The organism is Streptomyces venetus, from assembly GCF_039540295.1.
In the GTDB taxonomy this organism is placed as follows: Bacteria; Actinomycetota; Actinomycetes; order Streptomycetales; family Streptomycetaceae; genus Streptomyces; species Streptomyces venetus.
In genome coordinates, this window is the sequence record NZ_BAABET010000001.1 from 744,161 (window position 1) to 858,775 (window position 114,615).

General features: G+C 71.6%; 94 protein-coding genes and 1 pseudogene (1 of these 95 running past the window's edge). 52 read left to right on the forward strand and 43 right to left on the reverse strand.

Annotated elements, in window-relative coordinates; genetic code table 11:
• Positions 1-68 precede the first annotated feature (68 nt).
• The 3 genes from ABEA82_RS03230 to ABEA82_RS03240 all read right to left on the reverse strand — a co-directional run bounded on the left by ABEA82_RS03230 (position 69) and on the right by ABEA82_RS03240 (position 1,254).
• Positions 69-344, reverse strand: coding sequence for a hypothetical protein (locus ABEA82_RS03230; protein ID WP_345659788.1), 276 nt, complete (start codon positions 342-344; stop codon positions 69-71).
• Between the two features lie 133 nt (positions 345-477).
• Positions 478-741: a hypothetical protein gene (locus tag ABEA82_RS03235; RefSeq protein ID WP_345659789.1), complete on the reverse strand. Its 264-nt coding sequence runs from the start codon at positions 739-741 to the stop codon at positions 478-480.
• Positions 742-987: 246 nt separating this feature from the next.
• Positions 988-1,254, reverse strand: coding sequence for a hypothetical protein (locus ABEA82_RS03240; protein WP_345659790.1), 267 nt, complete (start codon positions 1,252-1,254; stop codon positions 988-990).
• Positions 1,255-1,483: 229 nt separating this feature from the next.
• On the opposite strand from ABEA82_RS03240, the gene ABEA82_RS03245 reads away from it, so the two are divergent.
• Positions 1,484-1,837 (forward strand): chaplin, encoded by a 354-nt coding sequence (locus ABEA82_RS03245; protein WP_345659791.1) that lies wholly within the window; start codon positions 1,484-1,486, stop codon positions 1,835-1,837.
• A gap of 66 nt (positions 1,838-1,903) precedes the next feature.
• On the opposite strand, the gene ABEA82_RS03250 is transcribed toward ABEA82_RS03245, so the two are convergent.
• The 4 genes from ABEA82_RS03250 to ABEA82_RS03265 all read right to left on the reverse strand — a co-directional run bounded on the left by ABEA82_RS03250 (position 1,904) and on the right by ABEA82_RS03265 (position 5,090).
• The gene (locus ABEA82_RS03250) at positions 1,904-2,770 is read right to left on the reverse strand and encodes a tyrosinase family protein (RefSeq protein WP_345659792.1); all 867 of its coding nucleotides are present in this window, start codon (positions 2,768-2,770) and stop codon (positions 1,904-1,906) included.
• Entirely contained in the window at positions 2,754-3,257 is a 504-nt protein-coding gene (locus tag ABEA82_RS03255; protein ID WP_345659793.1) for a tyrosinase family oxidase copper chaperone, read from the reverse strand. Before ABEA82_RS03255 ends, ABEA82_RS03250 begins: the two co-directional genes overlap by 17 nt.
• A 238-nt stretch (positions 3,258-3,495) precedes the next feature.
• Complete coding sequence (locus ABEA82_RS03260) at positions 3,496-4,131, reverse strand: hypothetical protein (RefSeq protein ID WP_345659794.1); 636 nt, start codon at positions 4,129-4,131, stop codon at positions 3,496-3,498.
• Positions 4,132-4,367: 236 nt separating this feature from the next.
• Positions 4,368-5,090 carry a hypothetical protein gene (locus tag ABEA82_RS03265; protein ID WP_345659795.1) on the reverse strand — a complete coding sequence of 241 codons (723 nt, stop codon included), beginning with the start codon at positions 5,088-5,090 and terminating at the stop codon, positions 4,368-4,370.
• Positions 5,091-5,489: 399 nt separating this feature from the next.
• On the opposite strand from ABEA82_RS03265, the gene ABEA82_RS03270 reads away from it, so the two are divergent.
• From ABEA82_RS03270 to ABEA82_RS03305, 8 genes are read left to right on the forward strand one after another with little or no spacing between them, the layout of a single operon-like run.
• Positions 5,490-6,575 carry a DUF3344 domain-containing protein gene (locus tag ABEA82_RS03270; protein WP_345659796.1) on the forward strand — a complete coding sequence of 362 codons (1,086 nt, stop codon included), beginning with the start codon at positions 5,490-5,492 and terminating at the stop codon, positions 6,573-6,575.
• A 50-nt stretch (positions 6,576-6,625) separates the two neighbouring features.
• A complete protein-coding gene (locus ABEA82_RS03275) occupies positions 6,626-7,876 on the forward strand; it encodes a glycosyltransferase family 4 protein (protein ID WP_345659797.1) in 1,251 nt (416 codons plus the stop codon).
• Positions 7,873-9,300, forward strand: coding sequence for an exopolysaccharide biosynthesis polyprenyl glycosylphosphotransferase (locus ABEA82_RS03280; protein ID WP_345659798.1), 1,428 nt, complete (start codon positions 7,873-7,875; stop codon positions 9,298-9,300). The genes ABEA82_RS03275 and ABEA82_RS03280 overlap by 4 nt, the downstream gene beginning before the upstream one ends.
• A 5-nt stretch (positions 9,301-9,305) precedes the next feature.
• Positions 9,306-10,646: an O-antigen ligase family protein gene (locus ABEA82_RS03285; protein ID WP_345659799.1), complete on the forward strand. Its 1,341-nt coding sequence runs from the start codon at positions 9,306-9,308 to the stop codon at positions 10,644-10,646.
• Positions 10,643-12,349 carry a lipid II flippase MurJ gene (locus ABEA82_RS03290; protein ID WP_345659800.1) on the forward strand — a complete coding sequence of 569 codons (1,707 nt, stop codon included), beginning with the start codon at positions 10,643-10,645 and terminating at the stop codon, positions 12,347-12,349. Before ABEA82_RS03285 ends, ABEA82_RS03290 begins: the two co-directional genes overlap by 4 nt.
• Positions 12,333-13,097, forward strand: a complete 765-nt coding sequence (locus tag ABEA82_RS03295; protein WP_345659801.1) for a polysaccharide deacetylase family protein — start codon at positions 12,333-12,335, stop codon at positions 13,095-13,097. The genes ABEA82_RS03290 and ABEA82_RS03295 overlap by 17 nt, the downstream gene beginning before the upstream one ends.
• 1 nt (position 13,098) lies before the next feature.
• Positions 13,099-14,256 (forward strand): glycosyltransferase, encoded by a 1,158-nt coding sequence (locus ABEA82_RS03300; protein WP_345659802.1) that lies wholly within the window; start codon positions 13,099-13,101, stop codon positions 14,254-14,256.
• Positions 14,253-14,906: a YveK family protein gene (locus ABEA82_RS03305; protein ID WP_345659803.1), complete on the forward strand. Its 654-nt coding sequence runs from the start codon at positions 14,253-14,255 to the stop codon at positions 14,904-14,906. Before ABEA82_RS03300 ends, ABEA82_RS03305 begins: the two co-directional genes overlap by 4 nt.
• 77 nt (positions 14,907-14,983) lie before the next feature.
• On the opposite strand, the gene ABEA82_RS03310 is transcribed toward ABEA82_RS03305, so the two are convergent.
• Complete coding sequence (locus ABEA82_RS03310) at positions 14,984-16,243, reverse strand: glycoside hydrolase family 26 protein (protein ID WP_345659804.1); 1,260 nt, start codon at positions 16,241-16,243, stop codon at positions 14,984-14,986.
• Between the two features lie 168 nt (positions 16,244-16,411).
• Here ABEA82_RS03310 and ABEA82_RS03315 point away from each other — a divergent pair, with 168 nt between their 5' ends.
• Positions 16,412-17,665, forward strand: coding sequence for a carboxylate--amine ligase (locus tag ABEA82_RS03315; RefSeq protein WP_345659805.1), 1,254 nt, complete (start codon positions 16,412-16,414; stop codon positions 17,663-17,665).
• Positions 17,665-18,933, forward strand: a complete 1,269-nt coding sequence (locus tag ABEA82_RS03320; RefSeq protein WP_345659806.1) for an NAD(P)-binding domain-containing protein — start codon at positions 17,665-17,667, stop codon at positions 18,931-18,933. Before ABEA82_RS03315 ends, ABEA82_RS03320 begins: the two co-directional genes overlap by 1 nt.
• Before the next feature lie 320 nt (positions 18,934-19,253).
• Here ABEA82_RS03320 and ABEA82_RS03325 read toward each other — a convergent pair whose 3' ends face one another.
• The 8 genes and pseudogenes from ABEA82_RS03325 to iolC form a co-directional block, all read right to left on the reverse strand.
• Complete coding sequence (locus ABEA82_RS03325) at positions 19,254-19,976, reverse strand: chaplin (protein WP_345659807.1); 723 nt, start codon at positions 19,974-19,976, stop codon at positions 19,254-19,256.
• A 325-nt stretch (positions 19,977-20,301) separates the two neighbouring features.
• Positions 20,302-21,168 (reverse strand): ABC transporter permease, encoded by an 867-nt coding sequence (locus ABEA82_RS03330; RefSeq protein ID WP_345659808.1) that lies wholly within the window; start codon positions 21,166-21,168, stop codon positions 20,302-20,304.
• Entirely contained in the window at positions 21,165-23,822 is a 2,658-nt protein-coding gene (locus tag ABEA82_RS03335) for a CocE/NonD family hydrolase (RefSeq protein ID WP_345659809.1), read from the reverse strand. The genes ABEA82_RS03330 and ABEA82_RS03335 overlap by 4 nt, the downstream gene beginning before the upstream one ends.
• 240 nt (positions 23,823-24,062) lie before the next feature.
• A complete protein-coding gene (gene mmsA, locus ABEA82_RS03340; RefSeq protein WP_345659810.1) occupies positions 24,063-25,565 on the reverse strand; it encodes a CoA-acylating methylmalonate-semialdehyde dehydrogenase in 1,503 nt (500 codons plus the stop codon).
• Between the two features lie 14 nt (positions 25,566-25,579).
• A complete protein-coding gene (gene iolD, locus ABEA82_RS03345; RefSeq protein WP_345659811.1) occupies positions 25,580-27,463 on the reverse strand; it encodes a 3D-(3,5/4)-trihydroxycyclohexane-1,2-dione acylhydrolase (decyclizing) in 1,884 nt (627 codons plus the stop codon).
• 71 nt (positions 27,464-27,534) lie between these two features.
• A pseudogene (locus tag ABEA82_RS03350) lies at positions 27,535-27,711 on the reverse strand (5-deoxy-glucuronate isomerase); the annotation flags it as partial.
• A 46-nt stretch (positions 27,712-27,757) separates the two neighbouring features.
• Positions 27,758-28,639, reverse strand: a complete 882-nt coding sequence (locus ABEA82_RS03355; RefSeq protein ID WP_345659812.1) for a Cgl0159 family (beta/alpha)8-fold protein — start codon at positions 28,637-28,639, stop codon at positions 27,758-27,760.
• Positions 28,636-29,586, reverse strand: a complete 951-nt coding sequence (gene iolC / locus ABEA82_RS03360; protein WP_345659813.1) for a 5-dehydro-2-deoxygluconokinase — start codon at positions 29,584-29,586, stop codon at positions 28,636-28,638. Before iolC ends, ABEA82_RS03355 begins: the two co-directional genes overlap by 4 nt.
• A gap of 330 nt (positions 29,587-29,916) precedes the next feature.
• Between iolC and ABEA82_RS03365 the strand changes: the two genes are divergently transcribed.
• On the forward strand, positions 29,917-30,117 hold the full coding sequence (locus tag ABEA82_RS03365; protein ID WP_039932649.1) for a MerR family transcriptional regulator: 201 nt from the start codon (positions 29,917-29,919) through the stop codon (positions 30,115-30,117).
• A gap of 24 nt (positions 30,118-30,141) precedes the next feature.
• Here ABEA82_RS03365 and ABEA82_RS03370 read toward each other — a convergent pair whose 3' ends face one another.
• Both ABEA82_RS03370 and ABEA82_RS03375 read right to left on the reverse strand, forming a co-directional pair.
• The gene (locus ABEA82_RS03370; RefSeq protein ID WP_345659815.1) at positions 30,142-31,185 is read right to left on the reverse strand and encodes a zinc-dependent alcohol dehydrogenase family protein; all 1,044 of its coding nucleotides are present in this window, start codon (positions 31,183-31,185) and stop codon (positions 30,142-30,144) included.
• Positions 31,186-31,377: 192 nt separating this feature from the next.
• The gene (locus ABEA82_RS03375) at positions 31,378-33,621 is read right to left on the reverse strand and encodes an MMPL family transporter (RefSeq protein WP_345659816.1); all 2,244 of its coding nucleotides are present in this window, start codon (positions 33,619-33,621) and stop codon (positions 31,378-31,380) included.
• Between the two features lie 164 nt (positions 33,622-33,785).
• Between ABEA82_RS03375 and ABEA82_RS03380 the strand changes: the two genes are divergently transcribed.
• The 3 genes from ABEA82_RS03380 (at position 33,786) to ABEA82_RS03390 (ending at position 37,240) form a co-directional block, all read left to right on the forward strand.
• Positions 33,786-34,460: a TetR/AcrR family transcriptional regulator gene (locus ABEA82_RS03380; RefSeq protein ID WP_345659817.1), complete on the forward strand. Its 675-nt coding sequence runs from the start codon at positions 33,786-33,788 to the stop codon at positions 34,458-34,460.
• Positions 34,461-34,550: 90 nt separating this feature from the next.
• Positions 34,551-34,790, forward strand: coding sequence for a heavy-metal-associated domain-containing protein (locus ABEA82_RS03385; RefSeq protein ID WP_345659818.1), 240 nt, complete (start codon positions 34,551-34,553; stop codon positions 34,788-34,790).
• Positions 34,791-35,002: 212 nt separating this feature from the next.
• A complete protein-coding gene (locus tag ABEA82_RS03390) occupies positions 35,003-37,240 on the forward strand; it encodes a heavy metal translocating P-type ATPase (protein ID WP_345659820.1) in 2,238 nt (745 codons plus the stop codon).
• Between the two features lie 649 nt (positions 37,241-37,889).
• Here the strand turns inward: ABEA82_RS03390 and ABEA82_RS03395 are convergent.
• The 3 genes from ABEA82_RS03395 to ABEA82_RS03405 all read right to left on the reverse strand — a co-directional run bounded on the left by ABEA82_RS03395 (position 37,890) and on the right by ABEA82_RS03405 (position 42,568).
• Positions 37,890-39,179 carry a citrate synthase gene (locus ABEA82_RS03395; protein WP_345659821.1) on the reverse strand — a complete coding sequence of 430 codons (1,290 nt, stop codon included), beginning with the start codon at positions 39,177-39,179 and terminating at the stop codon, positions 37,890-37,892.
• Between the two features lie 178 nt (positions 39,180-39,357).
• Positions 39,358-41,640, reverse strand: coding sequence for an SF1B family DNA helicase RecD2 (recD2, locus tag ABEA82_RS03400; protein ID WP_345659822.1), 2,283 nt, complete (start codon positions 41,638-41,640; stop codon positions 39,358-39,360).
• A 55-nt stretch (positions 41,641-41,695) separates the two neighbouring features.
• Positions 41,696-42,568, reverse strand: coding sequence for an alpha/beta fold hydrolase (locus ABEA82_RS03405; RefSeq protein ID WP_345659823.1), 873 nt, complete (start codon positions 42,566-42,568; stop codon positions 41,696-41,698).
• A gap of 109 nt (positions 42,569-42,677) precedes the next feature.
• Between ABEA82_RS03405 and ABEA82_RS03410 the strand changes: the two genes are divergently transcribed.
• Genes ABEA82_RS03410 through ABEA82_RS03420 form a run of 3 tightly spaced genes read left to right on the forward strand, consistent with a single transcriptional unit; the run spans position 42,678 to position 44,609 of the window.
• Positions 42,678-43,109: a MarR family winged helix-turn-helix transcriptional regulator gene (locus ABEA82_RS03410; protein ID WP_345660115.1), complete on the forward strand. Its 432-nt coding sequence runs from the start codon at positions 42,678-42,680 to the stop codon at positions 43,107-43,109.
• 56 nt (positions 43,110-43,165) lie between these two features.
• A complete protein-coding gene (locus ABEA82_RS03415; RefSeq protein WP_345659824.1) occupies positions 43,166-44,176 on the forward strand; it encodes a hypothetical protein in 1,011 nt (336 codons plus the stop codon).
• Between the two features lie 22 nt (positions 44,177-44,198).
• The gene (locus ABEA82_RS03420; protein WP_345659825.1) at positions 44,199-44,609 is read left to right on the forward strand and encodes a cytidine deaminase family protein; all 411 of its coding nucleotides are present in this window, start codon (positions 44,199-44,201) and stop codon (positions 44,607-44,609) included.
• 204 nt (positions 44,610-44,813) lie between these two features.
• Here ABEA82_RS03420 and ABEA82_RS03425 read toward each other — a convergent pair whose 3' ends face one another.
• Positions 44,814-45,401 (reverse strand): TetR/AcrR family transcriptional regulator, encoded by a 588-nt coding sequence (locus tag ABEA82_RS03425; protein ID WP_345659826.1) that lies wholly within the window; start codon positions 45,399-45,401, stop codon positions 44,814-44,816.
• Positions 45,402-45,500: 99 nt separating this feature from the next.
• On the opposite strand from ABEA82_RS03425, the gene ABEA82_RS03430 reads away from it, so the two are divergent.
• Complete coding sequence (locus ABEA82_RS03430; RefSeq protein ID WP_345659827.1) at positions 45,501-46,331, forward strand: oxidoreductase; 831 nt, start codon at positions 45,501-45,503, stop codon at positions 46,329-46,331.
• A 194-nt stretch (positions 46,332-46,525) separates the two neighbouring features.
• The gene (locus tag ABEA82_RS03435) at positions 46,526-47,974 is read left to right on the forward strand and encodes an MFS transporter (RefSeq protein ID WP_345660116.1); all 1,449 of its coding nucleotides are present in this window, start codon (positions 46,526-46,528) and stop codon (positions 47,972-47,974) included.
• A gap of 143 nt (positions 47,975-48,117) precedes the next feature.
• Here the strand turns inward: ABEA82_RS03435 and ABEA82_RS03440 are convergent, their stop codons facing one another.
• Positions 48,118-48,765: a dihydrofolate reductase family protein gene (locus ABEA82_RS03440; RefSeq protein WP_345659828.1), complete on the reverse strand. Its 648-nt coding sequence runs from the start codon at positions 48,763-48,765 to the stop codon at positions 48,118-48,120.
• Between the two features lie 250 nt (positions 48,766-49,015).
• On the opposite strand from ABEA82_RS03440, the gene ABEA82_RS03445 reads away from it, so the two are divergent.
• The 7 genes from ABEA82_RS03445 to ABEA82_RS03475 all read left to right on the forward strand — a co-directional run bounded on the left by ABEA82_RS03445 (position 49,016) and on the right by ABEA82_RS03475 (position 58,387).
• Complete coding sequence (locus ABEA82_RS03445; RefSeq protein WP_345659829.1) at positions 49,016-50,035, forward strand: LacI family DNA-binding transcriptional regulator; 1,020 nt, start codon at positions 49,016-49,018, stop codon at positions 50,033-50,035.
• Positions 50,032-51,552, forward strand: coding sequence for a sugar ABC transporter ATP-binding protein (locus ABEA82_RS03450; protein WP_345659830.1), 1,521 nt, complete (start codon positions 50,032-50,034; stop codon positions 51,550-51,552). Before ABEA82_RS03445 ends, ABEA82_RS03450 begins: the two co-directional genes overlap by 4 nt.
• Positions 51,542-53,494 (forward strand): ABC transporter permease/substrate-binding protein, encoded by a 1,953-nt coding sequence (locus ABEA82_RS03455; protein WP_345659831.1) that lies wholly within the window; start codon positions 51,542-51,544, stop codon positions 53,492-53,494. The genes ABEA82_RS03450 and ABEA82_RS03455 overlap by 11 nt, the downstream gene beginning before the upstream one ends.
• Positions 53,495-53,571: 77 nt before the next feature.
• Positions 53,572-54,474, forward strand: a complete 903-nt coding sequence (locus tag ABEA82_RS03460; RefSeq protein ID WP_345659832.1) for a ribokinase — start codon at positions 53,572-53,574, stop codon at positions 54,472-54,474.
• A complete protein-coding gene (rbsD, locus tag ABEA82_RS03465; protein ID WP_345659833.1) occupies positions 54,471-54,860 on the forward strand; it encodes a D-ribose pyranase in 390 nt (129 codons plus the stop codon). Before ABEA82_RS03460 ends, rbsD begins: the two co-directional genes overlap by 4 nt.
• Before the next feature lie 927 nt (positions 54,861-55,787).
• Positions 55,788-57,974: a bifunctional polysaccharide deacetylase/glycosyltransferase family 2 protein gene (locus ABEA82_RS03470; RefSeq protein ID WP_345659834.1), complete on the forward strand. Its 2,187-nt coding sequence runs from the start codon at positions 55,788-55,790 to the stop codon at positions 57,972-57,974.
• 95 nt (positions 57,975-58,069) lie between these two features.
• On the forward strand, positions 58,070-58,387 hold the full coding sequence (locus ABEA82_RS03475) for a hypothetical protein (protein ID WP_345659835.1): 318 nt from the start codon (positions 58,070-58,072) through the stop codon (positions 58,385-58,387).
• A gap of 210 nt (positions 58,388-58,597) precedes the next feature.
• Here the strand turns inward: ABEA82_RS03475 and ABEA82_RS03480 are convergent, their stop codons facing one another.
• On the reverse strand, positions 58,598-59,098 hold the full coding sequence (locus ABEA82_RS03480; RefSeq protein ID WP_345659836.1) for a GNAT family N-acetyltransferase: 501 nt from the start codon (positions 59,096-59,098) through the stop codon (positions 58,598-58,600).
• Positions 59,099-59,259: 161 nt separating this feature from the next.
• Here ABEA82_RS03480 and ABEA82_RS03485 point away from each other — a divergent pair, with 161 nt between their 5' ends.
• Positions 59,260-60,450 carry an AAA family ATPase gene (locus ABEA82_RS03485; RefSeq protein WP_345659837.1) on the forward strand — a complete coding sequence of 397 codons (1,191 nt, stop codon included), beginning with the start codon at positions 59,260-59,262 and terminating at the stop codon, positions 60,448-60,450.
• 312 nt (positions 60,451-60,762) lie between these two features.
• On the forward strand, positions 60,763-62,292 hold the full coding sequence (locus ABEA82_RS03490; protein WP_345659838.1) for a VWA domain-containing protein: 1,530 nt from the start codon (positions 60,763-60,765) through the stop codon (positions 62,290-62,292).
• 51 nt (positions 62,293-62,343) lie between these two features.
• Here the strand turns inward: ABEA82_RS03490 and ABEA82_RS03495 are convergent, their stop codons facing one another.
• Together ABEA82_RS03495 and ABEA82_RS03500 are read right to left on the reverse strand one after the other, a co-directional pair.
• Positions 62,344-63,147 (reverse strand): sugar phosphate isomerase/epimerase family protein, encoded by an 804-nt coding sequence (locus tag ABEA82_RS03495; RefSeq protein WP_345659839.1) that lies wholly within the window; start codon positions 63,145-63,147, stop codon positions 62,344-62,346.
• 44 nt (positions 63,148-63,191) lie between these two features.
• A complete protein-coding gene (locus tag ABEA82_RS03500) occupies positions 63,192-64,124 on the reverse strand; it encodes a GNAT family N-acetyltransferase (protein ID WP_345659840.1) in 933 nt (310 codons plus the stop codon).
• Positions 64,125-64,316: 192 nt separating this feature from the next.
• On the opposite strand from ABEA82_RS03500, the gene ABEA82_RS03505 reads away from it, so the two are divergent.
• Complete coding sequence (locus ABEA82_RS03505) at positions 64,317-64,889, forward strand: dihydrofolate reductase family protein (RefSeq protein ID WP_345659841.1); 573 nt, start codon at positions 64,317-64,319, stop codon at positions 64,887-64,889.
• 183 nt (positions 64,890-65,072) lie between these two features.
• On the opposite strand, the gene ABEA82_RS03510 is transcribed toward ABEA82_RS03505, so the two are convergent.
• The gene (locus ABEA82_RS03510) at positions 65,073-66,122 is read right to left on the reverse strand and encodes a LacI family DNA-binding transcriptional regulator (protein WP_345659842.1); all 1,050 of its coding nucleotides are present in this window, start codon (positions 66,120-66,122) and stop codon (positions 65,073-65,075) included.
• Positions 66,123-66,553: 431 nt separating this feature from the next.
• Here ABEA82_RS03510 and ABEA82_RS03515 point away from each other — a divergent pair, with 431 nt between their 5' ends.
• The 5 genes from ABEA82_RS03515 (at position 66,554) to ABEA82_RS03535 (ending at position 72,984) form a co-directional block, all read left to right on the forward strand.
• A complete protein-coding gene (locus tag ABEA82_RS03515) occupies positions 66,554-67,705 on the forward strand; it encodes a Gfo/Idh/MocA family protein (RefSeq protein ID WP_345659843.1) in 1,152 nt (383 codons plus the stop codon).
• Complete coding sequence (locus ABEA82_RS03520) at positions 67,702-68,871, forward strand: dihydrodipicolinate synthase family protein (RefSeq protein WP_345659844.1); 1,170 nt, start codon at positions 67,702-67,704, stop codon at positions 68,869-68,871. Before ABEA82_RS03515 ends, ABEA82_RS03520 begins: the two co-directional genes overlap by 4 nt.
• On the forward strand, positions 68,868-69,704 hold the full coding sequence (locus tag ABEA82_RS03525) for a sugar phosphate isomerase/epimerase family protein (protein ID WP_345659845.1): 837 nt from the start codon (positions 68,868-68,870) through the stop codon (positions 69,702-69,704). Before ABEA82_RS03520 ends, ABEA82_RS03525 begins: the two co-directional genes overlap by 4 nt.
• Before the next feature lie 656 nt (positions 69,705-70,360).
• On the forward strand, positions 70,361-72,211 hold the full coding sequence (locus tag ABEA82_RS03530) for a glycoside hydrolase family 3 protein (RefSeq protein WP_345659846.1): 1,851 nt from the start codon (positions 70,361-70,363) through the stop codon (positions 72,209-72,211).
• Between the two features lie 113 nt (positions 72,212-72,324).
• A complete protein-coding gene (locus ABEA82_RS03535; RefSeq protein WP_345659847.1) occupies positions 72,325-72,984 on the forward strand; it encodes a hypothetical protein in 660 nt (219 codons plus the stop codon).
• 30 nt (positions 72,985-73,014) lie between these two features.
• On the opposite strand, the gene ABEA82_RS03540 is transcribed toward ABEA82_RS03535, so the two are convergent.
• From ABEA82_RS03540 to ABEA82_RS03555, 4 genes are all read right to left on the reverse strand, one after another.
• A complete protein-coding gene (locus tag ABEA82_RS03540; RefSeq protein ID WP_345659848.1) occupies positions 73,015-74,457 on the reverse strand; it encodes a S28 family serine protease in 1,443 nt (480 codons plus the stop codon).
• 98 nt (positions 74,458-74,555) lie between these two features.
• Positions 74,556-74,948: a hypothetical protein gene (locus tag ABEA82_RS03545; protein WP_345659849.1), complete on the reverse strand. Its 393-nt coding sequence runs from the start codon at positions 74,946-74,948 to the stop codon at positions 74,556-74,558.
• Between the two features lie 108 nt (positions 74,949-75,056).
• Positions 75,057-78,788, reverse strand: coding sequence for an ABC transporter ATP-binding protein (locus ABEA82_RS03550; RefSeq protein ID WP_345659850.1), 3,732 nt, complete (start codon positions 78,786-78,788; stop codon positions 75,057-75,059).
• A gap of 185 nt (positions 78,789-78,973) precedes the next feature.
• Complete coding sequence (locus tag ABEA82_RS03555; RefSeq protein WP_345659851.1) at positions 78,974-79,825, reverse strand: serine hydrolase; 852 nt, start codon at positions 79,823-79,825, stop codon at positions 78,974-78,976.
• A gap of 145 nt (positions 79,826-79,970) precedes the next feature.
• Here ABEA82_RS03555 and ABEA82_RS03560 point away from each other — a divergent pair, with 145 nt between their 5' ends.
• The 3 genes from ABEA82_RS03560 to ABEA82_RS03570 all read left to right on the forward strand — a co-directional run bounded on the left by ABEA82_RS03560 (position 79,971) and on the right by ABEA82_RS03570 (position 83,560).
• On the forward strand, positions 79,971-82,190 hold the full coding sequence (locus ABEA82_RS03560; protein ID WP_345659852.1) for a mannosyltransferase YkcB-related protein: 2,220 nt from the start codon (positions 79,971-79,973) through the stop codon (positions 82,188-82,190).
• Positions 82,191-82,427: 237 nt separating this feature from the next.
• Positions 82,428-83,036 (forward strand): hypothetical protein, encoded by a 609-nt coding sequence (locus tag ABEA82_RS03565; protein ID WP_345659853.1) that lies wholly within the window; start codon positions 82,428-82,430, stop codon positions 83,034-83,036.
• Between the two features lie 101 nt (positions 83,037-83,137).
• Positions 83,138-83,560 (forward strand): ATP-binding protein, encoded by a 423-nt coding sequence (locus ABEA82_RS03570; protein WP_345659854.1) that lies wholly within the window; start codon positions 83,138-83,140, stop codon positions 83,558-83,560.
• 55 nt (positions 83,561-83,615) lie between these two features.
• On the opposite strand, the gene ppk2 is transcribed toward ABEA82_RS03570, so the two are convergent.
• The 5 genes from ppk2 to ABEA82_RS03595 all read right to left on the reverse strand — a co-directional run bounded on the left by ppk2 (position 83,616) and on the right by ABEA82_RS03595 (position 89,169).
• Positions 83,616-84,572: a polyphosphate kinase 2 gene (ppk2, locus tag ABEA82_RS03575; RefSeq protein ID WP_345659855.1), complete on the reverse strand. Its 957-nt coding sequence runs from the start codon at positions 84,570-84,572 to the stop codon at positions 83,616-83,618.
• 35 nt (positions 84,573-84,607) lie between these two features.
• A complete protein-coding gene (locus ABEA82_RS03580) occupies positions 84,608-84,850 on the reverse strand; it encodes a DUF6411 family protein (RefSeq protein ID WP_345659856.1) in 243 nt (80 codons plus the stop codon).
• Between the two features lie 107 nt (positions 84,851-84,957).
• Positions 84,958-86,643 carry a thiamine pyrophosphate-binding protein gene (locus ABEA82_RS03585; RefSeq protein WP_345659857.1) on the reverse strand — a complete coding sequence of 562 codons (1,686 nt, stop codon included), beginning with the start codon at positions 86,641-86,643 and terminating at the stop codon, positions 84,958-84,960.
• Positions 86,640-87,623 (reverse strand): agmatinase, encoded by a 984-nt coding sequence (gene speB / locus ABEA82_RS03590; protein ID WP_003990417.1) that lies wholly within the window; start codon positions 87,621-87,623, stop codon positions 86,640-86,642. The genes ABEA82_RS03585 and speB overlap by 4 nt, the downstream gene beginning before the upstream one ends.
• Positions 87,624-87,699: 76 nt before the next feature.
• Complete coding sequence (locus tag ABEA82_RS03595) at positions 87,700-89,169, reverse strand: sodium:solute symporter family protein (RefSeq protein ID WP_345659858.1); 1,470 nt, start codon at positions 89,167-89,169, stop codon at positions 87,700-87,702.
• A 132-nt stretch (positions 89,170-89,301) separates the two neighbouring features.
• Between ABEA82_RS03595 and ABEA82_RS03600 the strand changes: the two genes are divergently transcribed.
• Both ABEA82_RS03600 and ABEA82_RS03605 read left to right on the forward strand, forming a co-directional pair.
• Positions 89,302-90,858: a PucR family transcriptional regulator ligand-binding domain-containing protein gene (locus ABEA82_RS03600; RefSeq protein ID WP_345659859.1), complete on the forward strand. Its 1,557-nt coding sequence runs from the start codon at positions 89,302-89,304 to the stop codon at positions 90,856-90,858.
• Positions 90,859-90,951: 93 nt separating this feature from the next.
• Entirely contained in the window at positions 90,952-91,740 is a 789-nt protein-coding gene (locus ABEA82_RS03605) for a phosphatase (protein WP_345659860.1), read from the forward strand.
• Between the two features lie 40 nt (positions 91,741-91,780).
• Here ABEA82_RS03605 and ABEA82_RS03610 read toward each other — a convergent pair whose 3' ends face one another.
• From ABEA82_RS03610 to ABEA82_RS03620, 3 genes are all read right to left on the reverse strand, one after another.
• A complete protein-coding gene (locus ABEA82_RS03610) occupies positions 91,781-92,662 on the reverse strand; it encodes an acyl-CoA thioesterase (RefSeq protein ID WP_345659861.1) in 882 nt (293 codons plus the stop codon).
• A 35-nt stretch (positions 92,663-92,697) separates the two neighbouring features.
• Positions 92,698-93,855, reverse strand: coding sequence for an acyl-CoA dehydrogenase family protein (locus ABEA82_RS03615; protein WP_345659862.1), 1,158 nt, complete (start codon positions 93,853-93,855; stop codon positions 92,698-92,700).
• A 377-nt stretch (positions 93,856-94,232) separates the two neighbouring features.
• A complete protein-coding gene (locus ABEA82_RS03620) occupies positions 94,233-94,829 on the reverse strand; it encodes an SACE_7040 family transcriptional regulator (protein ID WP_345659863.1) in 597 nt (198 codons plus the stop codon).
• An 86-nt stretch (positions 94,830-94,915) separates the two neighbouring features.
• Between ABEA82_RS03620 and ABEA82_RS03625 the strand changes: the two genes are divergently transcribed.
• From ABEA82_RS03625 to ABEA82_RS03640, 4 genes are read left to right on the forward strand one after another with little or no spacing between them, the layout of a single operon-like run.
• A complete protein-coding gene (locus tag ABEA82_RS03625; protein ID WP_345659864.1) occupies positions 94,916-96,532 on the forward strand; it encodes a carboxyl transferase domain-containing protein in 1,617 nt (538 codons plus the stop codon).
• Positions 96,533-96,546: 14 nt separating this feature from the next.
• A complete protein-coding gene (locus ABEA82_RS03630; protein ID WP_345659865.1) occupies positions 96,547-98,463 on the forward strand; it encodes an acetyl/propionyl/methylcrotonyl-CoA carboxylase subunit alpha in 1,917 nt (638 codons plus the stop codon).
• Positions 98,460-99,410 carry a hydroxymethylglutaryl-CoA lyase gene (locus ABEA82_RS03635; RefSeq protein WP_345659866.1) on the forward strand — a complete coding sequence of 317 codons (951 nt, stop codon included), beginning with the start codon at positions 98,460-98,462 and terminating at the stop codon, positions 99,408-99,410. Before ABEA82_RS03630 ends, ABEA82_RS03635 begins: the two co-directional genes overlap by 4 nt.
• A 5-nt stretch (positions 99,411-99,415) precedes the next feature.
• A complete protein-coding gene (locus ABEA82_RS03640; RefSeq protein ID WP_345659867.1) occupies positions 99,416-100,576 on the forward strand; it encodes an acyl-CoA dehydrogenase family protein in 1,161 nt (386 codons plus the stop codon).
• Between the two features lie 54 nt (positions 100,577-100,630).
• Here ABEA82_RS03640 and ABEA82_RS03645 read toward each other — a convergent pair whose 3' ends face one another.
• Positions 100,631-101,152 (reverse strand): hypothetical protein, encoded by a 522-nt coding sequence (locus ABEA82_RS03645; protein WP_345659868.1) that lies wholly within the window; start codon positions 101,150-101,152, stop codon positions 100,631-100,633.
• Complete coding sequence (locus tag ABEA82_RS03650) at positions 101,149-101,301, reverse strand: hypothetical protein (RefSeq protein WP_345659869.1); 153 nt, start codon at positions 101,299-101,301, stop codon at positions 101,149-101,151. Before ABEA82_RS03650 ends, ABEA82_RS03645 begins: the two co-directional genes overlap by 4 nt.
• Before the next feature lie 311 nt (positions 101,302-101,612).
• Here ABEA82_RS03650 and ABEA82_RS03655 point away from each other — a divergent pair, with 311 nt between their 5' ends.
• The 6 genes from ABEA82_RS03655 (at position 101,613) to ABEA82_RS03680 (ending at position 108,844) form a co-directional block, all read left to right on the forward strand.
• A complete protein-coding gene (locus tag ABEA82_RS03655) occupies positions 101,613-102,656 on the forward strand; it encodes an ABC transporter substrate-binding protein (protein ID WP_345659870.1) in 1,044 nt (347 codons plus the stop codon).
• A gap of 151 nt (positions 102,657-102,807) precedes the next feature.
• Complete coding sequence (locus tag ABEA82_RS03660; RefSeq protein WP_345659871.1) at positions 102,808-103,665, forward strand: siderophore-interacting protein; 858 nt, start codon at positions 102,808-102,810, stop codon at positions 103,663-103,665.
• A 155-nt stretch (positions 103,666-103,820) separates the two neighbouring features.
• Complete coding sequence (gene desA / locus ABEA82_RS03665; protein ID WP_345659872.1) at positions 103,821-105,263, forward strand: lysine decarboxylase DesA; 1,443 nt, start codon at positions 103,821-103,823, stop codon at positions 105,261-105,263.
• Positions 105,247-106,524, forward strand: coding sequence for a lysine N(6)-hydroxylase/L-ornithine N(5)-oxygenase family protein (locus tag ABEA82_RS03670; RefSeq protein WP_345659873.1), 1,278 nt, complete (start codon positions 105,247-105,249; stop codon positions 106,522-106,524). The genes desA and ABEA82_RS03670 overlap by 17 nt, the downstream gene beginning before the upstream one ends.
• On the forward strand, positions 106,521-107,075 hold the full coding sequence (locus ABEA82_RS03675) for a GNAT family N-acetyltransferase (RefSeq protein WP_345659874.1): 555 nt from the start codon (positions 106,521-106,523) through the stop codon (positions 107,073-107,075). Before ABEA82_RS03670 ends, ABEA82_RS03675 begins: the two co-directional genes overlap by 4 nt.
• The gene (locus tag ABEA82_RS03680; RefSeq protein ID WP_345659875.1) at positions 107,072-108,844 is read left to right on the forward strand and encodes an IucA/IucC family protein; all 1,773 of its coding nucleotides are present in this window, start codon (positions 107,072-107,074) and stop codon (positions 108,842-108,844) included. Before ABEA82_RS03675 ends, ABEA82_RS03680 begins: the two co-directional genes overlap by 4 nt.
• A gap of 287 nt (positions 108,845-109,131) precedes the next feature.
• On the opposite strand, the gene ABEA82_RS03685 is transcribed toward ABEA82_RS03680, so the two are convergent.
• Both ABEA82_RS03685 and ABEA82_RS03690 read right to left on the reverse strand, forming a co-directional pair.
• Complete coding sequence (locus tag ABEA82_RS03685; RefSeq protein WP_345659876.1) at positions 109,132-110,721, reverse strand: beta-N-acetylhexosaminidase; 1,590 nt, start codon at positions 110,719-110,721, stop codon at positions 109,132-109,134.
• Positions 110,722-110,877: 156 nt separating this feature from the next.
• On the reverse strand, positions 110,878-112,443 hold the full coding sequence (locus ABEA82_RS03690; RefSeq protein ID WP_345659877.1) for a purple acid phosphatase family protein: 1,566 nt from the start codon (positions 112,441-112,443) through the stop codon (positions 110,878-110,880).
• A 186-nt stretch (positions 112,444-112,629) separates the two neighbouring features.
• Between ABEA82_RS03690 and ABEA82_RS03695 the strand changes: the two genes are divergently transcribed.
• Positions 112,630-112,887, forward strand: a complete 258-nt coding sequence (locus ABEA82_RS03695; RefSeq protein ID WP_003990438.1) for a hypothetical protein — start codon at positions 112,630-112,632, stop codon at positions 112,885-112,887.
• A 13-nt stretch (positions 112,888-112,900) separates the two neighbouring features.
• Positions 112,901-114,615, forward strand: partial view of a glutamine--fructose-6-phosphate transaminase (isomerizing) gene (glmS, locus tag ABEA82_RS03700; protein ID WP_345659878.1) — the 5' portion only. Its footprint extends 103 nt past the window's final position; 1,715 of the gene's 1,818 nt are visible here — the first part of the coding sequence; it begins with the start codon at positions 112,901-112,903; its stop codon lies beyond the right edge, outside the window.

Below are 114,615 nucleotides of genomic sequence, written 5' to 3' on the forward strand. Positions count from 1 at the left end.
CCTGACCGTCGGGTGGACTGACGCGACAGCTGCCGACGTGCACACAGACGCCTCGGCCGCCTCCGAAGTCAGGACTCCTTGCCACCGATGACGACACTGCTGTTGCAGCCCGTGCTTGAACAACTCTGCGCCTGGCTCGCAACGACGTGGACGGTTCCGTTTCCGTCGCGGTACACGGCCTGGTGCACGCAGCGAACGTTCCCCTTGCCATCATCGACGCACTTGCCGGATCCGTTGGAACCGCCGGAGCCGTCAAGGGCGACAGCCTGGCCGGCCCCGGCGCCGAGGAGAGCAACGCCCCACAGGACTCCCGCTACGACCGCGATCCTCTTTGAGTTCGGCATGTCCATACTCCTTTACGTCGGTTCCCCGGGGTGGACGACGGGGACCTTCGAGAACTTGCATCGGCAAAAGCCAGGGGCGGGCCCCGGGTCCCGAAACATCGTTCGAGTCTCAAGGCCCGCCCGGATCACCTGTTCAGTGACCGCTGCCAAGACCAAAGGCGTTGGTGCAGGACACCGACTTGGTCTGGTCGACCGGCTGGTTCGCCAGGATGTCCAGGACCTGGACGTTGATACGGCCGACGTTCAGGACGCCCGACTGGCTCTCGTTGCCGCACGAGTTGGACTGCGTGGTGTCCACCTCGAGCGACCCGTCGCCGGCCTGGCTGACGCCGGCGCCGAGGAAGGTGACGGTGCCGAGCGCGGCCACGACGACCGCGGCCTTCTGGAACTTGCGCATTACCTCTCCGTTTCTTACGTCGCACACGGTCCGTGATGAACCGCCTACCGACAGTGTTAAACCTAGGAGAGGTTCGCGGCTTTTGACAGGCGAAACGCCGAGTCGCGCCATTTTCTTGAAATGCCCGCGAGAGGGCCCGCGGAGCCGCCGGCGGCCGGTGGGTCCGCACAACGGCGAGCGGGCCCCGGCCTCCGGACACGTGGTCCGGACGCCGGGGCCCGCTCAGATCACCTGGTCAGCGTCGGTTCACTTACCGATGCCGAAGGCGTTGCCACAGGTCACCGAGGTGCTCTGGTCGACAGGCTGGTTCGCCAGGATGTCCAGGATCTGGACGTTGGCGCGACCGATGTTCAGAACGCCCGACTGCGACTCGTTGCCACAGGCGTTGCTCTGGACGCTGTCGATGTCCACGTTCGGCTTGTCCCCACCGTAGGCCTGGCTGACGCCAGCACCGAGGAAGCTGACGCTGCCGAGCATGGCCGCGACGACCGCGGCCTTCTGGTACTTGCGCATTACTTCTCCGTTTCCTTCAGTTGACACGATCCGTGAGGGATCGGTCACTTACAGTCGCCAACCGTAGACGATTTTTGCTGACTTTCACAGACAAAACACGCACACGCGCAACTTTCATGAAAAAACCATCGTTCGGACGGCCGTGACCGGCCCCCGGCCGTCGCGTTGAAGGGGCAGTGCGGTCGCGCGTTCCGCTGCCGCACTCTTCCGAGTCACTAAGGAGAACGTGATGTCTCGCATCGCGAAGGTTGGCGCTGTCGCACTGGGCACGGGCGCCATGGTGCTCAGCGGAGCCGGTCTGGCCTCGGCGGACGCCGACGCCAAGGCTGCGGCGATCGGCTCGCCCGGCCTCCTGTCCGGCAACGTGGTCCAGGTCCCGATCCACGTGCCGATCAACGTGTGCGGAAACACCGTCACCGTGATCGGCGCACTCAACAAGGCTTCCGGCAACGTCTGCAAGAACGGCGAGGACGAGAAGGACCACAAGAAGGACCACCACAAGAAGGCCGCCCACAAGAAGGCCGACAAGAAGGCCGACAAGAAGGCCGACAAGAAGAAGGCCCTCCACCAGCACGGCCGCTGACCCTGCCGTCCCGCACGAGAGCCCCGGCGCACCACAGCGCCGGGGCTCTCGTGCGGCCTCGTGACCTCACGCGTAGCGGTAGAGGTGGCTGACGTCCTCCAGCTCGTCCGGCGTCACGTCCCACGGCGGCAGTGTCTGGTGCCGTGCCACGATCCGGGCGTGCTGCTGATCGTCTCGCCCCGGCGGTGTGGCGGGCAGGTAGCGTGACATGCGGTGACGCAGTTGCCAGCGGTGCCACTGCAGGTCCACGAAGGCATGGTGCAGCCAGAAGACCGGGTCGTTGACGGAGGCCCCGGTGAGCATCGTCCCGCCGACCCAGCGGTGCACCCGGTTGTGGTTGCGCCAGGAGGTGGCGCCTCGGCCGCCTCCCCAGCCTTCCAGCTTGTTGCGGAACCCGCGCGTGACCGTCGAGTTCCAGGGCGCCACGTCGTACACCGGATCCTTGAGTGCCCACTCCAGGTCGCTCTTCGTGGGCAGGCCGATCGGGGCGCCGCGGCGGCCGAGGTCGCGGGTGAGGAACTCCTCGTCGGTCACGCCTGTCGTGATGGTCCAGTTGCCCTCTCGGTGGGCGAACGGACCGGTCATCACCTGGTGGTCGGACCGGCGCCCGTTGCCGCCGAGCAGGTCGGCCGTCCATGGTGCGGACGTGGTCCCGCGGTCGCGCGTCCAGTCCCAGTAAGGCAGTGTCACCGAGGAATCCACCCGGCGCAGCGCGTGCTCCAGGTCGAGCAGGAACCGGCGGTGCCAGGGCAGGAACGAGGGCGCCATGTGTGCGGCGCGCAGCCCGTGCTCACCGTCCGCGGAGAAGTACTCGACGTGCGTCCGCACGAACTCGTCGTACTCGCCCCGCCGTTTGACCTCCAGCAGCGCCTTGACGAAACGGCGCCGCTCGGCCTTGGTGAGCGTGGCGGCGTCCTTACGTACGTACGCCACACCGGCCCCCGGTGTGCGCGTGCCCCACGGCTGCGTGGCCCCGGGCCGGCTCGCGCAGTCGCCGGCCGGGGCCGAGCTGGTCGACGGCGGCGCGGGCGGCCTCGAGCGGTGACCGGTAGGAGCAGTAGTGGTCGACCATGCTCAGCCAGGTCCCGTCGGCCCGGCGCATCAGGTGCAGGGGGCGGCCGTCCACCAGGACCTGCCACCGGCCGGCCTCGGCCGTACCGGGCTCGGGGATCCACACACCACGAATGCGGTGGCCGCGGTAGGTCTGGTCGAAGTGGGTGTCGAGCGCCGCGCTCCCGGACCCCGGGCCGGGGCGTCGAGGTCGGGAGGAGGTGACGAACGGGGCCGTGACCGCGGCGAGTGCGCCCGCGGCCAGAGCGCGCGCCGTATCTCGCCGTGTCGCTCGTTCTGTTCTGGGCCGCGGCGGGCCCGGTGCCGCACCTGCGGAGTCGACCGATACCGCGCCGATGTCGACGACCATGATTCGCTCCCCGTCCGTTCGGTTGCACTGGCCGTAACCGTGGAACGGCGGGGGCGGTTACCGCCGCGCGACCATTGCGGTGACACGGGGGCCAGCAGGGATGAGGAGGGACGAGAAAGGACGGGGAAGGACAAGGGCGACGAGGGACACCGCGGTCGCCGCATCGGGCGGGGCACATGCGGAGGCGGCCCCCAGAATCACTGGGGACCGCCTCCTGGCCGGTGGATCTCGGCCCTACCTACAGCCACAGGTTGCCGTGCGCCGGCTTGGCCCCGTTCAGCGCGTCCACGGCCTCCTTGGCCGTGGGGAGCAGCGCGGCGGGGCCCTCGGCGGTCACGCCGAGCGGGACGCGCGTGGTCAGGTCGCCGCTGATGCTGCTGGCCGCCAGGTCGCGGACACGGCGGCCCTCCGGAGCCGAGGACTCCTGCTCCTGAGCGGGACGGGGGTCCGGCGCCTGCTGCGGAGCAGGAGTCTGGTACGAGGCGGCCTGCGGGGCGGGCGCCTGCTGCTGCGGAGCGGCCTGCGGAGCCGGGGCCTGCTGCGGAGCAGGAGCCTGGTACGAGGCGGCCTGCGGAGCGGGCGCCTGCGACTGCGCCTGCTGCTGCGGAGCGGCCTGCGGAGCCGGGGCCTGCTGCGGAGCAGGAGCCTGGTAAGAGGCGGCCTGCGGAGCGGGCGCCTGCGACTGCGCCTGCTGCTGCGGAGCGGCCTGCGGAGCCGACGCGTAGTACGGAGCACTCTGAGCAGCCGGCGCCTGGTCGGGGGCGCTGTATCCGGTCGGCGCCTGCTCAGGAGCGTTGTGGGCGAACGCGGGAGTCGCGGAACCGGCGGCGATCAAGGACCCGGCAAAGACGGCGGCAGCCTTCAGAGACTTCATCGTGTTCCTTTCTTCGGCAACGCACGTCGCCGGAGGGGTTTCTGTCGCCGTGCCTAACGAGCCCTGGCCTGGGCGGAAACCAAGAACCCGAAGATTGCCGATACCTCATACGAGATCTATAAAAAGACCGGAGTCGAGGCGGGAAAGGAACCGGAGGAAATTCGAGGACGGACAGGAGGAACGACAGTCGTGGCACCGCTCCCCGAGGTCGGCACCACGACTGGACGGTCCGGGGATCAAGAAGCCGACGGCGCGGGCGGGGTGAGCAGGGGGAGCTCCGGGAGTTCCGGTAGCTCGGGGAGCTCCGGCACGGCGGGGTACGTGACGGCCTCAGGAGTCAGGGCCGAGGATGTGTCGGCCGACTCGCTCGACGACGTCGACGTGGTGGACTCGACCTGAGGCAGCAGGGCGCTTCCGACCAGTGTGGAGAGGAGGCCGTCGACCCCGCCCAGCAGTTCGTCGGCCGTGGGAAGGACATCGCCGACGCCGGAGGTGACCGTCTCCAGGAGGCCGTCGACAGCCCCCAGTACAAGCTCCAGCAGGTCGCTCACGGGGTCGGCGGCGCGCGGCTGGGGCGAGACGGGCATCACGGCGGGCGGGACGGGAGCCGGCAGCAGCACGACCGTCGACGTGTCCGGGTTCTCCGTGTCCCTGGCGGCCGCCTCGGTCAGGGCGGCCTTTGCGGCGGCTCCCAGCTTCGCGGCCTCGGCGTCGGACAGTCGGCCGTCGCCGTCCCGGAGCACGGCGTTCAGCAGATCGGCCACCGGGGTGAGCTCGCCCCAGTGGAGTGTCCCGATCTTCGCGAGACGCGCGTCCGCGCCGGAAAGCCGGGCGTCGGGGGCCACATGGCCGTACCCGCGGGCCGAGTCGGCCGCCATGGCGACGGGGCCGGTGATCCCGACCAGAAGGGCGGCGCAGAGTGCGCTGGAGGCGATGCGCCGTGCGGGCAGGGCACACATGGGTTTTCCTTTCGACGGCGTTGGATCTTGATCCCACCGTGAAAGCGCCCGGGGCTTCCCGCAACTGTTCATACGCTTTTAGGGATTCCCCATTGCCCCTTTTGCCGCGTCCAGCCTGATCAGACGGTATGTCAGGACGCCTCCCCCCGGCTCTCGCCCGAGCGATGCGCCGGCTTCCCCCGTGCGGGGGTCCCGATCGGCGCCGGGGTTGACGGTCGGAATCGGCAACCACATGCGCTTTCACGATTCCGACACACTTGTCAGACTTCACCGAATTTCTTCGACTATGTCCGATTCATGACTAGAGTTGCGAACCGCCCGACGCCCTCCCCAGCGCGGACACATCGCTCTCGTGGCGCTGCTGCCACGGCCACCTGTCCCGAAAGGCAACAAACGGTCATGCGTCATTCCCTGGGCCCGCTGTTCCGCCGCGCGACCGTGGGCGTCCTCGCCCTTGCCGCCGTGTGGGCAGCGGGCGGTTCTCCGGCCGCCGCGCCGGCCGCCGCACCCTCACCGGAGGCCGAGAGCCTCGACTTCGGCGAGCGGTACCGCGCACTGCAGCACGGCAGCATCGTACGCGCGGCCAACGCCTCGATCACCTGCCGCGCGACCCATCGGCCGGCGTGTCCGGACGCGCAGACGGGCGGGGCCGGTGCGAACGGCGACTTCGACATGTTCTACGTCGACGTCGACCGCGACCCCAACACCTACAACTCCTCCCGCGGGGAGGTCCGCCTGCCCAGCGGCTCCCGGGTGTCGTACGCGCGCCTCTACTGGGGCGGCAACCTGCGCGCCGGCGAACAGAAGCCGCCGGAGGACAACGGGCGTGTGCTGGTCGCCGAACCCGGCGGCGAGTACAAGGAACTGATCGCCGACACCGTGGTCGGACACCGCGTGCTGGACGGCATGGACGCCTTCCAGGCCTCGGCGGACGTCACGCGGCTGGTGCGGGAAGGCGGCCCGGGCCTGTACACCGTGGCGCAGATCAACATCGCCATGGGCAACTCACCGGCCGGCACCTGGGGCGGCTGGACGCTCGTGGTGGCCTACGAGAGAGCCGAGGAGCCGCTGCGGCACCTCTCGCTCTGGGACGGCTTCACCCCGCTGAACTCCGGGACCGAGACGATCCAGCTGACCGACCTGGGCTTCCCCGCCGGCGCGGGAGGCCGCGCGGGGCTGGTGGCGTACAACGGCGACCGCGGCACCGGCGGCGACTCGTTCACCATGACGACCGGCAGGTCCGAGTACGCGCTCAGCAACGCGGCCAATCCCCAGCACGACGTGCTGAACTCCACCATCAGCGAGCCCGGGGAGGACGCGGCACGTGTGCCCTCGCACTCCAACACCCTCGGCTACGACTCCGACGTGTTCGACCTCGGACGAGGCCTTGAACACGCGGACGACCAGGTGACCTTCCGGATCCGTTCCGAGCGGGACGGGGCATGGGCCGGCGTGCTCTTCGCCTCCGTCGACGCACGGCGGTGAGTCCGACGCCGCCCGCCCCGAACGCCATCGCGAGCGAGGAATCCGCGTACATGCCTCCGTCATCGACCGCCCCTCTCCCCAGAGTCCTGCACCTCACCCAACCCGTGGACGGCGGCGTCGCACGCGTCGTGACGGACCTTGTCCGGGCCCAGCTGTCGGACGGCCTGGACGTCACGGTGGCCTGCCCCGACAGCGCGCTCACCACGAAACTGCGCACGCTCGGCGCGCGCGTACGGCACTGGCACGCCACACGGTCGCCGGGGGCGTCGCTGTTCAGGGAGGTACGGCACCTGGCACAGGTGATCGACGAGGTACGTCCCGATCTGGTGCACGCGCACAGCGCCAAGGCGGGACTCGCCGGACGGCTCGCGGTGCGCGGGCGGATCCCGACGGTCTTCCAGCCGCACGCCTGGTCGTTCGAGGCGGTCGGCGGCGGCACCGCGGCCCTGGCGCTGATGTGGGAACGCTGGGGGGCGCGATGGGCCTCACGCGTGCTGTGCGTGAGTGAGGCCGAGCGCGCGACCGGCATGGGCGCCAGGATCACCGGCCGGTGGACCGTCGTCCCCAACGGCATCGACCCGGAGCGCTTCCGCCCCGCCGCCGCCGGCACCGTACGGGCCGGGCTCGCACCGCTCGCCGGCATCCACCCGGCCGCACCGCTCGCCGTGTGCGTGGGGCGGCTGTGCCGGCAGAAGGGGCAGGACGTCCTGCTGCGGGCCTGGGAATCCGTCGTGCGGCAGGTGCCCGACGCCCGCCTCGTCCTGGTCGGTGACGGGCCCGACCTCGACCGGCTTCGCGAAGGCGCCCCGGCTTCCGTGGTGTTCACGGGAGCCGTCGCCGACGCCTCCCCCTGGTACCAGGCCGCCGACCTCGTCATCCTGCCGTCCCGCTGGGAGGGCATGGCCCTCGCGCCGCTGGAGGCGATGGCCTGCGGGCGGCCCGTGGTGGTCACGGACGTCGACGGCGCCCGCGAGAGCCTGCCCCCCTCCATCACCTCCAGGTGCCTGGTCCCGCCGGAGAACGCGACGGCACTGGCCGGGGCCGTCACCGAGTTGCTGGTCGACCCGCTGCTGCGCGAGACGCTCGGCAACCAGGGCCGCCGGCACGTGCTGTCCACCCACGACGTGCGGCACACCGCCGAAGCCGTCTCGGACGTCTACCGCGACCTGCTCGGCCCGTGGACGGCCGCCCTCCCCGGCGCTGAGCACGGTCAGCCGCTCGACACCGGACGTGGCGCCGAGACGAACCGGACAACGCAGCGCGTCGAGCCCACCGAGTACAGGGAGTCCATCCACTCGTGACCGCCGAACGCACCGTGCCCTCCCCCGGCGTACCGCCGCGGGAGCACGGATCCTCACCCGTCACGGTCATGCCGCCACGCGGCACCGCCACCGGCCCCCGGCTGTCCGCCCCGCGGACCCCGGACCGGCCCGCCTCACCCGTCCCCCTGCTCGTCGCGGACGGCGTCGCCGCCCTGGCGGGCCTGCCGGTGCTCACCGAGACCCAGCGCCATCCCCTGCTGGTCACCCTGCTGATCGTCGCCGCGCTGCTGCTGCGCCGGCGCGACGGACGGCCGCCGGTACCGGGGCTGCTGGAGGAAGTGCCCGCCGTGTGCGGGCGTATCGCGGTGACCTGGCTGGCACTCGCGGCGCTGCTGGCGGCGTACCGGCCGGAGCACGCGCTGTCCCTCGGGACCGTGCTGACGGGCCTCGCCCTGCACGCCGCGGCCTGCTGTGCGCTGCGCGGAGCCGTGCACGCGCGGCGCCGCGGCGCGCTGCTGCGCCACCCGCACACCGCACTCGTCCTCGGCCCGGTCGCCACCGCCCAGCGCGTGGCGGCCGCCGTGCTGCGTCACCCGCGGTGCGGCGTGCGGCCGGTGGGCATCGTCGCCGAGCAGCCGGAGGGCACCGAGACCCTGCCGGTGCTGACGAACGACGAGGAGGTCGAGCGCGCGGTCATCCAGAACGGGGTGCGGGCCGTGCTGGCCGTGCACCCCTCGGTACGTACCGAACAGGAGCCGCTGCTGCGGGCGCTGGCCGAGTCGGGCTGCGTGGTCTGGGAGGTCGACGCCGACACACCCTCGTACGCCACGCGGGAGCGGCTCGCCGGGTTCTCCTGCCGGCGTCTGGACATGTCCCCGGCCCGACGGGACAGCGTGGGCAAGCGAAGCCTCGACATCCTGGTGTCGGGGACGCTGTTGTTGCTGCTCAGCCCCTTGCTGCTGGCCTTCGCCGCGGCGCTGCGGCTCAGCGACGGGCCGGGCGTGGTGTTCCGTCAGGAGCGCATCGGCAAGGGCGGCAAGCCGTTCACGCTGCTGAAGTTCCGTACCCACCGCCCGGTCGACGAGCACGAGTCGGCGACCCGGTGGAGCGTGGCGAACGAGAACGAGATGCGCTGGTTCTGCCGGATGCTGCGGCGCACCTCGCTCGACGAACTGCTCCAGCTGTGGAACGTGCTCCGGGGCGACATGAGCCTGGTCGGACCCCGGCCCGAACGCCCCTACTTCGTCGACCGGTTCGGCCAGACCTACCCCGGCTACTCGGTCCGGCACCGCATGCGGACCGGCATCACCGGCCTGGCCCAGGTCCACGGGCTGCGCGGCGACACCTCGATCGAGGACCGCTGCCGGTTCGACAACGCCTACATCGACGACTGGTCCCTGTGGCAGGACATCTGCATCCTGCTGCGCACCGCGGCCACGGTGGTACGTCCGACGGGGAGCTGACTGAGGTGAGCCTCGCACTGACGCCGCTCCCCCGCCGCGTCGCCGCACTGACACCGGCCCTGCCCGTGGTGGCCGTGCCCGCCCTGCTGGCCCTGCCGGTGATGCCGGAGGGCGCGGGTCCCGCCGACGTGATCTCCGGGCTCGTGGTGGTGTACTGCGTGATCCGTCTGCTGCGTGAACGACGGCGTCCGCTGTCGCCCGTCGCGGCCGTGGTTCTCGGCCTGCCGGTCGTGGGGCTGGCGCTCGCCGCCATGGGGGCGTTCTCGCCCGAGGCCGGGCTCACCGGCCTCGGGCGCTATCTGCAGACGTTCGTTCTCGTTCCCGCTGCCGTGCTGCTGCTGCTCCGCGACCGGGCCGGCTTCCGGATGGTGGCCTGGTCCTTCGTGGGGCTCGGCCTGTGTCAGGGGGCCGTCGGCGTGCACCAGTTCGTCACCCGGACCGGTGCCTCGTACCAGGGCGCGAACATCCGGGCGGTGGGCACCTTCGGGGCGCACGACGTGATGGGCATGGCGACGGCGGTCTCGCTCGGCCTGGTCTGCGCGGTCGGAATCGCGCTGGGCCGGTTGTCCCTGCGGCAGCGCGTGGTCGCCGCCGGGTGCGCCCTGGTCCTGTTGCTGCCGCTGGCGCTCTCCTTCAGCCGGGGCGCCTGGATCGCGACCGTCCTGACGTGCACGATGCAACTGGTGCTGGCCGGGTGGCGGCGCGCCCTCAAGGTGGCCGGGGCGGCGGTCGCGGCCGGCGTGATCCTGGTGGGCGGGTTCGGCGTGGGTTCGGCGCTGCTTCAGCAGCGGATCGACAGCATCGCCCAGGTCGCCGACGCGCCCGACCAGTCCGTCGTCGACCGGTACACCCTGTGGGCCGCGGCCACCGACATCTGGCGTCAGCACCCGCTGACCGGTGTCGGGCTGAAGGGCTTCCCCGAGTACCGGGACGGACACGCCACGCTGGCGCTGTCCTCGGGCAGCGAGACCGACGGCGCGGGCATGGTGTACCAGAGGCAGCCGCTGCTGTCTCCGCACAACATGTATCTGCTGGTGCTGAGCGAGCAGGGCCTGATCGGGCTGCTCGGGCTCGCCGGGAGCTGGCTGGCGCTGCTGGTGTGCGGGATGCGGCGGCTGCTGCGCGTCCGCGCCCGCGGACCGGGACTCGACTGCGGGCTCGCCGCCTGCGGACTGCTGGTCTGGCTGCTGACGGACTTCGTCTACGGGGACATCGGCGGTCCCGCGACCGTGCTGATCGCCGTGAGCATGGGGCTCGTGGCGTGGTGGGCGCTGGCCGGCGAGCCCCGTGCGGACGCGCCCCGGGCCGAGGTGCGGGAGCCCGCCGAGGAGGCTCTGGCGCGATGACGGTGGTGCCATCGAAGTCCCCCGGGCCCGAGACGGACGACGCGGCGACCGTGCCCCCGGCGCGGGCCGCCACCAAGGCGGCGGACAGTGCCGAACCGGTCTCTGCGTCGGCCTCGGCCCCGGTCTCCGGGCGTTTTCTGGCCAGGGCCGCGCTCGTCACGGCGTCGCTGTCCATCGCCGGTTCCCTGCTCGGCCTGGTGCGCGACCAGTCGCTGGCCCGGCTGTTCGGGGCCGGGAGCGACACGGACGCCTTCCTGGTGGCGTGGACCGTGCCGGAGTTCGCCGCCACGCTGCTCATCGAGGACGGGCTGGCGATCGCGCTGATCCCGGCGTTCAGCATGGCGCTGGCCCGCCGGGCCCGGGGTGCCGCGGGCGATCCGGTGCGGGCCCTGGTCGGCGCGACCCTGCCGCGGCTGTGCCTCGCCCTCGCCGCGGTGGCCGCGCTGGTCGCCGGTACCGCTCCCCTCCTGGTCCGGGCCCTCGCCCCGGGCCTGCCCGATCCCGGGCTGGCCGCCGACTGCACCCGGATCACCGCGACCTGTGTGCTGGCCTTCGGTCTCGCCGGGTACTGCAGTGCCGCCCTGCGGGCCCACCGCTGCTTCCTGGCGCCCGCGGCGATCTACGTCGCCTACAACACCGGCATCATCGGCGCGATGTTCCTGTTCGGCGCGGACTGGGGCGTGCGCTCCGCCGCGGTCGGGGTGGCGGCGGGCGGCTGTCTGATGGTGGCGGTGCAACTGCCGTCGCTGTGGCGGCGGCTGGCGTCGCGCACCCAGCCCCTCGCCGGTGCCGGGACCGACACCGAGGGGCAGCCGATGCAGCTCGCCCTCGTCGCCGCCGTGCTCCTGTTCGCCCTGTGCCGCCAGTCGCAGGTCCTCGCCGAACGGTTCCTCGCCTCCGGCCTGCCCTCCGGCGCCATCTCGCACCTGAACTACGCGCAGAAGGTCGCCCAGATCCCGATGACGCTGTCGCTGATGGTGTGCACCGTCACCTTCCCGGTGGTGGCGCGGGCCCTCGCGGACGGCGACACCGAGCGGGCCCGCAGCCGCGTGGAGCGGGATCTGGCGCTCGCCGCCTGTCTGGTGCTGCTGGGCATGTGCGCGGTGATCGCCTGTGCCCCGCAGATGGTCGAACTGCTCTTCCAGCGGGGTGCGTTCAGCGCGAGCGACACCGCGGCGACGGCGGACGTGATGCGCGTGTACGCCCTCGGGCTGCTGGGCCAGACCCTGGTGGGCGCCCTCGTGCGCTCCTACTTCTCGGCGGGCCGGGCCGTCTGGTACCCCCTCGGCGCGATGACGGCCGGCATCACCGTGACGTTCTCGATCGGCGCCGTGAGCGTGCACTCCTGGGGCGTGGCGGGCATCGCCGCCGCCAACGCCGTCGGCATCACCGTCACGGCCGCCCTGCTGCTCGCCGGGCTGCGTACGGGCCGGCGGAACAGTCCGTACGGCGTCTCGGTCCGTGTCCGGCAGGTGCTGACCGAGCTGGGCCGGCTGGTGTGCGCGGCGGTCGTCGCCACGGCCGCGGGGGCGTACGCGGCCGGCCGGATGCCGTCCCCGGCGGCGGGCCTGGTGGCCGGCCTGCTGACCGTGACCCTCGTCTTCGTCCCGCTCACCTGGGCCTTCGGTGCCCAGGGCTCCGCGTCCGCCCTGCGCTCCCTACGCGCCGTCACACGAAGGCTTCCACATGGCCGTTTCCGTTGATTCCCCCGACACCGGCAGACCCCCGGCCCCGCGCCGGGGCCCGGTGCCCTGGGTGGCGATGTACCACTCGGTGGGCGACTGCTCCGACGACCCGTACCGCATCACGGTCACGCCCGAGCGGCTCGACCGGCAGCTGGCCTGGCTGCGCCGGCGCGGGCTGCGGGGCGTGTCCGTGACCGAGCTGCTCGCCGCGCGCGCCCGGGGCGAGGGGCGGGACCTGGTCGGGCTGACCTTCGACGACGGGTACACCGACTTCGTCACCGAGGCCCTGCCGCGCCTGCGCCGCTGGAACTGCGGCGCGACCCTCTTCGTGCTGCCCGGGCGGCTCGGTGGCGAGAACGCCTGGGACCCGCTCGGCCCGCGCAAGCCGCTGCTGACCGCGGACGGCATCCGGAGCGCGGCGGCCGAGGGCGTGGAGATCGGCTCGCACGGGCTGACGCACGTCGACCTCACCAAGGCGGACGACCTCACCCTGAAGGCCGAGGTCGCCGAGAGCCGGGCGCGGCTGGAGGAGCTGACGGGTGCTCCGGTCGAGGGGTTCTGCTACCCGTACGGCACGATCGACGCCCGTGCCGTCGCGGCCGTACGGGACGCGGGGTACGGCTACGCCTGCGCCATCGACCCCGGGCCGCTGACCGGTCCGCACGCCCTGCCGCGCGTGTACGTCGGCCAGGAGGACACGGCCTGGCGCCTGCAGCTCAAGTATTGGCTGCACCGGCTGCGGCGGCGTCCGGTGGAGGGCCTGTGAGATGAGGGCTCTGCACATCATCACCGGCCTCGGGGTCGGCGGGGCCGAGCAGCAGCTGCGTCTCATGCTGCGTCATCTGCCCGTGGACTGCGACGTCGTGACGCTCACCAACCCCGGTGCGGTCGCCGAGGGGCTCACCGCCGACGGCGTCCGCGTCACGCATCTCGGCATGGGCGGCAACCGTGACCTGGCCGCGCTGCCGCGCCTGGTGCGGCTGATCCGCGCGGGCGGCTACGACCTGGTGCACACCCACCTGTACCGGGCCTGCGTCTACGGCCGGCTCGCCGCCCGGATCGCCGGGGTCCGGGCGGTCGTCGCCACCGAGCACTCCCTGGGCGACTCGCAGATGGAGGGCCGCCGGCTGACGGCCGGGGTGCGCAGGCTGTACCTCGCCAGCGAGCGGCTCGGGTCGGCGACGGTCGCCGTCTCCCCGACGGTGGCCGATCGCCTGAAGCGCTGGGGCGTGCCCGCGCCGCGTATCGAGGTCGTCCCGAACGGCATCGACGTGGACCGCTTCCGCTTCGATGCGCAGCGGCGCGAGGAGGCCCGCGGGCACCTCGGCCTGCCGGCGGACGCGTTCGTCGTCGGCGGCGTCGGCCGGCTCGCCCCGGGGAAGCGGTTCGACGTCCTCGTCCGCGCGCTCGGCCGGCTCCCGGACGACCACTGGCTGCTGCTGGTGGGCGGGGGTCCCGAGGAAGGGGCCCTGCGCCGCACGGCCGCCGAGGCCGGGGTGGCCGGTCGTGTCGTGTTCGCCGGTGAGCGTCCCTACGTGGCCGACGGTTCGCCCGGCCCCGACCTGCCCGCGCTCACCTCGGCGATGGACCTGTTCGCCGCCCCGTCCACCGACGAGGCGTTCGGTCTGGCGGCCGTGGAGGCGCTGGCGTCCGGCCTGCCCGTGCTCTACGCGTCCTGCCCGGCGATCGAGGACGTGCGCCCGCCGGACGCCGCCGACGACGGCGTCCGGCGGGTGCGCGGCGGCCCCGAGGCCTACGCCCGCGCGATCGCCGAGGTCAGCGCGGCCGGCCCCCGGCCGCGCGTGGCCTCGCAGGTCGCGCACCACTACAGCATCACCCACTGCGCGGCCCGTCTCACCGACGTGTACGCGGCAGCCGTCTCCAGTTCGCCGTCCCCCTCACTTCTGGGAGCCAACTCGTCATGACCGACACTCCGACCCGTCAGCGCCGCCTGTCCCTGGCCCGTCTCAGGGCGCTGCCGCTGTGGTCCGTGCTCGCGGCCGGCACCCTCGCCGGGGGCCTCGTCGGCGGTTCGTACGGCGTGCTCACCCCCTCGACGTACACGGCCACCAGCTATGTCATCGCCGTGCCGACGGGGAAGTCCACGCCGGACGCCGCCCTCGGCTTCGCCCAGGCGTACGGCCGGGTCGCCACACAGCTCGCGGTGCTCGGGGACGCGCAGGTGTGGGCGGGTGTGCCGGTGCGCACCCTGCAGCGCAGTGTGCGCTCGGCGACGTCGCCCGATGCGCCGATGGTCGCCGTCTCGGCCACCTCCTCGAACCCCGCCCTCGCCGTCGACATGGCCAACGCGGTCACCCGCGCGCTGACCCGGCACGCCGACGACAGCAGGGGCAACACCAACGTGCGGCTCGTGCAGTTCTCACGGGCGGTGGAGCCGAGCGAGCCGACGTCCGCGTCAGCGGCGGTGACCGGTCTGGTGGGCGCGAGCGCGGGTGGTCTGCTCGGCGGCCTCGCCCTGCTGGCGCGGCCGCGGAGGAACGGCCAGGACGACGCCGCCCCGGCCCCCTCGGTGCCCGGCCCGGCCGCCGCCGCCGATGTGCGCGGCGGCCGGTGACGTCGGTGGGCCCGGCCGTGCCGGTGGCGGCGGATCCCGAGGCGGGTCGGCCGCCACCGGCCGGGTGGACGGGCGCCCTACCACCAGTCGAAGCGGAGGCAGAGCTTCCCTCCGAGCCACTCCTCCACCCAACTGCCCAGGTCCAGCGGGGTGCAGTCCGCCGGGGGCGGTGGGGTGCCGGGCGGGGTCGACGGGGTCGGTTGCGGCGTGGGCGTGCCGGGCGAGGTCGCCTCGTCGGTGCGGCCGAAGAGGGCCGACCGGTAGAGGTGGGACGACTTCGGGTTGGCCGCGCACTGCCACACACCGTGCGGGCAGTAGTCGGTCAGCGTGTTGTAGAGCGGTTTGTGCTCCTCCATCCAGTCGAGCATGCTCCGCATGTACTCGGGATTGTCACCGTTGCGGAAGAGTCCCCATTCCGGATAGGAAATGGGTTTGCCGTGAGCCCTCGCGAAATCCACGTGGTCCTGAAGCCCGTAGGGCTCTTTCACCTGTTGCTCGAACGACATGCCGGTCGGCTGGTCATAGGAATCCATGCCGATGATGTCGACGGTGTCGTCCCCCGGATAGCATTTCGTCCAGGGAACGGCGTCCACACCACGGCTCGGCGTGAAATCGAACCGAAATTTCTGGCCCGGCACGGAACGCATGGTGGTGACGATCCTGTTCCAGTACTTCTTCCAGGCCTCCGGGTCCGGCCCACAGCGATGGGTGTACGTCGTGCCGTTCATCTCCCAGCCGAGCACGATGATCGTGTCCGGCACCTTCAGGTCCACCAGCCGTTCGGCGAGGACACGGAAGTGGTGATCGAACTCTCCGGCCGCACCCTGCCGCAGCAGCCGCCGGACCTCGTTGTCGGAGACGCCCTCCTCGTTGCGCTCCTGCATGGGGACGTTGAGGACGAGCATCCGGTCGGCCTTCTTGTTGCGCCACTGCGCCCATACGTCCAGGAAGTCGGGGGCGCCCTCGATGTCGCGCCAGCGGTGGCCCGGCAGGTAGGTGTGCCCGGCACGGAGCTCGGTGCCGCCCAGCCAGTGGCTGAACAGCGGCATCCGGGCCACGCCACGGGCGTCGGACTTGAGGAAGACCCCGACGGCCGGGGCTTCTTCCGTCACCGGGGTGGTGGAGGGGACAGGTGTCACGGGCACGGGGACGGCCGGAGGTGTGAGGGCCGAGGGCGAGGCCACGGGCGCCGGGGTCGGCGCCGGAGCCCGAGGTTCGGCGGCGCGCGCCACCCCCACCCCCACTGCGGGGCCGGACGCCAGGGCGGCCGACGCGGTGACCGCTGCCGCGCCCAGGGCCAGCCGGCGGACCCCGGTCCGCTTGTGCTGTGGGGCCATGCCTGCTCCTTTCTTCGCTCTCGTCCGGACTGCTGCCGAGGTTCTTGTTATTGACGGGCAGTCATATGAAGTGAGTCACAGAAAAGCACATGACGCCACAACCGTTGCGGCTTTCGAGTGCCGGGCTCGCCCGAGTGGGTGAGCCGGCCGAAGAGAAAGAGAGAATTCGTGTCGCTGCTCGACACCCGCGTCCCCGCCGTTGTGCTGCGGATCGACCGGAATCCCTTTCACCACGGAACGCTGGGGGCCGTGCGTTCGCTCGGCAGGGCGGGCGTGGAGGTACACGTCGTCGCGGATTGCGAGGGGAGTCCCGTCGGCGCGTCACGTTATGTACGTCAGATTCATCCCCCGCCCCTGCCGGGAGCCTCCCCGGACGAGATTCTCGCCGTGCTGCGGCAGGTGGCCGACCGGATCGCGCGCCCCGCCGTGCTGGTCCCGATGGACGACGCGAGCGCAATCGCCGTGCTCCGGATGCGGGACGCGCTCGCGCCCTCCTACCTGCTGCCGGCGATGCCGGGCACGCTGGCCGAGAGCGTCGCCGACAAGGCGGAACTGGCCGCCGTGTGCGCGGCCACCGACGTCCCGCACCCGGTGACCCTGGTCCCGGACAGTCCGGCGGAGGTCGCCGACGCCATGCGGCAGCTCGGGCTGCCGGTGGTGGCGAAGTGGAGCCGGCCCTGGCTGCTGCCCACCGGCAGCGGGCTGCGCAGCACGGTGCTGGCGCGGTCCGTGCAGCAGGCCCGGGAGCTGTTCCTGCGCACCGAGGAAGCGGGCAGCCAGCTGCTGCTCCAGGCGTACCTGGCGCCGGGGCCGGACCGGGACTGGTTCTTCCACGGCTACGCCGACCACTCGGGCACCGTGCGCGCCGGCGGGTCGGGCCGCAAGCAGCTGTCCTGGCCGCGGGGGGCGGGGCTGACCGCGGTGGGCTCCTGGACACCGAACACGGAGGTGCGGGCGCTGGCCGAGCGGCTCACCGCCAAGCTGGGCTACCGGGGCATCTTCGACCTCGACTTCCGCCGCTGCGGTGAGACGGGCCGCTACCACCTGCTCGACTTCAACCCGCGCACCGGCGCCCAGTTCCGGCTCTTCGCGGACCGGGCGGGACTGGACGTCGTACGGGCCCTGCACCTGGACCTGACGGGCCGTCCGCTGCCGGACGGGGCCCCCATGGCCGGACGGGCGTTCGTGGTGGAGAACTACGCGCCGCTGGCCGCGCTGCGTGCGGCGCCGGGCGGGCGCGAACTGGCCTGGTACGCCGCGGACGACCGCTCTCCCGGACGGGCCATGTGGGCGCTGTGGTGCCGGCATGTGTCCCGGCGGCTGCGCGAGCGGCTGAGCACGACGACGGCGACGCCGGCGCCACGGCTGATCCCCCGGGCGGCCTCGCCCTCCCTGACCGACAACGAGAAAGCGAGCAGTTGATGGTGTACGACCTTCTGGTGGTGGGCGCAGGCCCCTACGGTCTGTCGATCGCGTCCCACGCCGCGTCCGCCGGGCTGAACCTGCGCGTGTTCGGCCGGCCCATGGCGTCCTGGCGGGACAACATGCCCCGCGGCATGTTCCTGAAGTCGGAACCGTGGGCGTCCAACCTCTCCGACCCGGACGGTCGGTGGCGTCTGGACGTCTACTGCGCGGAACAGGGCCTGACGGCGCGCCACGCCAAGCCGATCCCGGTCGAGGCGTTCGCGGAGTACGGCCTGTGGTTCGCGCGGAACGCGGTGCCGGAGGTGGACGAGCGCACGGTCACCCGGGTGGCGGCCGGGCCCGGCGGCTTCACGGCGGTCACCGAGGACGGGGAGGAGGTGCACGCCCGGACGGTGGCCCTGGCGGTCGGTGTGATGCCGTTCGTCGAGGTACCGCAGGCGCTGCGCGGACTGCACCCGGCGCTGGTGACGCACAGCAGCCACCACAGCGACCTCGACCGCTTCCGCGGCAAGGACGTCACGGTGATCGGCGGCGGCCAGGCGGCCCTGGAGACGGCGGCGCTGCTCGCCGAGCAGGGCACCACCGTACGGGTGCTGGCGCGGGCGGACCGGCTGGTGTGGAACGACGTGCCGCCGCCCTGGGAGCGCCCCTGGTGGCAGTCGGTCCGCTCCCCGCACAGCGGTCTCGGCCCCGGGTGGAAGAACTGGTTCTACGCGGAGCGCCCCAACCTGTTCCGGCGGCTGCCGGAGCCGACCCGGGCCCGTATCGCGACCACGGCGCTGGGGCCGGCGGGCGCGTGGTGGGTGCGGGACCGGGTGGAGGGTGTCGTGGAGCTGCTGCCGGGCCATGAGGTCACCGCGGCCGCCGCGGTGCCGGGCGGGGTACGGCTGGACACGGTGAGCCGTGCGGGCGCCCTGCGCAGCCTGGAGACCGAGCACGTCATCGCCGCGACGGGGTTCCGGGCGCGCTGCGACCGGCTGGGGCTGCTCTCCGCCGAGTTGCGCGGATCGCTGGCGGCGCTGCCCGACGGTTCTCCCGCGGTCGGGCACGGCTTCGAGTCCTCACAGCCCGGCCTGTTCTTCGCGGGCCTGGTCACGGCCTCAGGCTTCGGCCCGGCCATGCGTTTCGTCCAGGGAGCGTCGTTCACGGCGTCGACGCTCGTCCGCGGAGTGAACCGCCGGCTCGGGACGGCACCGGCGAAGGGCACCGTCCCGGCACCGGTGAGCGGCAGCCGGAGCGAGTCGCCGTCGCCGGTACGCCGCTAGGAACCCGGCGTTCCGGGCCGCCGACGGGAAGAGAGCCGTCGGCGGTCCGGTCCCGCTGCCGTGTCCGCCGCCGGGGGGACCACTGGTGACACCCCCCGGACCGTGGTCGACGGGGGGTGCGGGTCGTGCTGTCCCGGAGGGCCGGAGTCGTGTGGCCGGGACCATGACGGAGTGGGCGACGGTGCCGCGGGAGATGCGCTGCCGGCCGGCCCGTACCGCGTTCGGCCCCGGACCGGCTGGAGCTGCCTCGGGTGGTGGCAGGCGCCGGTCCGGGGTGGGGTGCGGGTGCCGGACGGGTCGCGTCCGGCACCCGGTGACAGTTAGCGCGACCAGCTGGTGCGGCCGCGGCGGTACAGCATCACGCCGCCGGCCATCAGGGCGGCGCTGACGGCCGAGGCGGCCGCCAGTGCCTCACTGCCGGTCTCGGCCAGCTGGGGCAGCGGGCCGCTCTCCTCCTCCGTGGTGGACGGCGTCTCGCTCTCCTCCCGAGGCGTGGTCGAGGAGCCCGGCTTCTCCTTGTCGTGCGGGGTGGGGCGCTCCTCCTTGACCGGGGGCGTGCGCTCCTCGCCCGGCTTCGTGGTCTCGTCCTCGTGGCCGTAACCACCGCCGTGGTCGTCGCCGTACGAGCCGTTCTCGCAGTCGTTCTTGGCCGCCTCGTTGAACAGAGCCAGTCCGTCGACGCTGTTGCCGCACACGTTCAACGGCGCGTCGACCGGCACCTGCACGACGTTCCCGGAGCCCACGCCGGGGGAACCCTTCGCGATCCCCGACGCCTCCGCGCCATACCCCTTCGAGCCGTGGGAGTCGTTGCGGCAGGCGTTGCCGAACGACTCGTTGAGCGCCGCGATCACGTTGACGGTGTTGCCGCACAGGTTGATCGGAACGTCGACCGGCACCTGCACGTTGTTCCCGGACAGCACACCAGGAGAATCCTTGGCCACTCCCGACGCGTCCGAGTCGGCGAGGGCGGGGCTGCCGTACAGGGACAGAATCCCCGTGGCGGCCGCCGCCGCGAACGCTCCCTTGCTCAGGGTCTGTCGCATTGCGTTGTCCTCCTGCTTTGAAGAATTGGGGCGGCCGACCTCGGAACGAAGATCCACGTTCGGGGTCGGCGGAGTGGCGGCATGAACGGTCGCAGCGCTGCTCAGGAATGGGGCGTGTGAATGCCGGCTCGCGTCAAAGGGGCAGAAGCGGCGGCCGCCGCGACGGTCATTGCCTCCTTGAGCACTGCGCGTTCCTTTCTCGTGGCGCCGCATGCTCTACTGCCTCATCAACCCGGCACAGGGGAATTGGTTCCGCAGGTTCACCCGGTTGGCCCGCCCCGCACAGCGGGAAGGTCGCCTCGGTGTCGGTCCGGGTGTCAGTCCCCTAGGAGACGACGTCCTTGCGGGCGAAACCGCGGAAGGCCAGGGCGAACAGCACGAGCGCGTACGTCACGGAGATCGAGGTGCCCTGGATCATGTCCGACCACTCCATCTGGGGCCGGACGGCGTCGAGCCAGGCGTACTGCCAGTGCGCGGGCAGGAAGTGGCGCCAGTCGCCGAGGGCCGTCACCTCGTCGAGGACGCTGCCGATGATGGTCAGGAACACCGCGCCGCCGACCGCGCCGAGCGGTGCGTCCGTCCGGGTCGACAGGTAGAACGCCAGGGCGGCGGTGACCAGTTGGGACACCATGATGTACGCGACGACGATCAGGATGCGCTGGGCCGCCGTACCCGTGGACAGACTGCCGCCGGTGGGGAGTTCGAGCGGGCCCCAGCCGTAGGCCGCCGTGCCGACGGCGAGGGCGACGACCGGGAGCAGGACCATCGCCGCGAGGCTGAGGGTGAGTCCGACGGCGAGCTTGGACCACAGCAGCCGGGCCCGGGGCACGGGGGCCGCGAGCAGGTAACGCAGGGAGGACCAGCTGGCCTCCGAGGCGACCGTGTCCCCGCAGAACAGGGCGACGGGGATGACGAGCAGGAAGCCGGCCGCGGAGAAGAGGTTGACCGCGGCGAAGTTGGCGCCGGACGCGGTCGCGGTGTCCATGAGGTTGACGCGGTTGTTGTTGCCGCCCGGGTCGCCGCCGACCTGGAAGGCGATGAGCAGGATGACCGGCAGGGCGAGCAGGACGCCGCCCATGACGAGCGTGCGGCGCCGCTTCAGCTGCCGGACCAGCTCGACCCGCAGGGGCAGGGTGCGGCCCGCGCGGTAGCCGTCGGCGACCTCGACGGGCGGCTCGGCGAGCTTGCTCATGCTTCGGCTCCGATCAGGGTGAGGAAGGCGTCCTCCAGACGGCGGTGGGGGCCGATCGACCGCACCGGCACGTCCAGCCGTACGAGTTCGGCGACCAGGCGCTGCGGGGTGCCGTCGGCGTCGAGCTGGACGAGGAGGCCCTCGTCGGTGCGGACGGCCGAGGCGACGCCCGGCAGCGCGGTGACCTTCTCCACGACGGGCTCCTCCACGGGCGTTGCCGTGCCGACGAGGAGGGTGTCGCCCGAGCCGACGATGTCCTCGACCGGGCCCGCCTGGACGAGCTGTCCGTGGTCCATCACGACCAGGTGGGTGCAGGTCTGCTCGACCTCCGCGAGGAGGTGGCTGGAGACGATGACCGTGCGGCCGGCGGCGGCGTAGCGGATCATCACCTCGCGCATCTCGCGGATCTGGGGCGGGTCCAGGCCGTTGGTCGGTTCGTCGAGGATGAGCAGGTCGGGCAGGCCGAGCATGGCCTGGGCGATGGCGAGGCGCTGGCGCATGCCCTGGGAGTAGGTGCGGACCGCGCGGGCGAGGGCGTCGCCCAGGCCGGCGATCTCCAGGGCCTCCTCCAGGTGCGCGTCCTCGGGCGGGCGGCCGGTGGCGCGCCAGTACAGCTCCAGGTTCTCGCGGCCGGACAGGTGCGGCAGGAAGCCGGCGCCCTCGACGAAGGCGCCGACCCGGGAGAGGACCGGGGCGCCGGCGCTGATGGCGTGGCCGAAGACGCGGATCTCACCGCCGTCCGGCTTGATGAGGCCCATCAGCATGCGCAGCGTGGTCGTCTTGCCCGCGCCGTTGGGGCCGAGCAGGCCCAGGACCTGGCCCTTCTCCACCCGGAAGGAGAGGTCCTTGACGGCGTACCGGTCGGTGGACTTGGCGTACCGCTTGGTCAGGTCCGTGATCTGGAGGGGCACTTCGGCGAGCTCGGGGTCCGGCGGGGCGGGAGCCGCCGTGCGGCGGCGTCCCGTGACGATCAGCGCGGCCGCGATCACGGCGCCGGCCATCGGCAGCCACCACACCCACGCGGGCAGCCCGCCCTGGTTGTCGCGCTGACCGAGGGCGGAGGGCACCTTCAGGTCGCCCTTGAGGGAGACGGTGTAGGTGGCCGGGGCGGCCGGGGAGGCGTAGCCGAGGTCCGTCGAGGCGAGGACCAGGCGGAGCCGGTGGCCGTCGTCGATCTCGTGGTCGATCGCCGGGAGGGTGACGGTGACGTCCTTGCCGGCCTCGGCGCCCTCGACCCGGAGGGGGGTGACGAGCTGGGAGGGCAGCACCTGCTGGGTGCCGCCGCCCGGGCCGACGTCGTAGAGCTTCGCGAAGAGGACGGCGTCGTCGCTGGTGGACTCGACGTGGACGGTGGCGGTGGGCGAGCCGGTGATCTGGAGGTCCTCGCGCATCGGCGCGGACTCGAACGCGGCGAACTGGCCGGGGAAGTCGAGGGAGATGCCGATGCCGAGGGTGGAGAGCTGGCTGAGGCCGCCGGCGCCGCCGAGGCCGGGCAGCGCGGAGACGCCGGGCGGGCTGGCGCCGGGCGGGTTGTCGAAGCTCTGCTCGCGGCCGGTCAGGGCGACGGAGCGGGACTTGCTCTCCAGGCCGGGGTAGCGGTCCGAGGTGACGCCGGTCAGCCGGGGTTCGCCGTCGCCGGAGCCCTGGCCGAGGGTGCGGGTGACGCGGAAGGCGGGGCCGGTGTCGACGCCCTTGTCCTGCTTGAGGTAGCGGTCGAACCAGGACTTCACGCGCCCCTGGACACGGCTGCTCTCCATGTCGCCGCCGTCGTGGCCGCCGGCGATCCAGTCGACGTCGACGGGGGCGCCGTTCGCACGGATGGTCTTCGCGGCCCGGTCGGCCTGGCCGAGCGGGAAGAGGGAGTCGGACTGGCCCTGCATCAGCAGCGTCGGCACCTTGATGCGGTCGCCGACGGCGGACGGAGAGCGCTCTTCGAGCATCTTGCGTGCCTGGGCGTCCGGCCGGCCCGACTCGGCGACCCGCTCGTACATCCGGCACAGTGCGGGCTCGAACCGCTCGCAGCCGCCGCCGGTGTTGACGAAGATGCCGGCCCACAGCTTCTTGAACACGCCGTTCGGGAACAGCGCGTCGGCGAGGTTCCAGTACGTGATCGCCGGGGCGATGGCGTCGACGCGGGGGTCGTGTCCCGCCGTGAGCAGGGCGATGGCGCCGCCGTAGGAACCGCCGGCCATGCCCACGCGCGGGTCGCCGGGCTTGTCGAGTTCGACCTGGGGCTGCTTCGCCAGCCAGTCGAGGAGCTTCGAGACGTCGGCGACCTCGCCCTTCGGGTCGTTCAGGCCGATCTTCCCGTTGGTCTTGCCGAAGCCGCGGGCGGACCAGGTCAGGACCGCGTAGCCGTCTCTGGCGAGGTCCTCGGCCTGCTGCCGGACGTCGTTCTTGCTGCCGCCGAAGCCGTGCCCGAGCAGGACGGCGGGGCGTCGGCGGTCTCCTCCGGAGGTGAAGAAGGAGCTGTCGATCCGCACGCCGTCTTCGGTGCCCAGGAGGCGGTCCGTCCGCTGCACCGGGGGCGCTTCGTCGCCGGCGACGGCCGTCCATGTTCCCGCGCCTGCGAGCACGACGACGGCGGCCCCGGCGGCCAGGAGCCTCCGGGGCCGCCGCAGCAGCCCGTGCAGTCCAGGCAATCGAAGATCCATGCGTCAACGGTACGGGGTGAACCTGTCGAACAGTTGTCGACCGGAGGCCGAAGTGAAAGCCCTTCCAGGGGTGTACACGGGGTTTCGGTGTACTGCGGGTGGTGTACGGCGGCGAGCTCGGGCGGTGATGTTGTCGGCCGAGTGCGGGCTCGTCGGGGCTGGTCGCGCAGTTCCCCGCGCCCCTCGGGGCGATGCGCACAGGGGCGCCTGCAGAAGCTGCGGGCGCCCCTCAGGAAAACCTCAGTGGTTGCGTGGGAAGCCAAGGTCCACGCCTGACGGGGCGTCGGCCGGGTCGGGCCAGCGGGTGGTGACGACCTTGCCGCGGGTGTAGAAGTGCGTGCCGTCGTTGCCGTAGATGTGGTGGTCGCCGAAGAGCGAGTCCTTCCAGCCGCCGAAGGAGTGGTAGCCCACGGGGACCGGGATCGGGACGTTCACGCCGACCATGCCCGCCTCGACCTCCAGCTGGAAGCGGCGGGCCGCGCCGCCGTCCCGGGTGAAGATCGCGGTGCCGTTGCCGAACGGCGAGGCGTTGACGATGTCCAGGGCCTCCTCGTAGGTCTCCGTGCGCAGCACGCACAGGACCGGGCCGAAGATCTCGTCCCGGTAGGCCTTCGCCGAGGTGGGCACCTTGTCGAGCAGCGAGATGCCGATCCAGTGGCCGTCCTCGAAGCCGTCGACCGTGTAGCCGGTGCCGTCCAGGACCACCTCGGCGCCCTCGGCCGCCGCGCCCTCGACGTAGGAGGCGACCTTGTCGCGGTGGACCTTGGTGATGAGCGGGCCCATCTCGGAGGTCGGGTCGTTGCCGGGACCGATCTTGATCTTCTCGGCGCGCTCGCGGATCTTCTCCACCAGTTCGTCGCCGATCGAGCCGACCGCGACGACCGCCGAGATCGCCATGCAGCGCTCGCCGGCCGAGCCGTAGGCGGCGGACACGGCGGCGTCGGCGGCCGCGTCGAGGTCGGCGTCCGGGAGGACCAGCATGTGGTTCTTGGCGCCGCCGAGGGCCTGGACGCGCTTGCCGTTCGCGGAGGCCGTGGTGTGGATGTAGCGGGCGATCGGGGTCGAGCCGACGAAGGAGACGGCCTTGACGTCCGGGTGCTCCAGCAGGCGGTCGACGGCCACCTTGTCGCCGTGGACGACGTTGAAGACACCGTCGGGCAGGCCCGCCTCGGCGAGCAGCTCGGCGATCTTGACCGAGGCCGACGGGTCCTTCTCGGACGGCTTCAGCACGAACGTGTTGCCGCACGCGATGGCGATGGGGAACATCCACATCGGCACCATCGCCGGGAAGTTGAACGGGGTGATGCCCGCGACCACGCCGAGCGGCTGCCGGATCGAGGAGACGTCGACGCGGCTCGCGACCTGCGTGGACAGCTCGCCCTTCAGCTGGACGCTGATGCCGCAGGCCAGGTCGACGATCTCCAGGCCGCGCGCCACCTCGCCGAGCGCGTCACTGTGCACCTTGCCGTGCTCGGCGGTGATCAGCTCGGCGATGGCGTCCCGGTTGGCGTCCAGCAGCGCCCGGAACTTGAACAGGATCGAGGTCCGCTGGGCCAGCGAGGACTGGCCCCAGGTGGTGAAGGCCTCCTTGGCGGCGGCGACCGCCGCGTCCACCTCGTCGACCGAGGCGAACGCGACCTTCGTCGTCACCGCGCCGGTCGCCGGATCGGTCACCGGCCCGTGCGTGCCCGAGGCGCCTTCGACGGTCTTGCCGCCGATCCAGTGGTTGACGATCTTCGTCATGGCCGGGAACTCCTTCACAGATGGCGGCGTCGGGTGGAGACGTGCCGTTCGTACAGCTCACGTGCCTTGACCGCGGACGGCCGTGTCGCGGTCTCGGCCACGGGTACATCCCACCAGGCCTGCGCGGGAGGCGCGCCCGACACTGTGTCTGCCGTTTGGGTCTCCACGTAGACACATGTGGGAGTGTCGGCGGCCCGGGCCTCCGCGAGGGCCTGACCGAGGTCCCGTACGGTCTTCGCGCGCAGCACGCGCATGCCGAGGCTGGCCGCGTTGGCGGCGAGGTCCACCGGCAGCGGCGGACCCGTGTACGTGCCGTCCTCCGCCGGGAAGCGGTACGCGGTCCCGAACCGCTCACCGCCCACCGACTCGGAGAGCCCGCCGATGGACGCGTAGCCGTGGTTCTGGATGATCAGGACCTTGATCGCGACGCCCTCCTGCACGGCCGTGACGAGCTCCGTCGGCATCATCAGGTACGTGCCGTCGCCGACCAGTGCCCACACCGGCCGGTCCGGGGCGGCCAGCTTCACGCCGATCGCGGCCGGTATCTCGTAGCCCATGCAGGAGTAGCCGTACTCCAGGTGGTACTGGTCGGACGACCGGGTCCGCCACAGTTTGTGCAGGTCGCCGGGGAGGGAGCCGGCGGCGTTGATCAGGATGTCCGACTCGTCGACGAGGGCGTCCAGGGCGCCGAGGACCTGCTGCTGGGTCGGCCGGGTGTCCGGCTCGTCCACCTCGTAGCAGGCGTCCACGCGCTGCTCCCAGCGCTCCTTGTCCTCGGTGTACTCGGTGGCGTAGGAGTCGGCGACCCGGTACGCGTGCAGCCGGAGGGCGTCGGTGAGTTCGGTCAGACCGCTGCGGGCGTCCGCGACGAGGGGCTGCCCGGCGAGCTTGTGGCCGTCGAAGGCGGCGATGTTGAGGTTGAGGAACCGGACGTTCTCGCCGGCGAAGAGCGTGCCGGAGGCGGTGGTGAAGTCGGTGTAGCGGGTGCCGACACCGATCACCAGGTCTGCGGTGCGGCCGAGTTCGGCGGCGGTGGCCGTGCCGGTGTGCCCTATGCCGCCGACGTCCTGGGGGTGGTCGTGGCGCAGGGAGCCCTTGCCGGCCTGGGTGGAGGCGACCGGGATGCCGGTGGTCTCGGCGAACTCCGCGAGCGCCTCCTCGGCGCGGCTGTGGTGGACGCCGCCGCCCGCGACGACCAGGGGCCTTGTCGCCGCACGGATGATCCCCACCGCCTCGGCGAGTTCCGTCGGGTCGGCACCGGGACGCCGTACGGTCCAGACGCGCTCGGCGAAGAACTCCTCGGGCCAGTCGTACGCCTCGGCCTGCACGTCCTGGGGCAGCGCGAGGGTGACGGCGCCGGTCTCGACGGGGTCGGTGAGGACGCGCATCGCTTGCAGCGCCGACGGGATCAGGGCCTCGGGCCGGGTGATCCGGTCGAAGTACTTCGACACCGGGCGCAGACAGTCGTTGACCGACACGTCGCCCGCGTACGGCACTTCGAGCTGCTGGAGGACGGGGTCGGCGGGGCGGGTGGCGAAGACGTCGCCGGGCAGCAGCAGCACCGGCAGGTGGTTGATGGTCGCGAGGGCCGCGCCGGTGACGAGGTTGGTGGCGCCCGGGCCGATGGAGGTCGTGACCGCGTGCGTGGAGAGGCGGCCCGACTGCCGGGCGTAGCCGACCGCCGCGTGCACCATGGCCTGTTCGTTGCGGCCCTGGTGGTACGGCATCTCCTCGGTGTGCTCCAGGAGCGCCTGGCCGATGCCGGCGACGTTGCCGTGGCCGAAGATGCCCCAGGTGGCGCCGATGAGCCGCTGCCGTACGCCGTCGCGTTCGCTGTACTGGGCCGCCAGGAAGCGCACGAGCGCCTGTGCGACCGTCAGCCTCGTCGTCGAGGTCATCGGTATCCCTCCCTCTGGGTGGACACGGGTACGCATCGGCCACTACGAACGTTCACACGGCGGGGCCGCGGGCGGCTCGCGTGGGGGACCTCCGGCGCGGGGCCGTAGCGGGCGGGGAGTTGTCGCTCGCTCTTCGCTCCTGCCAAAGCAAAGCGGCGTCCCGCGCCGGAGGCGTTCTTGACCCGGGCGTCACGGGGCGTGTGCGCGCGGTCGGTGACCGACGCGAATCCGCCCTCCCCGCCCGGGAGACGGGGCTGGTGGTCTTCTGTGCGCACCCTGGTCATGAGGCGGCCCTCACAGCAGTCCTACGGCGGTGTCCACGGCGGCGGCCACATCGCCCTGAGCCGGGTACAGCAGCGAACGGCCGACCACCAGTCCCCGCACGGTGGGCAGCTGGAGTGCGCCCCGCCACTTCTCGTACGCCCCGTCCTGGTCGTCTCCGACCTCTCCGCCGAGCAGGACGGCGGGCAGGGTGGAGGCCGCCATGACCTCGGCCATGTCGTCGGGGTTGTCGGTGACGGGCACCTTCAGCCAGGTGTAGGCGGAACTGCCGCCCAGGCCCGAGGCGATGGCGATGGACTTGGTGACGGCCTCGGCGGACAGGTCGTTCCTGACCTTGCCCTCGGGGGTGCGGTGGCTGAGGAACGGCTCGACGAAGACGGGGAGCCGGCGCGCGGCCATGTCGTCGATCGCGCGGGCGGTGGACTCCATCGTGGTGAGCGAGCCGGGGTCGTCGTAGTCGATGCGCAGCAGCAGCTTGCCGGCGTCGAAGCCGAGGCGCTCGATGTCCTCGGGGCGGTGGCCGGTGAAGCGGTCGTCGAGTTCGAAGCGGGCGCCCTGGAGGCCGCCGCGGTTCATCGATCCCAGGACGACCTTGCCGTCGAGAGCGCCGAGCAGGAGCAGGTCGTCGAGGATGTCGGCGGTCGCGAGCACTCCGTCCACGCCGGGGCGGGACAGGGCCAGGCAGAGGCGTTCGAGGAGGTCGGCCCGGTTGGCCATGGCCATGCTGTGGCCGCCGACGCCGAGGGCGCCGCGAGCCGGGTGGTCGGCGGCGACGATCATCAGGCGGCCGCTCGCGTTCAGCAGGGGCCGGCGGGGGCGGCGGGCGGCGGCCTCGGCGATCGCCTCGGGGCGGTGGCTGCGGAGGCGGACGAGTTCGGAGACGTCGACGGTCACTTGACGGCCCCCGCGGTGACGGCCGCCTCCACCTCGTCGGGCGTGGGCATCGCGGAGGAGCACTCCAGGCGGGAGGCGACGATGGCACCGGCGGCGTTGGCGTGCCGCATGGTCTTCTCCAGGTCCCAGCCGGAGAGGAGGCCGTGGACGAGGGAGCCGCCGAAGGCGTCGCCGGCGCCGAGGCCGTTGAGGACGTTCACCGGCAGCGGCGGGACCTCCGCGGTCTCGCCCTCGCGGGAGACGGCCAGCACGCCCTTGGGGCCCTGTTTGACGACCGCGAGGTCGACGCCCGCGTCGAGCAGGGCTCGGGCGGCGGCGTGGGGTTCGCGCACGCCGGTGGCGACCTCCACCTCGTCGAGGTTGCCGACGGCGACGGTGGTGTGGCGCAGGGCCTCCTCGTAGAAGGGGCGGGCCGCGTCGGGGTCGGTCCAGAACATCGGGCGCCAGTCGAGGTCGAAGACCGTCGTGCCGGACTTGGCGCGGTGGGCGAGGGCCGCGAGGGTCGCCGTACGGCTCGGCTCCTCGCTGAGGCCCGTGCCCGTGACCCAGAAGACCCGGGCCGCGCGGACGGCGTCGAGGTCGAGCTCGTGGGCGTCGATCTCCAGGTCGGGGGCCTTGGGCTGCCGGTAGAAGTACAGCGGGAAGTCGTCCGGCGGGAAGACCTCGCAGAAGGTGACCGGGGTCGGCAGGCCGGGCACCGGGGTGACCCAGCGGTCGTCCACGCCGAAGCCGCGCAGGGCCTCGTGGAGGTAGGTGCCGAAGGGGTCGTCGCCGGTCCGGGTGATCACCGCGGTGGACCGGCCCAGGCGGGCCGCGGCGACCGCGACATTGCTCGCCGACCCGCCGAGGAACTTGCCGAAGGACGTGACCTGCGGCAGCGGGACGCCCGTCTGGAGCGGATACAGGTCCACCCCGATCCGCCCCATGGTGATCAGGTCGTACGCCATCGGCTTCCCCTCGATGTCGGCTCTCCCCGGCTTTGTAGCCCCCTTCACGAAGCCCTGTCAATGTTTTGTCCGGACATTCGGACCACATCATGACAGCGCTTTCGGTCCGAGCCGCGGCCGAGTTCTGCCCCGGCCGTGTCACAAACACCCCCTTCTTGTCACAGGTGTCCCAGCTCCGCTGGGCTTATGTCACACCCTGCGCACAGGCCCTGCCCTGTCTCACGGTGTGTCGTTGACCGGGCACAGGCTTGTTGATCGCCAGCGCAGCGCCCGGCTCCCCCTGACGGCCGTCCCGGTCGCCGCCGTGGTGCGCGCGGGGAGGTGCACGCTATGACCGACCGAAGGCTCTGGTCCTACAAGGAGATCGCGGCACACATCCGGGTGCAGCCGGACACCGTGCGGTCCTACCGCAAGCACGGCCTGCTGCCCGATCCCGACCATGTCGAGGGCGGCAAGCCCTACTGGTACGCCGACACGGTGCGGGCCTGGGTGGCCTCCAGGCCCGGCAACCGCAACCGACGGGACGACTGACCACCACTCCTGCCTCTTGCGGCGTCAGCTCCAGGGCTCGATGACCGTCACTCCCGCTCCCGGTGCCGCTCCCATCGCCGCCAGGGCGGCCGGGGCCTCGCCCAGCGGGATCGTGGACGTCACCAGCAGGTCGGGGCGGAGCACGCCGCCGCGGACCAGCTCCAGCATCGGCGGGTAGGAGTGCGCGGCCATGCCGTGGCTGCCGAGGAGTTCGAGCTCCAGGGCGATCGCCCGGGCCATCGGCACGGCGGTCGTGCCGGACGGCGAGGGCAGCAGCCCGACCTGGACGTGCCGGCCGCGGCGGCGCAGTCCGTTCACGGAGGCGGCGCAGGTGGCGGGAGAGCCCAGGGCGTCGAGCGAGAGATGGGCGCCGCCGCCGGTGAGGTCACGAACCGCTGCCGCGGGGTCCGCCACGGACGCCGCGTCCAGGCAGTGCGCCGCCCCGAACTCCCGCGCCAGGTCCAGGGCCCGGGCCGACACGTCGACGGCCACGACCCGCGCGCCGGACGCCGCCGCGATCATCACCGCCGAGAGGCCGACCCCGCCGCACCCGTGCACCGCGACCCACTCCCCTGCCGCGACCCGGCCCTGCCGCACCACCGCCCGGTAGGCCGTGGCGAACCGGCAGCCCAGCGAGGCCGCCGTCGCGAAGGACATCTCCTCGGGGACCGGCACGAGGTTGACGTCGGCGTGGTCCAGCGCCACGTACTGGGCGAAGGAGCCCCAGTGCGTGAAGCCGGGCTGGGTCTGGCGCTCGCACACCTGGTGGTCGCCCGCCGCGCAGGACGGGCAGGTGCCGCAGGCGCAGATGAACGGCACGGTGGCCCGGTCGCCGGGTCGCCATCGGGTCACCCGGGGGCCCGCCGCCTCGACGACTCCGGCGAGTTCGTGCCCCGGCACGTGCGGCAGCGCGATGTCCGGATCGTGGCCCTGCCAGCCGTGCCAGTCGCTGCGGCACAGCCCCGTGGCCTCCACCCGCACGACGACTCCGTGCTCCGCGGGTTCGGGATCCGCCACGTCCCGCACCTCGGCCGGCTCCCCGTACCGCTCGAACACCACGGCCCGCATGACCTACCCGCCTTCCGTTCGCGTCCGGGGTCGCCGGCCGTCCCCGCGCCCCGGTGGGTCGCGCCCCGGTCGGTCGCGCCTCGGGGGCACGCTAGCCCCCGGGCGCGGACCGGTGGCCGGCAAGGCCCGGACGCGGGGCTTCAGCGCCGGGCCTCGGCCTTGTCCCGGGCCGGATCCGCGTCCGCCGCCGTCTCAGCGCCGGGCCTCGGCCTTGTCCCGGGCCGTTTCCGCGTCCGCCGCCGTTTCCGTGTCCCCCGCCCGTTCCGCATCCCCCGCCGGTTCTCGATCGGCCTCGCTCAGGCCGAAGCGTTCGTGGAAGCGGCGCAAGGGGCCGGGCGCCCACCAGGTGGCGCGGCCCGTGAGGCGCATGACCGCGGGGACCAGAAGGCTGCGGACGATCATCGCGTCCATCAGGACCGCCAGGGCGATACCGAGGCCCAGCATCTTGGTGTTGGTGACCCGGGAGGTGCCTATCGCGACCATGACCACGGCCAGGATGACCGCTGCCGCCGTGATCAGCCCGCCGGTGCGCCGGAGGCCGTGGCGCACGGCCTGGTCGTGGTCGCCGGTGTGGTCGTACTCCTCCTTGATGCGGGAGAGCAGGAACACGCCGTAGTCCATGGACAGGCCGAAGGCCACGCAGAACATCAGGACCGGGAGGGTCGTCTCTATGGAGCCCGGACTGGTGAAACCGAGCAGTCCGGAGAGGTGGCCGTCCTGGAAGACCCAGACGACCGCGCCGAACATGGCCGTCAGACTGAGCGCGTTGAGCACCACCGCCTGGATCGGGATCAGCACGCTGCCGGTGAGGAGGAAGACCAGGAGCAGGGTGACGATCGTGATGAAGACGGCCGCGAGCGGCAGGCGTTCCCCTATGGCGTCCTTGGAGTCGACCAGGACGGCCGCCGTGCCGGTCACCTTGGTGTCGAAGGGGGCGTCGGCCTCGCGCAGGTCACCGACGAGGCGCTGGGCCGGGCCGTCGACCGCCTCGCCCTTCGGCAGCACCGTGAAGTAGGCCGAGTCGCCCTTCACCAGCGGCCCGTCGACCCGCAGCACATCGGGCAGCCCGGCGATCCGCTCCTTGTAGGCGCCGTACTGCGCCTCGGTCGCGCGGCCCTCCGCGAGCACTTCGAGGCCGCCGCCGGGGCTGCCCGGGAAGCCCTCCCTGATGTGCTGCTGCACGACATGGGACTCGGAGGTCGAGGGCAGCTGGCGGTCGTCGGCGGTGCCGAACTTCACGCCCAGGAAGGGCAGTCCGAGCAGGACCAGCACGGCCGTGGTGCCGAGGGCGAAGAACGGGGCACGGCGCATGACGAGCGCCGCCGCGCGCCCCCAGGTCCTGCCTTCCTCCCCGGCGGGTTCGGGCCGGCGCCCGCGCCGGAACACCTGGCGCAGGTCCAGGGAGTTGACCCGGTGGCCCAGCAGCGTCAGCGCCGCCGGGAGCAGGATCAGCGCGGCCGCCGCGGCCAGCAGCACGACGGCGATCCCGGCGTAGGCGAAGGATCGCAGGAAGTACTGCGGGAAGACCAGCATCGCCGCCAGCGAGACCGCGACCGTGAGGGCGGAGAACAGCACCGTGCGGCCGGCCGTGCGCAGGGTCGTGCCGATGGCGGTCGAGGGCTCGGCGCCGGTGGAGAGTTCCTCGCGGAAGCGCCGGACGATGAACAGCGCGTAGTCGATGGCGAGGCCGAGGCCGAGGGCCGTGGTGAGGTTGATGGCGAACACCGACACGTCGGTGAGTTCCGTGAGGCCACGCAGGATCGCGTTCGTCCCGAGGATCGCGACGATGCCGATGCCGAGCGGCAGCAGGGCCGCCACGGCGCTGCCGAAGACCATCACCAGCAGTACGAGTGTCACCGGCAGGGCGATGAGCTCCGCCCGGGTCAGGTCCTCCTGGATGATCGTCTGCATCTCGTGCCGCACGGCGACCGGGCCGCCGACACTGACCTCGACCGGGCCGTGCGCGCCGCGGAAGTGGGGCGCGATGCGCTCCAGGGTCTCGCTCGCGGCCTTCTCCTCGCCCGTGATCCGGGCGGCTATCAGCGCCTCGTGACCGTCCTCGGCGCGCAGGGACGGGGTGCCGGACTGCCAGTAGGAGCCGACGCCGGTGACGCCCCGTTCGCTCGCCAGCCGCTCCGTGAGTCGCCGGGCCTCGGCGGCGACGGCCGGATCGTCGACCGAGGCGTCGCCCGCGTCGAGCAGGAGCAGCATGTTGGGCTGGGAGCCGGGGAACTCGCGCTCCAGGGCCTTGGTCGCGTAGGTGGACTCGGCGGCCGGGTCCTCCCAGCCGCCGGCTCCGAGCCGGTCGGCGACGCCACTGCCGGCCAGCACCGCGAGCGCGGTGATCACCAGCGCCACCAGCAGCGACAGCCTGGGCCGGGCGGTCACGAAACGGGTCCAGCCGCCGACCCGCGGAGGTGTGTTGACTTCGGTCATCGTGCGGTGTCCCCTTCACCGTGACCCGTGTCCAGGCGCAGCCCGGCAGCACGGGGCTGCCATAGACTGAGCAAACACGAGAGATCGCTCGCGTTCTTGCGAACTCCAGAATGCGAGCGCCCACTCGTATTTGTCAATCGTGTTCCGAGACCTGGGGATGACGGGTGCCCGAGAAGTCCGAGAAGCCGACCGAGAAGTCCGCCGAGACGACGGCGGCAGCCGAGGAGCGGCCGCGCCGCCGCCAGGCCCGCGGCGAGCGCCGTATCGCCCAGCTGCTCGAAGCCGCCGCCACGGTCTTCTCCACCACCGGCTACACGGCCGCCAGCACCAACGCCATCGCCCGCGAGGCGGGCGTCTCGCCGGGGACGCTGTACCAGTTCTTCCCGAACAAGGAAGCGATCGCGATCGAGCTGGGCAGCCGGCTCATGCACGAGATGCGGCAGTCGTACGACGAGGTCCTCACCCCCATCGACCCCGCGACCACCCCGCTCGAGGAGGTGATCGCCGGGGCCGTGGACCGCTTCATCGACTTCAGCTGCCGCTACCCGGCCTTCTTCGCCCTGATGCACGGCCCCGACATCCCGGGACGGATCGCCGAGGAGCACGAGGCGCTGCACGCGACGCTGGTCGCCCGGGTCGAGGCGACCCTCGCCCCGTTCGCACCCGGCGCCCCCGCCGCGACGATCACCCGCACCGCCCGGATGTGCGTCGGCATCTACATGGCGGGCCTGGAACTGATCATGGTTCACGAGGGAGACGAGCGGGAGGCCTACGTCCAGGAGCTGAAGGACGTCCTCCTGCGCTACCTGAGACCACTGGCCCAGGACGCCATGAGGTGATACCCAGTGATACCCCCTGGGGGTACAGTAGGGAGTGCGGGGTCCTCATGGGCCCCCACCGCCCCACATGTCTCCCCGAGGAGTAACGACATGACCGCCCAGACCGACACCACGGGATCCGTCACCGCCGTCTACAAGGTGAGCGGAATGAGCTGCGGACACTGCGAGGGCGCCGTCTCCGGCGAGATCTCCCAGATCCCGGGCGTCAGTTCGGTGACGGCCGTCGCCTCGGCCGGCGAGGTCACCGTCGTCTCCGCGGCCCCGCTCGACGACGAGGCCGTCCGCGCCGCCGTCGACGAGGCCGGCTTCGAGCTGGCGGGCAAGGCCTGAGCCGGCCGACGGGCAAGGCTTGAGCCGACGAGGCCTGAGCCGACCGACGGCCAGGGCCTGAGCCGGCCAGAACCCCCTCAGGCCCGGGCCTGAGACCCGCCAGACCTGGCACTCGTACCGACGTACGGGCCGTACGCCGCCGCCCCGGCCCGTACGGCCCGTTCCGCTTCCCGGGCGCGCCCGCCTCCCGGAGTACGGACTGGAGTACGCACATGACCAGCACCACCGCCACGGCGCCGACGGACGGCGAGCCCGCGCTCGCCGAGGTCGAGCTGCTCATCGGCGGGATGACCTGCGCGTCCTGCGCGGCCCGCGTCGAGAAGAAGCTCAACCGCATGGACGGCGTCACCGCGACGGTGAACTACGCGACGGAGAAGGCCAGAGTCGCCTACCCCGCCGGCACCGAGGTCGCCGACCTGATCGCGACCGTGGTGAAGACCGGGTACACCGCACAGGAGCCCGCGCCCGCACGCGAGGAGGAGCCCGCCGCCGACGACGATCCGGAACTGTCGGCGCTCCGCGGGCGCCTGGTCGTCTCCGCCGCCCTCGCCATACCCGTCGTGCTGCTGGCAATGATCCCCGCCCTCCAGTTCGACAACTGGCAGTGGCTCTCGCTCACGCTCGCCGCGCCCGTCGTCGTCTGGGGCGGGCTGCCGTTCCACCGGGCGGCCTGGACGAACGCGCGGCACGGCGCCGCCACCATGGACACGCTGGTCTCCCTCGGCACGCTGGCCGCGTTCGGCTGGTCCCTCTGGGCCCTGTTCCTCGGCGACGCCGGCCTGCCGGGCATGCGGCACCCCTTCGAACTCACGGTCACGCGCGGCGACGGCGCCTCCTCCATCTACCTGGAAGTCGCCTCCGGCGTCACCGCCTTCATCCTGCTGGGCCGCTACCTGGAGGCCCGTTCCAAGCGCCGCGCCGGAGCGGCCCTCAAGGCGCTGATGGAACTGGGCGCCAAGGACGTGGCCGTGCTCCGCGACGGCCGCGAGGTGCGGATCCCGGCGCAGCGGCTGGCCGTGGGCGACCGGTTCGTCGTACGGCCCGGCGAGAAGATCGCCACCGACGGCACGGTCGTCGAGGGCGTCTCGGCGGTGGACGCCTCGATGCTGACCGGCGAGTCGGTGCCGGTGGACGTCACCGCCGGGGACATGGTCACCGGCGCGACGGTCAACGCGGGCGGCCGGCTGGTCGTCGAGGCCACCCGGGTCGGCGCCGACACGCAACTCGCGCGGATGGCGAAGCTGGTGGAGGACGCGCAGAACGGCAAGGCCGAGGTGCAGCGGCTGGCCGACCGGGTCGCCGGGATCTTCGTGCCGGTGGTCCTGCTGATCGCCGTCGCCACGGCCGGGGCGTGGCTCGGGCTGACCGGCGACGACGTCACCGCGTTCACCGCGGGCGTCGCCGTCCTGATCATCGCCTGCCCCTGCGCGCTGGGCCTGGCCACGCCGACCGCGCTGATGGTCGGCACGGGGCGCGGCGCCCAGCTCGGCATCCTCATCAAGGGCCCGGAGGTGCTGGAGTCCACGCGCCGGATCGACACCGTCGTCCTCGACAAGACCGGCACCGTCACCACCGGCCGGATGACCCTCCAGGAGGTGTACGTCGCCGAGGGCGACGACGAGAAGCAGGTTCTGCGGCTCGCGGGCGCCGTCGAACACGCCTCCGAGCACCCCGTGGCGCGCGCGATCGCGCTGGGCGCCGAGGAGAGGGCCGGACAGCTCCCGGAGGTCGAGGACTTCGAGAACGTCCCCGGGCGGGGCGTCCGCGGTCGTGTGGAGGGCCGTGAGGTCGCCGTGGGGCGGCTCTTCGACGAGGTGCCGGTGGAGCTGGCCCGGGCGCGGGACGAGGCCGAGCGGGTCGGACGTACGGCCGTCCTGGCCGGCTGGGACGGGAGGGCGCGGGCCGTCCTGGCCGTGGCCGACGCGGTCAGGGAGACCAGCGCCGAGGCGGTGCGCGAGCTGCGCGCCCTGGGGCTCACTCCGGTGCTGCTGACCGGGGACAACAGGGCGGTGGCCGAGGCGGTGGCGAAGGCCGTCGGGATCGACCGGGTGGTGGCGGAGGTCCTGCCCGAGGACAAGGTCGACGCCGTACGGAAGTTGCAGGCCGAGGGGCGGGTCGTCGCCATGGTGGGCGACGGCGTCAACGACGCCGCCGCGCTGGCCACCTCGGACCTGGGCCTGGCCATGGGCACCGGCACGGACGCCGCGATCGAGGCGGGCGATCTGACGCTGGTCCGGGGTGACCTGCGGGTGGCCGCCGACGCGATCCGGCTGTCCCGCCGGACGCTGGGCACGATCAAGGGCAACCTCGTGTGGGCCTTCGGCTACAACGTGGCCGCGCTGCCGCTGGCCGCCGCGGGCCTGCTGAACCCCATGATCGCCGGTGCGGCGATGGCGTTCTCCTCGGTTTTCGTCGTCACGAACAGTCTGCGACTGCGGACATTCCGGTGAAGTCCCCTGAATTCAACCTAAGTTCACGGCGAACGTGATATGAGCCCCTCTGGAGTCCCGGGCCCGGCTCACATAAGCTCTTCACAAGGCGCGCGCATCATCCTTACGCTTGAGCCCCGGGCGGCATATCCGGGCTCTTGTGCATCTTGCGGACATAAGCAAGAGACGCAGATCACAGTGATGTGAACGTAACCATCGAAGGGGTTCGAAGGTCTAAGTTGACGATGCCAGGCAACGTCTTGGGGGGCGTTACCGGGCATCTGGAGGTGTCTTGGGGGACTCCTCCGGGTGGGGGTACCTCCCTGCTCGAACGAAGTTGAGAGCTTGGGGGAGCGTTGCCGGGACACGTACACCGGGAAGCTTTGAGCGGCCCTCCCGGTCGTGCGCTGTCCCGGCAGACCGCACACAACCGAAGTACAGCGAGTTTTGCTCGTTGTGCTCACAGCGATTCAGGCGCTGTCCTCACAGACGCCCGGCCGGATCCCGTGGGGGGAATCCGTACCGGGACTGGGAAGGCGCCCTGGCCGTCGGCCCGTGGGGGGACCGACGCTCGGGGCGCCTTCTTTTTCTCCGCGGCTTCTGTGCAGCCGGGTACGCGAGAGCCCCCGCACCCGGAAGCCGGATACGAGGGCCCGAGCGGTACGGCGCCTCAGCGCTCCTCGACGGGCACGAAGTCGCGCTCGACCACGCCCGTGTAGATCTGGCGCGGGCGGCCGATGCGGGAACCCGGCTCCTTGATCATCTCGTGCCACTGGGCGATCCAGCCCGGCAGCCGGCCGAGGGCGAACAGGACCGTGAACATCTCGGTCGGGAAGCCCATGGCCCGGTAGATCAGGCCGGTGTAGAAGTCGACGTTCGGGTAGAGGCTGCGCTCGACGAAGTAGTCGTCGGAGAGCGCGTGCTCCTCCAGCTTCAGCGCGATGTCCAGCAGCTCGTCGGACTTGCCGAGCGCGGACAGCACGTCGTGCGCGGCGGCCTTGATGATCTTGGCGCGCGGGTCGAAGTTCTTGTAGACCCGGTGGCCGAAGCCCATCAGGCGGACGCCGTCCTCCTTGTTCTTCACCTTGCGGATGAAGGTGTCGACGTCGCCGCCGCTGTCGCGGATGCCCTCCAGCATCTCCAGCACGGACTGGTTGGCGCCGCCGTGCAGCGGGCCCCACAGCGCGTTGATGCCGGCGGAGATCGAGGCGAACATGTTCGCCTGCGAGGAGCCGACCAGACGGACCGTGGAGGTCGAGCAGTTCTGCTCGTGATCCGCGTGCAGGATCAGCAGCTTGTCGAGCGCGGAGACCACGATCGGGTCGAGCTCGTACTCCTGCGCGGGGACCGAGAAGGTCATGCGGAGGAAGTTCTCGACGTAGCCGAGGTCGTTGCGCGGGTAGACGAACGGGTGGCCGATCGACTTCTTGTACGCGTACGCCGCGATCGTCGGGAGCTTGGCGAGCAGACGGATCGTGGAGAGGTTGCGCTGACGCTCGTCGAACGGGTTGTGGCTGTCCTGGTAGAAGGTGGACAGCGCCGAGACGACCGACGACAGCATGGCCATCGGGTGGGCGTCGCGCGGGAAGCCCTTGTAGAAGTTCTTGACGTCCTCGTGCAGCAGGGTGTGCTGCGTGATGTCGTTCTTGAACGTCGAGAGCTCGTCGACGCTCGGCAGCTCGCCGTTGATCAGCAGGTAGGCGACCTCCAGGAAGGTGGAGCGCTCGGCCAGCTGCTCGATCGGGTAGCCGCGGTAGCGCAGGATGCCCGCTTCGCCGTCCAGATAGGTGACGCCGGATTTGTAAGCGGCGGTATTGCCGTAACCGCTGTCCAGCGTCACCAGACCGGTCTGGGCGCGGAGCTTGCCGATGTCGAAGCCCTTGTCACCGACGGTGCTGTCGATCACCGGGTAGGTGTACTCGTTGCCGTCGTACCGCAGTACTACAGAGTTGTCGCTCACGTCTTCCCTCACCGACGTTGTGCCTCATCTTCGAGGTGCCCTGACTGTCTCTACCATCCCCCACTCGGCTCAGGAGAGTGCACTCGGGGTCGACCATCGGGCCTATCGGCGGCACTGAGTGCCGTCAACTTGCTCATCCTGCCCCCTGTGTTCCCCATCTGGAAGTGGCTTGTGACCTTCACGACTCATTTGATCGATCATTTTTCTGGGAGGTGAGCCGGAAGTCGAGTGCCGTGCACCGACGGCCCGCCGACACCGTACGCACCGCCTGGCCGATCGCCTTGCGCGAACCGACGAGGACGACCAGCTGTTTGGCCCGGGTGACGGCCGTGTACAGCAGGTTCCGCTGGAGCATCATCCAGGCGCCCGTGGTGACCGGGATGACGACCGCCGGGTACTCGCTGCCCTGGGAGCGGTGGATGGTCACGGCGTACGCGTGAGCCAGCTCGTCGAGCTCGTCGAACTCGTACGGCACCTCCTCGTCCTCGTCCGTCAGCACCGTCAGGCGCTGGTCGACCGGGTCGAGCGAGGTGACCACGCCGACGGTGCCGTTGAAGACACCGTTCTTGCCCTTCTCGTAATTGTTGCGAATCTGGGTGACCTTGTCGCCGACCCGGAAGACCCGTCCGCCGAACCTCTTCTCCGGCAGGTCGGGCCGGCCCGGGGTGACGGCCTGTTGCAACAGGCCGTTGAGGGTGCCGGCGCCCGCCGGGCCCCGGTGCATGGGGGCGAGGACCTGCACGTCCCGGCGCGGGTCGAGACCGAACCTTGCCGGAATGCGACGGGCGGCCACGTCCACGGTGAGCCGGCCGGCCTCCTCCGTGTCGTCCTCGACGAACAGGAAGAAGTCCTTCATGCCCTCGGTGACCGGGTGCTGACCGGCGTTGATCCGGTGCGCGTTCGTCACCACGCCCGACTGCTGGGCCTGCCGGAAGACCCGGGTGAGCCGCACCGCGGGAACGGGGCTGCCGTCGGCCAGGAGGTCGCGGAGGACTTCGCCGGCGCCCACGCTCGGCAGCTGGTCCACGTCACCGACGAAGAGCAGATGGGCGCCCGGGGGCACCGCCTTGACCAGCTTGTTGGCGAGGAGCAGGTCCAGCATGGAGGCCTCGTCGACCACCACCAGGTCGGCGTCCAGCGGGTGGTCCCGGTCGTAGGCCGCGTCGCCGCCGGGCTTCAGCTCCAGCAGGCGGTGCACGGTGGAGGCTTCGGCGCCGGTGAGCTCGGACAGCCGCTTGGCGGCCCGGCCGGTCGGGGCGGCGAGCACGACCTTGGCCTTCTTGGCGCGGGCCAGCTCCACGATCGAGCGGACGGTGAAGGACTTGCCGCAGCCGGGGCCGCCGGTGAGGACGGCGACCTTCTCGGTCAGCGCCAGCTGGACGGCGGCCTGCTGCTCCGGCGCGAGGTCGGCGCCGGTGCGCGTTCTCAGCCAGCCGAGGGCCTTGTCCCAGGCCACCGTCCGGAAGCCCGGCATCCGGTCCTCCCCGGTGCGCAGCAGGCGCAGCAGCTGGGCGGAGAGGGAGAGTTCGGCGCGGTGGAAGGGGACGAGGTAGATCGCGGTGACGGGCTCCCCGCCGTCCGGTCCCGGGACCTTCTCCCGCACGACGCCGGGGTCCTCGCCGTCCTCCGGGGGCTCGGCCAGCTCGGCGAGGCACTCGATGACCAGGCCGGTGTCGACCTGGAGGAGCTTCACCGCGTCCTTGATCAGCTGCTCCTCGGGGAGGAAGCAGTGGCCCTGGTCGGTGGACTGCGACAACGCGTACTGCAGGCCCGCCTTGACCCGCTCCGGACTGTCGTGCGGGATGCCCACGCTCTGGGCGATCTTGTCGGCGGTGAGGAAGCCGATGCCCCAGACGTCGGCGGCGAGCCGGTAGGGCTGGTTCTTCACGACGGAGATGGAGGCGTCGCCGTACTTCTTGTAGATGCGCACCGCGATGGACGTGGACACCTCGACCGTCTGGAGGAAGAGCATGACCTCCTTGATGGCCTTCTGTTCCTCCCAGGCGTCGGCGATCTTCTTCGTCCGCTTGGGGCCCAGGCCGGGGACCTCGATGAGCCGTTTGGGCTCCTCCTCGATGATCCGCAGCGTGTCCAGGCCGAAGTGCTGGGTGACGCGGTCGGCGAAGACCGGGCCGATGCCCTTGACCAGGCCGGAGCCCAGGTAGCGGCGGATGCCCTGAACGGTGGCCGGGAGGACGGTCGTGTAGTTCTCCACGTGGAACTGCTTGCCGTACTGGGGGTGTGATCCCCAACGGCCCTCCATGCGCAGGGACTCCCCCACCTGGGCGCCGAGCAGTGCCCCGACGACCGTGAGCAGGTCGCCGCCGCCTCTGCCGGTGTCCACCCGGGCGACCGTGTAGCCGTTCTCCTCGTTGGCGTACGTGATCCGCTCGAGGACGCCTTCGAGCACGGCGAGCCGCCGCGGCTCTTCGGCGGTGGGGTTCCCCGTCTGCTTGGGCATGATCCGACGGTACCGGTGGGGTACGACAGCCGGGCCGCCCTCCGGCCCTGGCCGCTCAACCCCCCGACCGGACCAGGAAGTCGCTGATGCGGCGGCTCGCTTCGGGCGGGGCCGCGTGCGGCAGGGCGTGGTGGGAGACGTTCGGCAATGTGGCCGTCGTGACGTGGGGCAGCAGTTTCCCGGCGCGGGCGGCCACCTTGGCGGGGTCGTGGGTTCGGCTGCGTTCGGCGAGGAGGACGAGGACCGGCAGGTCCAGGGCGCGCAGCGCGCCCTGCTTCGAGCGCGGGCCCACCACCGGCCGCACGGCGGGGAAGCCGGCGGCCGCCTCCTGGAGGGCGAGCCAGTCGGGGTCGAGGGGGGCGCCCCCGGTCTCCCACTCCAGGAAGGTCCTCACCTTGCGGGGCGTGGGCCGCATCAGCATCCGCAGGGCGTGCCGCCCGTAGGTCGTCTTCAGCTTGGCGAAGCACTGGGTGGGGTCCAGGAGGACCAGCCGGCGTACCCGGTGGGGTGCGCGCAGGGCGTACTGGAGCGCGATCCAGGCGCCGTACGAGTGTCCGCCCAGGTCGGTCTCCGCGAGGCCGAGTCCCTTGAGGACCGCGTCCAGCCAGGTCACGAGGTCGGCGGTGGTACGGGGGTGGCGGCCGGGGTCCGGGGTGCTGCGGCCCGGGGCGCCGATCAGGTCGACGGCGTACAGCCGGTGGACGTGGGACAGTTCGGCGGCCTGCCGGTACCAGGACGCGGAGGTGGGGCTTCCGCCGCCCGGCAGCAGGAGGAGCGGGGGGCCGTCGGCCGGGCCGCATATGTTGACGTGCGTCGCGCCGAAGGGCGTGGGCACGGTCGCGCTCTCCCGCGCCGTGGGCCACTTGGCCATGACCCTGTCGTAGGCGGCGAGGAAGCCGTCCATGTCGTACGTACCGCGAGCGCTCATGAGCCAGGACCCCTATTATCTCGCCGAACAAGATACTTGTTGAGCGAGATGCTAGGGGAGGCGACCCGTGTCCGACCAGGAGGACGAGGGGGGCGGGCAGGGGCCCGAGATGGAGATCGTCCATCTGCTGCGCGCGGTGGTCGTCGACCTGGGGCGGCACAGTGCTCGGTTCGCCCAGCGCAACGGCATGCACCCCACCGATGTGCGGGCGCTGATCGTCCTGATGGACGCCGCCCGTGCGGGCACGGAGACCACGGCGGGGCAACTCGGTGCGGCGCTCGGGCTGAACTCGGCCGGGACCACGGCGCTGGTCGACCGGCTGGAGCGGGCCGGGCATGTGCGGCGGGTGCGCGGTGAACGGGACCGCCGCAAGGTCGTCATCGAGGTGGACGAGCGGGCGATCGCCCTCGGCCGGCAGCACTTCGGCCCTTTGATCGACCGTGCGGTGGGCCTGTTGCGGGAGTACGACGAGCGGGAACTGGCCGCGATCCGGGGCTTTCTGACGGGGGTACGGGAGGCCGCGTCCGAGGGCGGCGTCTAGGGTTTGCCGGATCGGTGGATCTTGGCCGGCAGTGATGCGGGAGGTGGGGCCGGGCCATGGCGCACGACGGGAACCAGCCGGGTGGCAGCGTCGGTGGGGCACTGGGCGTGGGCGGGGCGCTGGACGTCCTCGGGCGCCACCGCCGGGCGCTGTACGGCTTCACCCTCCACGTGTCCGCCCTGACGGCCGTGCTCGGCTGCGTGATCGTGGCCGGGGGGTTCGCGGCGGCATGGGACGGCTTCGAGGCTGTCCGGGAGTACGCCGACCGCAACATCGCCAACGAGGACTCCTATGTGGCCTACGCCGACGGCGGCCTGGACCCGCTGGTACGGGTCGGTGCCGTGGTGATGCTGCTGCTGTTCGTCCTGGCCCTCCTCGTCGTGTCCGTCCTGCACACCGCGTACGCCGTCGCCGACTCCCACGCCGGGCGTGACGGCAGCCCCCTGACGACCCGCGAGTTGTGGCGGCGCACCCGCCGGCGCTTCCCCGGCGCCCTCGCGGTCAACGCGCTGACGGGGCTCGCCGTCGGCGCCGTCGAGTTGGCGGCTCTGATGTGGTGGTCCCTCGTCGAGGGCAGCGCGGTGCCCGGTGTCGAGCCCACACCGCTGGGTGAGACCGCGACCCCGCAGTACACGCTGGTGGGATGGGTGCTACCGATCGCCGTCGGCTGTCTCGGCCCGCTGCTGTACTTCCGCCTCTCGGGGGCCACCGCCGAGTCGGTGCTGGAGCGACGTTCCCCGTTCGTGGCGTTGCACCGCTCCTGGGTACTGACCCGCCGGGCACGGTGGCGCACGCTCGGCGTGGGCGCGCTGCTCACCGGGGGTGCCGTGCTCTTCTTCTGGCTCGCCCGGTACGCGGCGGCTCCCCTGGCGCACTTCGCCGGGCTCGGCATGCTGTGGCTGAGCGACGACAACGTGTGGATCACCGGTGTGCTGGTGAAGATCCTGCCGACCGCGGTGGCCCTGCTTCTGCTGCCCCCGTTGGTCATGCCGCTCGTGTGTGCGATGGTCGCCCGCCTCCATGGCGACCTGCGGAGCACGACAACCAGTCGGCCCGACCACGACTGACACCCCGACGAGAGCGGAGACGATGACCACGCAGCACGACCCCGTCGACCACGAACTCATCCGGGCCGCGACGCAGGTCGCCGAGACGCGCTGCCGGGGCGACCACCACACCGTGGCGGCCGCGGCCCGTGCCCGGGACGGAAGGATCGTCAGCGCGGTGAACGTCTACCACTTCACGGGAGGCCCCTGCGCCGAGCTGGCCCTCATCGGCGCGGCCGCCGCCCAGGGCGCGTACGAACTGGACACGATCGTCGCCGTGGGCGACCGGGGCCGGGGCGTCGTCCCGCCGTGCGGCCGCTGCCGACAGGTCCTTCTGGACTACTTCCCGGGCCTCGAGGTCATCGTCGGCTCGGGCGACGGCGCCCGGACGGTCCCGATCAGCGAGCTGCTGCCCGCGAGCTACGTCTGGGCGGATCAGCTCGCGGCCGAGTGATCGGGCGGCGAGTGGAGCGATCGGGCGCTTCCCGACCGCAACAGCCCAGGTGGGCGGAGTCCCTGGTGTCCCGGACGCTCCACATGCGGGCTCACGCTCCGACGAGCGCGGCGGCCGACGCAGGACCGGTGGCCTGGTCGCCGCATCGGGCTGTCCGTACGGTCGTACGCCGTGGCTGCCCGGCCGCCCTCGGAGGGCGGTCGGTCACGAGGCGATCCCGGTGTCTCCGGTTCGCGTGTGCGTGGTCAGGCCGGTGAGGACGAGAGCGAGCCAGCGGGCACGGGCGGCGGGTGGCTGGTCGGTGGGGGCCGTGCTGAAGAGCAGGTAGAAGTCGTCGACGGTGACGTCCTGGTGGAGGTCGCCGTCGGCCTGGCCCGCCTGGATCAGCGCGGCCAGTGCGGCGCCGGCGCGGGCTTCGGCGTCCCGGTCGACGGGGTCGGCGCCGAGGGCGCGGGCGGCGGCCTTGACGGCGTGATTGGTGGCGGTCGCCTCGGTGACGTGGGCAAGGAAGTCGGTGATCTCGTCCACAGCGCGAGTGCCGGTCGCGAGGCGTTCACGGGCGGCCTCGGCGACTTCGGCGACGTGCGTCGTGTATTCGGCGACCACCGCGGCGACCAGGTCGGTCTTGGTGGGGAAGTGCCGGTACAGGGTGCCCACGGCCACGCCCGCCGCGGCGGCGATCTCATCCATTCCGGCGTCGGGGCCGCGCAAGGTGATCTGTTCGCGGGCGGCGTCGAGGATCTTCTTGCGGTTGCGGACCGCGTCGGCGCGCGGCGCTCGGGTCTGGGCCATGGGCTCTCCTGCGGTGGGCGTCTCGGCTTGCATTAACGTGAACCGGGGTTCATGATGGATAGTGAACCGAAGTTCATCTTACTCTGACAGGAAGTCCTCATGACCGCCAAGACCGCTCTCGTCACCGGCGCCTCTTCCGGCATCGGTGAGGCCACCGCCCTCAAGCTCCAGTCCCTGGGGTACACCGTCTACGGCGCCGCCCGCCGCACCGACCGCCTGGAGAAGCTGGCCGAACGCGGCATCCGTACGCTGGCCATGGACGTCACCGACGACGCCTCCATGCGCGCCGGCCTCGACCGGGTCGTCGCGGAGACCGGACGCATCGACGTGCTGGTCAACAACGCCGGCTACGGCTCCTACGGCGCCATCGAGGACGTCCCGATGGACGAGGCCCGCCGCCAGTTCGAGGTCAACGTCTTCGGTGCCATGCGCCTGGCCCAGCTGACCTTGCCGCACATGCGCGCCCAGCGCTCCGGCACGATCGTCAACATCACGTCCATGGGCGGCAAGATCTACACCCCGCTCGGCGGCTGGTACCACGGCACCAAGTTCGCCCTCGAAGCCCTCAGCGACTGCCTGCGCCTGGAGGCCAAGCCGTTCGGTATCGACGTCGTCGTCATCGAGCCCGGCGGCATCGCCACCGAGTGGGGCGGCATCGCCGCCGACCGGCTGGAGAAGTCCTCCGCCGCCGGCGCCTACGCCGAGCAGGCCGAGGCCGTGGCCTCCTCCCTGCGCTCCGAGGCCAACGCCAAGCGCAACTCCCCGCCCCAGGTCATCGCCGACGCCATCGGCAAGGCCGTCACCGCCCGCCGCCCCAAGACCCGCTACGCCACCGGCTTCGGGGCCCGCCCCCTCATCGCCCTGCGCCGCATCGTGTCCGACCGTGCCTTCGACAGCGTCATCTCCCGCGCCACCGGCCTGCCCACCTGATCCTGGCCGGGCCCGGCGTCACCGACAGCCCCGTGCCCCCCGCTCATCCGCACCGCGGCCCGCCCGCCCCGGCCGCGTGCTGAATCGCTGAAACCCCGCCCCCGCCGGCGACGCCGAACACCTCGCGTCCCGCGGGTACGGAACTCTCCCCCGGCCCGAGCGGAAATGCCAACCGCTGGAGGGCGCTCGTCTTCATCGCGCTCGCGCAGCTCATGGTCGTGCTCGACGCGACCATCGTGAACATCGCCCTGCCCTCCGCCCAGGCCGACTTGGGCATCTCCGACGGCAACCGGCAGTGGGTGGTCACCGCCTACGCCCTCGCCTTCGGCGGTCTGCTCCTGTTCGGCGGCCGGATCGCCGACCTGTGGGGCCGCAGGCGCGCCTTCCTCATCGGCCTCCTCGGCTTCGGCGCCGCCTCCGCGCTCGGTGGCGTGGCCACCACCGGCGCGACGATGTTCGGAGCCCGCGCCCTCCAAGGCCTGTTCGGTGCGGTCCTCGCCCCCGCCGCGCTGTCCCTGCTCGCCGTCATGTTCACGGACGCCAGGGAACGCGCCCGGGCGTTCGGCATCTACGGAGCGATCTCCGGCGGAGGCGGCGCCGTCGGCCTGATCCTCGGCGGCTTCCTCACCGAATACCTCGACTGGCGCTGGACGTTCTTCGTGAACATCCCGTTCGCCCTCGTCGCCGCGGCCGGCACCTGGCTCGTCATCCGCGAGCCCGAAGGCGGCCGCAACCGTTCCCCGCTCGACATCCCCGGCGTGCTCCTGTCCGCGCTGGGCCTGGTCTCCTTGGTCTACGGCTTCACCCGTGCCGAATCCGACGGCTGGAGCGACGCCGTGACCATCGGCCTGTTCAGCGCCTCCGCGGTCCTGCTGCTCGCCTTCGTCGTCACCGAGGCCCGCGTCAAGGCCCCGCTGCTGCCCCTGCGCGTGATCACCGAACGCAACCGCGGCGGCGTCTACCTCTCCCTCGGCCTCGCCATCATCGCCATGTTCGGCATGTTCCTCTTCCTCACCTACTACCTACAGGTCGTCAAGGGATACACGCCGGTCAGGACCGGCTTCGCCTTCCTGCCGCTGATCGCGGGCATGATCGCGGGATCCACCCAGATCGGCGCCCGCCTCATGCCCCGGGTCGCGCCACGCCTGCTGATGGGGCCCGGCTTCCTCACCGCGGCGGCCGGCATGCTCCTGCTCACCCAGCTGGAGACCGGTTCCTCCTACACCGGGCTGCTCCTGCCCGCGCAGCTGCTCCTCGGCCTGGGCATCGGAACGGCGTTCATGCCGGCCATGTCCCTGGCCACCTACGGCGTCCAGGCCCGCGACGCCGGCGTCGCCTCCGCCATGGTCAACACCTCCCAGCAGGTCGGCGGCGCGATCGGCACCGCCCTGCTGAACACCATCGCCGCCTCGGCGACCACGGCCTACGTCGCCGACCACATCGCCGGCGCGACCAGCCGGTCCCAGCAGCAGGTCGTCCGGCTGGAGGGCATGGTCCACGGCTACGCCGACGCCATCTGGTTCGCCGTCGGCATCCTCGTGGTGGCCGCCGGTATCGCCCTGACCCTCGTCACCGTGGGCCGATCGGCAACCGGCTCGCCCACGGACGAGGCGGAGACGCACCTGCCGGTGAGCACACACTGACAGGCCCCCTCCCCCTGCCTCCCTGCCATGCCTCCCTGTCCTGCCTCGCGGCACGCGAAGCCGCCGCCGTCGGCGGCACCGGCGCTGAGCTGATCAGCTCACCACCGCGTGCCCGCCGGTCGGCAGCCCCCCCACCCGGCGCCTCACTTCCTCCAGAACAAGTGGTGCGTCACCCCGCTCGGGCTCGGCACGACATCGCAGTGGAAGCGGTCGAGCAGTTCCTCGGGCGACTCCCAGAGCCGTGAACCGGACCCGAGCTTCACCCCCGGCGAGACCGCCACGTGCAGCGTGTCGACCAGATCGGCGTCGAGGAACTGCCGGACGACGGTGGCGCCGCCGCCGAGCCGGACGTCCTTGCCCTGCGCGGCCTCCCGCGCCCGTTCCAGGACCTCGGCCGGGGTGCCGCCGACGAAGTGGAACGTGGTGTCGGAGAGCGTGAACGACGGGCGCTCGTGGTGGGTCATGACGAACACCGGCGTGTGGAAGGGGGGTTCGTCGCCCCACCAGCCCTTCCACTCGTGGTCCCGCCAGGGGCCGCGCTGGGGGCTGAACTTGTTGCGGCCCATGATCTCGGCGCCGATGTTGTGGTGGAAGTCGCGCACCAGGTAGTCGTCGAGGCCGCGGCTCCCGCCCGGGTCGGTGCGGTTGGGCCAGCTCGCCGTGGCCCCGGCCCACGCGAACATCGTCGCGGGGTCGGCGTGGCCGAACGGCCGCTCCAGGCTCTGGCCCTCACCGGCGCCGAATCCGTCGCTGGAGACGTTGAAGTTCTGCACGCGCAGCAGTTGCGTCACGGGGATCTCCTTCTGTGGTCGATGAGGGTGAGACCGCTCCCGCCGGCAGAACTCATCGGCAGTTCGAAAAAAAGGGCCTCCTCTTCCCACCCTGAACCGCCCGGGAGGCCCCCGCGACATCACGATCCGGTTTCGAGGTGCCGCCGGGGTCTTGATTTACCGCCGTGTAATCGATTCCATCCACCCGTCGATGTAATCGATTCCACGGAGTCCGGGACGGGCTCCGGTTCCACAAGGAGGTGGAGCGGCGATGGCGAGCATCAAGGACGTCGCTGCCGAGGCGGGGGTCTCCGTCGCCACGGTCTCGCGCGTCCTGAACGACCACCCGTCGGTCAGCGCCGAGGCACGCGCACGCGTGCTGGCCGCCGTCGAGGCCCTGGGCTACCGCCCGAACGCCGTCGCCCGCTCCCTGCGCACCGACCAGACCCACACCCTCGGCCTGGTCATCAGCGACGTGATGAACCCTTACTTCACGGAACTGGCCCGCTCCGTCGAGGAGGAGGCCCGCGCGCTCGGTTACAGCGTGATCATCGGCAACGCCGACGAGCGGCCCGACCTCCAGGACCACCACGTGCGGAACCTGCTGGACCGGCGGATCGACGGGCTGCTCGTCTCCCCCACCGACGGCGGCTCGCCGCTGATGCTGGACGCCGCGCGGGCCGGGACGCCCATGGTGTTCGTGGACCGGTGGATCCCGGGTGTGGACGTGCCCGTGGTGCGGTCGGACGGGCGGGCCGCCGTGCGGGACCTCGTGGCGCACCTGCACGGACTCGGGCACCGGCGGGTGGCGATCATCGCCGGGCCGGCGGCGACCACGACCGGCCGGGAGCGTGTGGACGCCTTCCGGGACGCGCTCGCCGCGTTCGGACTCGAACTGCCCGGCGCCTACATAGGGCAGGGCGACTTCCAGGCCGAGAGCGGGCGCCGGGTCACCGAGGGGTTCCTCGACCTGGCCGAGCCGCCCGAGGTCGTGTTCGCCGCCGACAACCTGATGGCGCTCGGCGCGCTGGACGCCGTACGCGCGCGTGGCCTGCGCGTGCCGGACGACGTCGCGCTGGCCGCGTTCGACGACATCCCGTGGTTCGTGCACACCGATCCGCCGGTCACCGCGATCGCCCAGCCGACGGGCGAGCTGGGGCGTGCCGCGGTGCGCGCGCTGGTCGACCGGATCGAAGGGCGGCCCGGCGCGTCCGTCACCCTCCCCGCCCGGCTCGTCGTACGCCGCTCGTGCGGCGAGAACCCCACCCAAGTGCAAAGGAGCACGACGTGAGCGACGCGGACGAGTTGCTGCGCATCGAGGGCATACGGAAGACCTTCCCGGGGGTGGTCGCGCTGGACGGCGTCGACTTCGACCTGCGCCGGGGCGAGGTGCACGTCCTGCTCGGTGAGAACGGTGCCGGCAAGAGCACGCTGATCAAGATGCTCTCCGGCGCCTACACGCCCGACGGCGGGCGGATCCTGGTGGGCGGCGAGGAGACGCGCATCCAGGGTGCGCAGGACTCCGAGCGGCTCGGGATCGCCACCATCTACCAGGAGTTCAACCTGGTGCCGGATCTGACGGTCGCCGAGAACATCTTCCTGGGGCGGCAGCCGCGCCGCTTCGGGATGATCGACCGCAAGCGGATGGAGGCCGACGCCGAGGTCCTGCTGAAGCGGGTCGGTGTGCACGTGTCGCCCCGCGCGCGAGTCCGGGAACTCGGCATCGCGCGGCTCCAGATGGTCGAGATCGCCAAGGCGCTCAGCCTCCGGGCGCGGGTGCTGATCATGGACGAGCCGACCGCCGTGCTGACCTCCGAGGAGGTCGAGAAGCTCTTCGCGATCGTGCGCACGCTGCGCGAGGACGGCGTCGGGATCGTGTTCATCACCCACCACCTGGAGGAGATCGCCGCCCTGGGCGACCGGGTGACGGTCATCCGGGACGGCAGGAGCGTCGGGCAGGTCCCGGCCTCCACCCCGGAGGACGAGCTCGTACGGCTCATGGTGGGGCGGTCGATCGAGCAGCAGTACCCGCGCGAACGGGCCGACCGGGGCGCCGCGTTGCTCACCGTCGAGGGGCTGACCCGGGACGGTGTCTTCCACGACGTCAGCTTCGAGGTGCGCGCCGGTGAGGTCGTCGGCATCGCGGGGCTGGTCGGCGCGGGCCGTACCGAGGTCGTGCGGGCCGTGTTCGGGGCGGACCCGTACGACAAGGGGGCCGTGAAGGTCTCCGGCGCCTCGGTCGCCAAGCACGACGTCAACGCGGCGATGTCCGCGGGCATCGGCCTCATCCCGGAGGACCGCAAGGGCCAGGGCCTGGTGCTGGACGCGTCGGTCGAGGAGAACCTCGGGCTGGTGACGCTGCGCTCGGCCACCCGCGCGGGGCTCGTCGACCTCAAGGGCCAGCGCGAGGCCGCCGAGCGGATCGCCAAGCAGCTCGGCGTGCGGATGGCGGGCCTCGGCCAGCACGTGCGCACCCTGTCCGGCGGCAACCAGCAGAAGGTCGTCATCGGCAAGTGGCTGCTCGCCGAGACCAAGGTGCTGATCCTCGACGAGCCGACGCGCGGGATCGACGTCGGCGCCAAGGTCGAGATCTACCAGCTCGTCAACGAACTCACCGCCGCCGGGGCGGCCGTCCTGATGATCTCCAGCGATCTGCCCGAGGTGCTCGGTATGAGCGACCGGGTGCTGGTGATGGCCCAGGGGCGGATCGCGGGCGAACTCTCCGCCGACGAGGCGACCCAGGACGCCGTGATGGCGCTCGCCGTAAGCAACCCCAGCACTGACAAGGAGGCCTCCCGTGGCCACTGACACGCTCAAGAGCACGACGGGCGCGGGAGCCGCCTCGGGCGGCCTGCGCCGCCTGCTGCTCGACAACGGAGCGCTCACCGCGCTGATCGTCCTCGTCGTCGCGATGTCGGCGCTGTCCGGCGACTTCCTGACGACCGACAACCTCCTCAACGTCGGTGTGCAGGCCGCCGTCACCGCCGTCCTCGCCTTCGGCGTCACCTTCGTGATCGTCTCGGCGGGCATCGACCTGTCGGTCGGCTCGGTCGCCGCGCTGTCGGCCACCGTGCTCGCGTGGAGCGCCACGTCGGCCGGCGTCCCGGTGTTCGCCGCCGTCCTGCTGGCCATAGCGACCGGTGTCGTGTGCGGCCTGGTCAACGGCATCCTGATCTCCTACGGCAAGCTGCCGCCGTTCATCGCGACGCTGGCCATGCTGTCGGTGGCGCGCGGTCTGTCCCTGGTGATCTCCGAGGGCTCGCCGATCGCCCTGCCCGGCTCGGTCTCGCACCTCGGGGACACGCTCGGCGGCTGGCTGCCGGTGCCGGTGCTCGTGATGATCGTGATGGGGCTCGTCGCCGCGTTCGTGCTCGGCCGGACCTACATCGGCCGCTCGATGTACGCGATCGGCGGCAACGAGGAGGCCGCACGGCTGTCCGGCCTGCGCGTGAAGAGGCAGAAGCTCGCCATCTACGCCTTCTCCGGCGTGTTCGCCGCCGTCGCGGGTGTGGTGCTCGCCGCCCGGCTCTCCTCCGCGCAGCCGCAGGCTGCCGACGGCTACGAGCTGGACGCGATCGCCGCGGTCGTCATCGGCGGGGCGTCCCTGGCCGGTGGTACCGGCAAGGCGTCCGGCACGCTGGTCGGCGCGCTGATCCTGGCCGTGCTGCGCAACGGGCTGAACCTGCTGAACGTGTCGGCGTTCTGGCAGCAGGTCGTCATCGGCGTCGTCATCGCGCTGGCGGTGCTGTTCGACACGCTGCGGCGCAAGGCGGGGGCGACGCCGGGGGCCGCCGGCGCGTCTCAGGGAGGCAAGGGCAGGCAGGCGGCGACCTACGGGCTCGCGGCCGTCGTCACCGTCGCGATCGTCGGCGCCACGTCCTTCCTGCACAACGGCTCCTCCGCCACGAGCAGCCCGAAGATGGGCCTGTCGCTGTCCACCCTCAACAACCCCTTCTTCGTGCAGATCCGGGCGGGCGCCCAGGCCGAGGCGAAGAAGCTGGGCGTGGACCTGACCGTCACGGACGCCCAGAACGACGCCTCCCAGCAGGCCAACCAGTTGCAGAACTTCACCAGCTCCGGGCTCGGCGCGATCATCGTCAACCCGGTCGACTCGGACGCCGCGAGCAACTCGGTGAAGGCCGCCGACAAGGCGGACATCCCGGTCGTCGCCGTGGACCGGGTGGTCAACAACGCCAAGCTGGACACGCTGGTCGCCTCGGACAACGTCGCCGGTGGTGAGCTCGCCGCCAAGTCGATCGCCGAGAAGCTGGGCGGCAAGGGCAAGATCGTGATCCTCCAGGGCCAGGCGGGCACCTCCGCGGCCCGGGAGCGCGCGCAGGGCTTCGCGAACGGCCTCAAGGCCTACCCGGGCATCAAGGTCGTGGCCCAGCAGCCCGCCGACTTCGACCGCACCAAGGGCCTCGACGTGATGTCGAACCTGCTCCAGGCCCACCCGGACGTGCAGGGTGTCATCGCCGCCAACGACGAGATGGCGCTCGGTGCGATCAAGGCCTTGGGTCCCAAGGCGGGGAAGTCGGTCCCGGTGGTCGGCTTCGACGGCACGCCTGACGGACTGAAGGCGGTCGAGGGCGGCACGCTGTACGCGTCGGTGGCGCAGCAGCCGTCCCAGCTCGGGAAGATCGCCGTGGACAACGCCCTGCGGGCACTGGAGGGCAAGAAGGTCGAGGAGACCGTGAAGGTGCCGGTGAAGGTGGTCACCAAGGAGAACGTGGCCGGCTTCAGCGGCTGACATCGGGGAACGGCCGGGCGGTCACACCTGGCGTGTGGCGACCGCCCGGCCATGTCACTCACGTGGGGAGACAACTCATGTACGACTACGACCTCCTGGTCGTGGGGTCGGCCAACGCCGACCTGGTGATCGGTGTCGAGCGCCGGCCCGGTGCCGGCGAGACCGTGCTCGGCTCCGACCTGGCCGTCCACCCGGGCGGCAAGGGCGCCAACCAGGCGGTCGCGGCCGCCCGGCTCGGGGCCCGTACGGCACTGCTGGCCCGGGTCGGCGACGACGCCCACGGCAGACTGCTGCTGGACTCGCAGCGGGAGTCCGGCGTCGACACGGTGGGTGTCCTGGTGGGCGGTGCCCCGACCGGGGTCGCACTGATCACGGTCGACCCGTCCGGGGACAACAGCATCGTCGTCTCGCCGGGCGCGAACGGCCGGCTGACCCCCGAGGACGTGAGCGCGGCCGCGTGCCTGTTCCAGAGCTCCCGGGTGGTCTCGGCGCAGCTGGAGATCCCGCTGGAGACGGTGGTGGAGGTCGTGCGGACCCTGGCGCCGGACAGCCGTTTCGTCCTGAACCCCTCGCCGCCGCGGCCCCTGCCCGGGGAGGTGCTGGCGGCCTGCGACCCGCTGATCGTCAACGAGCACGAGGCGAGGGTGATCCTCGGCGCGTCGGCCGTGGGGGACAACCCCGAGGACTGGGCTCGGATACTGCTCGCGAAGGGTCCGCGGTCGGTGGTGGTCACCCTGGGCGGGGAGGGTGCGCTGGTGGCCTCCGCGGCGGGTGTCTCCCGGGTTCCGGCGGTGAAGGTGGACGCCGTGGACACGACCGGCGCGGGCGACGCGTTCACCGCGGCGCTGGCCTTCCGGCTGGGGGCGGGCGAGTCCCTGGCGGAGGCGGCGGCGTACGCGGCGCGGGTCGGGGCGGTCACGGTGACGAAGGAGGGCGCCCAGGCGTCCTTCCCCACGGCGGCGGAGGTCGCCGGGGCATGAAGAGGACCGGGATACTGAACCGTCATCTCGCCGGTGCGCTGGCCGAACTCGGCCACGGGGACGGGGTGCTGGTGTGCGACGCGGGCATGCCCATCCCCGACGGGCCCCGGGTCGTGGACCTGGCCTTCCGGGCCGGGGTGCCGGCGTTCGCCGAGGTGCTGGACGGGCTGCTGGCCGAGCTGGTGATCGAGGGGGCGACGGCGGCGGCCGAGGTGCGGCAGGCCAATCCGGAGGCGTCGGAGCTGCTGAAGGCGCGCTTGCCCGGGGTGGACCTCGTCTCGCACGAGCGGCTCAAGGAACTGTCGGCCGGGGCCCGGCTGGTGGTCCGCACGGGCGAGGCACGGCCGTACGCGAACGTGCTGCTCAGGTGCGGGGTCTTCTTCTGAACCCCGGAACGGTTTCGAGGGGGCCCGGTCCGTCGACCGGGCCCCCTCGGCTTTTCCCCTCCCGTCAGGAACTCCCCGCGATCCCCCCAGATCCCCCTCCAGAAGTCCTGACACCCACTACGACCCTCGGGGGACGGAAAGGGTTGCACGGCGGAGTAAGAAATTCTTGCCGGACCCCGTCCTGGGGCGGCGTACGCTGAGCCTTATGGTGCTTAATCGTGCCAATCCGGGACATTCGAGGCAGGAAGCGTCGAGTGATCCGGGCCTCCCTGTGTTCGTCGACTCCTCCGGTCGGCGTGCGCGGAACCTGCGGCGCGCCGGCTACGGGCTGGCCGCCTGCGCGGCCACGTACATGGCGGTACTGGGACTGAGCCTGATGGGAGCGACGCCCTTCGCGCCGGGGGCGCTCCTGCCCGGCGACATGGCCGCACCCGCCGCACCGGACCCCCACCTCCCGGGCGGGACGCCCCAGGCACCCGGCCGGCCACCGGCGTCGAACGGCTCGGAGCCCGGCGGTCCTTCGGCGGTCGGCCCCGGCGCCCTGCTCGGTCCGCAGCTCACCACGCCCGGCCCTCCCCTCGTCTCCTTCCTCGTGCCAGGAAACCCGCCGGCGGGCGCACCGGCCTCCCCCGGCCCCGCGGAACCAGCGGCTCCGACGACCCAAGCCCCGCCCTCACCGGCGCAGCCCCCGGCGCCCGGTGATCCCGCCACTCCCACTCCGGAACCCGGCACGGGCACACCTCCCGCCTCACCGCCGCCCTCCCCCGCTCCGCCCACCACCGCCCCGTCCGCCCCACCGACGCCTGAGCCCCCGGCGCAGACGCCGCCACCCGCCACCCAGCCCTCGGGGCCGGCGAGTGGCCCCTCGGGTTCCGGTGCCGCGACCACGCCCCCGTCCTCCGCCCCTTCGGTGGTCGAGGCTCCCTGATGCGGCGGCGCCCTCCCCGGTCCCCCGGCCGCGCACCGAGGCCGCCCGGTCCGCGGCGGACGCGAGCACCGCTGTCCCCGCGGCACCGCTTCCGCCTCCTCGTCCCGCTCGTCCTGCTGGCCTTCGTCGTCTCGGTCCTCCTCGTCGAGGGGTACACCACCCGGGGCTTCGCCGGGGACCAGGAAGGGCGCGGCGGGCGAACGGCCACCGACGTCCCCCGCAGGGTCGTCGACGGCGGGCCGATCGTCGACACCACCGACGATCACCTGCGGAGCTTCCGCGCACCGGACAGGACCGTGGTCCTGACCTTCGACGACGGCCCCGACCCGACCTGGACTCCCCGCGTCCGGGCCGTACTCGACCGCTACGGCACGCCCGGCACCTTCTTCGTCACCGGGCAGCACACCGCCCGGCACCCCGGCATCCTGCGCGCCCTGATCCGCTCCGGCCACGAGATCGGCGTGCACACCTTCTCCCACCCGGATCTGACCAGCCGGTCCGCGAGCGACATCGACCGTGAACTGGCGCTGACCCAACTCGCCCTGGCGGGAGCCGCGGGCATCAACACCTCGCTGATGCGGATGCCCTACTCCTCGACCACCGCCGCCCTCGACAACCCCGCGTGGTCCGTCACCCAGCGCCTGGGCGACAAGGGCTACGTCATGGCGTTCATCGACCAGGACACCAACGACTGGCGGCGGCCCGGCGCCCGGGCGATCGCCGACGCGGCCACTCCGAACCCGCCGGGCAGGGGCGCCGTCATACTCCTGCACGACGCCGGCGGGGACAGGTCGCAGACCGTCGAAGCCCTCGAGATCCTGATCCCCCGGCTGAAGGCCCAGGGCTATCGCTTCGCCACCGTCGCCGACATCGTCGGCTCCGACAGCCTCACCAGCCCCGTCGGCACGGCGCATCTGTGGCAGGGCCGCGTCTTCGTGGCCGCCGTCGCCGTGTCGGGGACGGTGGTGTCGGTCGTCAGCGTGCTGCTGCTGGTGGTGGGTTCGCTCGTCCTCGCACGGTGCGTGGTCCTGATCGTCCTCGCCCGCCGGCACGCCCGCCGCCACCGGCGCCGCGAGACCGGCCCCCGCCGGACCGTCACCCGGCCGGTCAGCGTCGTCGTACCCGCGTACAACGAGAGGCTGTGCATCCCCCAGACGCTCCGCTCCCTCGCCGCGAGCGACCATCCGGTCGAGATCATCGTCGTGGACGACGGATCCCAGGACGGCACCGCCGACCTCGCGGAGTCACTGGCCCTGGCGGACGTCACCGTCATCCGCCGGCCCAACGGCGGCAAACCCTCCGCCCTCAACACCGGTGTCCTGCGCGCCTCCCACGACCTCGTCGTCCTGCTGGACGCCGACACCGTCTTCGCCCCCTCCACGGTCGGCCGCCTCGTCCAGCCGTTCGCCGACCCCCGGGTCGGCGCCGTCGCGGGCAACGCCAAGGTCGGCAACCGCCGGCGTCTGCTCGGCCGGTGGCAGCACATCGAGTACGTCATGGGCTTCAACCTCGACCGCCGCATGTACGACCTGCTGCACTGCCTGCCCACCATTCCCGGTGCCGTGGGGGCGTTCCGCGTCGAGGCGCTGCGGGACGCCGGGATGATGAGCGCGGACACACTCGCCGAGGACACCGACATCACCATGGCTCTGCACCGGGCCGGGTGGGAGATCAGCTACGCGCCGGACGCCCTCGCCTGGACCGAGGCACCGGCCTCGCTGCGGGAGCTGTGGCGCCAGCGCTACCGGTGGAGCTACGGCACGATCCAGGCCGCGTGGAAGCACCGCCACGCGCTGCTCGAACGTGGCCCGGCGGGCCGCTTCGGCCGCGTCGGCCTGCCCTTGCTGGCGGTCTTCCAGATCCTGACGCCCCTGCTCGCCCCGCTGATCGACATCCTGGCCGTCTACGGCCTGGTGTTCGGGAACCCGCTCACCACCGTGCTGGCGTGGAGCGGGGTGCTGGCGGTGCAGGCCCTCTGCGCCGCGTACGCCTTCCACCTCGACGGCGAGAGCCTGCGGCCCCTGTGGGCGCTCCCGCTCCAGCAGATCGTCTACCGCCAGGTGATGTACCTGGTCCTCGTCCAGGCGTGCCTGACCGCGATCAACGGCTACCGGCTGCCCTGGCAGCGGCTCAAGCGCAGCGGGGACGTGGTGCTGCCTCCCCAGCCCTCCACGCGCCGAACGTGAGCGCGCACCCCGGTCGATCGTACGAACGGGTTGAGTTGCCTGCCCGGGGGCCCGTCGGCTTTCTTCCGGGATGCTTTTCAGCTCATGCTGCGATCATGAAATCTACTGGATTGCACTGTGTGCACAGATCTTTCGCCCACTCGGCCGGTGCGGCCGTCATCGCCCTGGGAGCGGTCCTGACCTCCGCCTTGCCCGTCGCGGCCCAGGACGCGCCGCAGCCCGAGAGCGAGCACGTCCTGCTCTACTCGTGCCAGACGACTCGGAAGGAGACCCCGAGCTTCGAAACCGACCTCTGGCGTTTCCTGTTCGGGCCCCGCAACACCACCACGACAGAACAGACCCGGTGCGGCGAGGGCACGGAGGCCCCGCAGGAAGACCCCGGAAACCTCCTTCGCCCCGTGCCGGTCCCCTGACCGGCCGGCGCAACCTCCTTTGCCCGGTACCACCTCGGTGCTCGCAGCGACTTCCGCGGCGGGGACCGCGGACACGCCGCGGCGCCGGGCGCGGCCATGACGTCGGGGTGCCGGACGTTCTGGCCGCGCCGGCGCGTTGACCGGGACGGGTGACCGGAACGGATGGTCCGGGCCGTCCGGGGTCGGCCTCCGTCCTCGTCCTCGTCCTCGTCAGGGACGGCGGGTCAGCACACGCGTGACACCGCCGTCGTCCTCCACGACGTCCCGGACGTGCTCGAACCCGATCCTGCCCAGCAGGCGCAGCGACACGGTGTTCCGCGCGTCCACCGTGGCGTGCACCTCGGTGAGGGCGAGCGCCCCGAAGCCGTAGGCCACGAGCGCCTCCGCCAGCTCCGTTCCGAGCCCGCCGCCCCATGCCCCGGGCGCCAGCGCGTAGACGATCTCGTGACCGTCCACCGTCTCCGTCCGCTTGATCTCCGCGTGCCCCACCAGGAGCCCGCCGCGCCGGACCGCCCACACGTCGAACAGCTCCCGCGCGTACACCTTGCTGAAGATCCGCCCGAACAGGGCACGGTCCGCCGCCTCGGAAGCCGTCCCGTCGCCCATCCACCGGGACACCCTCGGATCCTGGAAGAGCGCCACGAAGCCCTCCTCGTCCGCCGGGGTGTAGGAGTCCAGGAGCAGGCGCGGGGTGCGCAGAGTCGGGGGCACGCCGAGGGACGCTACCCATGAGGGGGCGCGGGCGGCAATCGACTTCCGAGCAGCCCGGGTCACCCCAATCCCCGTCGTTCACACGCCACTTCGTCGTAGGTTCAGGGAGGAACGGGCCGTCTCGTCGGCCCGCCGTGGAACGGGCGAGCGAGGAGTCGGACGTGGACGCGCAGGACACCGCGGGGAGGCTGCGGGCGATCAGCGGCGAGCTGGCGGAGCGGTTCTACGAGCGGGCCGACGTCGTGCGGACCCTGGTGGTGACGCTGCTGGCCGGGCAGCACTCGCTGGTGCTCGGTCCGCCCGGGACGGCGAAGTCCGAGATGGCACGGGAGCTCACCGGCCGGATCGAGGGGGCGGCCTACTGGGAGATCCTGCTGTCGAAGTTCACCGCGCCGACGCGGATGTTCGGACCCATCGACGTCGCCGCCCTGGCCCGGGGCGAGTACCGCCAGGTCTACGACGGCCGTGCCACCACCGCGCACGTCGCGTTCATCGACGAGATCTTCAAGTGCTCCACGGCCGCCCTGAACGAGACGCTGGGCTATCTCAACGAGCGGATCTACCACCCCGAGAACGGCGGCGAGCCGATCCGCTGCCCGCTCATCGGGGCCATCACGGCCAGCAACGAGCTGCCGGGCGAGGAGGACGCGGCCGCCGTCTACGACCGGCTGCTGGTGCGGATCGAGGTCGGGTACCTGGAGGACCCCTCGAACTTCGCCGCGCTCGTGCGGTCCGCCGTCAGACGCCCCGAGGCACCGGCCCGGACCACGGTCGAGCTGGCCGCGTTGCGGCACGCCGTGACCGAAGCCGTCCCCGCCGTGGACGTCCCCGACGCGATCGTCGACGCGGTGTGCACGCTGCGCGCGGCGCTGCGCCGCAAGGAACTCGTCGCCTCCGACCGCCGCTGGCGGCAGGCGGTGGGCCTGCTCCAGGCGTCCGCATACCTCGACGGCCGCCCGGAGGTGGACGGGACGGACCTGTCGGTGCTGACGCACGTGCTGTGGAACTCCCCCGCCGAACGCCCCACCGTCGAGCGCGAGGTGCTGCACCTGGTCAACCCCGACGCCAAGGAGGCGCTCGACCTGGCCGACACCATCGACGAGCTGGAGGCCCAGCTCGACGCCATGGCCGGGCAGTCGCGCGAGGCGCTGAGCGACTGGGTCATCAAGAAGGCCCACAACCAGCTCGCCACGGCGGGGAAGCGGCTGGAGAAGCTGCGCCAGGAGGCGGTGAGCGCCGGCCGTTCCACCGCCGCCATCGACCGGGTCGCCGGACGCCGGCGCGCCGTCCGCGCCCGTGTGCTCACCGAGGCCCTCGGCATGGACGCGAGCATGGTGCAGGCCCAGCTCTAGAACGCCGGGGGAGGCACATCCATGGACGCGACGCCGAGCAGGATCGACGAGCTGGCCGGCCGGGCCGGGGCGTGGCTAGCGCCGCGGCAGGCAACGTTCGCCCCGTCGCGACGCCCGGCACGCTCCCCCAAGCTCTTCGAGCAGGGGGTACCCCCACTCGCCGCACCGGCCGAAAGCCCAAGTACGTCCAGTACGAGGACTTCCGGCCGGCACGCCGAGAGCACGCACCGGACGCCGCTCCTTGACGGGCAAACGTTGCCTGCCGCGGCACTAGGGCTGTCCGGCACCGGTCCCGGGCGGCACACCGCGGCCGTGGTCGCGGACCGGTTCGACCGGTTCACCTGGCGCGACACCTGCGCGCAGTCGGCCGGACTGCGCGAGCTCGCCGAGGAGCTGGGCGAGCGCCACGGCCACGCCGCCGCCCCCGACCTCCTGGCCGATGTGTTCCTGGCCGCCTACAAGGCCGGCCCACGGGTGCGCGAGCACGCGGAGATGGTCCCCTCCCGGCTGGTCAACCACCAGATCGTCACCGCGCTGCTGGAGTCGGCGGACTTCGCCGAGCTGCGCCGGGAGACGGCCGGCGACCCGTACGCCGCAGCGATGGCCGTGCTCGCCCAGGCCGGCGCGGTGCGCGGGCTGCTGGAGCGCTCCCGGCCGGAACAGCAGCGGGCAGATCGGGCGGACCGGGCCCGGCAGGCCGCCGAGGACGCGGCGAACGCCGTGAGCGAGGCCCTCCGGTCGGCCGCGGAGGAGGCCGGTGAGGACGGCACCGTGGCCGCTGAGGCCGCCGACGCCGTACGGCAGGCGGTCGAGGCCGCCGAAGCCGCCGAGGCCGAGGCGGAACGGGCCGCCGAGGGCGCCGCACAGGCCCTCGCGGCAGCGGCGCCCGGGCTGCGGACCGGCGCGCGGAACGCGGCGGCGAAAGCCGCCGGGGCCGTGCGGGAGGAGGCCGCGCTGCTGCGGGCGTGGGGTGTCGGCGCCGGCGAGCTGGAACGGATGCCGTTCGGCCGGCGCGCCCTGCTCGCCGAACGGCTGCGCACCGGCCGCCTCGCCCGGTGGGCCGAACTGATCGGCCGTTTCCGGCAGATGGCGGGCGGCGAGCGCGCCCGCAAGGTGGAGAACGCCACCGGGGAACTGGTCGGCGTCACGCTCGGCGACGACCTCTCCCGCGTCATCCCCTCCGAGCTGGCCCACCTGGGCCTGCCCGAGCTGCGTGCGGTGTTCGCGGTGCGCTACGCCGCCGGGGAGCTGATGCTCTACGACAGCCGGGGCGAGCAGGCCACCGGCCGGGGCGCGATCATCGCCTGCGTGGACACCTCGCACTCCATGTACGAGGCGGGGCCGGGCGGGATCACCCGGGAGGCGTGGTCCAAGGCGTGCGCCTTGGCGCTGCTGGACCAGGCCCGGCACGCGGGCCGGGACTTCGTCGGCATCCTGTTCTCCGCCGCCGACCGGCTGCGGGTCTTCCGCTTCCCGGCCGGGGAGCCCGCCGGGATCGACCGGGTCCTCGACTTCGCGGAGACCTTCCTCGGCGGCGGCACCAGCTACCAGGCGCCGCTGTCGGCGGCCGGCGAGCTGCTGGCGGAGGAGTTCGACGACGCGGCCCGCGGGCGCGGCGACATCGTGATGATCACCGACGACGACTGCGGCGTCACCGAGGCCTGGATGCGGCGCTGGAACGAAGCCAAGCGCAGGCTGGACTTCCGGGTCTTCGGCGTGGTCGTCGGCGCCCCGCGCGTCGGCGCGGCCGGCTCGGCGCTGGAGGCCCTCTGCGACAACCTCCGCTGCGTCGAGGACTTCACCGACGTGCACGCCGCGGCGGACCTCTTCCGCGTCATCTGACCGCACCGGGAGGGGGCGCCGGCACACACCGGGCCGCCGCCCCGCGCCCCGTCACGCCGACTCGGTGAGCAACCGGCTCAGATGCTCCCGCCCCGGCCCCAGCAGTTCGGGCAGGTCCGCCGCCGACTCGTACCACCGCTTCTCGTACTCCCAGCACAGCCAGCCGTCCCATCCGTGCCGGGAGAGGACCTCCACGCACTCGGCCAGGGGCAACACGCCCGCGCCGAGCGGCAGCGGGGTGGTGTCCTCGGCGGAGGCGATGTCCTTGACCTGGACGTAGCCCAGGTGCGGGGAGAGCGCCGCGTAGGACTCCGAGGGCTGTTCGCCGCCCAGCCAGGTGTGCATCACGTCCCACAGCGCGCCGACCTGACGGTGGCCGACGAGCCCGAGGACACGCATCGCGTCGGCGGCCGTGCGGTGGGAGTCGTGGGTCTCCAGGAGGATGCGGACACCCAGGTCGTTCGCGTACTCGGCGGCGGTGCCGAGCCGCCGGGCGGCCGTCGCGTCGGCCTCCTCGGGAGTCTGGACGTCGAGGTCGCCGCCGGGGAAGACGCGGATGTAGGGGGCGCCGAGGTCACGGGCCAGGTCGATGAGGGCGCGGATCTCGGCCAGGACGGGTTCGTCGTCGCCCGGCGCGGCGACCCGCGCGTATCCCGCGAGGCCCAGGAGCTCTACGCCCGAGCCCTTGAACTCGGCCGCGACGTCCGCCCGTTCGGCGGGCCCGAGGCCGGGGTGGACCGGTTCCTCCGGGTGAGTGCGCAGCTCCACGCCGTGGTAGCCGTGCGTGGTCGCGAGCCGCAGGACGTCGGGCAGGGGCAGGCCCGGGACACCGAGGGTGGAGAACGCCAGCTTCATGTGGAGGGACCCTACCCGGCACCCCCGCCGGCGACTCCCCTTCATCACTCCGGTGTTGCGTGAAGATCCAGTCGCCAGTCCTGGCCGTTCAGATCCCGGCCGAAGGAGCGGTGCGGTTTCTCCGCGACCAGCCCGAACCCGTGGCGCTGGTAGATCCGGCGGGCGGCGGCCAGGATGTCGTTGGTCCACAGGACGATCTCGCGGTAGCCGGCCTCGCGCGCGAAGTCGATGAGCGTCCCCACCAGGCGGTCACCGATGCCCAGGCCGCGCGCGTCCGGTTCGACGAGCAGCAGCCGGAGCCGGGCGGCGCCCGGCGCGTCGTCCCGCACGCACATGACGCACCCCACCCGCCGGCCGTCGAGCTCGGCGATCCAGGTCCGCTCCAGATGCGGGTCGTGGTCCTCGGCGTAGTCGGCGACGATCCGCGCGACCAGGCCCTCGTAGTCGAGGCTGAAGCCGTACTCGGCGGCGTACAGCGCGGCGTTGCGCTCCACGATCCAGCCGAGGTCGCCGGGGACGGGCGCGCGCAGGATCACGTCCTCGGGGCGAGGGGCCCGTCCGCCGCCGAGGAGATTCCGGACGGTCAGCAGCGCCTCCCCCAGCCGGGGCCGGTCCTCGGCCGGCACGGTGTCCAGCATCGCCCCGACCGTCTCCCGCGCCCGTTCGTCGAGCAGCGCGGCGGCCTCCCGGCCGGTCGTGGTGAGCGTGATCCTGCGGCGGCGCGGGTCCTTCTCGGACGGGCCGCGCTCGACCAGCCCGTCCTCCTCGAACTTGTTCAGGATGCGGCTGAGGTATCCGGCGTCCAGGTGCAGCTGGGCCCGCAGGTCGGCGGCGTCGGTGTGCGGGGCGTGGGCGAGCTCGTAGAGCACGCGGGACTCGGTGAGGGTGTACGGGGCGTACATGTGGCGGCCGTAGTCGAGCGCGCCGATGAGGTTCGTGTAGAAGCGGTTGAAGGAGCGGATGTCCTGGACGGTCATGACCTCGACCCCCGATGTTTGACTCAGTCAGAGATTCCGTGAGCTGAGCCTAGACGCCCAGGGCACCCGGGACCAGGCAGTCGTGTTGATTCACCGAGCCCGACGGGAAAGTCGGGCGACGGCCGATGAGTTTCTCCGCGATCCTCGGTCAGAAACGCTGACAACCGGACACGAGACACCGAGGAACCTCCCATGCGCACCCTGATCAGCACCGCTTTCATCTCGCTCGACGGCGTCGTGGAGGCCCCGGGCGGCGAGCCCGGTTACCGGAACGCCGGGTGGACCTTCAAGAACATCGAGTTCCTCCCGGAGGCCTTCGAGATCAAGGGACGGGAGCAGAAGGAAGCCACCGCGATGCTGCTGGGCCGGACCAGCTACGAGGCGTTCAGTCCGGTGTGGCCCGACATGGAGGACTTCGCCGACTACAAGGTGATGCCGAAGTACGTCGTCTCCACCACCCTCACCGAGGACGACCTGGTGCCGAACTGGGGCGAGACCTCGATTCTGCGCTCACTCGACGACGTCGCCGCGCTGAAGGAGACCGAGGGCGGCCCGATCATCGTCCACGGCAGCGCCTCCCTGAACCAGGCACTGTCGGACGCCGGCCTGATCGACCGCTACCACCTGCTCGTCTTCCCACTCCTGCTCGGGGCGGGCAAGCGACTCTTCAGCACCACGGACAAGGACACCCAGAAGCTGAGGCTCGTCGAGCACGAGGCCTACGCCAACGGCCTGCAGAAGAACGTCTTCGACGTCATCCACTGACGCCCGGCGTTCGCAGCCAACGACGCCGATCAGCCCCCATCCAGCCCGTCCGGCCGCACATAAAAGACGCTGATCAGCCACCACCCAGCCCGTCCGGCGCTTGAGGACGAGGCCGTTCAGGCCGGAGCGGGGGCCTGGGGGCGGCAGCCCCCAGCAGGGGCCAGGACGGCAACGCCCCAGGACCTAGGAAACCCGCGGCACCCCGGACGACCCCCGCACCATCAACTCCCCTCGCACCGAGGCGATCCCGCCCGGAGGGGCCTCCTCCCGCCCCATGGCGATCCGCCCGGCCCGCGCCCCGGCCTCCGCCAACGGCAACCGCACCGTCGTGAGCGAAGGCACCGCGTCGATGCTGAACGGCAGATCGTCGAACCCGGCCACCGACACGTCCTCGGGAATCCGCAGCCCCGAGTCCCGCAGCGCCGCGCACGCCCCCAGCGCGACGGAGTCGTTCGCCGCGACGACCGCCGTGAGCGACGGGTCGCGCCGCAGCAGCTCCAGCGTCGCCTCGTAGCCGGACCTGCGGTCGTACCGCCCGTGCACCGTCCACCGAGGGTCCTCCTCGATGCCGTGCGCGGCCAGCGCGGCCCGGTGGCCCTCGAGACGGTGCCGCGTGGTCGTCCGCTCCTCCGGTCCCGCGATGTAGCCGAGCCGCCGGTGCCCGAGCCCGATCAGGTGCTCGGTGAGTTCCTGCCCGCCCCCGCGGTTGTCGAAGGTCAGCGCGATCGCCCCGGTCTCCGGTGCCGGCGGGCGCCCGCACAGCACCACCCGCGTCCCGGCGTCCGTCAGCTTGCGCACCTTCGCGTCCATGGCCGCCTTGTGCGCCGCGTCCTCGATCGCCCCGCCGGTCAGCACCACGGCCGCCGCCCGCTGCCGCTGCAACAGCGTGAGGTAGGTCAGCTCGCGCTCGGGGGAAGCACCGGTGTTGCAGACCACCGCGAGCCGCTCGCCGCCCGCGCGGCCACCCGGTCCGCCGATCTCGGACTGGATCGCGCTCGCCATGATCCCGAAGAACGGGTCGGCGATGTCGTTCACCAGGATCCCGACCAGGTCGGAGGTGGCGGCGGCCAGGGCGCTCGCGGGCCCGTTGAGCACGTAGTCCAGCTCGTCCACGGCCTTCAGCACCCGCTCCCGGGTGGACGCGGCCACGGGGTAGTTCCCGTTCAGCACGCGCGACACCGTCGCGGGCGAGACCTGCGCGCGGGCAGCCACGTCCGCCAGGGTCACCGTCATCTCGTCGTCCTCCGGTCGCGCATCTCGTCGTCCGCCCTCGTACACATCTAGACCTGCGGCCTCGGTTCCGGTGGATCCGATGGATCCGATGGACCCGATGGATCGGGCGGACCCGGTGGACCCGGTGGATCCGATACCCGATAGACCCGATGAATCCGATGGATCCAATGGACCCGAGGCCCTCTTCCCTACGGACCCATGGCCCTGGTACCGACAGACCCATGGCCTTGACCCGTTCGAGTCATGGCCATGGCTCCGAGCAGACCTTATGCCCCCGACCCCCTGTTGTTCGCCCCCTCGAACAACTCGTCCTGGTCACGGTCTTGTCCGGACCATGGTTCAGAGGCTAGCTTCTCTCATATAGAAAGCGCTTGCTGCAACGCTCACCAGTGAGCGTACGCGGCGCGACGACCGCGTACGAAGGGAACGACGTGACACGCAAGACGGTGCGTATCGCCATGAACGGCGTGACCGGGCGCATGGGCTACCGCCAGCACCTGGTCCGCTCCATCCTCGCCCTCCGTGAGCAGGGCGGCCTCGACCTCGGCGACGGCACCGTGCTGTGGCCCGAGCCGATCCTGGTCGGCCGCCGTGAGCACGCGCTGAGGGCGCTGGCCGAGCAGCACGGGCTGGAGCACGTCTCGACCGACCTGGACGCGGTTCTCGCCGACGAGACCGTGGACATCTACTTCGACGCCCAGGTCACCTCCGCCCGCGAGGAGGCCCTGAAGAAGGCCATCGCCGCCGGCAAGCACATCTACACCGAGAAGCCCACCGCGACCGGCCTGGACGGCGCCCTGGACCTCGCCCGGCTGGCCGACGAGGCCGGCATCAAGCACGGCGTCGTCCAGGACAAGCTGTTCCTCCCCGGCCTGCTGAAGCTGAAGCGCCTCATCGACGGCGGCTTCTTCGGCCGGATCCTGTCCGTGCGCGGCGAGTTCGGCTACTGGGTCTTCGAGGGCGACTGGCAGGACGCCCAGCGCCCGTCCTGGAACTACCGTGCCGAGGACGGTGGCGGCATCGTCGTCGACATGTTCCCGCACTGGGAGTACGTGCTGCACGAGCTGTTCGGCCGCGTGAAGTCCGTCCAGGCCATCGCCACCACCCACATCCCGCAGCGCTGGGACGAGAACGGCAAGCCCTACGACGCCACGGCCGACGACGCCGCGTACGGCGTCTTCGAGCTCGACGGCGGCGCCATCGCCCAGATCAACTCCTCCTGGGCCGTCCGCGTCAACCGCGACGAGCTGGTGGAGTTCCAGGTCGACGGCACGGAGGGCTCCGCGGTCGCGGGCCTGCGCAACTGCCGCGTCCAGCACCGCTCGGCCACCCCCAAGCCGGTCTGGAACCCGGACATCCCCGCCACGGAGGTCTTCCGCGACCAGTGGCAGGAGGTCCCGGACAACGCCGAGTTCGACAACGGCTTCAAGGCCCAGTGGGAGCTGTTCCTGAGGCACGTCTACGCCGACGCCCCCTACCACTGGGACCTGCTGGCCGGTGCCCGCGGTGTCCAGCTCGCCGAGCTGGGTCTCAAGTCCTCGGCCGAGGGCCGCCGTCTCGACGTACCGGAGATCCAGCTGTGACCATCCGACTCCCGGGCAGCGACGGGACGCTGCGGGCCTACGAGCCCCGCACCGCACCGCTCGTGGTGACGCCCGGCACGCCCTTCACCTCCCGCACGGTCTTCTCGGCGGCGCACGTCGTCGCCGACCCGTTCGCTGACGTCTCCCCCGACTCGCCCGCGGCGGTCGACTGGGACGCCACCCTCGCCTTCCGCCGCCACCTGTGGTCGCACGGGCTGGGCGTCGCCGAGGCGATGGACACCGCCCAGCGCGGAATGGGCCTGGACTGGGCGGGCGCGGCCGAGCTGATCCGCCGCAGCGCCGCCGAGGCCAAGGCGGCCGGCGGCCGGATCGCCTGCGGCGTGGGCACGGACCAGCTGTCCGCCACCGAGGTCGGTCACCCGTACGGCCTGGCGGAGATCCGCGCCGCGTACGAGGAGCAGCTCGCCGTCGTCGAGGAGTCGGGCGCGCAGGCGATCCTGATGGCCTCGCGGGCGCTGGCGGCCGTCGCCAAGGGGCCGGAGGACTATCTGGAGGTCTACGGGCACCTGCTCCGCCAGGCGTCCGAGCCGGTGGTGCTGCACTGGCTGGGCCCGATGTTCGACCCCGCGCTGGAGGGCTACTGGGGCGCCACGGACCTCGACGCCGCCACGCGGACGTTCCTGGACGTCATCGCCGCGCACCCGGACAAGGTCGACGGCATCAAGGTCTCCCTGCTGGACGCGCAGCGCGAGATCGACATCCGCCGCCGGCTGCCGCAGGGCGTCCGCTGCTACACGGGCGACGACTTCAACTACCCCGAGCTGATCGCGGGCGACGAACGGGGCTTCAGCCACGCCCTGCTGGGCATCTTCGACCCGCTGGGCCCGCTGGCGGCGCAGGCGGTGCGGGTGCTGGACACGGGTGACGTGAAGGGCTTCCGGGAGCTGCTGGACCCGACGGTCGAGCTGTCCCGGCACCTCTTCCGGACCCCGACCCGCTTCTACAAGACCGGAGTGGTCTTCCTGGCCTGGCTGGCCGGGCACCAGTCCCACTTCACGATGGTCGGCGGCCAGCAGTCGTCCCGCTCGCTGCCGCACCTCGCGAAGGCGTACGAACTCGCCGACGGGCTCGGTCTGTTCCCGGACCCGAAGCTCGCGGAGGAGCGGATGAGGAACCTGCTGAGCGTGTACGGGGTGGACCGGTGAGCCCTGCGGAGCTGGAGCGCTTCTCCATCAACCAGATGACGGTGAAGCAGCTGTCGATGCCGGAACTGGTGGACGCCTGCGGTCAGTTGGGCGTCCGCAATGTCGGCCTGTGGCGCGAGCCGGTCCAGTCGTACGGCCTGGAGGCCACGGCGAAGCTGGTGCGGGACGCCGGTCTCACGGTGACAACGTTGTGCCGGGGCGGCTTCTTCACGGCGATCGACCCGCAGGAGCGTGCCGGGGCACTGGCCGACAACCGGCGGGCGATCGACGAGGCGGCCACGCTGGGCACGGACACCCTGGTCCTGGTCTCGGGAGGTCTCCCGGCCGGCTCCAAGGACCTGCACGGCGCCCGGGAGCGCATCGCGGACGCCCTGGCGGAGCTCGGTCCCCACGCCGAGCGGCACGGCGTGCGCCTGGCCATCGAGCCGCTGCACCCGATGTACGCCTCCGACCGCTGTGTGGTGTCGACCCTGGCCCAGGCCCTGGACCTGGCCGAACGCTTCCCGGCCCACCAGGTCGGCGTCACCGTCGACACGTACCACATCTGGTGGGACGACACCGCCCCCGCGCAGATCGCCCGCGCGGGCGCGTCCGGGCGCATCCACACCTTCCAGCTCGCCGACTGGACGACCCCCCTCCCGGAGGGCGTACTGACCGGCCGCGGCCAGATCGGCGACGGCTCGATCGACATGCGGGAGTGGAAGGCGTACGTGGAGGCGGCCGGCTACACCGGTGCCATCGAGGTCGAGCTGTTCAACGACGGTCTGTGGGCACGCGACGGGCGGGAGGTGCTGGCGGAGACGGCGGCGAGGTTCGTCGAGCACGCCGCGTGATCCACCCCTGAGCCACGCTCGCTGCCCTGCCCCGACTACATGGGGCCGGGGCGGCGCCGGGTCAGGTCACCTCGCACGGGCCGGGTCGCCCGGGGAAGCCGTCGGCCGGGCCGTCGCGCACGACTGGGACGTCGCGCCGCCGGACGGCGGGAGGAACCGGGCGGCGAGCCATGGATCCGGCGCTCGCCGCCCGTGTCGGGGCCGGCCGGGGCGGAGAAGGTGCCGCGCGCTCCTCGTGCCCGTGCGGCGGCTGTACGCGCTGCGGCGGGCGGGGGCGGCTGACGTCCGGCCATCGCCGAAGCCGTCGGCTCACAGGCCCCGTCGGCCCCTGGGTCATCCCCCGTACCGACTTGCGGAATTCCGCCGCGAGCCGGGAACCCGGGGCGGATCCGGACCGTCCAAACGCAGGCCGCCGGAGAGTCACCTCGGTACGGTGTCGGCCCTCGCTGCTGGCTGCGATCGCTGACCACCCTCTCCGCCGTACCGCGGCCGGCGGCACCCGCCGCCATCGGCGCGTCCCCCTCCCATCGCGCCGGTGGCGGCCCCTGTGCGGTTAGTGTGCGTTCCCTTGACTGGCAGAAACTTCCCGGTTATTGGTGACCTTCTGGAAGTTTCCTTCAGCGGATCCGAGCGGATCACCTCCGGAAGGAGCGCACGTGCACGACACCGGCACGGGAAGCACGGGAAGCACGGGATCGGGAAGCACCGCACAGCCCTCCAGACGTACCGTCCTCGCCGCCACGGCCGGCGTCACCACCGCCCTCGTGGCAGCCGGGCCCTCCTACGCCGCCGACGCGCAGGACGACAGGAGTCTGCGCGCCCTCGTCTCGCGTATGACGCTGGAGGAGAAGGTCGGCCAGCTCTTCGTGATGCGGGTCTACGGCCACTCCGCCACCAGCCCCGACCAGGCCGACATCGACGCCAACCTGAAGGAGATCGGGGTCCGGACGGCCGCCGAGCTCATCGCCAGGTACCGGGTCGGCGGCATCATCTACTTCGCCTGGGCGCACAACACCCGCGAGCCGCACCAGATCGCCGCCCTGTCCGACGGCATCCAGAAGGCCTCCCTGGAGCTGCCGCGCGGGCTGCCCGTGCTCATCTCCACCGACCAGGAGCACGGGATCGTGGCGCGGGTGGGCAGGCCCGCGACGCTCTTTCCGGGCGCCATGGCCGTCGGCGCGGGCGGTTCGAGGTCCGACGCGCGCACCCTCGGCCGGATCGCGGGCGCCGAGTTGCGCGCGATGGGCATCCGGCAGGACTACTCCCCCGTGGCCGACGTGAACGTCAATCCGGCCAACCCGGTCATCGGCGTACGGTCCTTCGGCGCCGACCCGCGAGCCGTGGCCGCGCTGGTGGCCGCCGAGGTCGCCGGTTACCAGGGCTCCGGGGTCGCCGCGACCGCCAAGCACTTCCCCGGGCACGGGGACACCAACGTCGACAGCCACACCGGCTTCCCCACCATCACGCACAGCCGGGAGCTGTGGGAGAGGCTCGACGCACCGCCGTTCCGGGCGGCGATCGCCGCGGGCATCGACTCGATCATGACCGCGCACCTGATGGTCCCGGCCCTCGACGACTCCGGCGACCCGGCCACCCTGTCCCGCCCCATCCTCACCGGCATCCTGCGCGAACGGCTCGGCTACGACGGTGTCGTGGTCACCGACTCGCTCGGCATGGAGGGCGTACGGACCAAGTACGGCGACGCACGGGTCCCGGTGCTGGCGCTGAAGGCGGGTGTGGACCAGCTCCTCAATCCGCCCGACCTGGACCTCGCCTGGAACGCGGTCCGTACGGCCGTACGGAACGGGGAGCTGACCGAGGCCCGGCTCGATGAATCGCTTCTGCGGATCCTGCGGCTGAAGGCGAAGCTCGGCTTGTTCCGCGCGCCCTACGTCGGCCAGGGCGGGGTCGACCGGACCGTCGGCACCCGCGCCCATCTGAAGGCGGCCGACCGGATCGCCGAGCGGACCACCACCCTGCTCGTCAACGAGGGGCGGCTGCTGCCGCTGTCCCGGCGCCGGTATCCCAAGGTGCTGGTGGTCGGGGCGGATCCGGCCTCGCCGTCGGGGACCACCGGGCCGCCGACCGGTGTGCTCGCCGCCGCGCTGACCGGACTGGGCTTCACGGCCACCGCCCTGTCGACCGGTACGGCACCCTCGGCGGCGACGATCGCCCGGGCGGTCGCGGCGGCACGGGACGCGGACGCGCTGGTGGCCGCCACGTACAACGTGACCGCGGGCAGCAGCCAGAAGACGCTGGTGGAGCAGCTCGTGGCGACCGGGCGGCCGGTGGTGGCGGTCGCTGTGCGCAATCCCTACGACGTGGCACAGCTGACCTCCGTCCCGGCCTGTCTGGCCACCTGCTCCTGGACCGATGTCGAACTGCGTGCCGCCGCACGGGTGATCGCGGGACGCGTGAGACCGCGCGGGAAACTGCCGGTGCCGGTACAGCGGGCGGATGATCCCGCGCAGGTGCTGTACCCCATCGGCTACGGACTGTCGTACTAGACGTACGCCACGGACCGGGCGCACTCCCCCCAACGTGCGCAAACCACCCCATGTGCCTGGCGTGCACCCGCCGCCGCGGGTCACGCTGGGCAAGCACACTCGGGGGGTCGGCGATGCGTGAGAGAAGGTCCGTGGGGGTGGTCCCGGGACTGCTGGTGCTGCTCGGCGCGCTGCTGACCGGGTGCCAGAGCCCCTCGGCGGGCGTCGCGGAGGACGGCCGGCTGGGTGAGCCCGCGCCGGGCACGACGACCGCCACCGCCTCACCGACGGCGACCCGGCCCTCCGGGTACGGAGCGGTGTTCCTCGGGGTCGGCGAGTGCAGTTCGTTCGGCACGACGAGCTTCACCGAGGTGCCGTGCGCCGGTGAGCGGGCCGCGGCCCGGGTCGTGGCCCGGCACGACGGCGCGGTGCGGGACGGGCCGCGCTGCCCGGAGACCACCGACTTCGTGCTGCACATCAGCGAGCAGCGGCCCGCGTCCGACGAGGACGGTGACGGGGCGGTGCCCAGGGGCTACGCCTGTATGCGCAACCTCCAGCCGCCGCACCCCGGGGACCCGGGCGGCGGGGGCGGCCCCCGTACCGTCGTCGGGGACTGCGTCTACGGTTCCGGCGACGGGCAGGTCCGCGAGACGGCGTGCGACGGGGAGGGCGAGCACGAGCCGGAGTACGAGGTGACCCGGGCCGTCACCGCACGCGCCGACTGTCCGGCTTCGACGGTCCTGTACGTACGGCTCGGCGGCGACCGGCCCGTGGGGTGCGCCCGGCCGCTGTGAGCGACGGCCGGGCGCGGTACGCGGCCGGGCTCACGGACGCAGCGTCATCTCCCGCTGCACGTCCCGCTTGTCCAGCTTCGCGTCGAACTTCGCGAGCGGCTTCGCCGCCTCCGGGTCCGACTGCACCGCGCTGGACGCGACGCCGGCCCATTCGAGGATGCGGGCGGTGGCGAGGGCCTTCTGCTCGGGCACGAGGCCCGCGACGTTGGCACCGTGGTTCATGCCGGGGGCGGTCATGACGTAGGAGTCCTTCGCGCCCTTGCCGACGCGGAACGGCTCGGCGCCCCACGGGTCGTTCTGGCCGTAGACGAAGAGCATCCGACGGGCGTTGTGCCGGACCCAGCTGTCGACGTCCCGCATGGCCGACGGCTGGAACGTCATCGGGATGTCTCGCGGGACGAAGTTCCGGGGCGGCTGGTAGCCGTAGCGGACGTAACTCTTCTCGATGTGCGGGAAGTGGATGGTCGGCGCGCCGAGCTGCGTGCCGGCCTGGTAGTAGTACGGCGTGTAGGTCGTAAGGCCCTGGTCGGCGTAGGCGGAGAAGCCGGAGATCGTGTCGACGGAGTCCCAGATCGCGTCGTCGGTGGCGTTCTTGGCGTCGGCCGGGATCTGGTCGCAGTCCTTCAGCAGGCTGTACTGCCAGTAGCCCCACACGTAGTCGAGGACGGTCGCCTCATAGGCCTTGTCCAGGCTGCCGATGGTCGTGAAGGTGAGGCCGTTCTCCTCGGCGTAGGCCGCGTACTTCTTCTCCAGCGGCTCGCGGCGCACCAGCGCCTCGCGCTGCACGGCGTTCAGCCGGTCGCGGCACTCCTTGGTGCCGACGCGGGCGAAGAAGCGGTCGTAGGCCGAGTCCTCGTTGTTCACCACGTCGTTGGGGGCGACGTAGGCGACGACGCCGTCCATGTCGCGGGGGTAGAAGCGCTCGTAGTAGGTGGCGGTCATGCCGCCCTTCGAACCGCCCGTGGAGATCCAGTTCTTGGAGTAGATGCCCTTCAGGGCCTTGAAGACGCGGTGCTGGTCGCTGGCGGCCTGCCAGATGTCCAGCTTGGTCCAGTCGGCCGGGGCGGGCCGGGACGGGGTGAAGAAGCGGTACTCCAGGGAGACCTGGTTGCCGTCCACGATCTGGGTCGGCTCGCTGCGGCGGGGCGTCGTGGAGACGTTGTAGCCGCTGGTGAAGAACACCGTCGGGCGGGAGACGTCCTTGTGCAGCACGGTGATGCGCTGCTGGAACGTGCCCTTGGACGGCGCCCGGTGGTCGACGGGCTGCGTGTAGTTCAGGACGAAGAAGCGGTAACCGGTGTACGGCTTCTCCTCGACCAGGCTCATGCCCGGTATGGAGAGCAGTCTCTCCTTGATGTCCGTGGTGCTGTCGGTGCCGGTGGCCTCCGGCTCGGCGGCGGTGGCCGCTGTCGCCGAGCCCAGCGTGCCTATGAGCACCGTGAGCGCCAGCAGCCATCTGAGCGCCTTGCGCATGCGCACTCCCCTGTGAGACAGATGTGCGCCGGAAGCTAGCGGACCAACTCACCGGAGCACCAGGGGACATAGGGAAAACCCTGTGTGCGGGGACGGTTTCAGCAGAGGATCCAGCCGGAGCTGTACGACCCCCGGCCCACCGTGCCCTTCAGCCATACGCAGCGGCGCCCGGCGTGCACCGTCACCGGACCCGCCAGGTAGGCGTACTTGCCCCGGTCGACGACCGGGCGGTTGCCGCGCGCCTGCACGCTCACCGACATCGTGCGCTTCACGCCGGGCTTCTTGGTCACGGTCGCGGCGCAGACGTAGCCGCCGCGCTTGTAGACGAGCACGGTGCCGGTGGAGAACGGAAGGGTGCGGACCTTGCGGCCGGGGCAGGGCGCGGCGGTGGCGGCCTGCGCCTCGCCCGGCGCGGCGACCGCCAGCAAGCCGGAGGCGGTCAGCACGGCCAGGCCGAGCGCGAGCCGCCGGCGTATCGCTCCACTGTCCACTGTCGTCCTCCAGTACCGCGTCGTCCGCGTCCATCGGCGTACTGCTGTACGGACGCACAGCGTATGTCGAACGGTTGCACGGCCGTCACGATCGCACCGCGTGCCCCGTCAGCGGGTGGCGCCGACCGGCTCCTCCGGCTCGGCGGTGCCGACGAACGTCCGCCACAGCTCGGCGTAGCGCCCGCCGCGCGCGAGCAGCTCGTCGTGCGTGCCGTCCTCGACGACCTTGCCGTGGTCCATCACGACGACCCGGTCGGCACGGGCGGCGGTGGTGAGGCGGTGGGCGACGACGAGGGTCGTACGGCGGCCCGCGAGTCGGTCGGTGGCCTGGTTGACCTGGGCCTCCGTGGCCAGGTCCAGCGCGGCCGTCGCCTCGTCGAGCAGCAGCACGTCCGGGTCGACCAGCTCGGCACGGGCCAGGGCGATCAGCTGCCGCTGCCCGGCGGAGAGGTTGCGGCCGCGCTCGGCGACCTCGTGGAGGTAGCCGCCCTCCAGGGTGGCGATCATCTCGTGGGCGCCGACCGCCCGGGCCGCCGCCTCGACCTCGGCGTCGGTGGCGTCCGGACGGCCGTAGGCGATGGCGTCGCGGACGGTGCCCTGGAAGAGGTACGCCTCCTGCGGGACGACCCCCAGACGATGCCGGTACGAGGTGAGGTCCAGGGCCCGCAGATCGGTGCCGTCGACCGTGACCCGGCCGGTGGTGGGGTCGTAGAAGCGGGCCACGAGCTTGACGAGGGTCGACTTCCCGGCGCCGGTCTCGCCGACGAACGCGACGGTCTGCCCGGCCGGGATGCGCAGGTCGACCCCGCCGAGGGCCTCCTCGTCGTCACCGTAGGCGAAGTGCACGTCCTCGAAGGCGATCTCCCCGCGCAGGGAGGACACGTCGAGGGGCTTCTCGGCGGACTTCGTCGACGTCGGCTCCCGGAGCAGCTCCTGGATGCGGCCCAGGGACACCGTCGCCTGCTGGTAGCCGTCGAAGACCTGGGACAGCTGCTGCACGGGAGCGAAGAACAGGTCGATGTAGAGCAGGTAGGCCACCAGCGAGCCGATCGCCAGCGTCCCGTCGTCGACCCGCGCGCCGCCCACGATCAGCACGGCCGCCGCGGCCACCGACGACAGGAACTGCACGAAGGGGAAGTACACGGAGATCAGCCACTGGCCGCGGATGCGGGCCTGCCGGTAGCTCTCGCTGCGCCCGGCGAACCGCCGCGCGCCGTCCCGCTCGCGCCGGAAGGCCTGCACGATCCGCAGCCCCGACACCGACTCCTGGAGGTCGGCGTTGACCACCGACACGCGTTCCCGGGCCAGCTCGTACGCCTTCACGCTGGCCCGGCGGAAGAAGAACGTGGCGACGATCAGCGGCGGCAGCGTCGCGAAGACGACCAGGGCGAGCTGCACGTCGAGCACCAGCAGGGCGACCATGATGCCGAAGAAGGTGACGACCGAGACGAAGGCCGTGACCAGGCCCGTCTGGAGGAACGTCGACAGCGCGTCGACGTCGGTCGTCATCCGGGTCATGATCCGGCCGGTCAGCTCCCGCTCGTAGTAGTCGAGCCCGAGGCGCTGGAGCTGGGCGAAGATCTTCAGCCGCAGGGAGTAGAGCACCCGTTCGCCGGTGCGTCCGGTCATCCGGGTCTCGCCGATCTGGGCCGCCCACTGCACCACCACCGTCACCAGCGCGAGCAGGGACGCCGCCCACACGGCGCCGAGCGCGACCTTCGTCACGCCGGAGTCGATGCCGTGCCGGATCATGATCGGCAGCAGCAGGCCCATACCGGCGTCGACGGCGACCAGGAGGAGGCTGACCAGCAGCGGCAGCCCGAAGCCCCGCAGCAGCCGGCGCAGGCCGTACGACTCCTCCGGCTGGACGGCCCGCCTCTCGTCCACGTCGGGCACGTCGGTGGCCGGGGGCAGCGCCTCGACCTGGGCGAGCAGCTCGGGGGTGGCGGGGCTCTCCGCGAGGGCGGTGTCCTCGCGCTCGCGGTCACCGGTCCACAGCCGCGGGGTGACCCCGCGCTCGGCGTCGTACTCGGCGTCCAGCTCGTCCCGTACCGAGGTGTCCTCCTGGGGGCAGACCGGCTGGGTGTGGCCCGGGGAGACCGCGCCCAGCTCGTCGGGGTCGGTGAGCAGGCGCCGGTACAGGGCGGAGCGCCGCTGGAGCTCGTCGTGGGTACCGATGTCGGCGAGCCGGCCGCCGTCCAGCACGGCGATGCGGTCGGCGAGGTTCAGGGTGGAGCGGCGGTGGGCGATCAGCAGGGTGGTGCGGCCCCGCATGACGCCCTTCAGGGCCTCGTGGATCTCGTGCTCGACCCGGGCGTCCACGGCGGAGGTGGCGTCGTCCAGGACCAGCAGCCGCGGGTCGCTGAGGATCGCGCGGGCCAGGGCGACACGCTGGCGCTGGCCGCCGGAGAGGGTGAGGCCGTGCTCGCCGACGGTGGTGTCGTAGCCGTCGGGCAGTGCCCTGATGAAACGGTCCGCCTGTGCGGCGCGGGCGGCCTTCTCGATCTCCTCCTGGGTGGCGTCAGGGCGGCCGTAGGCGATGTTGTTGCGGACCGTGTCGGAGAAGAGGAAGGAGTCCTCCGGGACCAGGCCGATCGCCGCCCGCAGCGACTCCAGGGACAGCTCGCGCACGTCGTGGCCGCCGACGAGCACGGCACCGCGGGTGACGTCGTAGAAGCGCGGCAGGAGCAGGGAGACCGTGGACTTGCCGGAGCCGGAGGAGCCGACGACCGCGAGGGTCTCGCCGGGGCGGATCTCGAAGGAGAGCCCGTCGAGAACGGGGCCGGTCGTGCCGTGGGCACCGTCGTAGCCGAAGGCGACGTCGTCGAACTCGACGGTCGCGGGGGCGTCGGCGGGGAGCTCCTTGTGGCCGTCCTGGAACGAGGGCTCGGTGTCGATCAGCTCCAGGACACGCTCGGTGCCGGCGCGGGCCTGCTGGCCGACGGTGAGGACCATGGCGAGCATGCGGACCGGGCCGACGAGCTGCGCGAGGTAGGTCGAGAACGCCACGAACGTGCCGAGCGTGATGTGCCCGCGCACCGCCAGCCAGCCGCCGAGCGCCAGCATCGCGACCTGGCCGAGGGCGGGGACGGCCTGGAGGGCCGGGGTGTAGACCGAGTTCAGCCGGATGGTGCGGAGCCGTCCCGCGAAGAGCCTGCGGCTGACGTCCCGGAGCTTCCCGGTCTCCTGCTCCTCCTGCCCGAAGCCCTTCACCACCCGGACACCGCTGACGGAGCCGTCGACCACCCCGGCGACGGCGGCGGCCTGGGCCTGGGCGTACCAGGTGGAGGGGTGCAGCCGGGTGCGGCTGCGCCTCGCGATCCAGGCCAGGGCGGGGGCGACGGCCAGGGCGACCAGGGTGAGCGGCCATGACAGCGACGCCATGATCCCCAGGGAGATCAGGAACAGCAGGACGTTCCCGATGGTCATCGGGAGCATGAAGAGCAGGCCCTGGATCAGCTGGAGGTCGCTGGTGGCCCGGCCGACGACCTGGCCGGTGGACAGCTCGTCCTGGCGGCGGCCGTCGAGGCGGGTGATCGTGCCGTACATCGCCGTCCGCAGGTCGTGCTGGACGTCGAGGGCGAGGCGGCCGCCGTAGTAGCGGCGGACGTAGGTGAGGACGTAGACGACCAGGGCGGCGGCGATGAGCAGGCCGGCCCAGGTGGTCATGTCCCTGGTGTGGTCGCTGATGACGTCGTCGATGATCACCTTGGTGATCAGGGGGACGACGGCCATGACGGCCATGCCGGCGAGGGAGGAGCCGAGAGCGAGGACGACGTACTTGGGGTGGCGCCAGGCGTACCCCCACAGTCGGCCTGCCCATCCCCGTTCTGAACCCACGCCGGTGCCCTCCGATCGTCCTTCTCCTGCCGAAAGGCACCAACGCGGTGGCGACCGGATTTCATCCCGCCGTAACAATTTCTGTCCGTCGTCGGGTGCGCCGGTGAGGGGGCCGGCCACGCGGTTTCCCGCGCCCCTGGAAGAAGGGTGTTGCCCTTACCCGCGAGTAGCCGCGCGGGGAAGCGTCAGCTCGCGGCCAGGTCCTTGTGGATGACCTTGGCCACGGCCTGGATGGTGGCGATGCCGTAGTCCATGGTGCTGTTGCCGTGGGTGAGCACGGTCATGACGTAGTCGTGGCCGCCGCCCTTGAACGCGCCGACGCTGTGCACGCGCCAGCCGTTCGTGGAGCGCTGCAGCCAGCCGTTCTTGACGGCCACGGTCACACCGGAGGGCACTCCGTACGGCGTGCCCCAGCGCTGGGACGAGACGACCTGGCCCATCAGCTTGATGGCGTAGGCGCGGGCGTTGTCGCTGAGGACCGCGTTCTTGCCGGTGAGGAGCTTCAGCAGCTTCTGCTCGTCGGTGACGGTGATCTGGGTCAGGCCCCAGTAGCCGTTCGCGCCGGGCTTGGTCTGGGTCATGCCGGCGGCGGTGAGGAAGCCCTTGATCTTCGTCATGCCGAGCTGCTTCCACAGGGTGGAGGTCGCGGCGTTGTCCGACTTGGTGATCATGGCCTTGGCGAGGGTGTTCTCGCGCTCGGTGAGATACCGGTTCGACTTCTTCGCGTCCCACAGCAGCGCGGCGAGGACGGTGACCTTGACGACACTGGCCGAGTCGTAGGCGGACGTCGCGCGCAGGGTGCAGGTCGTGTTGGTGCTGCGGTCGTGGAGGCCGACGGCGACGGTGCCCTTGCGGGTGGCGAGGGCGGCGGTGATGTCCTTCTGCAGCTTGGCGGCGAGGCCGGCCTTGGCGGACGTGCAGGTCACGGCGGGCGGTGCGGCGGCGGCGGGCGTGGCGGCGGCGACGAGCGGCACGAGGACGCCCGTACCCACGGCCGCCGCCAGCACTCGCGCGCGGCGGGATATCCCAGAATTCATGCACCCCTTGACTCACGGACGAGGGGCAAAGGTTGTAGGCGTCGACGAAGACTTGTGCGAGTCGTTACCGGGCGCTGCGCGGTTTCACAGGCGCGTGCCAGCTTCGGCACAGCGGCCACCCAACGGGGCTGTCCACCATGCTCGGGTGACATCTGCCACCGAACCCCAGCTCCGCACCGCCGAGCCCCCTCCGGTTACGCCCCCGGCCGACGCCGTTCCGCGCTGGTCGCTGCCCGCGCTGCTCGCGATCCTCGCCCTGGCCGCGGTGCTCTACTCCTGGAACCTCTCCGGCTCCAGCCTCAACAGCTTCTACAGCGCGGCCGTGCTGAGCGGCACGCAGAGCTGGAAGGCGTGGTTCTTCGGCTCGTTGGACGCCGGGAACTTCCTCACCGTCGACAAGCCGCCGCTCGCGCTGATGGTCATGGGCCTGTCGTGCCGCCTGTTCGGGTACGGCACCTGGCAGATGATGGCGCCGATGGTCGTGGCCGCCCTGGCCACGATCTGGATCCTGCACTCCTCCGTGAAGAGGGTGTTCGGGCACGCGGCGGCGGCCGTCGCCGCCCTCGTCCTGGCCCTCACCCCGATCACGGTCGCCATCAACCGGGACAACAACCCCGACACGCTCCTGGTGTTCCTGATGGTGGCGGGCGCGGCCCTCGCCCTGCGGGCGGCGCGCGACGGGCGGCTGCTGCCGCTGCTCGGCTCGGCGGCCTGCTTCGGGCTCGCCTTCAACACCAAGATGCTCCAGGGCTACATCGCGCTGCCGGCCGTCTTCGCGGTGTATCTGTACGCGGCGAAACCGGCGTGGGTGAAGCGGATCGTCAACCTGCTCCTCGCGGCTGTGGTGCTGGCCGTGTCCAGCTTCTGGTGGGCGGCCGCGGTGTCGCTGGTCCCGGCCTCCTCGCGGCCGTACATCGGCGGTTCGACGGACGGCACCGCCTGGAACCTGATCATGGGCTACAACGGCCTCGGCCGGATCCTCGGTGGCGAGGGCAACGGCGGAGGCGGCGGAGGCGGAGGCGGAGGCGGCGGATTCTCCGGCACCGCCGGTCTCGGGCGGATGTTCAACGACATCCTCGGCGGCCAGATCTCCTGGCTGATCCCCTTCGCGGGTATCGCGCTCGTCGGCGGCCTGGTGCTGTGCGGGCGGGCCCCGCGTACCGACCGCACCCGGGCCGCGCTCCTGCTGTGGGGCGGCTGGACGGTCCTGCACTACCTCACGTTCGCGCTGGCCGAGGGCACGATGCACCCGTACTACACGACCGCGCTCGCCCCGGGCGTGGCGGCGCTGTGCGGGGGCGGCGGGGTCCTGCTGCTGCGCGCCTTCCGGGCGGACCGGCGGTGGGTGTGGGTGCTGCCCCTCGGGCTGGGTGTCACGGCCGTGTGGGCCGCGGTACTGCTGCGGCGGGCCTCAGGCTGGAACACCTGGCTGTGGCCTTCGGTGCTGGTCGTCATGGCGCTGGCCCTCGTGGGGCTGTTCGTCTTCCGGTCCGGCGTCTCGGGGCTGCGGCTGCGGCTGCTCGCGGTGTCCGTCGCGGCGGCGGTCGTCGCGGCGGTGGCGGGGCCGGCCGCGTACGCCTGGTCGGTGCCGTCCGGGTCGGGCGGTGGCGGTGGCATGGGCGGTACGAACCCGACCGCCGGGCCGACCACGGGCAGCGGCTTCGGCGGGCCCGGGGGCGGGGACGGGGGCGGAGGCGGCCGGGGGTTCCCGGGCGGTGGCTCGGGCGGTCCCGGCGGGGCTCAGCAGGGCGGGAACGCCCAGGCCGGCGGCGGCTTCCCGGGTGGCGGGACGCCGGCCGGCGGGCAGAGTGGGCAGGACGGGCAGAGCGGGCAGGACGGGCAGAGCGGGCAGGCACCCGGTGGTACGCCCCCGGGCGGCACGAGCGGTGGCCGGTCGGGGGAGGCGAGCTCGCAGCCCGGCCGTACGGGCGGCGGCATGGGCGGCGGCCCCGGGGGCATGGGCGGCGCGAGCAGCGAACTGATCGCCTACCTCAAGAAGCACCAGGACGGCGCCACCTGGCTCCTGGCCGTGTCCAGTTCGCAGAGCGCCGCCCAGCTCATCGTGAGCAGCGGGGAGCCCGTCATCTCGATGTGGGGCTGGTCCGGCAGCGACAAGGCGATGACCCTCGCCAAGCTCAAGGAACTCGTGAAGAAGGGCGAACTGCACTACATCCAGCTCGGCGGTGGCGGCATGGGCGGCGGCCCCGGCGGCGGCAGCAGTGTCAGCTCCGAGGTCACGGCGTGGGTGCAGAAGCACGGCACGGCGGTGAAGGAGAGCACGTACAGCAAGAGCACCAGCTCCAACTCATCGGCGCAGTCGAACCAGTCGACGATCTACCGCCTGGACCCGTCCGACGTCAGCTGATCCCCCACCACGCACACGCCGGAACGGCCCCCGACCACCCCTCGGTCGGGGGCCGTTCCGGCGTGCGGTGTTCTGCGAGAACTCTTGACGCCCTCTTTCCCCTCGGGATACTTGCGGTCGACAGCGCTCCAACTTCCGCTTCGGCAAAGGCAGTTGGACCCGTACGTCCGAGATTCCGAACGTCGTGCGAAGTTTCGCCCCCACGCGTCACGACCACCCCCCACAGGAGAATCCACCATGAGTCCACGCAAGGCGGTCATAGCCACCCTGACGGCCGCGCTCCTGATCGGCCCCGGCGTCGCCCAGGCCGCCACCCCCCGGACCACCGCCGCCCCCGCCCCGGCCGGCGACCGCGCCGCGGCGGCCACCATCTCCTGGTCCCTCGTCCGCGCGAGCAACCCGACCGAGGACCAGCGCACGGCCTACGACCTCATCACCAAGGCCATGAACGCGGCGGTGGCCCGCTACAACAACCTCAGCGACCTGGGCAAGACCATCACCGTCCGGTACGAGCCAGGTGTGCCCACCGCCGACGGCAACATCAACGGCACCATCCGCTTCGGCAGCAACCGCAGCTACATGAACGAGCGGACGGCCCTGCACGAGATCGCCCACACCATCGGCGTGGGCACCAGCGCGGGCTGGTCCCGGCTCGGCGGCAGCGGCACCTGGACCGGCGCGCAGGCCACAGCCCTCGTCAAGCAGTACGACGGCTCCGGGGCGAAGATCTCCACCGGCGGCGGCCACTTCTGGCCCTACGGCCTGAACTACGACAACGAGTGGTCGACCACGGCGGCCGACCGCCACGTCCACCTCGTCGCCGCGATGGTCCGCGACGGCCTCTAGCCGTGTCCGGAACCGGCGCCCTCAGGTCTGTCGACGCGGGCGCCGGGTACCCGGTTCAGGCACGAGCTGCTGTGTGGTCGAAGCAGAGGGAGGTCGGGGCGGTGGCGGTGAAAGCGATGGGGTGGGCGCACTCGTTCCCCATGTCCGAGAGTGTCCGGTCCGGGCGGCAGTGGACACGCAAACGTCTGGAGTCCCTGCCCTGGGCCGACGCCGAGCCGGACACGGTGGACGCCATCGTGCTGGCGGTGTCCGAGCTGATCACCAATGCGCATGTCCACGCGCACAGCGACGCGCACCTGGTCCTCACGTGGGACGGCGACTGCCTTCATGTGAGCGTCCACGACGAAGACCCGACGCTGCCGCGCGGGCGCGAGGCGGAGCCGGGGGATGTCGGCGGGCGTGGTGTGGCCATCGTGCGCAAGCTCGCCGACGAGTGGGGGATGCGGTGCCAGCGGCACGGCAAGACGGTGACGGCTTGCTTCCGCCCCGCCGATGCCGATGCCGATGCCGATGCCCGTGAATGAAGGTGCCGGTGAATGAAGGTGCCGGTGAACGAACGTGCCGGTGAACGAATGCGTGTCAGTCGGTCCCGGGATGCTTGCCGGGCCCGTCGGCGCCGGGGGACAACGGAGTGGGTGACAGTGTGGTGTCCTCCTCACCGGGCTCCAGAAGGGTGTCGGCGGCGCCGACGATGAGGGGGTCGGGGACGCCGACCGCCTCGGGGTCCTTGCTGGCGTAGTCGATGCGGGACAGCAGACTGCGCATGGTCTCCAGCCGGGCGCGCCGCTTGTCGTTGCTCTTGACGACGGTCCAGGGGGCGTGTGCGGTGTCCGTGGCGCGGAACATGTCGACCTTCGCCTCGGTGTAGTCGTCCCAGCGGTCCAGCGAGGCCAGGTCGGTGGGCGAGAGCTTCCACTGGCGCACCGGGTCGACCTGCCGGATCGCGAAGCGCGTGCGCTGCTCGGAGCGGGACACCGAGAACCAGAACTTCACCAGCAGGATGCCGTCGTCGACCAGCATCCGCTCGAAGGCCGGGCACTGGCCGAGGAACAGCTCGTACTCGTCCTTGGAGCAGAAGCCCATCACGCGCTCCACTCCGGCCCGGTTGTACCAGGAGCGGTCGAACAGGACGATCTCCCCGGCCGTCGGCAGGTGCGCGATGTACCGCTGGAAGTACCACTGGCCCGCCTCGCGTTCGGTGGGCTTGTCCAGGGCGACCACGCGTGCGCCGCGCGGGTTGAGCCGCTCGGTCAGCCGCTGGATCGTGCCGCCCTTGCCCGCCGCGTCCCGCCCCTCGCACACGACGGCCACGCGGGCGCCGGTGTCCTTGACCCACCGCTGGAGCTTGAGCAGCTCGATCTGCAGGACGCGCTTGGTCCGCTCGTACTCCTTGCGGCTCACCTTGTGGTCGTAGGGATGGTTCTCCCGCCAGGTCCGCAGGGGCCGCCCGTCCCCGTCCAGCACGATCGGGCGCTCCCGCCGGCTGGTGTCCACGGTCAGCCCGTCCAGCAGTCTGTCGGCGTCTTCGGCGTTCATCTCCAGGCTCCCCGTCGTTCTGCCCGCACCGTCGTTCAGAAGGGCATGCGGCCGCGGGTGCGGCGACCTGCCGAACCGCTGCGGCTCACCGCGCGGGAACTGGTGTGGAAGGGCTTGCTGAAGAGCCGGCCCAGTATCCCGGGCGCCTTGCCACCGGCTCGCGCCCCGGCACCGAGCGTACGCTGCGTGCCGCGTTCGGGGTGGCGGGACAGGCGGGGGACGAGGAAGGCCAGGACGGCCAGGACCACACATACGGCGATGACGGCGGCAACTACCATGATCGGCTCCCTTCGCTGGTGGACTGAAGCACAGGTGCCCCGTCCTGCCCCGCCCATGTGAGGAGCCAGGAACCCGGCCCGGCCGGTCCGGCCGGACCGGCCGCCGCTCAGCCCAGGTGCGTCGGCGCGAACATGCGCAGCACGGCGGGGAGCAGCACCACCGAGGGCCCGGGGGTCTCCAGCGCCTTCGCGAGGTCCCGCTCCAGGCTCTCCGGGGTCGTCCGGACCCCGGGGACGCCGAAGGACTCCGCCAGTGCCACGTAGTCCGGCCGGGTCAGTTCCGTCGCGGTCGCCTCGCCGAACGCGTCGTTCATGTACTCGCGCAGGATGCCGTAGCCGCCGTCGTCGACGATCAGCCAGGTGACGTTCAGGTCGTACTGGCGGGCCGTCGCGAGCTCGGCGATCGAGTACAGGGCGCCGCCGTCGCCGGAGACCGCGAGGACCGGGCGGGTCGGATCGGCCGCCGCGGCGCCGAGGGCCGCCGGGAAGGCGTAGCCGAGGCCGCCCGCGCCCTGGGCGGAGTGCATGTGGTTGGGGCCCTTGGCGTCGAAGGCCGACCAGGCCCAGTAGGCGAGGATCGTCATGTCCCAGAAGGACGGGGAGTCGGCGGGGAGCGCCCCGCGCACGGAGGCCAGGACGTCCTGTTCCAGGGTGAGTTCCTGGGCGGCGATGCGCTCGGTGACCTTCGCGAGCACCTCCCGGACGCGCTCCGGGGCCGCCGGGTCCTGTCGTTCGGACACCGTCTCCAGCAGCGCCTGCAACGCGAGGCGGGCGTCCGCGTGGATGCCCAGCGCCGGGTGGTTGGACTCCAGTTTGCCGAGGTCCGCCTCGATCTGGACGACCCGGCCGCGCGGCTTGAACGTGTGGTAGTTCGAGGAGAGTTCGCCGAGTCCCGAGCCGACCACCAGGAGGACGTCCGCGTCCTCCAGGAAGTCCGTGGTGTGCCGGTCCTCGATCCAGGACTGGAGCGACAGCGGGTGCTTCCAGGGGAAGGCGCCCTTGCCGCCGGGGGTCGTGACGACCGGGGCCGCGAGCAGCTCCGCCAGCCGCTTCAGCTTGCCCGAGGCGTCCGCCCGTACCACTCCCCCGCCCGCGATGATCGCCGGGCGTTCGGCATGAGACAGCAAGTGGGCGGCCAGGGCGGTCAGTTCGGGGCGCGGCGGCAGTTCCTCGGGGAAGGCGTCGCCGCCGGTCACCACCGGGATCGCCGTCGGCGCGAGCAGCACGTCCTGCGGGATCTCCACCCACACCGGGCCGTGCGGTGCGGTCAGCGCCGACTTCCAGGCCGCCTCGATCGCGGAGGGGATCTGGGACTGGGTGCGGACGGTGTGGACGGACTTGACCACGCCCCGGAACGAGGCGGCCTGGTCCGGGAGTTCGTGGAGGTAGCCGTGCCGCCCGCCGCCGAGCCCCGCCGTCGGGATCTGGCTGCTGATCGCCAGCACGGGCGCGGAGGCGGCCGCCGCCTCCTGGAGAGCGGCCAGGGAGGTCAGGGCGCCCGGCCCCGTCGACAGCAGCAGGGGCGCGGCCTCGCCGGTGATCCGGCCGTAGGCGTCCGCCGCGAACCCGGCGTTGTTCTCCACCCGCAGGCCGATGTAGCGCAGATCGCTGCGGCGCAGGGCGTCGAACATGCCGAGCGCGTGCTGGCCGGGCAGACCGAAGACGGTCGTGGCGCCCAGCCCGGCCAGCGTCTCCACGACCAGGTCTCCGCCATTGCGGCCGGGAGGAGGATTGAGGGCGGCCTCCGTCTGGGCGGGCGTCGGGCGGAGCACCAGGTCGTGGTCGTGAGTCACTTGGCTTCCGAGTCCTTCCGGGCCGCGGCGATCTGGCGGGACATGATCGTGGTCAGTTCGTACGCGGTGTGGGAGGCCGCCACCGACGTGATCTCCGCGTGGTCGTACGCGGGGGCCACCTCGACGACGTCGGCCGACACCAGGTTGCAGGATGCCAGGCCGCGCAGGATCTCCAGCAGCTCGCGCGAGGTCATGCCGCCGGCCTCGGGGGTGCCGGTGCCGGGGGCGTGGGCCGGGTCGAGGCAGTCGATGTCGATGGAGATGTACAGCGGCCGGTCGCCGATGCGCTGCCGGAGCTGGTCGGCGACCTCGTCGGCGCCGCGCCGGTAGACGTCGGCCGAGGTGACGATGCCGAAGCCCATCTTCTCGTCGTCGGTGAGGTCCTGCTTGCCGTAGAGCGGGCCGCGGGTGCCGACGTGGGACAGGGCGGAGGTGTCGAGGATGCCCTCCTCCACCGCGCGCCGGAAGGGGGTGCCGTGGGTGTACTCGGCGCCGAAGTAGGTGTCCCAGGTGTCGAGGTGCGCGTCGAAGTGGAGCAGGGCGACCGGGCCGTGCTTCTTCGCGACCGACCGCAGCAGGGGCAGCGCGATGGTGTGGTCGCCGCCGAGGGTCATCAGCCGGGCGCCCGTGCCGAGCAGGTCGTCCGCGGCGGCCTCGACGGTCTCGACGGCCTCGTTGATGTTGAACGGGTTGACGGCGATGTCGCCGCCGTCCGCGACCTGGGCGAGGGCGAAGGGGGAGGCGTCCTGCGCCGGGTTGTACGGGCGCAGCAGCCGGGACGCCTCGCGGATCGCGTTTCCGCCGAAGCGGGCGCCCGGCCGGTACGAGACGCCCGAGTCGAACGGCACGCCGACCACGGCGACATCGGCCCGTCCGCCGACCTCGTCGAGCCGGGGCAGCCGGGCGAAGGTCGCGGGTCCGGCGTACCGCGGGACGCGGGAGGAGTCGACGGGCCCGCGGGGAGTCTCGTTGCTGCTCATGAGGAAATGCCTTCTCTCCTACGCTTCTTCGCGTATGGACTGCTTAGTACTGCTATGTACTGCTTGCTGTACGACTTTACTGGGAAGCCGTGACCGGTTCGGACGCGAGTTCGGGGGACCGTCCCGCGAGCCGCTCGCGCCAGGCGGCGAGGACGGCGGCGTCGGTGGCGGGGGTGGCCAGGGAGACGACCAGGTAGGCGGCGAGCGAGGCGAGCAGCCCGTAGTAGACGGGCTCGTTGGCGAGGATGCCGTACGTCGCCATCAGGGTGATGACCGCGAGTCCGCCCACCACGACCGAGGCGAGAGCGCCGTGGACCGTGCCCCGCTTCCACAGCAGCCCGCCGAGGATCGGCACGAGCAGTCCGCCGACGAGGAGGTTGTAGGCGACGGTCAGTGCCTCCACGACGTTGTCGATCGCGATGGCCGTGCAGATGACCGCGAGGCCCATGATCAGGATGAAGAGGCGGTTGCCCTTCACCTCGTCGTGTTCCTCCTGGCCTTCGGCCGGTGCCTTGACGATCCCCCGCAGCCGGGACCAGATGTCGTTGTTGGCGACGGTGGCGCAGGCGATCAGCGCGCCGGACGAGGTCGACATCACGGCGGCCAGGGCGGCGGCCAGCACCAGCCCGCGCACACCGACCGGCAGTTCCTCCTTCACGATGGTCGCGAAGGCGTCGTCCGGGCTGCCGAGCTTCGGGTACAGCACCTTGGCCGCCGTGCCGATGACGGCACCGGCGAGGGCGTACGCGAGGCAGTAGGTGCCGGCGACGGTCCCGCCCCACTTGGCGGTGGTGTCGCTGCGGGCGGTGAACACGCGCTGCCAGATGTCCTGCCCGATGAGCATGCCGAAGGTGTAGATCAGCACGTAGGTGAAGATCGTCTCGCCGCCGATGCCGAGGGGGTCGAAGTACTCGGTGGGCAGCTGGGCCTTCATCTCGCCGAACCCGCCGGCCTTCACGACGGCGATCGGCAGCAGCAGGAGCAGCACGCCGATGGTCTTCACGACGAACTGCACCATGTCCGTCAGGGTGATCGACCACATCCCGCCGAGGGTGGAGTACGCGACGACGATCGAGCCGCCGAGGACGATCGCGAGGGTGCGGTTCATGTCGAACAGGACGTCGAAGATCGTGGCGTACGCGATGGTCGAGGTCACCGCGAGCATCAGGGTGTACGCCCACATGACGACACCGGAGATCACTCCGGCCCGGCCGCCGTAGCGCAGGTCGAGCATCTCGGAGACGGTGTACACCTTCAGCCGGGCGATACGGGCCGAGAAGAAGACGGACAGGGCGAGCAGGCCGAGGCCGATGGTGAAGACCATCCAGGCGCCGGACAGGCCGTACTGGTAGCCCAGCCCCACACCGCCGATGGTGGAGGCGCCGCCGAGGACGATCGCCGCCATGGTGCCGGAGTACATGGCCGGGCCGAGGCGGCGGCCGGCCACGAGGAACTCGCTCTTGGAGCGGGCGCGGCGCATGCCCCACCAGCCCATGGCCAGCATTCCGGCCAGATAGGCGACGATCACGAGATAGTCGACGGCCATGAGGACCTCCTTCGCACACGCTGAGTGGCGGGAGACGAGGTTGACGAGCACTGACCCTAGGTGGCCGGAAAGCGACTGCGAAGTGTACGTTTCATCCATTCGAGCCGGTGCCGGGTGGAGGGAACGCACATCATGCCGGACCCCGCTGTCCCGCCCACGCCTCCCGTACGGCTCTCCGCCCTGCTGGCCCGCGAGGACCTGGCCCTGCGGCGGATCGCCGGCCCGGACGACCCCGCGGCCGTCGTCCACTGGGTGCACACCTCGGAGATGGCGGACCCGTACCCGTATCTGCTGGGCGGGGAGCTGCTGCTCACGGCGGGCGTGCACATCCCGGAGGCGGCAGGGTCGGATGGGGGTCCCCCCTGCTCGAGCGAAGCCGAGAGCTTGGGGGACTATTTCGACGACTACGTGGCCAGGATCGTCGCCGCGGGCGGTGCGGCCCTCGGCTTCGGTGTGGCGCCGGTGCACGACACGGTGCCGAGGGCACTGGTCGCGGCCTGCGAGACCTACGGCCTGCCGCTGCTGGAGGTGCCGCCGCAGACCACCTTCTCGGGCGTGGCCCGCGCGGTCTGGCAGCTGATGGCCCAGGCCCGTCTGGCGGAACTCCGCCGCGTCACGGAGGCCCAGCAGAGCCTCACCGCCGCCGCCTCCCGGCCCGACCCGGTCCCGTCGGTCCTCCGGCAGCTCGCCCAGCGACTGGGCGGCCGGGCGGTGCTGTACGGGCCGGAGGGGGCGGAGATCGCGGGGGCGGGCCGGAACCCCGGGGAGGAGGCCGGCGCGGCGCTGGCGGGGCTGGCCGGGGTGGTGCGGCCGACGGGTGGGGGGCCTGGTTCTCCGCACCCCACCGCGGCCGGGGGACCCGGGGGCGGGCCTCCCCACCCCACCTCCGCCACCGACACCGTCGCCGGCACCCATCTCGCCGCCTACGCCCTCGGCGCCGGGCACGGCTTCGTGCTCGGGGTCGCCACCCCGGAGCGCGCGCCGGGGGACCACACCGTCGCCTCCGTCGCGGCCGTGCTGCTCTCGCTCCTCACCGGCGAACAGCAGAGCGGCACCGGTGCCGCCCGTTCCTCCGCGCTGGTGCGGCTGCTGCTGGGGGCTCCGCCCGAGGAGGTCGCGCCGCTGCTCGGCGGCCGGCGGTGGGTCGTCGTGCACGCCCGGCCCGACGGGCAGGGCCCCGCGGACGCCGTCGCGGCCTCCGCGCTCGGCGCCGCGCTCGGCTCCGCCCTGGTCGACCCGGCGGGCGACGTCGTACGGGTCCTGGTCCCGGCCGACCGGGCACCGGACCCGCTGTCGGGCTGGACCCTGGGCGTCAGCGCCGCCGCGGCCCCGGAGGACTGGCCCGCCGCCGACACCCAGGCGGCCCGCGCCCTGGCCCGGGCCCGCGCGACCCGGACCCCGCTGCTCCGGCACGGCCCGCGCCCCGCCCTGGCCGACCTGGTCCCGCCCGGCGAGGCTGCGGCCCACGCCCGCGCGCTCCTCTCCCCCGTCACGGCACACCCCGCCCTCACCGAGACCCTGCGCACCTGGCTGTCCCTGCACGGCAGTTGGGACCGTACGGCCGTCGCCCTGTCCGTGCACCGCAACACCGTGCGGCAGCGCGTCGCCCGCTGCGCGGCCCTGCTGGAGACGGACCTGGACGACCCGGACGTACGCATGGAACTCTGGTTCGCGCTGCGGCACATCTGAGTATGTGAGCGGCATCCTTCTGAGTACGTGACGCACATCCCAGGGGCCGATACGTCAGGGACTCCCACAGGGGGCTGCCTCACAATGGGTGGCATGCCGATACCCGGGACACCCAGCCGCGCCGAACTCGTCGACCACCTCGTCAGGACGCGCATCGCGGGCGACGTCGCCACCCCCCGCGAGAACAACCTCTCCCACTACCGCAAGCTGGCGAACGGCGACCGCCACTACTGGCTGGGACTGGAACTCGGCGACCGCTGGAGCGACGAGCAGGACGTCCTCGCGGTGATGGCGGAACGGGTCGGTGTGAACGACGACCCCGAGCACCGCTACGGCCAGGACACCATCGACCCCGAGCTGACGGTCGCGGCCCTGGACCGGCTCGCCGGGCGGCTGCGCAAGGCGGCCGACGGCGGGCAGCGGGTCCTCTTCGCCACCGGCCACCCCGGCGGCCTGCTCGACGTCCACCGCGCGACCGCGTCCGCGCTGCGCACGGCGGGCTGCGAGATCGTCGTCATCCCGGACGGCCTGACGACGGACGAGGGCTATGTGATGCAGTTCGCGGACGTGGCGGTGCTGGAGCACGGCGCCACCCTGTGGCACACCCACTCGGGCGAACCGATGAAGGCCATCCTGACCGCCCTGGAGCGCGCGGGCCGCCCGCTGCCCGACCTGGTCGTCGCCGACCACGGCTGGGCGGGATACGCGGGACAGCACGGCGTGGACTCCGTCGGCTACGCCGACTGCAACGACCCGGCTCTCTTCGTCGCCGAGGCCGAGGGCACCGTGCAGGTGACGGTGCCCCTTGACGACCACGTCGTCAGCCCGCGCCACTACGACCCGATGACGGCGTACCTGCTGACGGAGGCGGGCCTGATCTGAGGCCCGGCAGAGCCCAGGGGGTGTCCAGGCCCGGCAGGGCCTAGGCGGCGTCCGGTTCGCGCGGGACGCGGACCACGCCCTCCTGGATGACCGAGATGGCCAGCTGCCCGTCCTGCGTGTAGATCCGGGCCTGTCCCAGTCCCCGGCCGCCGTACGCGGACGGGGACTCCTGGTCGTAGAGCAGCCACTCGTCGGCGCGGAACGGCCGGTGGAACCACATGGCGTGGTCCAGGGAGGCCCCGACGACGTCCCCGACGGCCCAGCCGCCGCGGCCGTGCGCGAGCAGCACGGAGTCGAGCAGCGTCATGTCGGAGACATAGGTGGCGAGGACGACGTGCAACAGCGGGTCGTCGGCCAGCTTCCCGTTCGTGCGGAACCACACCTGGCTGTGCGGCTCGCGCGGCTCGCCGAACTTCCCGTACGGCGGCTCGTCGACGTACCGCAGGTCGACGGCGGCGCGGGCCTCGATGAACCTCTCCACGACCACGGGGTCGAGATGGCCGTACCCGCGCAGCCGCTCCTCCCCGGTGGGCAGCGTGGCGGGATCGGGCGCGGCAGGCATCAGCGCCTGGTGGTCCAGCCCGTCCTCGTACGTCTGGAACGACGCCGAGAGGTGGAAGATCGGCTTGCCGTGCTGGACGGCGACCACCCGGCGGGTGGTGAAGGAGCGGCCGTCGCGGATCCGGTCCACGGTGTAGACGATGGGCGCGCCGGGATCACCGGAGCGCAGGAAGTACGCGTGGAGCGAGTGGGCGTGCCGGTCCGCGGGGACCGTCCGCCCGGCGGCGACGAGCGCCTGCGCCGCGACCTGCCCGCCGAAGACCCGGGGTACGACGGCGGACCGGGAGCGGCCGCGAAATATGTCCTCCTCGATCTGCTCGAGGTCGAGCAGATCGAGGAGGTCCTGGAGTGCATTGCTCATGGCAACTGTTGTACCGGCCACTGACTGCGGTCGGATTACAGCCCCATGTCCTTCGCGATGATCGACTTCATGATCTCGCTGGTGCCGCCGTAGATGCGGTTGACGCGGTTGTCCGCGTACAGGCGGGCGATCGGGTACTCGTTCATGTAGCCGTAGCCGCCGTGCAGCTGGAGGCAGCGGTCGATGACGCGGTGCGCGACCTCGGTGCAGAACAGCTTGGCGCTCGCGGCCTCGGCGGGGGTCAGCTCACCGGCGTCCAGAGCCTCCGTCGCCCGGTCGGCGACGGCCTCGGCGGCGTCCACCTCGGCCTGGCAGGCGGCCAGCTCGAACTTGGTGTTCTGGAAGTGGGCGACCGGCTTGCCGAAGACGGTGCGCTCCTGCACGTACTGCTTGGCGAACCGCACGGCGGCCTTGGCCTGGGCGTAGGCGCCGAAGGCGATGCCCCAGCGCTCGGAGGCCAGGTTGTGACCGAGGTAGTAGAAGCCCTTGTTCTCCTCGCCGAGGAGGTCCTCGACGGGGACCTTCACGTCGACGAACGCGAGCTCGGCGGTGTCGGAGGTCTTCAGGCCGAGCTTGTCGAGCTTGCGGCCGACGGAGTAGCCCTCGGACTTGGTGTCGACGGCGAAGAGGGAGATGCCGTGGCGGCGGTCCTCGGCGGTCGGGGCGGCGGTCCGGGCGCAGACGATCACGCGGTCGGCGTGCACGCCGCCGGTGATGAAGGTCTTGGCGCCGTTGAGGACGTAGTGCGTCCCGTCCTCACTCAGCTTGGCGGTGGACTTCATGCCCGCGAGGTCGGAACCGGTGCCCGGCTCCGTCATCGCGATGGCCCACATCTCCTCGCCGCTGACGAACTTCGGCAGGTAGCGCTTCTTCTGCTCGTCGGTGGCGAGCATCTTGATGTAGGGCAGGGCGAGCAGCACGTGCACGCCGGAGCCGCCGAACTGGACGCCCGCGCGGGCGGTCTCCTCGTACAGCACGGCCTCGAACTTGTGGCTCTCCAGTCCCGCGCCACCGAACTCCTCGGGGACGTTGATACCGAAGATGCCCAGCTCACCGAGCTTGTAGTAGAAGTCCCGGGGCGCCTGACCCGCTGCGAACCACTCGTCGTACACGGGTACGACCTCGGCCTCGATGAAGGCGCGGATGGTCTCCCGGAACGCCTCGTGATCCTCGTTGAACACCGTACGGCGCACGCCGCCACCTCCGGACCTCTGCTGTCTAAGCGCTTGCTCACATCAAGATACCGGCGAGTATCAACGACCGTCCAGGGCGCCGGGGCGCGGGGCGGGGTAACGCTCGTCACGCTGGGGGTGGGAGGGCTGAGGGAGGAGCGCCTGCCAGGACGCGGGGCGCGGGGCGCGGGGCGCAGGGCGCAGGGCCGCGCGGGGCGCGGGGTGCAGGGGGCGCAGCCCCCGCCGGGGTACGGGGCGGAGCCCCGGGGCAAGCTCAGCCTCTTGCCCGACAGCTACGGGCGGGTGGGTGGGAAACCCGCCGGGGGGCAGGGGCGGAGCCCCCGCCGGGGCCGGGCCGCCTGGCCAACCGTGTCGGGCGGGTGGGTGGGCAGAGGCCGTCAGACACCCGCCGCCGCGAACGCCCCCCGCGCCATCCGGTGCAGCAACTCCGCCGTAGCCCCCCGCCCGGGCAACACCCCAGGCCTCCCCAGATGCGGCGTCGAGTTCAGCAACCCGAACACGGAGTGGACGGCAGACCGCGCCGCCGGCTCCCCGAGCGCCGGGTACACCTCCCGCACCACCCCCACCCACAGCTCCACGTACTGCCGCTGAAGCTGCCGCACCATCTTCCGGTCGCTGTCCCGGAGGCGATCCAGCTCCCGGTCGTGCAGGGTGATCAGAGGCCGGTCGTCGAGCGCGAAGTCGATATGCCCCTCGATCAGCGAGTCGAGGACCGCCTCGGCCCCCACCTGCCCGTCCGCCTCCGCCAACCTCCGCTTCGCCCCGGTCAGCAACTGCTCGCTGATCCCCACCAGCAGCTCCGCGAGCATCGCGTCCTTGCCCGGGAAGTGCCGGTACAACCCGGGTCCGCTGATCCCCACCGCGGCGCCTATCTCGTCGACGCCGACCCCGTGGAAGCCCCGCTCGGCGAACAACCGCGCGGCCTCCTTGAGGATCTGCTCGCGGCGGGTGGGTGCGTCGGTTCTGGTGGCCATGAAATCAATTCTAGACAGGGAGGTTAGCGGTCGTTAACCTGAAGGAAATGCGTTAACGCTCATTAACACGTGAGGGGATCCGCAGGATGCACGAGGCACCGGAGCTCACGAGCGCGGCAGACCCCGCGTCGGAGGCCTTTCGGGCCAACGAGGAGGCGCACCACGCCCTCGTCGAGGAGCTGCGCACCAAGCTGGCCGCGGCCGCCCGGGGCGGCGGCGAGAAGGCCCGCGCCCGCCACACCGCGCGCGGCAAGCTGCTCCCCCGCGACCGCGTCGACACCCTCCTCGACCCGGGCTCGCCCTTCCTGGAGCTGGCCCCGCTCGCGGCCGACGGGATGTACGAGGGCCAGGCCCCGGCCGCCGGCGTCATCGCCGGCATCGGCCGGGTCAGCGGCCGCGAGACCGTGGTCATCGCCAACGACGCCACGGTCAAGGGCGGCACGTACTACCCGATGACGGTCAAGAAGCACCTCCGCGCCCAGGAGGTCGCCCTCGACAACCGCCTGCCCTGCGTCTACCTGGTCGACTCCGGCGGCGCCTTCCTCCCCATGCAGGACGAGGTCTTCCCCGACCGCGACCACTTCGGCCGGATCTTCTACAACCAGGCCCGTATGTCCGGCGCCGGCATCCCCCAGATCGCCGCGGTCCTAGGCTCCTGCACGGCGGGCGGGGCGTACGTCCCGGCGATGAGCGACGAGGCCGTGATCGTCCGCAACCAGGGCACGATCTTCCTGGGCGGACCACCCCTGGTGAAGGCGGCCACCGGCGAGGTCGTCACGGCGGAGGAGCTGGGCGGCGGCGAGGTCCACTCCCGGATCTCGGGCGTCACCGACCACCTCGCGGAGAACGACGCGCACGCGCTGCGCATCGTCCGCACGATCGTCTCCACCCTCCCCGCGCGCGGGACGCTCCCCTGGGAGGTCACGGAGGCGACGGAGCCCAAGGTCGACCCCCACGGCCTCTACGGCGCGGTCCCGGTCGACTCCCGCACGCCGTACGACGTGCGCGAGATCATCGCCCGGGTCGTCGACGGCTCCCGCTTCGCCGAGTTCAAGTCCGAGTTCGGCCAGACCCTCGTCACCGGCTTCGCCCGGATCCACGGCCACCCGGTGGGCATCGTCGCCAACAACGGCATCCTGTTCTCCGAGTCCGCCCAGAAGGGCGCCCACTTCATCGAGCTGTGCGACCAGCGCGGCATCCCCCTCGTCTTCCTCCAGAACATCTCCGGGTTCATGGTCGGCCGGGACTACGAGGCGGGCGGCATCGCCAAGCACGGCGCCAAGATGGTCACGGCGGTCGCCTGCACCCGCGTCCCGAAGCTGACGGTCGTGGTGGGCGGCTCCTACGGCGCGGGGAACTACTCCATGTGCGGCAGGGCGTACTCCCCCCGCTTCCTGTGGATGTGGCCGAACGCCAAGATCTCGGTCATGGGCGGCGAGCAGGCCGCCTCGGTCCTCGCGACCGTCAAGCGGGACCAGCTCGAGGCGCGCGGCGAGTCCTGGCCGGCGGAGGACGAGCACGCCTTCAAGGCCCCGATCCGCGCCCAGTACGAGCACCAGGGCAACGCCTACTACGCGACGGCCCGCCTCTGGGACGACGGTGTGATCGACCCGGCGGACACCCGGCAGGTCCTGGGACTGGCCCTGACCGCGTGCGCCAACGCGCCCCTGGGTGACCCCCAGTTCGGCGTCTTCCGGATGTGAGGGGACGGACGACGATGTTCGAGACAGTGCTTGTGGCCAACCGGGGCGAGATCGCCGTGCGCGTCATCCGTACGCTGCGGTCGATGGGCGTGCGCTCGGTGGCCGTCTTCTCCGACGCGGACGCCGACGCCCGGCACGTCCGCGAGGCGGACACGGCGGTCCGGATCGGACCGGCCCCGGCGTCGATGAGCTACCTGTCGGTGGAGCGCCTCCTGGAAGCCGCCGCCCGCACCGGCGCCCAGGCGGTCCACCCCGGCTACGGCTTCCTCGCCGAGAACGCGGCCTTCGCGCGCGCCTGCGCCGAGGCAGGCCTGGTCTTCATCGGCCCTCCGGCGGACGCGATCGCCCTCATGGGAGACAAGATCCGCGCCAAGGAGACGGTCCGGGCGGCCGGAGTGCCCGTGGTCCCCGGCGGACGCGACCCCGAGCTGGCCGAGGCGGCCCGCGAACTGGGCGCTCCCGTGCTGCTGAAGCCCAGCGCGGGCGGCGGCGGCAAGGGCATGCGCCTGGTGCGGGACCTGACCCGGCTGGAGGAGGAGATCGCGTCGGCCCGCCGCGAGGCCGGCGCCTCCTTCGGCGACGACACGCTCCTCGTGGAGCGCTGGATCGACCGCCCCCGGCACATCGAGATCCAGGTCCTGGCCGACGGCCACGGGCACGTGGTCCACCTCGGGGAGCGCGAGTGCTCCCTGCAACGCCGCCACCAGAAGATCATCGAGGAGGCGCCCAGCGTGCTCCTCGACGAGGAGACGCGGTCCGCGATGGGCGAGGCGGCGGTCCAGGCGGCCCGCTCCTGCGGCTACCGGGGCGCGGGCACGGTGGAGTTCATCGTCCCCGGCCAGGACCCGTCCTCGTACTACTTCATGGAGATGAACACCCGCCTCCAGGTGGAACACCCGGTCACGGAGCTGATCACCGGCCTGGACCTGGTCGAGTGGCAGCTGCGGGTCGCGGCCGGCGAGCCCCTCGGTTTCGCCCAGGAGGACGTACGGCTGACGGGTCACGCGGTGGAAGCCCGCATCTGCGCCGAGGACCCGGCCCGCGACTTCCTCCCCTCCGGGGGCACGGTCCTGAAGCTCCGCGAGCCGCAGGGCGACGGCATCCGCACCGACTCGGGCCTCACCGAGGGCACGGAGGTCGGCAGCCTCTACGACCCGATGCTCTCCAAGGTCATCGCCTACGGCCCCGACCGCGCGACCGCGCTGCGCAAGCTCCGCTCGGCCCTGGCGGAGACCGTCACGCTCGGGGTGCAGACGAACGCCGGCTTCCTGCGCCGGCTGCTCGCCCACCCGGCGGTGGTCTCCGGCGACATGGACACCGGCCTGGTCGAGCGCGAGGTGGAGGCACTGGTCCCGACGGACGTACCGGAGGAGGTGTACGAGGCGGCGGCGGCCGTCCGCCTGGAAGGGCTCAAGCCCGAGCCGGGCGGCTGGACGAACCCCTTCTCGGTGCCGAGCGGCTGGCGCCTCGGCGGTGAGCGGAAACCCGCGGCCTTCCACCTGAGGGTGCGGGACCCGCTCGAGCACACCCCGCGCGGCACCGCCGTGGTCTCCGGCGACCGGGTCTCGGTGACCCTGGACGGCGTCCGCCACACCTTCCACCGCGCCGCCGACTGGCTCGGCCGCGACGGCGACGCCTGGCACGTACGCGACCACGACCCGGTGGCCGCGTCCCTGACCCGCGCGGCCCACGCGGGCGCCGACTCGCTCACGGCGCCCATGCCGGGCACGGTCACGGTCGTGAAGGTCGCGGTCGGCGACGAGGTGACCGCCGGTCAGAGCCTGCTGGTGGTGGAGGCGATGAAGATGGAGCACGTCATCTCCGCCCCGCACGCGGGCAAGGTCACCGAACTGGACGTGACACCGGGCTCGACGGTCGCCATGGACCAGGTCCTGGCGGTCATCGCGCCCGACGAGGAGGTGGAGGCATGACGACGACCGGGCTTCCCATGGTGATCCCGACAGCGGACCTCCCGAGCCGCGTCCGCATCCACGAGGTGGGCGCACGCGACGGCCTGCAGAACGAGAAGGCGACGGTCCCCACGGAGGTCAAGGCTCACTTCATCCGCCGCTTGGCCGAAGCGGGCCTGACGACGATCGAGGCGACGAGCTTCGTCCACCCCGCGTGGGTCCCCCAACTGGCGGACGCGGAAGCGCTGTTCCCCATGGTCGACGACCTCCCCGTCGCGCTCCCGGTCCTGGTCCCGAACGAACGCGGCCTGGACCGCGCCCTGGCGCTCGGTGCCCGCCGGATCGCCGTCTTCGCCAGCGCCACGGAGTCCTTCGCCAAGGCCAACCTCAACCGCACGGTGGACGAGGCCCTGGCGATGTTCGAGCCGGTGGTGACCCGCGCGAAGACGGCGGACGTCCATGTGCGCGGCTACCTCTCCATGTGCTTCGGCGACCCGTGGGAGGGCGAGGTCCCGATCCCCCAGGTGGTCCGGGTCTGCCGGGCCCTGCTGGACATGGGCTGCGACGAGCTGAGCCTGGGCGACACGATCGGCGTGGCGACTCCGGGCCATGTGGTCGCGCTCCTCGCGGCCCTGGACGAGGCGGGAGTTCCGCTCTCCGCCCTCGGCGTCCACTTCCACGACACCTACGGCCAGGCCCTCGCCAACACCCTCGCCGCGCTCCAGCAGGGCGTCACCACCGTCGACGCCTCAGCGGGCGGCCTGGGCGGCTGCCCGTACGCGAAGTCGGCGACCGGCAACCTGGCCACCGAAGACCTCGTGTGGATGCTGCGGGGCCTCGGCATCGACACCGGCATCGACCTCGGCCGCCTCGTCGCCACGAGCACGTGGATGGCCGCCCACCTGGGCCGACCCAGCCCGTCCCGCACCGTCCGAGCTCTGTCCCACGAGGGCACCGAGGAGCAGTGATCACCATGGACTACCGTCTCTCCCCCGAACTGGAGGAACTCCGCCGCACGGTCGAGGAGTTCGCGCACGAGGTGGTGGCGCCGAAGATCGGCGACTTCTACGAGCGGCACGAGTTCCCGTACGAGATCGTCCGGGAGATGGGCCGCATGGGCCTGTTCGGGCTGCCGTTCCCCGAGGAGTACGGCGGCATGGGCGGCGACTACCTGGCGCTGGGCGTGGCCCTGGAGGAACTGGCGCGGGTCGACTCCTCGGTCGCCATCACGCTCGAAGCCGGTGTATCCCTCGGCGCGATGCCCGTCTACCGCTACGGCACGGAGGCCCAGAAGCAGGAGTGGCTCCCCCGCCTCTGCTCCGGCGAACTCCTGGGCGCTTTCGGCCTGACGGAGCCGGACGGCGGCAGCGACGCGGGCGCGACCCGTACGACGGCCCGCCTGGACGAGTCGACGAACGAGTGGGTGATCAACGGCACCAAGTGCTTCATCACCAACTCGGGCACGGACATCACGGGCCTGGTCACGGTCACGGCGGTGACGGGCCGCTCGGCCGACGGCAAGCCCCTGATCTCCTCGATCATCGTCCCCTCCACCACCCCCGGCTTCACGGTCGCGGCCCCGTACTCGAAGGTCGGCTGGAACGCCTCGGACACCCGCGAGCTGTCCTTCACGGACGTCCGGGTCCCGGCGGAGAACCTCCTCGGTGAGGAGGGCCGCGGCTACGCCCAGTTCCTGCGCATCCTCGACGAGGGCCGCATCGCGATCGCCGCGCTGGCGACGGGTCTCGCACAGGGCTGCGTCGACGAATCGGTCAAGTACGCCAAGGAACGCCACGCCTTCGGCAAGCCGATCGCCGCCAACCAGGCCATCCAGTTCAAGATCGCCGACATGGAGATGAAGGCCCACACGGCCCGCCTGGCCTGGCGCGACGCCGCGGCCCGCCTGGTGTCCGGCGCCCCCTTCAAGAAGGAGGCGGCCCTCGCCAAGCTCCACTCCTCCACCGTCGCGGTCGACAACGCCCGCGAGGCCACCCAGATCCACGGCGGCTACGGCTTCATGAACGAGTACCCGGTCGCCCGCATGTGGCGCGACTCCAAGATCCTCGAGATCGGCGAGGGCACGAGCGAGGTCCAGCGCATGCTGATCGCCCGCGAACTGGGCTTGGTGAGCTGATCCCCGGGGCCCGCACCCGCAATGGTGCGGGCCCCCACGGTCGGCGCGCGGAGGTCAGCCGTGGATCAGCGGCGAACCGAGGGTCTCCTTGGTGATGGCGCCCTTGCCGTCACCTTCGATGTCATAGACGATCGTCGCGTCCGCCGACCAGTACACCTCGCCGTCGTACACCGTGGACGGCGCGACGCAGGTGTTCGCGGGCTCCACCTGGAACCACGAGTAGTTGTCGTTGACGAGCTTGGTCAGGTCGCAGGTCTTCGACGTGACGACGTGGTCCTCGCTGGTCTTGGTCAGACGCTCCTCGATCCGCGTCGTGATCTTGAAGCTGGTGAACCGCTTGGAGTTGTCGACGACCTGGTCGTCGATGATCTGCCAGCTCATGACCGACTTGCCGGTCATGCTGCCGGACACGGTCCCGGTGTTCTGGACGTAGTACGTGGTCTGCGGCTTCTGACCGGGGAAGACCACATCGAACTGCGAGTCGGCGGTGCCGGCCGAGGCCGGCGCCGCGGCCAGGGCGACGAGCGCGAGTGCGGCGGCGCCGCCCGCGACGGTGGTGGACAGAAGCTTCCTCATGATGGTGTCCCTTCCGGGGTGCGCTCCAGGAAGTCGGCGTCCTTGCCCGCGGAGTTCCGCTTCGGTTCGAAGCTCCGGGTCCGCGTCGAGGCCGCGAGCGGGCCGTGGGCGACGGGCAGCAAGGTGACGCGCAGGGCAGCGCAGGACATGGCGCAGCATTCCCCCGTGAAAGCGCGCATGGAGAACCGGTGTTCGGTTCGATGGTCACCCGGAACGTATCAGCCGATCACAGCGCTCGCCACACCTAATCTTCACGTCTGACTCACCGTCACAACACAGCCGCACGCCCCTTGGTGATCCGGATCACCGCCTCGTCGCGCATCCCCGCCACACCCCCCGGGCACAGCTACCAGGACCCCCTGGACACATCTTGAGGTTAGGCTAACCTAAGCTTGATTCCAGCCAAGCGGCTCTCGGCCGTGCCCGCAGTGTCTCCGTACGCATGAAAGCAGACCCAGCCATGTCGAACGCCAGAACCGCCCGCTTCTCCCGCCGCGGCATCCTCGCCGCCGGCGGCGCCCTCGGACTCGGCGCCCTCGTGACCGCGTGCGGCAGCGAAGACTCCAAGGACGGCGGCTCGGAGTCGAAGGCGGCCGCAAAGTCCGGCCCGTGGTCCTTCAAGGACGACCGCGGCAAGAGCGTGCAGCTCGACAAGGTGCCCGCGAACATCGTCGCCTTCACCGGCGTCGCCGCCGCCCTCCACGACTACGGCGTCTCCGTCAAGGGCGTCTTCGGCCCGACCAAGACGCAGGACGGCAAGCCCGACGTCCAGGCCGGCGACATGGACATCAGCAAGGTGACCATCCTCGGCAACGCCTGGGACCAGTTCAGCGTCGAGAAGTACGCCACCCTCGCCCCGGACGTGCTGATCAGCACGATGTTCGACGACGCCGGCACGCTCTGGTACGTCCCCGAGGACTCCAAGGACAAGATCGCCAAGCTGGCCCCGAGCGTCGGCATCTCCGTGTACGACCGTCAGCTCACCGCCCCGCTGGAGCGGATGTGGGAGCTGGCCGAGTCCCTCGGCGGCGACATGAATGCCGCGAAGGCCACCGACGCGAAGAAGCGGTTCGAGAAGGCGTCCGAGCGGCTGCGCAAGGCCGCCAAGGCGCACCCCGACATCAAGGTGATGGCCGGTTCCGCGAGCCAGGAGCTCTTCTACGTCTCCGGTACGAACCTCTCCGTCGACCTGGAGTACTTCAAGGCCCTCGGCGTGAACTTCGTCGAGCCGCCGGCGAAGGCCAAGGCCCAGGGCGGCGGCTGGTTCGAGAGCCTGAGCTGGGAGAACGTCGACAAGTACGCGGCGGACATCATCATGATGGACGACCGGTCCTCGGCGATCCAGCCGGCGAACATCACCGAGGCGACATGGAAGAAGCTGCCCGCGGTGAAGGCCGGGCAGGTCATCTCGCGGTCGGCCGAGCCGATTCTGTCGTACGACAAGTGTGTGCCGTTGGTGGAGAACCTCGCGAAGGCCATCGAGACGGCGAAGAAGGTCAGCTAGGCGCTCAGCGCCGCGGGGGCTGCTCAACGACTGCGTCTGCGGGCCGTGTGTGCCTTGTCGCGCCCACGCGGCGGAGCCGCACATCGGCACAGGCCCCGCCCCCCTTTCGGGGCGCCCACCCCCACCGCCTGACGACACATCAGGAGCCCTCATGACCACGGCCGTAGCCGCCCCGTTCCGTTTCTTCTCCCTCCAGGTCGTGCGGACGAGGCGGCTCGGTCCGTCTCTGGTCCGTGTCACCTTCGGTGGGCCCGATCTGCACGCCTTCCACTCCGACGGATGCGACCAGTCGCTGTCGCTGTTCCTGCCCCACCCCGGGCAGCCCGAGCCGGTCGTGCCGCTCGAGCTCGGGGACGGCTGGTGGCAGGGGTGGCGTGAACTCCCGGACGACGTACGGGCCGTGATGCGGTCGTACACCCTGCGCGCGCTGCGCCGCGACCCGGACGAGATCGACATCGACTTCGCCCTGCACGGCGTCGAGCCGGGCGCCGCGGTCCAGGCCGGCCCCGCCTCCCGCTGGGCCGCCGCGGCCGCCGCCGGGGACCGGGTCCTGCTGCTCGGCCCGGCCGTCGCCGACAACCGGGCGATCCGCTTCCGGCCGCCGGAGGGCACCGACCTCGTGGTCGTCTGGGGCGACGAGACCGCCGTACCGGCCGCCTCGGCCATCGTCGAGTCGCTCCCGGCCGGCACCCGTGCCCGGGTCTGGCTGGAGGTGCCGTACGCCGGCGACGTCCAGGACCTCGTGACCGAGGCGGACGCCGAGATCACCTGGCTGGTGCGGGAGGAGAGCAGGAGCGCCGACGGCTCCCCCATGGCCCTCGACATCCTCCGCGACCACCGACTCCCGCCCAGCGAGAGCCCGTACGTCTGGATCGCCGGCGAGTCCGGCTGTGTGAAGCGGCTGCGACGGCACTTCGTGCAGGAGCGCGGGATCGACCGCCGCCGGGTCACGTTCGTCGGCTACTGGCGCCACGGCGTGAGCGAGGAGCAACTGCGGACCGAGGGCTAGCCGACCCGCCGACGACGGAAGACGAAACCTGAGTGACCACGGTCACGGCAGGGCACGGTTTCCCGCTGAATAACTTAGGTTAGGCTTACCTAAGTTGAACCGGCGGTTCAGCCGCCCTGTCCCGCACCGGACTGTCCCCACCGGAGGACCCCCACATGCGTTCGCACCTGCTCAACGACACCACCGCGGAGCAGTACCGCCGCTCCGTGACCGAAGGAGTCGAGCGGGTGGCCGCCAAACTCGCCGCCACCGACAGGCCGTTCACCGGCGTCAGCGTCGACGCCCTCGCTCCCCGCATCGACGAGATCGACCTCGACCAGCCGCTGCACGACACCACGGCGGTGCTCGACGAACTGGAGGAGGTCTACCTCCGGGACGCCGTCTACTTCCACCACCCCCGCTACCTGGCCCACCTCAACTGCCCGGTCGTCATCCCGGCCGTGCTCGGCGAGGCCGTCCTGTCCGCCGTGAACTCCTCCCTGGACACCTGGGACCAGTCGGCCGGCGGCACGCTCATCGAGCGGAAACTGATCGACTGGACGACCGAGCGCATCGGCCTCGGCCCGGCCGCCGACGGCGTGTTCACCTCCGGCGGCACCCAGTCCAACCTCCAGGCGCTGCTGCTCGCCCGTGAGGAGGCCAAGAGCGACACCCTGGCCAAACTGCGCATCTTCGCCTCCGAGGTCAGCCACTTCAGCGTGAAGAAGTCCGCGAAGCTCCTCGGGCTCGGCCAGGACGCCGTGGTCTCCATCCCCGTCGACCACGACAAGCGCATGCAGACCGTCGCCCTCGCCCGCGAGCTGGAGCGCTGCACGAAGGACGGCCTCGTCCCCATGGCCGTCGTCGCCACCGCCGGCACCACCGACTTCGGCTCCATCGACCCGCTGCCCGAGATCGCCGGGCTGTGCGAGCAGTTCGGCACCTGGATGCACGTCGACGCCGCCTACGGCTGCGGACTGCTCGCCTCCCTGAAGCACCGGGACCGCATCGCCGGCATCGAGCGGGCCGACTCGGTCACCGTCGACTACCACAAGTCCTTCTTCCAGCCGGTGAGTTCCTCGGCCGTCCTCGTACGGGACGCGGCGACGCTCCGGCACGCCACCTACCACGCCGAGTACCTGAACCCGCGCCGCATGGTGCAGGAACGTATCCCCAACCAGGTGGACAAGTCCCTTCAGACCACCCGCCGCTTCGACGCCCTCAAGCTGTGGATGACGCTGCGGACCATGGGCGCCGACGGCATCGGACAGCTCTTCGACGAGGTGTGCGAGCTGGCCCGGGAGGGCTGGAAGCTGCTCGCCGCCGACCCGCGCTTCGACGTGGTCGTGGAGCCCAGCCTGTCCACGCTGGTCTTCCGCTACATCCCGGCGAACGTCACCGACCCCGCCGAGATCGACCGCGCCAACCTCTACGCCCGCAAGGCCCTGTTCGCCTCCGGTGACGCCATCGTCGCGGGCACCAAGGTCGCCGGCCGTCACTACCTGAAGTTCACCCTGCTCAACCCCGAGACGCAGGCCTCCGACATCGCCGCCGTCCTCGATCTGATCGCCGGCCACGCCGAGCAGTACCTGGGAGAGTCCCTTGACCGCGCGTCCTGACAACCCGACCAGAACCCATGACTTCGTGGGCATCGGGCTCGGCCCCTTCAACCTCGGCCTGGCCTGCCTGACCGAGCCCATCGCCGAACTCGACGGCGTCTTCCTGGAGTCGAAGCCCGACTTCGAGTGGCACGCGGGGATGTTCCTCGACGGCGCCCACCTCCAGACCCCGTTCATGTCGGACCTGGTCACGCTCGCCGACCCGACGTCCCCGTACTCCTTCCTGAACTACCTGAAGGAGAAGGGCCGGCTGTACTCGTTCTACATCCGCGAGAACTTCTACCCGCTGCGCGTCGAGTACGACGACTACTGCCGCTGGGCCGCCGGCAAACTGAGCACCATCCGCTTCGGCACGACGGTGACGGAAGTCCGCTACGAGGACGACGTCTACGTCGTGCACACCGAGGCCGGAGACGTGTACCGCGCCCGCCACCTGGTCCTCGGCACGGGCACCCCGCCCTACGTCCCCGAGGCCTGCCAGGGCCTGGGCGGCGACTTCATCCACAACTCCCGCTATCTGAGCAGCAAGGCGGAGCTGCAGAAGAAGGACTCGATCACGCTGGTCGGGTCCGGGCAGTCCGCCGCCGAGATCTACTACGACCTGCTCAGCGAGATCGACGTCCACGGCTACCGCCTGAACTGGGTCACCCGCTCCCCCCGCTTCTTCCCGCTGGAGTACACCAAGCTCACGCTGGAGATGACGTCCCCGGAGTACGTCGACTACTTCCGCGAACTGCCGGAGGCCACCCGCTACCGCCTCACGGCCGAGCAGAAGGGCCTGTTCAAGGGCATCGACGGCGACCTGATCAACGAGATCTTCGACCTGCTCTACCAGAAGAACCTCGGCGGTCCCGTGCCCACGCGCCTGCTCACCAACTCCTCGCTGCACAGCGCGGCGTACGAGAACGGCACGTACACGCTGGGCTTCCGCCAGGAGGAGCAGGAGAAGGACTTCGAGCTGACCTCCGAGGGCCTGGTCCTGGCCACGGGCTACAAGTACGCCGAGCCGGAGTTCCTGAAGCCCGTGCGGGACCGCCTGGTCTACGACTCCCGGGGCAACTTCGACGTCGCCCGCAACTACGCCGTCGACGTCACCGGCCGCGGGATCTTCCTCCAGAACGCCGGCGTCCACACCCACAGCATCACCAGCCCGGACCTGGGCATGGGCCCCTACCGGAACGCGTACATCATCCGCGAGCTGCTCGGCACCGAGTACTACCCGGTCGAGAAGACGATCGCGTTCCAGGAGTTCTCCGTATGAGCATCGGTACCCTCACCCTCCGCGACCTGGACCCGCTCCGGGACGCCGAGCTGCTGCACGGCTGGGTCACCCACCCCAAGGCGGCCTACTGGATGATGCAGGACGCGAAACTCCAGGACGTCGAGCGCGAGTACATGCGGATCGCGGCCCACGAGCACCACCAGGCCTTCATCGGTCTGCACGACGGCGAGCCGGCCTTCCTGATGGAGTCCTACGACCCCCGGTACGTCGAACTGGTCGGGCTGTACGACCCGGAGCCCGGCGATGTCGGCATGCACTTCCTGGTCGCGCCGACGGACCGCCCGATCCACGGCTTCACCCGCGCCGTCATCACCGCCGTGATGGAGGAGCTGTTCGCCGACCCCCGCACCCGGCGGGTCGTGGTGGAGCCCGACGTGAGCAACAAGGCCGTGCACGCGCTGAACGAGGCCGTGGGATTCGTGCCCGCACGTGAGATCGACAAGCCGGAGAAGCGCGCGCTGCTGAGCTTCTGCACACGCGAGCGCTTCTTCAACAGGCACAGCCTGGCCGCCCGAGGAGTAGCCGTATGACCCTGTCCGACGCCGTAGCGCATCTGTCCCCCCACCGCTGGGCGCGGGCCAACCGCCTCCTGATCCGCAAGGCCCTCGCCGAGTTCGCGCACGAGCGGCTCATCACGCCGGAGGCCACCGGCGACGGCGAGTACGTCGTCCGCAGCGACGACGGCCAGACCCGGTACACCTTCACCGCCGTACGCCGCGCGCTCGACCACTGGCAGGTCGACGCCGACTCGATCACCCGCCACCGGGACGGTGCCGAACAACCCCTGGCTGCCCTGGACTTCTTCATCGAGCTCCAGAAGTCCCTCGGCCTGAGCGACGACATCCTGCCCGTCTACCTGGAGGAGATCTCCTCCACCCTCTCGGGCACCTGCTACAAGCTCACCAAACCGAAGAAGACGGCGGCGGAGCTCGCACGCGGCGACTTCCAGGCCATCGAGACCGGCATGACCGAGGGCCACCCCTGCTTCGTGGCCAACAACGGGCGGCTCGGCTTCGGCATCCACGAGTACCTGTCGTACGCGCCGGAGACGGCGAGCCCGGTCCGGCTCATCTGGCTCGCGGCGCACCGCTCCCGTGCCGCGTTCACGGCCGGCGTCGGCATCGAGTACGAGTCGTTCCTGCGCGAGGAGCTGGGCGCCGAGACGGTCGAGCGCTTCCACGGCGTCCTGCGCGAGCAGGACCTCGACCCGGCCGACTACCTCCTCATTCCCGTCCACCCCTGGCAGTGGTGGAACAAGCTGACCGTCACCTTCGCCGCCGAGGTCGCCCGGAAACACCTGGTGTGCCTGGGCGAGGGCGACGACGAGTACCTGGCCCAGCAGTCCATCCGGACCTTCTTCAACACCTCCAGCCCCGAGAAGCACTACGTGAAGACGGCCCTGTCCGTCATCAACATGGGCTTCATGCGCGGTCTCTCGGCCGCCTACATGGAGGCCACCCCGGCGATCAACGACTGGCTGGCCCAGCTGATCGAGGGCGACCCGGTGCTGAGCTCGACGGGCCTGTCGATCATCCGCGAGCGGGCCGCCGTCGGCTACCGGCACCTGGAGTACGAGCAGGCGACGGACCGCTACTCGCCGTACCGCAAGATGCTCGCCGCGCTGTGGCGGGAGAGCCCGGTGCCGTCCCTGAAGGACGGCGAGTCGCTGGCCACCATGGCCTCCCTGGTCCATGTCGACCACGAGGGTGCCTCCATCGCCGGCGCGCTGATCGAGCAGTCGGGACTCTCCCCGACGGAGTGGCTGCGCCGCTACCTCCAGGCCTACTTCACGCCCCTCCTCCACAGCTTCTACGCCTACGACCTGGTGTTCATGCCGCACGGCGAGAACGTCATCCTCGTGCTGAAGGACGGGGTCGTGCAGCGCGCGATCTACAAGGACATCGCCGAGGAGATCGCCGTCATGGACCCGGACGCGGTGCTGCCGCCGACGGTGGAGCGGCTGCGCGTGGAGGTCCCGGAGGACAAGAAACTCCTGTCGATCTTCACGGACGTCTTCGACTGCTTCTTCCGCTTCCTCGCGGCGAACCTGGCCTCCGAGGGGATCCTGGAGGAGGACGACTTCTGGCGCACGGTCGCGGACGTCACCCGCGCCTACCAGGAGTCGATGCCGGAACTCGCCGACAAGTTCAAGCAGTACGACATGTTCGCCCCCGAGTTCGCCCTCTCCTGCCTCAACCGCCTCCAACTCCGCAACAACGAACAGATGGTGGACCTCTCGGACCCGTCCGGCGCCCTCCAACTGGTAGGCAACCTCCAGAACCCCATCGCGACCATCTGACACCCCACAGCAGACGGGCACCCCGGAGTACGGTCCTCCGGGGTGCCCGTCGTTTCAGGGCCGCGGGAAACTGCGCACTCTTGGGGGCGCGGGGAACCGCGCACTCTTGGGGGCGCGGGGAACTGCGCACGCTTGGGGGCGCGGGCAACTGCGCACGCTTGGGGGCGCGGGGAACTGCGCACGCTTGGGGGCGCGGGCAACTGCGCACTCTTGGGGGCGCGGGGAACTGCGCACTCTTGAGGGGCGCGGGGAACTGCGCGACAAGCCCCCACCGCCCCGCGGCCAATTCACCGCCCGCCAGCCCCCCACGGCACCTGCCCCGACCGATAAAACCCTACCCCCAGGGCATCCCACCGCTCAGCCTGCGCAGCAAGCCGCACCTTGTACCGCTCCCAGTCACGCGTCGCCCCCTGCGACCACCCCAACTCGGCAACCCCGGGCAACCGCGGAAACGCCATGAACTCGATGTCCCCGGAGTCCTCAAGAGTCTCCGACCACATCGGCGCCTCCACCCCCTTCACGGCCCCGCCCGGCACCCCCGGCAGATACGCCCCGGGATCCCAGTCGTACGACCGCTTCACCTCGACGTACCCCGCCCAGGACAGCCCCAGCGGCGTGTCCTTCGTGTACTTCATGTCGAGATACACCCGGTCGGCCGGCGACAGGATCAGCCCCGTCCCGCCCTGCGCGGCCTTCACGACCCGCTCCTTCTCCTCGGCACTCGTACTGTCGAGCCCCCAGTACTGCGCGAGAGCGCCCTTCGCCGGAGTCGCCCCGGTCAGCTGGTGCCAGCCGACCACCGTCTTGCCGTACTTGGCGACGATCGGCTGCACCCGGTCCATGAACTTCACGTAGTCCCCATGGCTGGTGGAGTGCGCCTCGTCACCCCCGATGTGGAGGTACCGGCCCGGCGTGAGCGCCGCGAGCTCCCGGATCACGTCCTCCACGAAGTCGTACGTGACCTCCTTGCCGACGCACAGCGAGCTGAAGCCGACCTCGGTGCCGGTGTAGAGCGGCGGCGCGACACCGTCGCAGTTCAGCTCGGCGTACGAAGCCAGCGCCGCGTTCGTGTGGCCGGGCATGTCGATCTCGGGGACGACCTCCAGGTAGCGGGAAGCGGCGTACCGCACGATCTCCTTGTAGTCGGCCTTGGTGTAGAAACCGCCGGGACCACCGCCGACCTCGGTCGAACCGCCGTAGGTGGCGAGCCGCGGCCAGGAGTCGACGGCGATGCGCCAGCCCTGGTCGTCGCTGAGGTGCAGATGCAGCTTGTTGATCTTGTAGAGGGCCAGCTGGTCGACGTAGCGCTTGACCTGGTCGACGGTGAAGAAGTGCCGGGAGACGTCGAGCATGGCGCCGCGCCAGCCGTAGCGCGGGGTGTCGGTGACGGTGCCGCCGGCGACGAGCCACGGGCCGGGCTGGACGGAGTCCCTCTCGACGGCCGCCGGGAGCAGCTGGCGCAGGGTCTGCACGCCGTGGAAGAGGCCGGCGGGCTCCGCCGCCGTGATGGTGACGCCCTTGCGGCCGCTGTCGAGGCGGTAGCCCTCGGCGCCGAACGGGCCCGCGGCGAGGCGCAGTCGGATCCCGCCGGTCCCCTGGGCGGTGACGGGCAGGCGGTAGCCGGTGGAGGGGCGGAGGATCCGCGCGAGGTACTCGCCGATGCGGCGGATCTCGCGGGAGTCGTCGACGCGTATGTGGGTGCCGCGGGTGATCCGGTAGGGGGATCCGCCCGGCGCGACCGAGGCGGGCGCGGGGATCACACGGTCGAGCGGGGTGGGCGACGCCTCCGCCGCGGGGGCGGCCCCTGTCACGGAGACGCCCATCGTCACGAGCAGCAGGGAACCGAGAAGGCGGAGCGTTCTGTGGTGGTGTCTCACACGGCCGTCTCTCACAAGCGTGTCCCTTCCATGAGCCGTAGAGCTCCAAGAGGTCTGGACCACTCTCTCGCGAGAGGCGGCGAACAATCCACCCCCGTGGCGGAGATCCGCTGCGGCCCGGGCCGGACGCCAAGGCCCGGCCCGGGCCGCACGGGCCTACTTGGCGCGGCGCGCCACCGTGAAGTGGTCGATCCGCTCGCCGGTCTCCGCGATGCCCCGCACCTTCAGCGTGGCGTAACGGCCTCGCGGGGCCGGGGTGACGTCCACGCGCAGGAACGAGTAGTTCAGGTAGCGCACGCGCGACCACGCGACGGTCTCGTTCTGCTTGCCGTCCTTGAGGTTGACGAAGGAGGCCACGGAGTCGACCTCGTGCTCGTGCCCCTCGTAGGAGTCGGGCGCGCTGAACGCGTACAGGCTGCGGCCGGCCGCACCCGCCGTCACGTACACCACGCCCTCGGTCTCGGGGTACGCCGTGCCGCCGATCGGCAGCTTCTTGGCGACCTTGTCGCCCTTGATGACGTCGGTGCGCTCGTACTGGTGGTTGTGGCCGTTGATGACGAGGTCCACCTGGTACTTCTCGAACAGCGGCACCCACTCCTGGCGCACACCCCCCTCCGAGGCGTGCGCCGTGGAGGTGCAGTAGGCGCAGTGGTGGAAGAACACCACGACGAAGTCGATGTCCCGCGCGGCCCGGTACTTCTTCAGCTGCGCCTCGAACCACGTGGTCTGCGTGCCGCCCGAGATGCCGAGGTTGGCCGGGATCTCGAAGGACACGTCGTTGGGGTCGAGCGAGATGACCGCGGTGTTGCCGTGGACGAAGGAGTAGACGCCCGGCAGGTGCTTCGTGTCCGGCCCGTTGCCGGGGAGCGTGAAGCGGGCCTCCTCGCCGCCGTAGCCGCCCGGCGAGTACCAGGCCTCCATGTCGTGGTTGCCGTACGACACCATCCACGGGACGGACTTGGCGACCGTCTCGGTCTGGGCCAGGAACTGGTCCCAGGTGCGCGAGTCGAAGCCGGTGTCGGAGGTCTTGCCCTGGCCGGTCGGGTCGCCGTAGGCGATGTCGCCGGCGTGCAGGTGGAAGGCCGGGTTCTGGCCGAGCAGCAGGCTGTTGTTGGCGAGGCCGTGGTAGCTGACGCCCTGGTCGCCGAAGGCCGTGAAGGTGAACGGCGCCTTGTGCGCGGGAGCGGTGGTGAAGGTGCCGAGGGTGCCCAGCAGGTGCGGCTCGGCGGGGTCGAAGCCCTGGTGGCCGACGCCGTAGTAGTAGGTCCGGCCCGGTCGCAGGTGGGTCAGCCGGGCATGGAGGTAGTACTGGGTGTGGTCGCCGCTCGCGCCGACCCCGGCCGGGGTGAAGAGGGTGCGGACCTCGGCGTCGATCTTCCGGGAGAGGTCCGTGGGGTGGGCGCCGATCCGGATGAACGGCTTCTTGACGGCGACCGGGACCTGCCAGGAGACCGTCATCTCCGTGCGCGGGTCGGCACCGTAGGCGAGGTGGCGGCCGAAGGGTGCGACGAAGGCACCGTCGACGGCCTCGGTCGCGGGAGCGGTGCGTGCCGTGGGAACGGCCGCCTGGGCGGTGGCGCCGGGTACGAACGCGCCACCCGCGACGGCGCCGAGCGTGACGGCACCGCCTCTGATCATCGTGCGCCGGGAGAATCTGGCGCGCAGGTACTCGTGCTGCTCGGCCATACTCATGCGCTCGGCGAGCCGCTCGGGTACGCCCATACGAGGAAGGTCCATGGCGTCCAAAAATCGACGCCTCGGGCAACGGGACACGGGACGCGCGGTGGACGCTTCACGAACAAGCGCTCATGACAGGTTCAACGTTCCCCCAAAAGATCCCATCAGGCATCTGCCCGAAACCGGGCAGGATTCTTGCGAAAGTACCGCCGGTGCCTCAGGATCTAGCGAGTGCACGACGAACTCGTTGATCACCTGACGCGGTCCACGCCCCTCAACCGGGGCGAGGCACTGCGGGTGATCCAGGACGTGCTCGCCTGGTTCGACGAGACGACCGAGGAATACGTCCGTCGCCGCCACCGCGAGCTCCAGGCCCAGGGCCTGGTGAACGCGGCGATCTTCGAGCGGATCGAGGCGGACCTGAAATATCGCGCGGTGGCGCCGCCGGAGCTCTCGCTCCGGCAGCTGCGGCGCATCGTCTACGGCTGAGGAATACCTGTACATGTGCGGAATCGTCGGTTACATCGGGAAGCGTGACGTCGCCCCCCTCCTGCTGGAGGGCCTCCAGCGCCTGGAGTACCGCGGCTACGACTCCGCGGGCATCGTCGTCACGTCCCCGAAGGCGTCCGGCCTGAAGATGGTCAAGGCCAAGGGCCGCGTGCGCGACCTGGAGGCCAAGGTCCCGGCCCGCTTCAAGGGCACGACCGGCATCGCCCACACCCGCTGGGCCACCCACGGCGCTCCCTCGGACGTGAACGCGCACCCGCACCTGGACGCCGAGGGCAAGGTCGCCGTCGTCCACAACGGCATCATCGACAACGCCGCCGACCTGCGCCGCAAGCTGGAGGCGGACGGCGTCGAGTTCCTCTCCGAGACCGACACCGAGGTCCTCACCCACCTCATCGCCCGCTCGCAGGCGACCAAGCTGGAGGACAAGGTCCGCGAGACCCTCCGGCTCATCGAGGGCACGTACGGCATCGCCGTCATGCACGCCGACTTCCCCGACCGGATCGTCGTCGCCCGCAACGGCTCCCCGGTCGTCCTCGGCATCGGCGAGAAGGAGATGTTCGTCGCCTCGGACATAGCCGCTCTGGTCGCCCACACCCGCCAGATCGTCACCCTCGACGACGGCGAGATGGCCACCCTGAAGGCCGACGACTTCCGCACGTACACGACGGAGGGCACCCGCACCACCGCCGAGCCCACCACCGTCGAGTGGGAGGCCGCCTCGTACGACATGGGCGGCCACGACACCTACATGCACAAGGAGATCCACGAGCAGGCCGACGCCGTGGACCGCGTGCTGCGCGGCCGCATCGACGACCGCTTCTCCACCGTGCACCTGGGCGGACTGAACCTCGACGCGCGCGAGGCCCGCCGGATCCGCCGCGTGAAGATCCTCGGCTGCGGCACCTCGTACCACGCGGGCATGATCGGCGCCCAGATGATCGAGGAGCTGGCCCGCATCCCCGCCGACGCCGAGCCCGCCTCGGAGTTCCGCTACCGCAACGCGGTCGTCGACCCCGACACCCTCTACGTCGCGGTCTCCCAGTCCGGTGAGACCTACGACGTCCTGGCCGCCGTGCAGGAGCTCAAGCGCAAGGGCGCGCGGGTCCTGGGCGTGGTGAACGTCGTCGGCTCGGCGATCGCCCGCGAGGCGGACGGCGGCATCTACGTGCACGCCGGGCCCGAGGTCTGCGTGGTCTCCACGAAGTGCTTCACCAACACCACGGTCGCCTTCGCGCTCCTCGCCCTCCACCTCGGCCGCACCCGCGACCTCTCGGTCCGCGACGGCAAGCGCATCATCGAGGGCCTGCGCAAGCTGCCCGCCCAGATCGCCGAGATCATGGAGCACGAGGAGGACGTCAAGAAGCTGGCCCTGCAGTTCGCCGAGGCCCGCTCGATGCTCTTCATCGGCCGCGTGCGGGGCTACCCGGTGGCCCGCGAGGCCTCCCTGAAGCTCAAGGAGGTCTCGTACATCCACGCCGAGGCCTACCCCGCCTCCGAGCTCAAGCACGGTCCGCTGGCCCTGATCGAGCCGGCCCTCCCCACGGTCGCGATCGTCCCCGACGACGACCTGCTGGAGAAGAACCGCGCCGCCCTGGAGGAGATCAAGGCCCGCAGCGGCAAGATCCTCGCGGTCGCGCACCAGCACCAGGAGAAGGCCGACGAGACGATCGTCGTCCCGAAGAACGAGGACGAGCTGGACCCCATCCT

Excerpts from the sequence above, each read along its gene's own strand:
- ABEA82_RS03230 (WP_345659788.1), bottom strand. The coding sequence starts at position 344 with ATGCCGAACTCAAAGAGGATCGCGGTCGTAGCGGGAGTCCTGTGGGGC.
- ABEA82_RS03235 (WP_345659789.1), bottom strand. The coding sequence starts at position 741 with ATGCGCAAGTTCCAGAAGGCCGCGGTCGTCGTGGCCGCGCTCGGCACC.
- ABEA82_RS03240 (WP_345659790.1), bottom strand. The coding sequence starts at position 1,254 with ATGCGCAAGTACCAGAAGGCCGCGGTCGTCGCGGCCATGCTCGGCAGC.
- ABEA82_RS03245 (WP_345659791.1), top strand. The coding sequence starts at position 1,484 with ATGTCTCGCATCGCGAAGGTTGGCGCTGTCGCACTGGGCACGGGCGCC.
- ABEA82_RS03255 (WP_345659793.1), bottom strand. The coding sequence starts at position 3,257 with ATGGTCGTCGACATCGGCGCGGTATCGGTCGACTCCGCAGGTGCGGCA.
- ABEA82_RS03260 (WP_345659794.1), bottom strand. The coding sequence starts at position 4,131 with ATGAAGTCTCTGAAGGCTGCCGCCGTCTTTGCCGGGTCCTTGATCGCC.
- ABEA82_RS03265 (WP_345659795.1), bottom strand. The coding sequence starts at position 5,090 with ATGTGTGCCCTGCCCGCACGGCGCATCGCCTCCAGCGCACTCTGCGCC.
- ABEA82_RS03270 (WP_345659796.1), top strand. The coding sequence starts at position 5,490 with ATGCGTCATTCCCTGGGCCCGCTGTTCCGCCGCGCGACCGTGGGCGTC.
- ABEA82_RS03275 (WP_345659797.1), top strand. The coding sequence starts at position 6,626 with ATGCCTCCGTCATCGACCGCCCCTCTCCCCAGAGTCCTGCACCTCACC.
- ABEA82_RS03290 (WP_345659800.1), top strand. The coding sequence starts at position 10,643 with ATGACGGTGGTGCCATCGAAGTCCCCCGGGCCCGAGACGGACGACGCG.
- ABEA82_RS03295 (WP_345659801.1), top strand. The coding sequence starts at position 12,333 with ATGGCCGTTTCCGTTGATTCCCCCGACACCGGCAGACCCCCGGCCCCG.
- ABEA82_RS03300 (WP_345659802.1), top strand. The coding sequence starts at position 13,099 with ATGAGGGCTCTGCACATCATCACCGGCCTCGGGGTCGGCGGGGCCGAG.
- ABEA82_RS03305 (WP_345659803.1), top strand. The coding sequence starts at position 14,253 with ATGACCGACACTCCGACCCGTCAGCGCCGCCTGTCCCTGGCCCGTCTC.
- ABEA82_RS03310 (WP_345659804.1), bottom strand. The coding sequence starts at position 16,243 with ATGGCCCCACAGCACAAGCGGACCGGGGTCCGCCGGCTGGCCCTGGGC.
- ABEA82_RS03320 (WP_345659806.1), top strand. The coding sequence starts at position 17,665 with ATGGTGTACGACCTTCTGGTGGTGGGCGCAGGCCCCTACGGTCTGTCG.
- ABEA82_RS03325 (WP_345659807.1), bottom strand. The coding sequence starts at position 19,976 with ATGCGACAGACCCTGAGCAAGGGAGCGTTCGCGGCGGCGGCCGCCACG.
- ABEA82_RS03330 (WP_345659808.1), bottom strand. The coding sequence starts at position 21,168 with ATGAGCAAGCTCGCCGAGCCGCCCGTCGAGGTCGCCGACGGCTACCGC.
- ABEA82_RS03335 (WP_345659809.1), bottom strand. The coding sequence starts at position 23,822 with ATGGATCTTCGATTGCCTGGACTGCACGGGCTGCTGCGGCGGCCCCGG.
- mmsA (WP_345659810.1), bottom strand. The coding sequence starts at position 25,565 with ATGACGAAGATCGTCAACCACTGGATCGGCGGCAAGACCGTCGAAGGC.
- iolD (WP_345659811.1), bottom strand. The coding sequence starts at position 27,463 with ATGACCTCGACGACGAGGCTGACGGTCGCACAGGCGCTCGTGCGCTTC.
- iolC (WP_345659813.1), bottom strand. The coding sequence starts at position 29,586 with ATGGCGTACGACCTGATCACCATGGGGCGGATCGGGGTGGACCTGTAT.
- ABEA82_RS03365 (WP_039932649.1), top strand. The coding sequence starts at position 29,917 with ATGACCGACCGAAGGCTCTGGTCCTACAAGGAGATCGCGGCACACATC.
- ABEA82_RS03370 (WP_345659815.1), bottom strand. The coding sequence starts at position 31,185 with ATGCGGGCCGTGGTGTTCGAGCGGTACGGGGAGCCGGCCGAGGTGCGG.
- ABEA82_RS03375 (WP_345659816.1), bottom strand. The coding sequence starts at position 33,621 with ATGACCGAAGTCAACACACCTCCGCGGGTCGGCGGCTGGACCCGTTTC.
- ABEA82_RS03385 (WP_345659818.1), top strand. The coding sequence starts at position 34,551 with ATGACCGCCCAGACCGACACCACGGGATCCGTCACCGCCGTCTACAAG.
- ABEA82_RS03390 (WP_345659820.1), top strand. The coding sequence starts at position 35,003 with ATGACCAGCACCACCGCCACGGCGCCGACGGACGGCGAGCCCGCGCTC.
- recD2 (WP_345659822.1), bottom strand. The coding sequence starts at position 41,640 with ATGCCCAAGCAGACGGGGAACCCCACCGCCGAAGAGCCGCGGCGGCTC.
- ABEA82_RS03405 (WP_345659823.1), bottom strand. The coding sequence starts at position 42,568 with ATGAGCGCTCGCGGTACGTACGACATGGACGGCTTCCTCGCCGCCTAC.
- ABEA82_RS03410 (WP_345660115.1), top strand. The coding sequence starts at position 42,678 with ATGGAGATCGTCCATCTGCTGCGCGCGGTGGTCGTCGACCTGGGGCGG.
- ABEA82_RS03415 (WP_345659824.1), top strand. The coding sequence starts at position 43,166 with ATGGCGCACGACGGGAACCAGCCGGGTGGCAGCGTCGGTGGGGCACTG.
- ABEA82_RS03420 (WP_345659825.1), top strand. The coding sequence starts at position 44,199 with ATGACCACGCAGCACGACCCCGTCGACCACGAACTCATCCGGGCCGCG.
- ABEA82_RS03425 (WP_345659826.1), bottom strand. The coding sequence starts at position 45,401 with ATGGCCCAGACCCGAGCGCCGCGCGCCGACGCGGTCCGCAACCGCAAG.
- ABEA82_RS03430 (WP_345659827.1), top strand. The coding sequence starts at position 45,501 with ATGACCGCCAAGACCGCTCTCGTCACCGGCGCCTCTTCCGGCATCGGT.
- ABEA82_RS03445 (WP_345659829.1), top strand. The coding sequence starts at position 49,016 with ATGGCGAGCATCAAGGACGTCGCTGCCGAGGCGGGGGTCTCCGTCGCC.
- ABEA82_RS03460 (WP_345659832.1), top strand. The coding sequence starts at position 53,572 with ATGTACGACTACGACCTCCTGGTCGTGGGGTCGGCCAACGCCGACCTG.
- rbsD (WP_345659833.1), top strand. The coding sequence starts at position 54,471 with ATGAAGAGGACCGGGATACTGAACCGTCATCTCGCCGGTGCGCTGGCC.
- ABEA82_RS03470 (WP_345659834.1), top strand. The coding sequence starts at position 55,788 with ATGCGGCGGCGCCCTCCCCGGTCCCCCGGCCGCGCACCGAGGCCGCCC.
- ABEA82_RS03475 (WP_345659835.1), top strand. The coding sequence starts at position 58,070 with ATGAAATCTACTGGATTGCACTGTGTGCACAGATCTTTCGCCCACTCG.
- ABEA82_RS03495 (WP_345659839.1), bottom strand. The coding sequence starts at position 63,147 with ATGAAGCTGGCGTTCTCCACCCTCGGTGTCCCGGGCCTGCCCCTGCCC.
- ABEA82_RS03500 (WP_345659840.1), bottom strand. The coding sequence starts at position 64,124 with ATGACCGTCCAGGACATCCGCTCCTTCAACCGCTTCTACACGAACCTC.
- ABEA82_RS03505 (WP_345659841.1), top strand. The coding sequence starts at position 64,317 with ATGCGCACCCTGATCAGCACCGCTTTCATCTCGCTCGACGGCGTCGTG.
- ABEA82_RS03510 (WP_345659842.1), bottom strand. The coding sequence starts at position 66,122 with ATGACGGTGACCCTGGCGGACGTGGCTGCCCGCGCGCAGGTCTCGCCC.
- ABEA82_RS03535 (WP_345659847.1), top strand. The coding sequence starts at position 72,325 with ATGCGTGAGAGAAGGTCCGTGGGGGTGGTCCCGGGACTGCTGGTGCTG.
- ABEA82_RS03540 (WP_345659848.1), bottom strand. The coding sequence starts at position 74,457 with ATGCGCAAGGCGCTCAGATGGCTGCTGGCGCTCACGGTGCTCATAGGC.
- ABEA82_RS03555 (WP_345659851.1), bottom strand. The coding sequence starts at position 79,825 with ATGAATTCTGGGATATCCCGCCGCGCGCGAGTGCTGGCGGCGGCCGTG.
- ABEA82_RS03565 (WP_345659853.1), top strand. The coding sequence starts at position 82,428 with ATGAGTCCACGCAAGGCGGTCATAGCCACCCTGACGGCCGCGCTCCTG.
- ppk2 (WP_345659855.1), bottom strand. The coding sequence starts at position 84,572 with ATGAACGCCGAAGACGCCGACAGACTGCTGGACGGGCTGACCGTGGAC.
- ABEA82_RS03580 (WP_345659856.1), bottom strand. The coding sequence starts at position 84,850 with ATGGTAGTTGCCGCCGTCATCGCCGTATGTGTGGTCCTGGCCGTCCTG.
- speB (WP_003990417.1), bottom strand. The coding sequence starts at position 87,623 with ATGAGCAGCAACGAGACTCCCCGCGGGCCCGTCGACTCCTCCCGCGTC.
- ABEA82_RS03595 (WP_345659858.1), bottom strand. The coding sequence starts at position 89,169 with ATGGCCGTCGACTATCTCGTGATCGTCGCCTATCTGGCCGGAATGCTG.
- ABEA82_RS03600 (WP_345659859.1), top strand. The coding sequence starts at position 89,302 with ATGCCGGACCCCGCTGTCCCGCCCACGCCTCCCGTACGGCTCTCCGCC.
- ABEA82_RS03605 (WP_345659860.1), top strand. The coding sequence starts at position 90,952 with ATGCCGATACCCGGGACACCCAGCCGCGCCGAACTCGTCGACCACCTC.
- ABEA82_RS03610 (WP_345659861.1), bottom strand. The coding sequence starts at position 92,662 with ATGAGCAATGCACTCCAGGACCTCCTCGATCTGCTCGACCTCGAGCAG.
- ABEA82_RS03620 (WP_345659863.1), bottom strand. The coding sequence starts at position 94,829 with ATGGCCACCAGAACCGACGCACCCACCCGCCGCGAGCAGATCCTCAAG.
- ABEA82_RS03625 (WP_345659864.1), top strand. The coding sequence starts at position 94,916 with ATGCACGAGGCACCGGAGCTCACGAGCGCGGCAGACCCCGCGTCGGAG.
- ABEA82_RS03630 (WP_345659865.1), top strand. The coding sequence starts at position 96,547 with ATGTTCGAGACAGTGCTTGTGGCCAACCGGGGCGAGATCGCCGTGCGC.
- ABEA82_RS03635 (WP_345659866.1), top strand. The coding sequence starts at position 98,460 with ATGACGACGACCGGGCTTCCCATGGTGATCCCGACAGCGGACCTCCCG.
- ABEA82_RS03640 (WP_345659867.1), top strand. The coding sequence starts at position 99,416 with ATGGACTACCGTCTCTCCCCCGAACTGGAGGAACTCCGCCGCACGGTC.
- ABEA82_RS03645 (WP_345659868.1), bottom strand. The coding sequence starts at position 101,152 with ATGAGGAAGCTTCTGTCCACCACCGTCGCGGGCGGCGCCGCCGCACTC.
- ABEA82_RS03650 (WP_345659869.1), bottom strand. The coding sequence starts at position 101,301 with ATGTCCTGCGCTGCCCTGCGCGTCACCTTGCTGCCCGTCGCCCACGGC.
- ABEA82_RS03655 (WP_345659870.1), top strand. The coding sequence starts at position 101,613 with ATGTCGAACGCCAGAACCGCCCGCTTCTCCCGCCGCGGCATCCTCGCC.
- ABEA82_RS03660 (WP_345659871.1), top strand. The coding sequence starts at position 102,808 with ATGACCACGGCCGTAGCCGCCCCGTTCCGTTTCTTCTCCCTCCAGGTC.
- desA (WP_345659872.1), top strand. The coding sequence starts at position 103,821 with ATGCGTTCGCACCTGCTCAACGACACCACCGCGGAGCAGTACCGCCGC.
- ABEA82_RS03675 (WP_345659874.1), top strand. The coding sequence starts at position 106,521 with ATGAGCATCGGTACCCTCACCCTCCGCGACCTGGACCCGCTCCGGGAC.
- ABEA82_RS03680 (WP_345659875.1), top strand. The coding sequence starts at position 107,072 with ATGACCCTGTCCGACGCCGTAGCGCATCTGTCCCCCCACCGCTGGGCG.
- ABEA82_RS03690 (WP_345659877.1), bottom strand. The coding sequence starts at position 112,443 with ATGGGCGTACCCGAGCGGCTCGCCGAGCGCATGAGTATGGCCGAGCAG.